The following is a 115,343-nucleotide window of genomic DNA, read 5'->3' as shown; positions in this document are numbered from 1 at the left end:
AATCACGGCAACCAGGACGGCATTGACCGCGTTGTCGGTAACCTGCCAGCGGCTGCTCGCCACCGCCGCCGATCGACGGCCGACAACATCGGTCGGCGAGGTCGGGGGATCGGCTGTTGCCATTCCCACGACCTCGCCGGTGGGACCGTTGACGGCTGAAGGCGGTGGACGGGGCGTACGTCCGTCATTTCGCTGCGGGTTGCAGCCCGCTGACGAACGCGACGAACTCGGCCCGCTGCTCCTCGGTCATCGGTTCCTTCGGGATGGTGATTGCCTGGATCTTGCCGAACATGACGTACCAGGCCTCGGGGGTCTCGATGACGCGGTCGAGGCCGGCCCACCGGAACCGCGACTCGGCGAGCGGGTAGGACATCGTGACCCACTCGTCGTCCAGCGTCATATGGAACCCGTCCTTGATGACGTTGGACTGCATACGCATCGATCGGGCCACCGTGATCGGGGCGATCGCGGTCACGAACACCAGCCCGAGGACCACAGCAAGATAGGCCACCGAAGCCGAGGGCTCCAGCGCCACCAGGCCCAGGCCGAGGACGAACAGCACGCCACCCAGGATGCGGACGAGCCTCATCTGCGGGCGGAGGATGAACTGGATCGTGCGCCGGAGCCGCTTTTCGTCATAGGCGACCCACATGGAGATGTGCATCGCCGCATCCTAGATCCCGTGCTCGGTGCATACGGACGCCGCCGACGGGACGCCCTCAGCCGGTGCCACGTCACCGCCACAGTCACGAATCAGGCGGCTGCTATCGGCGCGGCGAGCTACGGGTGTCGTCATCACGTCGCTGCGCGTAGCCGGCCACCTCCTTGTACCGGTTCGAGATGGCGGCCAGTTCCGCGACGCTGATGACGTCCTCGATCCGCGTGAACGGCCGGTCGCGGGTGCGGGTGAACACCTCACGCAGGATCGCGTCCGGCGGATTGCTGCGGTTGGTGCGTACGACCCGGGCGGTGGCCGGCAGGCGTCGCGACTCGTACGCCCGCAGCGCCGCGCCCACGTCGTCGGTACCGCTCAGTTCCTCCCGCAGTGCGTGGGCGTCCAGGATCGCCTGGCCGGCTCCGTTGGATCCGCGCGGCACCATCGGATGGGCGGCGTCGCCGAGCAGGGTCACCCGGCCGAGGGTCCAGTGGTCCAACGGGTCCTGGTCCACCATCGGGTACTCCAGCACCGAGTCCGAGGCGCGCAGTAGCGCCGGAACGTCGAGCCAGTCGAAGTGCCAGTCCGCGAACGCGCCGACGAAGTCGTCGAGGTTCCCGGTCCGGTTCCAGTCGCGCCGCTCGTGGTGCGGCGTCTCCAGCTCCGCGACCCAGTTCACGAGCTGGTTCCCCGCCTCGTCGATCGCGTCCCGGATCGGGTAGATCACCATCTTTCCGCTGGTCAGCCAGCCGGCTCGGACCATGCTCGCGCCGCTGAGGAAGGGCGGCCACGCGGTGACGCCGCGCCACATGTTGACCCCGCTGTAGACCGGCTCTCCCTCGGTCGGGTGGAGCTGCCGACGGATCACCGAATGGATGCCGTCGCAGCCGACGAGCACGTCGGCCGGCTCAACGGAAAGCGCCTCGTCACCGGGTACGCCCCGGAAGCTCGCCCTTGCGCCGTCGTCGTCCTGGGTGACTCCCGTGCACCGGTGGCCGAGCCGCACCGCGTCCGGCCCGAGGCGGTCCCGTACCGCGTCGAGGAGAATTCGTTGCAGGTCGCCCCGGTGGATGGAGAACTGCGGCGAGTCGTAGCCGGCGTACCGACCGGCGGGCTCGCGGTAGATGAGCTGTCCGAAGCGGTTGTAGAAGACCGATTCCCGAGTGGTGACACCGGCCTCGGCGAGCGGCGCCGTCAACCCCAGCCGGTCGAGGACCGCGGTGGCGTGCGGGAGGACGTTGATGCCCACGCCGATCGGGGTGAGCGCCGGGACGGCCTCGTACACCCGGCAGGGGATGCCGGCGTCGTGCAGTTCGAGCGCCAGGGTGAGGCCGCCGATTCCCGCCCCGACGATGATCACGTTCGGACGGCGCGGCCGCATGTCAGGTGCTCTCCTGCTGGGCCGGGAGCGTCTCGGTTCTGGCCAGGCGCATCGCCTCCAGCACGGGTGCGTCGGAGAGGCTGAACAGGTCCGTCGGCTCGGTCGCGGAGAGGTCGAAGCGTGCCCAGGAGGGCACGGCGAAGACGTCGCCCGGCTCCAGGTCGAACCGTTGCCCGTCGATCAGCGCGGTCGCCGTACCCGAGTAGGTGACCCAGATCGACGAGCCCGTCCGGCGGGTCGTCGGGGTCCGGGCACCCGGCAGCAGGCGGTGCATGCTGCACCGGATCGTCGGCATCACGTCGGCTCCGGACGTCGGGTCGGCGAAGCGCACCGCCGCGTACCGGTCGGCGCTCGCCTCCAGCAGCCGGGTCAGCGCCCGGTCGGTGTCCGCCCGGCGGTACGCGAGCAGCGGGGAGTGCGCCGGGGGTGCCCCGGCGTCCAGCGGAAGCAGTCCGGGGGCTCCGGCGTACCGCAGTTCGGAGCGGGACGTGGGATCGACGGCTCGGTTGGTCATCTGGTCCGGACCGTCCTCGAAGAAGATCGCGTCCATGGCCCGGACCATCGGAAGGTCGAGGCCGTCGAACCACAGCATCGGCTCGCTGCCCGGATTGTGGTGCTCGTGCCAACACCAGCTCGGGGTCAGGACGAGGTCGCCGGGGCTCATCGACACCGGGTCGCCGTCGACGAGGGTCCAGACGCCGTGCCCTTCGAGGACGAACCGCAGCGCGCCGGGGGTGTGGTGGTGTGCCGGGGCCACCTCGCCCGGACCGAGGTACTGCACCGCACCCCAGAGCGTGCTCGTCGCGTACGGGAGGCCGCCGCCTCCCGGGTTGGCGAACGCCAGCACCCGGCGGTCGCCGCCCCGGTCGATCGGCACGAGTTCGCCGGACCGCTCCGCGAGGGCCCGCAGCCGCTTCCAACGCCAGCGGAACGGCACGTCGCGCAGGGGCGGCGTGCGGGGCATCAGGCCCTCCTGCATCCACAGTGGCTGGAGGTCGGCCTCGGCGACGGCGGCGTAGAACTCGTCCAGGACGGTGGCGTCGGGGATGTCGGTCGGTGCCGGAAATCGTCTCGTGGCCATGGTCGGTCCTCCCTCTGATAGGCCCGGTATCCCGCGCGAGAGCGCCTGCGCAGACCAGGTCGTGCCCGGGTACTGCGGATGGCGGCTCGGCATCGATCTCGCCGCGTCCCGGGCTACGAGTCCGGGGCGCCCGTCACCCCGCAACACGCCTTGTTCCGAGCTTGCGACGACTATAGAGACCGGTGCCCGCTACACAGAACAGAATCGGTCAATGATTCTGCTGGGGAGAAAAATCGAAGCAGGTCTTTCGGTACGGCGGATCAGGCGATCGAGGCGGAGATCGACTTACGCATCCGGACCAGCCGCACCGGGGTGCCGCCGGCAGGATCCTCGACGTGCTCGACCGGGACGAACCCGGCGGCCTCGTACAGCGGTCGACCCGACAGCGTGGCCATGAGTTCGAGTGAGTCGAACCCCTCGGCAACGGCGGCGGCCTCACACAGCGAGAGGATCAGCCGTCCGACGCCCCGCCGGGCGAACCGGGGATCCGTGTACATCGCCCGAACCTTGGCGGGGTCGCGGGCCGGGTCCAGCAGCGCCGGGTCCCGGCCCTGGGAGTGGTCGCCGCCGTAGAGGGTGGCCCGGCGACTCCAACCGCCGCAGCCCACGATCTGCCCGTCCGACTCGACCACGAAGTAGGTTCCGTCGTCGATGAGCTGGGTGTCGATGCCCATAATCGACCGGCTCGACTCGATCTGCGCGTCGTCGAGGAACCCCTTCTGCAACTCCGTTATCGCCGCCCCGATCAGGGGCAGCAGCGTGGGCATGTCCGCCCGGCGGGCCAGACGACTCGTCAAGGTCACGGATTCTCCCCAACGTGCGGCGCGGTCGGACGCGGCCATTCAACCACCACCGACGACCGTCGTCGGTGACGGTCTCAGGAGGCGGGGGCGGCGGGATAGGCATGCGTCTCGGCGGCCTTGACGGCGGCCCAGACGGGTTGACCGGGTACGAGGTCCAGCTGCGCGGCGGCGACCGGGGTGATGTCGGCGGCCACCTCGATCGGCCCGGTGAGCTGGATCCGGAGGTTGTCACCGTGCCGCTGGATTCCGCTGATGGTGGCCGGCCAGGTGTTCCGGGGACTGCCGTCGGGGCGGTGCGGGTGCAGCGCCACGGCGGAGGGCCGGAACGCGACGAAGGCGTCGCCGTCGTGCTGGTCGGCGACGGTGAGCCGGAACCCGTCCCGGAGCACGACCGTGTGTCCGTTCGCCCGGCCCCGGTAGAGGTTGAGTCCGACGAGCCGGGCGACGTACTCGGTCCGGGGTTGGGCGGTGATGGTGGCGGCGTCGCCCTCCTGTACGACCCGGCCCTGCTCCACGATGACGAGCCGATCGGCCAGGACGAGGGCGTCGAGCGGATCGTGGGTGACCAGAAGCGTGGCCCCCGGATGCTGGGCGAGGTGGTGTTGCAGTTGGGCGCGCATGTCGAGGCGGGTGCGGGCGTCGAGGGCGGCGAGTGGCTCGTCGAGGAGCAGCAACGCCGGATTCACCGCGAGGGCACGGGCCAGCGCCACCCGCTGGGCCTGCCCACCGGAGAGTTGCCGGGGTTTGCGGCGGGCCTGCTCGGCCAGCCCGACCCGGGCGAGCCAGCCGGCCGCCTGCTGCCGGGCACTGTGCCGGTCGGCGCCGTGCCGGCGGGGCCCGAACGCCACGTTGTCCAGGGCGGTCAGGTGCGGGAACAGCAGATAGTCCTGGAAGACCATTCCGATCGGGCGCCGTTCGGTGGGTGTCCACCGGCGCGTGTCGGGCCGGTCGAGGTCCTGTCCCGCCAGGGTGATGTGCCCGCCGGACAGCGGTGCGAGGCCGGCGAGGGTACGCAGCGCGGTCGTCTTGCCCGCTCCGTTCGGGCCGAGCAGCGCCACGACCTCACCGGCACCGATCCGTAGCGGCAGCTCGAGGTGGAACCGGCCGAGTTCGACGACCAGGTGCGCGTCGAGCATCGACGTATTGGCATCGGGCGTGCCGGCCTCGCTGGTGGTGGCGGTCACGGACTGGTGATCCATCGGTCCCTGAGACTGGCGAGGATGACCACGGAGACGGTCAGCAGGATGAGGCTGAGCACGATCGCGGCCTCCAGGTCGGTCTCCAGCGCGAGGTAGACGGCGAGCGGCATCGTCTGGGTACGACCGGGAAAGTTGCCCGCGAACGTGATGGTGGCGCCGAACTCGCCGAGTGCACGGGCCCAGCACAGCACCGACCCGGCGGCGATGCCGGGCCCGATCAGTGGCAGCGTGACGTGCGTGAACGTGGTCCAGCGGCCGGCACCGAGGGTGGCGGCGGCCTCCTCGTAGCGGGTGTCCGCACCCCGGAGCGCGCCCTCGACGGCGATGATCAGGAAGGGCATCGCCACGAACGCCTCGGCGAGCACCACACCGGCGGTGGTGAACGGCAGCGTGATCCCGAACGTGGCGTCGAGCCAGCCGCCGAGCAGTCCCCGGCGGCCGAACACCAGCAGCAGGGCCACGCCCCCGACGACGGGTGGCAGCACGAGCGGGACGGTGACGAGGGCGCGTACGACGCGTCGGCCGGGGAACCGTACCCGGGCGAGCAGCCACGCCAGCGGTACGCCGAGGGCCAGACAGAGCAGCGTGGCGAGGGTGGCGGTCAGCAGCGACAGCCGCAGCGCGGTCAGGACGCCCGGCTCGGCCAGCCGCGCGGGCAGTGTCGTCCACGGCGTCCGGGCCAGGAGCCCGGCGAGCGGCAGCACCAGGAACAGCAGGCCGAGGGTGGCCGGGACCAGCAGCGCGACCGGGATCCGGCCGGTGGCCCGACGTCGTCGCGGCGACCGGCCCGCCTCTGGCCGTGTCACGGGGTCGGCGTGGTCGAGAAGGGACACCGGTTACGGAGCCTGGAATCCGGCGGCGGTCAGCACGCCCCTGCCGGTGTCGGAGAGCACGTAGCTGACGAACGCCTGCGCCGCCGCCCGGTTGACCGCGTTCTTCAGCACGATGATCGGGTAGTCGTTGACCGCTCCGGCCGACTCGGGGAACTCGATCCCGTCGACGTCGGCCGCCCCGGCCTTCGCGTCGGTGCGGTAGACCAGCGCCGCGTCCACCTCGCCGAGCTTCACCTTCGACAACGCCGCCTTGACGTCCTGCTCCAGGGTGACCGGGGTGAGCTTCACCTCGGCGGCGTCGAGGGCCTTCTTCGCCGCCGCCCCGCACGGCACCTGTTCGGCGCAGAGCGCGACCTTCGCGTCGGGTCTGGTCAGATCCGACAGCCCGGTCACCCGGTCCGGATTTCCCCTGGGTACGGCGATGACGAGCTGGTTGCGGACGAAGGTGGTCGGGGTTCCGTCGCCGTCGCCGTTGCCGGCGTCGGTGACGGTCTTCATGTTCGCGGGTGCGGCGGAGGCGAACACGTCCGCCGGGGCACCCTGGTTGATCTGGTTCGCCAGTGCCGAACTGCCGGCGAAACTGAACGTGACCTTCGTTCCGGGGTTTGCCGCCTCGAAGTCCCTGCCGATGGTCGTGAAGGACTCGGTCAGCGACGCCGCGGCGAACACCGTCACCGTGCCGGTGATCCCCGGGCCGCCGCCCGACGGGGCATCGTCGCTGTCGCCACAACCCGTCAGCCCCACCACCGCGAGTGCGGTGAGCGCGGCCAGGGCGGTACGGAACCGTCGTACTCTCACAGGCTGCTCCTCCCCCTGTTGCCGGCGTTCGACGTGGGTCGCTCCACCACCACCGTGGTCGACTTGATCACCGCGACGGCCAGCGAGCCGACCTCCAGGCCGAGTTCGTCGACGGCTTCGCGGCTCATCAACGACACCAGCCGGAAGGGCCCGGCCTGGATGTCGACCTGCGCCATCACGGTGTCCTTGACCACGGCCGTGACGATGCCCCGAAGCCGGTTCCGCGCCGACGACTCGTCCGCGCGCTCCTCCGGCTCGGCGGCCTGGGCCCGGACGAACGCGGCGAGGGCGACCCCGTCGATCACCCGGTGCCCGTACTCGTCCCGGAGCGCGGGGAGGCGCCCCGCGTCGATCCAACGTCTCATGGTGTCCGCGCTGACCCCGAGCAGTTCTGCGGCCTCACCGATCCGAAACACCGTCACGAGAGCCACCCTAGCCCGTCGCAACTGCGAGGCATAGTTCGCTGATCAGCTTGCATTGTCGGCAGAGGTTCCCTTTGTCGGGCCGCATCTGCATGATGGGTGCATGGCTGGCGAGCGAATGCCGGTACCGGCGTGGCAGGCGATGACCGACGAACAGGCACGCCGCTGGGCGGAAATTCTCGGCCACCTGGCCGGCGCTCTTCCGGCCGGCGCCGTCTCCGTCGTCGTCGACGGCGCCGCGCCGCACGCCGGGGTCGTCGCCGACCGGCTCGCCCCGATGGAACGCTGGTACATCAGCGAGTCCCGGGCGTTCTTCGCCGTGCGCGCCGCGTCCTGGGACGCCAGGTTCGGCGATGACATGCCCGCCTGTGCCGCAGCCGTCGCGGAGGCGAACCTCCGTACCGGCGGGGTCGCCGTCGACCTGGGGTGCGGCACCGGGCGCGCCCTGCCGGCCCTGCGGGACGCTGTCGGCCGGCACGGCATCGTCATCGGCGTCGACATCACCCCGCAGATGCTCGCCGTTGCCCGGGACCAGGGCCGCACCGCAGGTGCCGGACTGATCCTCGGCGACGCCCGGCACCTGCCCATCGCGGACGCGTGCGTCGACGCGGTTTTCGCCGCCGGGCTGCTCGGCCATCTGCCCGACCCGGAAGCCGGCCTACACGAACTCGCCCGGATCACCCGACCCGGCGGACGGCTCGTGCTGTTCCATCCCTCCGGTCGCGCCGCCCTCGCCGCCCGGCACGGCCACACCCTGCATCCCGACGAGCCACTCGCCGAAATCCCACTCCGCCGGAGCACCGACCACACCGGATGGCACCTCACCAGCTACGACGACCCGGTGCACCGATTCCTCGCCATCGGCATCCGTCGATAGCCCGCCAAGCCGGCCAGCGGTGGGTCAGGCATGGTCGGCGTATTCGTCCGGGTCGGTGCCGGTCGCCGGTGGGATGGGAAAGTTGCGGTTGAAGACGTTGTCGGGGTCGTACGCCGCCTTGAGCCGTCGGAGCCGGCCGAGGGTGGGCTCGGGGAAGGCGTCGAGGAGTCGCTGCGGGTCGGTGTCGCTCTCGAAGCTCAGGTACATCCCGTCGAGGTGCTCGTAGAGGTCGGACCAGAGCTTGTCGAGCCGGGCCCGGCGGTCCGGCACGGTGGCGGCGAGCAGGGAGAAGTTCTGCCTCCGGTGCGGGTAGGCGGTCGCGTCCCGGTGTACGTCGTTGACGGCGCCGCCGACCGAGCGGAACTGCACGATCAGTACGTCGCCGGAGCGGATCATCGTCTCGACGGAGGCCGCGACCTCCGGTGTGATGTGCCGGAGCAGGCCGCTGCGGACGTCGTCCAGGCCCTGGCCGTGGTGGCGGTTGTGCGGCGGGGCGACGATCGCCGGGTACGGCACGAGTTGCGCCTGCTGGTCGAGGATCGGGCCGATCTCCAGGAACGGGGTCAGCGCGCTCTCCGCCGCCTCGATGTCGTCTCCGGCATAGACCAGGGTGACCTGGGCCATCGGCGGGTTCTGCCGACGGCCGGGAAGAAGCGCGAGGAAGCTGGTGAGTTCCCGGGGCGCGTCCTCGACGAGGCTTCCCCAGCGTTGCAGCAGTTCGGCGGCCCGGGTCGCGTCGACGGCGAGTTGGGCGTAGACGACGTTGCCGACCTCGTACGCCTCCAGTTCCAGGGCGGTCACGACACCGAAGTTGCCGCCGGCACCCCGGATCGCCCAGAACAGGTCGGGGTGGTGCTCCGCGTCGGCGCGTACCAGGGTGCCGTCGGCGAGCACGATCTCGGCGGCCACCACGTGGTCGATGGTCAGGCCGAACCTGCGGACCAGGTATCCGATCCCGGCGGTGGTGGCGAGTCCGCCGACGCCGACGTCGCCGTAGTCTCCGGAACTCATCGCGAGCCCGGCCGGGGCGAGCGCCTGTGCGACCTCGCCCCAGCGGGCGCCGGGTTCGAGACGGATCCGTCGGGTCGCCCGGTCCAGCACCTCGACCTTGTTCATCCTCGACAGGTCGAGCACGATCCCACCGTCGTTGGTCGACCGGCCGCTGATGCCGTGGCCGCCGCTGCGTACCGAGAGGGGTACGTCCTGGGTGCGCGCATACGTCACCGCGTCGACCACCTCGGCGGCGTCGCGGGGACGGATCACGAGCGCGGGCGAGCCCTGGCGGCTGTAGCTGTGTCGGACCCGCTCGTACTCGGGGTCGCCCGGTTCGACCGCCCCGGCGACCAGCGACGCGGGGAGTGTGGCGTGGTCGATCCCGGGTTGGCGTTGGGCCAGGACGGCCGTCGACCGGGTCGGCCCGCTCGGGGCGACGGTCGTCGTACGCTCCCTCGCCACGGCCTCGCGCAGCGCGGGGGCGACCTCGTGGCCGAAGGTCTGGATGATGCGCGGGTCGTCCCGACCGACGATGAACGCGCTGAATCCCTCGTCGAGGACGAGCGGAAGCAGTTGCTCGACCCACTGCTCGGGCGTTCCCCGCAGGAATCCGCCGTTGGCGGGGGAGAAGTCGATCTGGAAGAGGTTGAGCAGTCGTCGGATCTGCCGTGGGTCCCGTCCCGCCGCGGTCGCCGCCTCGTCGATGAGACGGTTCGCCGTGATCCGGTCCGGGGACTTCAGGTACTCCAGGGTCGGTAGCCAGCCATCGGCCTTGCTGCCGGTCAGCGCCAGCATCCGTGGCTTGTACGCACCCAGCCAGATGCCGACGTCGTGTGCCGGCGCCGGGCCACGACGCATTCCCGGCACCGGATGGTGGTCGCCCCGCAGCCGCAGGGCTCCCCGGGTCGAGGTGTCCCAGGCGCCGCGCAGGATGTCGATCGCCTCGCTCAGTGCCGCCACGCTGTCGGCGGCGGACAGCCGGCCACCGCCCATGCCCTCGATGGCGTCCCAGAACGCTCCGGCGCCGAGGCCGAGTTCGAACCGTCCGTCGGAGAGCAGGTCCAGGCTCGCGGCGGCTCGGGCCAGCACGGCCGGTGGGCGTAGCGGCAGGTTCAGCACGTTCGCCGAGACGCGTAGCCGCTCGGTGCGGGCGGCGACCCAGCTGAGCAGGGTCCAGGTGTCGAGGAAGTCGGGGTTGTAGGGGTGGTCCTGGAAGGTGGCCAGGTCCAACCCTGCCGACTCGGTCAGCTCGGCCAGCGCCACGACCCGCTCCGGATCGTTCGCGGTCGGCGTGAGGAACGTGCCGAACAGGAGTTCATGGCCGTAATCGGGCATTGCCCTCTCCTTGCCCACGTGATAGTTGATGCAGCAAGAAGTCTAGCTGGCAAATATTTTGTCGGCCAACTTATCTTGTGGACAACAGATCGCTGCTAGGCTCGTGACATGTCCGCCGCTGGAGACGACGATGCCCGTCCGGAAGCCCGCCGGTCGGGCACGAATCTCGGCTGGTCACTCGGGATGGTGCTGCGCCGCTGGCACGAACGCGTCGAGGAGGCGCTCCGGGACCTGCCGCACGGCAGCCGGGGCTACCACATCCTCACCGTGGTCGTACACGACGAGGTGCCGACCCAGGGTGCCCTCGCGACCCGGCTGGCGATCGACCGGAGCGTCCTGACGTACCTCATCGACGACCTGGAGTCCGCCGGCCTGCTGGAGCGGCAGTTGGATCCCCGCGACCGGCGGGCCCGGCGAATCGTCGCCACCGAGCGGGGGCGCGAGGTGCTGGCGGACGCCGAACGCCGGGTCTCGCTCGCCGAGCAGCACGTGCTCGCTGGGCTGCCCGAGGACCAGCAGGGCGCGTTCCGGGACGCCGCGGGGCGCGCCGCGGAGGCGATCCACGCCGCCGCACCCGGCACGGATCCCTGCATCGCGGTGCAGGACGTCCTGGATCCCCCCGCCGACAAGTTCGTTCCCTGACTCGGACCCAAGCTTCCGTCGTGCGGGGCCGGGTTTAGCGGCCACCGGGCTCGGGCAGTTTGGCCCGTACCGGGCCGTTCTACGGCCAAGGTGGAGATACTTCGGGTGCTCGTACTCGCCGATCGGACCGCAGGATCGCGACGGCGGAAGGATCGCGACGGCGGACGTCAGGCGAGGCGTCGGCACCCGACCGGAAGGAGCAGTCCGATGTCCGACGCCCAACAGTCCGAGCCGACCCAGCAACCACCCGGCACCCTGGGCGCGATGCGGCACAAGCCCGATCACGGCGAGGACTCCTACCGGGGGTCCGGACGCCTCGAGGGCAAGAAGGCCGTCATCACCGGTGGTGACAGCGGGATCGGCCGGGCGGTCGCGATCTCGTTCGCCCGCGAGGGCGCCGATGTGTTGATCTCCTATCTGAGCGAGCACGACGACGCCCGGGAAACCGCCAAGTTCGTCGAGGATGCGGGCCGGCAGGCCGTCCTCGTGCCGGGAGACGTGGGCGACGCGGCGATGTGCCGGACGATCGTCGACCGGGCGGTAGAGGAGTTCGGGCGCATCGACGTACTCGTGAACAACGCCGCGTACCAGATGACGCACGAAAGCGTCGAAGAGATCACCGACGAGGAGTGGCAGCGCACCTTCGACATCAACATCACGGCGATGTTCCGGCTCGTGCAGGCGGCGCTGCCGCATCTCGGCCCCGGTGCGTCGATCATCAACACCAGCTCGATCAACTCCGACATGCCCCGCCCGACGCTGCTGCCGTACGCGACCACCAAGGGCGCGATCGCGAACTTCACCGCCGGTCTCGCCCAACTGCTCGGCGAACGTGGCATCCGGGTCAACAGCGTCGCGCCGGGCCCGATCTGGACCCCGCTGATCCCGTCCACCATGCCGCCGGAGCACGTCGAGAAGTTCGGCAAGAGCACTCCGTTGGGCCGCCCCGGCCAGCCGAAGGAGGTCGCGCCCGCGTACGTCCTGCTCGCCTCCGACGAAGCCAGCTACATCTCGGGGGCGATGATCCCGGTGACCGGTGGCAAGCCCATCCTCTGATCCGCCACCGGATCGGCCGCACGACCCCGATGACAGGCGTCACGACCCCCCCCGACGAAGAGAAAGGAGCCGGTCATGCCGGCAGGGTCCAGCCCGAAGAGGGAACGGCAGTACAAGCACATCAAGGCCAGCGCGAAGAAGCGCGGCGAGTCCACCGAGCGCGCCGAGGAGATCGCCGCGCGTACCGTCAACAAGGAACGCGCCCGCTCCGGCGAGTCGAAGACCGCCAGCAGGCTGTCCGTCGAGGACGTCTCCTCCGGACACCGGGGCGGCAAGCGTTCCCACACCGGTGCGCAGGGCCGCACCAAGGCGCAGCTCTACAACGAGGCCAAGAGCCGGAACATCAAGGGCCGCTCGACCATGAGCAAGGCCCAACTGGAGAAGGCCCTGGCCCGCTGAGGCACCGCCGGGTCTCCGCTATCGTGCCCACTGTGTTCGATCTTCTTGTCGTCGGCGGGCTGGGCGTGGACATCCCGGTCCGGGTGCCGGAACTTCCGCTGCCGACGGCGGACTCGATCATCGTGCCGCCGTTCGAGCCGAGGATCGGCAACACCGGCGCCGGGGTGGCGCTCGCCGCCGAGGCACTCGGGCTGCGGGTGGCCCTGGTCGACGTGATCGGCGAGGACGCTTCCGGCGAGGTGGTGCGGGCGGCTCTCGCCCGCACCACGATCCACCACGTCCTGCGCACCGATCCCCGGGGTACCCGACGTTCGGTGCTGCTGCTCGACCCGGCCGGCGGGCGCACCTCCCTGCACGATCCCCGGGGACCCTGGACCGGGCCGCCGCCGTTCGCACCGGACGAGTTGGCGGATCTGGCCGACGCGGCCGCGCACGTACACCTGTCGATCATGGATTGGACACTCGGGCTGCTGCCGAGCCTGCCCGGCGGGCCGGCGACGGACCGGCCGGTCTCCACCGACCTGCACGACTGGGACGGCCGGAACGACTACCACCGGCCGTTCTCCGCCGCCGCCGATCTGGTCTTCGTCAGCGGCGCGGCACTCGGGGACCGGGCCGAGCAGGTGGCCCGCGAGCTGGTCACGGGCGGTCGACCCCGGACCGCCGTGCTCACCCGGAGCGTCCGGGGTGCGCTGCTGGTCGGCGCGGACGGCGCGCTGGTACGGGTACCGGCCGCCGTGCCGCCGGCCGCCGTGCGCGACAGCACCGGTGCCGGGGACGCCTTCGCGGCCGGGTACGTCGCGGCGGCCCGGTCGCCCGAAACGTCGCCGGCCGAGGCGGCCGGGTACGCGGCCCGGGTGGCCGCCGCCGCCTGCACCCACGACGGACTGGAGTACCCGGCCGGACTGCTGCCGCCCGTTGTCACCAACCTCCGTGGGCAGGACGACTAGAGCTCGGCGACCACCAGGTCGAGTTGGCGGGGCCGACCGGCGGCGGTCGGCTGCTCCTCGACGGTGTACTTCAGGTCACGCAACGCCTCGACCAGCTTGCCGGGGGAGCGCGGTGCCGCGCCGGCCAGCATCAGGTCCCGGACCAGTCGGCCCTTCGTCGCCTTGTTGAAGTGGCTGACCACGGAACGGCGGGTCTCCCCGTTCACCACCTGCTCGTGCAGCACCCGTACGGCCAGCGTCCGCTCGGCCAGTCGACCGGTGGGCCGCCACATCGACGCGTACCCGCTGGAGCGCAGGTCGAGGACCGGGCCGGCGGCGACGGCCTCGACGAGCACGGGCTCCAGCAGTTTGCGCCAGTACGACGCCAGCCCGCCCACCCCGGGCAGGTTGACCCCGATCGCGCAGCGGTACGCCGGGATGCGGTCGTCGACCCGGATCGCTCCCCAGAGTCCGGAGAAGACCAGCGTGGACCGCCGGACCCGGGTTCGGGCGGCGCCGGTCAGGGTGCCCAGGTCCAGCGCGTCGTAGAGCACCCCGGTGTAGACCCTGGCGGCCGGCGCGGCCGGCGCAGTCCGTAGTCCGGCGTTGCGATCCAGTTCCTCGTCCTGCCCCGGGCCGAGTCCGAGCACACCGCGGGCCCGCTCCCGGTCCCCGCCCGAACAGAGGGCGACCAGCGCATCCATGACCCGTTCCCGCCCCGGCGTCAGCGCCCGCTGGGTCAGCGAGTCCAGGTTCACCGGGCGGCCGGTCCGGGGCGCGGTCTTTCCCTCCGAGGGAGGCAGCAGGATCAGCACAACCGGCAAGCCTACGCACGGTCCCGGCGGTGGGCCGCGAGGGAGTGGCTCGACCCGACGAGTGTCACGCCGGCGGGGTCGCGGTGCCGACCGACGTGTCGTCGTCGTTGTCCGGGCCGAATTCCTACCCGGTCCGCGCCTGACCGGCCGACCGGAAGGCGTCGACCACCGCGAAGTAGTGGTCCAGGAAGGCGTTCGGCCGGACGTCCACCGCGACCTCGTGCGGCCCGGTACCGCTACCGCTGTCGTACCCCGCGCCCGTGCCCGTACCCGGTTCGGTGTCCCGCCCCGCGTCGCCTGCGGCCCGCCCCGCGTCGCCTGCGGCCCGCCAGGCCGTGACGCCCGCCGTCGGTCCAGCGGTGGGGGAGACGGTCACCTCGCCGGTGCCGAAGGTGCAGAGCGAGGGGTCGAAGAGCGTCGCCGCGGCCAGCGGGTCGTGGAAGGTGACCTCCGGTCGGTCGGTGAGCCAGGGCGCGGCCATGTCGGCGACGGGACGCAGCAGGGGACCGGTACAGCGGCGCAGGAAGGCGTCGGCGTCCATCCGCACCCGCGTGGTGACGTCGAGGCCGACCGAGCGGTGCAGCGAAACCGGCGCGGCGTAGACCCGGGCCGCCGCTGCGGGGTCGCAGTGGATGTTCCACTCCGGGCCGGGGACGGTGGTGAACGCGCCGCCCATCAGGACCAGGGACCGCAGCAACGAGGGGATCTGCGGGTCGACGGCGAACAGCAGCGCCACGTTCGTCAGCGGACCGATCGCCAGCAGCGTCACCTCGCCCGGACGCGCGCGGATCGTCTGCCGGAGGAACTCCACCGCGGCTCCGGCGGGAAACGACCTCTCGTGGTCCCATCGGGCCAGCGCCACGGCCTGCGGCGGTGGACCCTGGACCGGCGGACCGACCAACGGTTCGCCCGCGCCGGGAAAGATCGGGACGTTACGCCCGGCCGCCCGGCAGAGCACGCTGGCGAGCGCCGCCCGGGCCTCCGGGTCGGCACTCACCGTCGTGATGCCGAGCAGATCGCAGCGCGGCTGGGCGAGCAGGTAGGCGAGGCAGACGGCGTCGTCGATGTCGTTGCCGATGTCGGTGTCCAGCAGGACGGGACTCTGGTTGTCCACGATGGGATCATCGTCCGATCGACATCCCGAACACCAGGGGATGTTCGCGCACCAGGGGATATTCGCGACCTTCGGCTGGCCGGACGGTGCGGACCGGAGGTGGCGCGCCCGCCCACGGGCCGATCCGGGCCTGCCTAGATGCCGACGGGTTCGGACACGGGTGCGGCCCAGCCCTCGGGTACGGGCAGCCCCGCCGCGCGTCGGGCCAGGACGGCGGCGCCCACCTGCGCGGCCACCGCGCCGAAGGCGGAGGGGAGCACCACGGGCGCGGTCCGCCAGGCCAGCGCCGAGCGCAGCGCGTCGCGTACCGGGTCGAACAGTTGCGGGCCGGCTTCGGCGAGTCCGCCGCCGAGCACGATCCGGGCCGGATCGAGGGTCAGGGTGAGGGTGGCCAGGGCGGTTCCCAGGGCGTGCGTGGCGGTGTCCCAGACGGACCGGGCCAGTGGATCGGTGGCGGTGGCCGCGGCGATCGCCCGGCTGTCGAGCCCGGGGGTGCCGCCGAGCCGGGCGTAGCGCCGGGCCAGGCCACCGGCGGAGGCGTACACCTCGAGGCAGCCCCGCTGCCCGCAACTGCACGGTTCCCCGCCGGGGAAGACCGGCATGTGGCCGACCTCGCCGGCCGACCAGGCCGCACCGGGAACGGGCTCGCCGTGCACCACCACCGTGGCGGCGATGCCGGTGCCCAGCGGCAGTAACAGGAAGTTGTCCAATCCACGGGCGGCCCCCGCCACCGCCTCGGCGACGCCGGCCGCCCGGGCGTCGTGCCCGATCGCCACCGGCAGCCCGAGGTCGTCGCGGACGAGCGCCCGCAGCGGCACGTCCCGGAACCTGATGTTCGAGGCGTACCGCACCACCCCGGCGGCCTCGTCGACGATGCCCGGGGCCACCACTCCGATCCCGACGGGCGCGGCACCCCGCGCGAGCGCGTCGTCCCGCAGCCGGCGACACAGGGCCCGTACCGCGTCCACCGGGTCGCTGTCGGCGTCCGCCCGCGACGGTACGACCACCGTGTGCCGGATCCGGCCGTCGTCGTCGAACACCGACCCCTTCATGGTGGTCCCGCCGACGTCGACGGCGAGCACGCAGCCATCCGGGATCGGCCCGGCGGACCGGGTCGAAGTGGTCACCGGGTCGCCACGGTGAGGTCCGCGACGAAGTCGCGATCCAGCGGGAACATCGGCCGCACCAGGTGCGCGTACGGCAGTCGTTCGAGGTCCTGGTCGACGCCGCCCGGGGTCAGCGCGAGCAACCAGTCGCCGGCCGCGTCGAAGAGCTCGGGTTCGAGGTAGCCGATCTTCACGACGACCACGTCCACCGCGTCGACCGAGACCCCCAGCCGCGCATAGGAGGCCAGTTGCCGGTACTGCATCCGCCGGGAGGTGACGAACACGCTGAGCCCGCCGACGCGGATGCTCACGCACCGCCCGCCGTCGGGGTCCTCGGCGACCGCCTCGAGGATTCCCGTGAGCGGGAGTGGTCCCGGATCCCGCGCGTCGATGCGGCCACCGACGCGTACCTCGACCGGCGTGCCCGGCGTCTGGTCGGCGACCTGCGCCACCGCCTCCGGGTCGACCAGCGAGGCGAACACCGCCCGGACCGAGCCGTCCCGGATCTCGGGCCGGGCGAGCATCCGGGACAGCGCGAAGGTGACGTCGTCGGCGCCGCCGGCCCCCGGGTTGTCGCCGGAGTCGCTGATGAAGAACGGGCGCCGGGCGGGCTCCGCGACCGCGACCAGGGCCGCGTCGAGGCACTCGTCCATGGAGCCGGTCGGCGCGACGAAGGCGAACTCCTCCCGGGCCGCCCAGAAGCGTTCGCCGAGTTCCCGGGCGGCCTCGGTCGCGGCAACCGCGTCGGTGCCGGTGGCGACGACGGCGCCCCGGCAGCGGGGCTGGTCGGCCCAGGCGAAGCCGATCCAGATCGCCGCGTCGATGACGCCGTCCCGGGCCTCGACCTCGGCGATGCGCCCGTACAGTCCCCGGGCCGGTTCGACCCGGGTGCTGGTCATCTCGCCGGGCAGCAGGATCGGTACGTGCACCAGCGCCTTGTACGGGCGCTGCCCCCGGCGCAGCGCGTCCACCAGGTTGTGTGCCGCGCGCTCGCGGGTCTCCCACACGTCGACGTGTGGCGCGGTGCGGTAGCAGGTGAGCAGGTCGCAGCCGTCGAACAGTACGGGTGAGACGTTGCCGTGCAGGTCCATGGCCGCGGAGATGAACGGCTCCGGCCCGATCACCGACCGGATCGCGGTGACGAGGTCGCCCTCGGCGTCGTCCCGGCCGACCACGCTCATCGCGCCGTGGATGTCCAGCAGGATGCCGTCCAGGGTGCCCGCCCGGGACAGCCCGTCCAGGATCTCCGCGGACCAGGCGTCGTAGGCCGCGGGGTCGACCGCACCGCCGGGCAGGGCCCGGGCGTGCACCAGGGGCACCCATTCGATCTCGGCGGCCCACGGCGCGAGGGGCGAGAGCCAGGCGTATCGGGCCAACAGCGCATCGCCCCGGGTCACGTCGAAGTCACTGGCCGTGCTCAGATGTGGCGAGAAGGTGCTGGACTCGATGTGTATGCCGCCGATGGCGATCCGGAGGGAACGGGGCACTGGTGGAGCTCCTCAGCTGGGACGGACGTCGGCCGCCACGCGTACCAGGTGCCCGAGGCCGACCAGGGCGGCATCCGGGCCCACGACGCTGGCCTCGATGGACAGGGACTGGGTCATCGACGGCAGGCAGCGCTCGTAGAGCATTCCTCGGGCGGCGGCCACGTAGACGTCGAGGCTGGACAGCGCCCCACCGATGACGACGGCATCGGGATTGAGGAAGTTGACCAGGCCGGACAGCGCGACCCCGAGCAGCCCACCGGCGTGCCGGACCATCGTCACCGCCGTCGGTTCGGCGTCGGTGACCGCGGCGATGACGTCATGGGTGGTGGCGATCGGCAGGCCCTGCTCCGCCAACTGGTGGGCCAGGGCGGCACCGCTGGCGACGGTCTCCAGGCAGCCCTGGCTGCCGCAGGAGCAGTGCCGCTCGCCGCTGTCCGCCACCCGTACGTGGGTGACGTCGCCGCTGAGCCCCCGGCCGCCCCGGTAGACCTGCCCGCCGGTGACCAGGCAGCCGCCGATGCCGGTACCGGCCTTGACGTAGATCATGTCTCCGGTTTCCCGGTCCCGGGCGGTGTGTTCGCCGATCGCGGCGGCCTTGGCGTCGTTGTCGACGACCACCGGCACCTGAAAGCGCCGGCTCAGCTCGACCTGCGCGTCGACGCCGCTCCAACCGGGCATCCGGGCGGGCCCGACCAGTCGGCCACGGGGAAACTCGACCGGTCCCGGCAGCGCCACGCCGATCCCGAGCAACGCCTGACCGGGGGCGGGCGCCGCCTGGATCCGCTCGAACGCCTGCGCCACCGCGTCGAATACCTCGGCGGGCCCGGCGGCGATGTCGATGGCCACCTCCTCGGCCGTGACCAGCCGCCCGTCGGGGGTGCACAGGCCGATCCGGGCGTGCTGGGCGCCCAGCTCCGAGACGGCGAAGACGCCGGCGACCTCTCGTAGGCGGAGGATCCGGGGCCGTCGCCCGCCGGTGGAGCGGCCCACGCCCTCCTCCAGGATCGCGCCCTCCTCCAGCAGTCGCCGCACGACGCCGGTGACGGTCGAGGGTGCCACCTGGAGCGCCTCGACGAGATCGGCGCGGGAGGTGGCCTCGCCGTTGGCCAGCAGCTTGAGCGTCTGGTCCCGCAGGGTGGCGGAGATCGGATCCGACATGCCTCTCCTCCTTAGGGCCGGTCGTCCGGCGCCGCCTCAGCTTGTCGGGTGCGGTGGCCGGGGGTCGAGTAGGGGTCGCCGCGAAGGTCATCGGAAAGATGCTTCGGCGACTTCGATCGTAACCTGACCGAAGTTGGCGAACAAACTGAGATAGTTTCGTTGACTCCGAACTTTGCTCCCTATACATTCTCCGCATCGACCGCTTGAGCAGCACCAGGCGGCTGGACGCGACGCCTCTGACGCCCGACGACGCGGGGCCCGTGCAGATCAATCGAGGAGACTCATGAGGAGCAGATTCCACCGGCGCGCCCTGCGCGGCACCGTGGCCATAGCCAGCGTGCTCGCCATCGGCGCGGGCCTGGCCGCCTGCAGCGGCGACAGCGGTTCGAAGGGCTCCCAGGGCGGGAGTCAGGGGAAGGACACCGTCACGGTGGCCTTCCGGACCCCCAACTGGATCCTGCCCATCTCCGCCCCCGGATTCACCCAGGGCGAGAACGCCACCTTCACGTCGGCGCTGTACCGGCACCTGTACGAGTACCAGCTGGACGGCTCGGCGAAGTACAACATCAACGCCGAGCGCTCGATGGCCGAGGCGCCCGTGGTCAGCAACGGCGGCAAGACCCTGACGATCACGCTGAAGGACAACAAGTGGTCCGACGGCAAGCCCGTCACCACCAAGGACATCCAGTTCTGGTGGAACCTGGTCACCGCGAACAAGGACAAGTGGGCGTCGTACCGGGCCGGTGGCTTCCCGGACAACATCGCCGACTGGAAGATCACCGACGAGAAGACCTTCTCGCTCACCACGACGCAGGCGTACAACACGGCGTGGTTCGTGGGGAACCAGCTCAACCGGATCGTCCCGCTGCCCCAGCACGTCTGGGACAAGGACTCCGCGACGGCGACCGTCGGTGACCTCGCCAGCACCCCCGCGGGCGCCAAGAAGGTCTTCGACTTCCTCACCACGGCGTCGAAGGACCCCAAGTCGTACGCGACCAACGAGCTGTGGAAGGTCACCAGCGGCCCCTGGAAGCTGGACAAGTACGTGCCGAACGGCGAGGTCGTGCTCGCCGCGCAGCCGACCTACTCGGGCACCGACAAGCCGAAGCTGGCCAAGGTCGTACTGCGGCCGTTCACCAGTGACGACGCGGAGTTCAACGTGCTGCGCGCCGGTGAGATCGACTACGGGTACATCCCGCCGGCCAACCTGTCCCAGCAGTCGTACCTCGAGTCCAAGGACTACAAGGTCGCACCCTGGTACGGCTGGTCCATCACCTACCTCCAGCTGAACTTCAACAACCCGAAGACGGGTGTGTTGTTCAAGCAGCCGTACCTGCGCCAGGCGATGCAGATGCTCGTCGACCAGCCGACCATCAACAAGGTCATCTGGTCCGGCATGGCCGCCCCGAGCTGTGGCCCGGTGCCGCTCAAGCCGGGCACCACCGATGCCAGCGGGTGCGCCTACTCCTTCGACCCGGCCAAGGCCAAGGAACTGCTGGAGGGCCACGGCTGGAAGGTGACCCCGGACGGCAAGACCACCTGCCAGACCCCGGGCGCCGCCGCGAACCAGTGCGGCGAGGGCATCGCCGCCGGCACTCCGCTGGCCTTCACGGTCACCAGCCAGAGCGGGTTCGCCGCGACCACCAAGATGTTCTCCGAGATCAAGTCGCAGATGGCCAAGCTCGGCATCGAGCTGACCATCAAGGAGGTACCCGACTCGGTCGCGGTCACCCCGGCCTGCAAGCCGACCGAGGCGACCTGCTCGTGGGACATGTCCTTCTTCGGATCGCAGGGAAGCTGGTACTACCCGGTCTTCGCCAGCGGCGAGCGGCTGTTCCAGACCGGTGCGCCGGTGAACCTGGGCAGCTACAGCAACCCGGAGGCCGACCGGCTCATCGAGGCGACCCAGTTCTCCGCCGACGAGAGCGCGCTGAAGGCGTACAACGACTTCCTCGCCAAGGACCTGCCGGTGCTGTGGATGCCGAACCCGGTGTACCAGATCTCGGCGTACAAGTCGGGGCTGCAGGGTGTCGAGCCGCAGGACCCGATGAACTACTTCTACTTCCAGGACTGGTCCTGGAAGAACTGACCCACTGACCGTCCCGGCTCCGGTGGCGCTGACCGCGCCGCCGGAGCCCCTCGAGGAGGGGGAGGAGCCGCCCAGTGGTCCGGTACCTCATCACACGCCTGGGCCAGGCCCTCATCGTCATCGTGCTCGTCACGGTGATCGCGTTCATCATCCTGCACCTGCTGCCGGGCGGCGCCGCGCGCTCCGCGCTGGGTAAGGAGGCGACGCTGGAGCAACTGGCGGCGTTCAACCACGAGATGGGCTACGACCGGCCCTGGGTCCAGCAGTACCTGATGTACGTGCAGCGCCTGCTGCACGGCGATCTCGGCTACTCGTTCCAGCTCAACCAGTCGGTCACCGAGGCCATCGGCCAGCGGCTGCCGAAGACGATGGTGCTGTCGCTGCTGTCGACCCTGCTGGCCGTCGTCGTGGCGATCCCGCTGGGGGTGATCCAGGCGGTACGCCGCAACCGGTGGCCCGACTACACCATCACCTCGCTGTCGCTGCTGGCGTACGCCACCCCGATCTTCTTCATGGGCCTGATGATGATCATCCTCTTCTCGCAGGTCTGGCCGATCCTCCCGCCGGAGGCGCCGCAGGGCTTCACCCTGGCCGAGATGCTCGCCGAGCCGGCCGGGCTCGTCCTGCCCACCGTCACGCTCGCGATCGTCACCATCGCCGTCTACTCGCGCTACGTCCGCTCCTCGATGGTCGACAACCTCAACGAGAACTACGTGCGCACCGCCCGCAGCAAGGGTCTGTCGGAGCGCCGGGTCGTCGTCCTGCACACCCTGCGCAACGGTCTCTTCCCCGTCATCACCCTGCTCGGGATGTACCTGCCGGCGCTGTTCAGCGGGGCCCTGGTGGTGGAGTCGCTGTTCAACTTCCCCGGGATGGGGCAGTTGTTCTGGCAGGCGGCGCTGAAGCGTGACTTCCCGATCCTGCTCGGCGTCACCCTGATCATCTCGGTCGCGACCGTGCTCGGTGCACTGCTCGCCGACCTGCTCTACGCCGCCGTCGACCCCCGGGTCCGACTTCGGGGGAGGACCTCGTGACCACGTTGCCCGAGGTGCCCGGCGTACCGGTCGGCGCGCCGCCGCTCGCGATCGAACCCGACGAGGCGCCGGTCCGGGGGCTGTGGCGCCAGGGGGTGTCGGTCTTCTGCGAGAACCGGCTCGCCCTGGTGGGCCTGGGCCTGTTCATCCTGCTGGCCGGGGTCTGCTTCATCGGGCCGCTCGTCTACCACACCGACCAGGTGCACACCGACCTCGCGGCGGTACACCTGGCCCCCGGCGAGCAGGGGCACCCGCTCGGGACCGACGGAGTCGGCTACGACCAGCTCGGGCGACTCATGCTCGGCGGACAGACCTCCATCGTCGTCGGACTCGCGGCGGGCATCCTCGCCACCTTCCTCGGCACGCTGTGGGGAGCCGTCGCCGGATTCGTCGGCGGCTGGGTCGACTCCGCGATGATGCGGGTCGTCGACGCGATGATGTCGATCCCCTCGCTGTTCCTCTTCATGCTGCTGGCCGCCATCGTCACCCCGAGCGTGCCGATGCTGATCCTCATCATCGGCGCCTTCGCCTGGCTGGGACCGGCCCGGCTGGTCCGTGGTGAGGCGCTGAGCCTGCGTTCCCGCGAGTACATCCAGGCCATGCGTTCGATGGGCGGTACGGGCGGCCGCGCGGTACGTCGGCACATCGTGCCGAACGCCATCGGTACCGTGATCGTCAACGCGACCTTCCAGGTCGCCGACGCCATCCTCTACGTCGCCTACCTGTCGTTCCTCGGCCTCGGCGTCCCGCCGCCGGCCGCGAACTGGGGCGGGATGCTCTCCGACGGCCTCGCGGACACCTACAGCGGTCACTGGTGGCTGCTGTATCCGCCCGGAATCGCCATCATCCTCATCGTGCTCGCCTTCAACTTCATGGGCGACGGGCTGAGGGACGCCTTCGAGGTCCGCCTCCGGCGACGCTAGCAGGAGCAGGGAAATGAGCGCACCGATCGAGCCAACCGTCCGGCACCACGAGGCAACCCGGGACGCGGGGGAGAGCCAGCCCCTGCTGCGCCTGTGCAACCTCAACACCGACATCGCGCTGCGTCGCGGCACCGTACACGCCCTCGACGACGTCAACCTGGAGGTCCACCCCGGCGAGACCCTCGGCATCGTCGGCGAGTCGGGCAGCGGCAAGACGATGACCGCACTGTCGGTGATGGGCCTGCTGCCTTCCGGTGGCAGCGTGGTCGGCGGTCAGATCCTGTTCGAGGGCCGCGACCTCCGGTCCCTGCCGACCGACGAGGTACGGCGGATCCGGGGCGTCCGGATGGGCATGGTGTTCCAGGACCCGCTCACCTCGCTGAACCCGACGATGCGGATCGGCACCCAGGTCGCCGAGCCCCTGCGGGTGCACGAAGGGGCCGGTAAGGCACAGGCCCGGGAGCGGGCGATCGAGATCCTGCGCCGGGTCGGAATGCCCCGGCCGGACAAGATCGTCGACAACTATCCGCACGAACTCTCCGGCGGGATGCGTCAGCGGGTCGCCATCGCCATGGCACTGATCTGCTCGCCGCGCCTGCTCATCGCCGACGAGCCGACGACCGCGCTCGACGTGACCACCCAGCGCCAGATCCTCGAACTCATCGACGACCTGCGGGAAGAGTTCGGGATGGCCGTCATCCTGGTCACCCACGACCTGGGCGTGATCGCTGGCCGGGCGGACCGGGTCGCGGTGATGTACGCGGGGAGGGTGGTGGAAACCGCCGCCACCTCGGAGCTGTTCCGGTCGCCCCGGCACCGCTACACCGAGGCGCTGATGGAGGCGCTGCCGGAGTCGGCGGTCCGCGAGCCGGGCGTACACGAGCGGCTCTACAGCATTCCGGGCCTGCCGCCGGACCTGTCCCGACCGTTGACCGGGTGCCGGTTCGCCCCCCGCTGCCGGTTCGTGACGGACGAGTGCCGTACCACCGAGGTGACCCTGTCGACGGGCGGCCACCAGCACGCGTGCCTGCACCCGGTAGCCCTGACCACGGTTGCCCCGGCGGCCCGGACGGCGCCGGTGTCCGCGCCGACGACGGCGGAGGAGTCCGGCCCGGCGGCGGAACCGATCCTGTCGGTCCGGGGGCTGGTGAAGGATTACGAGGCGACCACCGGTGGACTGCTCCGCCGGACCTCCGGGCGGGTGAGCGCCGTGGCGGGAGTCTCGTTCGAGGTCCGTCCCGGCGAGACGTTCGGGCTGGTGGGTGAGTCCGGCTGCGGCAAGTCCACCGTGGGGCGACTGGTGGTCGGGCTGGAGCAGCCGACCGACGGGCAGATCGTCCTGGACGGCACCGACATCGCCCGCCTGCCCCGGCGCGAGCGCCGCCGGATGCACCGCCAGGTCCAGTTGATGTTCCAGGACAGCTACGCGGCGATGAATCCGCGGATGCGGGTCGACGCCATCCTCGCCGAACCGTTGGAGATCCAGCAGGTGGGCGACACGGCCGCGCGCCGGGCCCGGATCGGCACCCTGCTCGACCAGGTGGGGCTGTCCCGGCGGGTCCTGGAGCGGTACCCCCACGAGTTCTCCGGCGGCCAGCTGCAGCGCATCGGGCTGGCCCGCTCCCTGGCCCTGCAACCCCGGCTGATCGTCGGCGACGAACCGGTGAGCGCGCTCGACGTGTCGATCCAGGCACAGGTGCTCAACCTGATGCGGGACCTCCAGCGCGAGCTGGGTCTGGCGTACGTGTTCATCAGCCACGACCTGTCCGTCGTCGACTACATGGCGGACCGGATCGGCGTGATGTACCTGGGCAAGCTCGTCGAGGTCGGCCCCGCCTACGACGTGGTCAGGTCCGCCCGGCATCCGTACACGCAGGCGCTCATCGACGCCGTGCCGTCCGCCACTCCCGACCTCGCCGCGCCGCGCGAGAGCGTCACGATCCGTGGCGAGCTGCCGAGTGCGCTGAACCCGCCCACCGGGTGCCGGTTCCGGACCCGGTGCCCGCTGGCGCAGGAGATCTGCGAGACGGAGCCGCCGCTTGCCGGCGCTCTCCACCAGGTCGCCTGTCACTTCCCGCTGCGCGCGGAGTCGAGCGCGGCGACGTCAGGCTGACGCACGGGTGCGTCGGCCCGACGCCGCGCGGGTCACTTCGCTGGCGGCGGTGACGTCCGCCTGATCGCAGGTGCGGTCAGGGCTTGACCCTGCCGGCCACCTCGATCGCCATCTCGGTGAGCTGCGCCGCCGTCAGCGGCGGGTACTGCTGTTGCAGGGTGGACTCATGCTCTCCCATGCCGTACTCGTTGGTGCTGACGAGGTTGAGCACCCGGCCGTCGACGAGTTCGACGAACACCTGGTAGTTGGCGGCCTTCCAGGGGCCGGGGAACCGCTTCAACTTGATGAAATCGGTCCGGATCGTCATGCGCTCGCCGTTCGGGCCGGTGCGCTCGGTACAGGTGGTCTCGTCCCGGCAGCTGAGGAGGAGGTCGCGCTTCTTGTTCTCGTCCTCAGCGGGCAGGGCCCGCTCCGCGACACACTTCGGGTCGTCGCAGCGCTTCCCCGTCACCGGCCCGAACCTGACGATGTGCAGTTCGAGCATGCCCTTGCGGCCGTCTGCCAGCACTCCCGTACCGCCGCTGAACATCTGCTCGTGCTGTTTCAGCGTGTTGTCGGTGAACAGGTGCGGCGGCTGCCCGTCCGGGGCGGCGTCCTCGAAGATGTTCGAACGGATCCACCGGGCTCCCGGTGCCGCGCTCCGGAGCGCTTCGTCGAGCGCCTCGGCCAGTCGCTTCGCGGTCAACTGGGCCGACTCGCGGTCGCTCGCGACCAGTTGGAAGCGGTTGTCCACGGCGACGGGTGGCGGAGCCACACCGGCCGGTCCGTCCTGGGCGGTCACGAGGATTCCGGCCGAGGCCGCGAGTCCGAGTACCGCCGCCATCGTCGTGCCGATCCGCCGGACGGCGCTCCTCCGCTTCTCCCGCCGCACGATGGCGACGACATCCACCGTGGAGGGCGGCGGCGTACCCACGACCTGGTCGAAGAGTTGCTGGTTCATCTCCGCTGATTCCCTCTCAGTTCCGGATCGTCGACGCCGACAGCGCGCGCAGCGCAACGAGCCCACGCGCGGACTGGCTCTTCACGGTGCCCGGTGACACCTGCATGATCTTGGCGGTCTCCTCGATCGAGTAGTCGAGGTAGAAACGCAGGACGAGTACCGCCCGCTGCCGGGGTCCCAGCGATCGCAGCAGTTCCGCCAGCGACTCGCGGTCGTCGGCTCGATCCGGCGGCGACCACTCCGGTTCGGGAAGGTCGTCCGGCAGGCGCTCCCGGCGCCACGGCCGCCGTCGTTCGCTGAGCCAGACGCGGCTGAGCACCCGCTGGGCGTACGCGTCGGGATTGTCCGCCCGGCTCACCTTGCGCCAATTCCGGAACAGTTTCGTGACGGTGATCGACACCAGGTCGTCGGCCATGTGCCAGTCCTGGCACATCAGGAAGGCACCGCGTCGCCACCGGTCCATCCGGGCCGCGACGAACGTGTGGAAATCGTCTTCCTCAGCCTTCTGCAAGTCCAGCCTCCGTTCCTCCCGCTCGTGTTGCCGGTACGACCCGCCCCGCCTCGTCGAAGGTTGCACGGTGGCGGAACGCGTTTCCGACTGTTCGGGGAGGGCGCGGTGCGGGGAGGCGGTGTGCGGGAGGGGGTGCTGGGCGGCCGGTGCGCCGTACCGGCCACCCGCCGTTCAGCGGTAGACGCGAACGTAGTCGACGAGCATCCGGGACGGGAACGGCGTGGTCGAATCGACCGGCCCCGGGAAGTCACCGCCGACGGCGAGGTTGAGGATCAGATAGAAGGGATGGTCGAAGACCCACGGGCCACGGGTCGACTCCACCGTCTCCTTGCTGGCGTAGAAGACCGTCTGGCCGTCCACCTTGAACGTGATTCCCCGGCTGTCCCACTCCGCGGCCCAGACGTGGAAACCACCGGCGAAGTCGACCCCACCCGGGGCGGGATACTTCTGCCCGTAGCCCGCGCCGCCGTTGTACTGCGGTGCGTGCAGCGTGGAGTAGCCCTCCAGCGTGTTGCGGCCGAGGACCTCCATGATGTCGATCTCGCCGTTGTACGGCCACGGACGGCCGGTGAGGAAGTCGGCGCCCATCATCCAGAACGCGGGCCAGAGGCCGTTGCCCTTCGGCACCTGGATCCGGGCCTCGATCCGGCCGTACTGGACGGTGAACTTGCCGCCGGTGTTCATCCGGTGCGACGTGTAGTCCCTGCCGCCGGCGGTCTCCCGACGAGCCTCGATCACCAGCGCCCCGGTGCCGTTCATCGAAGCGTTGTTGTTGTTCGTGTAGTACTGGATCTCGTTGTTCTGGCCGGTGCCGGGATCGATCGTCCACTTGGTCGGGTCGGGCTTGCTGCCGGCCGCCCCGTTGAACTCGTCGCTCCAGACCAGGATGTTCGCCGGGAACGTCGGGTCAGGGGGCATCGGCGGCGGGGCGGTCGGGTTGCCGCCGGTGCCGAAGACCTTGAACTCGTAGAGCGAGTAACCGTACTGGCTCGACCGGGCGGTGCCGTACATCCGGACGTAGCGGCCGGTGCCGGTCACGTTGATCGTCTCCTTGAAGCCCCGGCCCGTGGTGGTGGAGTAGATCGGGGTCCAGGTGGAGGCGTTCGCGGAGACCTGGATCTGGTACGCGGCGGCGTACGCCGGATCCCATTGCAGCACCACCTGGCTGATCGTGGCGGTGGCGCCGAGGTCGACGTAGATCCAGCCCGGGTCGACCCAGCCGGTGGTGGCGCTGGTCGCCCAGCGGCTGGCCGGATCGTTGTCGAAGGCCCGCGCGGGGACACACTCGAAGCACGCCCCGTCGTTCTGGCTGGTCGAGGCGACCGCCGGTTTCTGGTACGACAGCAGCACGCTTCCGCCCGGCGGTGGAGTCGTCGGCGGCGGCGTGGTCGGTGGTGGAGTGGTCGTCGGCGGAGTGCTGGGTCCGGTGCCGGTGCGTACCGCGAACTCCCAGAGCGAGTAGCCGAACGCCGTGCCCCGTTGGGTGCCGTACATCCGGACGTAGCGGCCCGAGCCGGCGACGGTCAGCACCTGTGTGCCGCCGGTGCCGGTGGTCGTGCTGTACACCGTGGTCCAGTTCGTGCCGTCGGCCGAGGTCTGGATCTGGAACGCCGTGGCGTACGCGGCCTCCCAGTTCAGGGTGACTCCACAGATCGACTGGGTCGAACCGAGGTCGACCCGCAACCACTGCGGATCGGCGGCGAGGCTGGACCAGCGGGTCGCCGTACTGCCGTCCACCGCCGAGGCGGCGGGGAAGGTGGTGGACTGGGTCGACGACGCGGTCGCCGGCCGGCCCTGTGCGGCGTTGCCGGTGCCGCAGGCGCTGGTTCCGGACTCGCCGTACACCTGGAATTCCCAGAGCGAGACGCCGTACGCGGTGGCCCGCGCGGTGGCGTTGAGCCGGACGTACCGCCCGCTGCCGCTGACGGTGATCTCCTGGGTTCCGCCGCTGCCGCTGGTGGTGGTGTGTACGGTCGTCCACGCCGAACCGTTCGTCGACGTCTGGATCGTGAAGGCGCGGGCGTAGGCGCCCTCCCAGTTCAGCACGATCCGACTCAGCGGTGCGACGGCGCCGAGGTCGACCTGCAACCACTGGGGCTCGGCGAAGGCGCTCGACCAGCGGGTGCCGGCGTCACCGTCGACCGCGGCCGACGCCGGGGTGGCGGCGGACTCCGTCGACGAGGCGGTGGCGGGCCGACCCTGCGACAGCAGGGTCTCGGCCGCGTCGGCCGACGTACCGGAAACGACGAGATAGCCGCCGAACAGGGCCAGGATCGTGCCCGACACGGTCAGGGCACGCCATCGGCTGAGCCAATGTGGTCGGACGCGGGGTGGGGACAGAGCGCTATTCATCAGTGCTCCCATAGTTGAGGGCCGCAACGTGTCGGACAGGTTGCGGGCCTGTGACGAACTGACGAGAGAGCGCTCTCTTCGATACTCTGAACCAATCAGCGAACGCTGTCAATGTCAGGTCGACCGGGTGGTCAAGAATTCGTCTGACCCTCGTACGACCTGCGGATACGCCTACCCGACGATGCCATCGGGGGCGTGGCGGGTTTCGGTCGACGGTGAGGTCCGGCGTGCCTCCATCGCGTCCCGGATGAACCGGTCGATGGCGTCCCAACTGGGGCCGGGACGACCGGCGGTGACCCGTTCGCGGCCGGAGTGGGCCCGGTACACCCGCTGGTCGTCGTGGTTGGCCGGATCCAGCACGGTTCGCCAGTCGTGGCCGGCGCCCGGGACCGAGTAGAACGTGACGGTGGCTCCGGCGTCCCGCAGTGCCTGGTAGAGCAGCACGCTCTGGCCGTGCGGCACCAACGCGTCGGCCTGCCCGTGCAGCAGGAGCACCGGTGGGGCGGACCGCGCCGCGTACCGTACCGGGTTCGCCGCGCCGGTCGCTTCCGGGCGGGTCTGGATGGCACCGCCGATCAACTGCGACTCCGGCGACCCGGGATCGTTGTGGCAGTCGGTGATGCCGAGTTCCCGGTTGAACTCCCGGCAGGCGCCGGGCAACATCTGCTCGTCCATCCGGAGGAAGTCGGTGGGCGGGTAGAACGCCACCGCGGCCTGGACCCGACTGCTCGGATCGGTCCCCCCGGCGAGTCCGGCCGGGGTGGGATCGCCGTCGTCGCCCGGCACCGAACCGCCGTCGTCGTTGCCGGCCGGGGTCGGATCGCCGTCGCCGGTCGGGGTCGGATCGCCGCCGGTCAGGGCCGCCATCGCCGCCGTCCAGCCGCCGGACGAGTCGCCCATGACGGTGAACCGCTCCGGGTCGAGCCGGTACTGCCGGGCCTGGCTCCGCAGCCACCGGATGGCGGCCTTGATGTCGTGCAGTTGAGCCGGAAAGACTCCCTGGCCGCTGGACCGGATGCTCACCCCGGCCACGGCGTAGCCCCGGGCGGTGAAGACCTCCGCGATCGGGCCGGCGCCGTCCTTGCCGTTGTCCCTCATCCAACCGGAGCCACCGGTCCAGAGAATGAGAGGTCGGTCACCCCGAGGGTCCGCCGGCAGGTAGAGGTCCAGCAGATGTCCCCGGTCGTCCGTAGGCTCGGTGGGCCGGTAGGCCAGGTCGGGGATCACCGGCCGCTGCCGACCGGTGTCGCGCCCGCGGGGGCGGTGAACGGGAGCGGCACGGCGGCGGCGCGCGGTACGGCGCGGGGCCGCGTCAGTGGCGTGACGTGCATGGCGGATGGTTCTCCTTCCAACGTCGGCGACTCGCAGGGGGTGTCGATTCTCTCGACAGGGCCCACCGAGTACAGCCTTTCGGCCCGTGGTCCCGGCCGCGCGACAACCTACCGGTTCGGAACGGACTGTCCGGAGCGGTCGACACCGGCCTGCCCGTGGCGCTCGACGCCGCGCGGGCGGCCTACGTCCCGGGCCTGCACGCCGTCGGCTGGGCCGTCGTCTGGGTCGCCGGGACGATCGCCCTGCTCGGCATCGCGTTCCTGCGCCGGCTGCCCGAGGTGATCGCAACCGACGGCCACTCCGTCACGTCGAAGGACGAAGACGGCGGGACGAGGGGAAGCTGATGAGGCGAATCGGGTACGTCATGACGCTGCTCGTGGTCGGGACGCTGCTCCCCGGCTGCGCCGATCGGGGCGGTCCGGACGGGGCGGCTTCGGCCCCACCCGCACCGCCGTTGGTGGCCGGGCACCCGACGCGTACGTGGAACTGGGCGCGGACGGCGGCTGGAGCGGCTCTGACGGCTGCAACCGTCAGAGCGGGCGGTGGGTCGCCGGCCGGGCGGGCGCCCTGCTTGCCACCATGGGGCCGAGCACTCTGATCGGCTGCGTCAACGTCGCGGTGGGGAGTCGGCTCGGCAACGCCTGGCGGGCCGGGCTGGACGGCGACGTGTTGGTGCTCCTCGACCCGGTGGGCGGCGAAACCGGCCGGCTCCGCCGAGCCTGACCGACCGGTCGAGCCGGGGTTGGCGCAGCCGGCCGTGCCGAGGTGACGGGATGGTTGTGCCGAGGTTGGCGGGGTCGGTGGTGCTGGCCGGGTGGGGCCGACGGCCCAGCCGCCGGCCCCACCCGGTCCGGTCACGGGGCCGGGGTGGGGGCCTTCTCGTCATCCGCCGGTCCGCTGGCCAGGGCGGCTTCGAGATCGAGCCGTTCCTGTTCGCGGTTGGCGAGGTACGCCCGGATGGAGTACGCCAGCGCGGCCGCCCAGACCACGTAGATCACGGCGTAGACCGCGTACCGCGTGTTGTCGGCGGCGTCGACCCAGTCGCTGCGCAGCAGGGTGCGGGCATTGGTCAGGATGATGACTCCGCCGACCGCCGAGCCGAGCACCCTCGGCGGGATGTGTCGGACCAGCCAGGCCGCGATCGGTGCCGCGATGACGCCGCCGATGAGCAGCGCGGCGACCCAGGTGAAGCTGATGTTCTCCGAACCGATGCCGACGAAGAAGCCGATGCTGGCGGCGACGGCCACGAGGAACTCGCTGGTGTCGATCGAGCCGATCGTCTTGCGCGGTTCGAGGCGACCGCTGGCCAGGATGGCCGGAGTGCCGACCGGGCCCCAGCCGCCACCGCCGGTGGAGTCGACGAAGCCGGCGACGATGCCCAGCGGGGCGAGGAAGCGCTTGCGCAGCGGCTTGCCGAGGTTGCCCTTGGGCAGGCCGAACGTGGTGAACCGGATCAGGATGTACAGGCCGAGGGCCAGCAGGATCACCGACATCAGCGGCGCCGCGGTCTCGGTGGAGAGGCCGGAGAGGAAGGTGGCGCCGGCGAAGGCGCCGACCGCACCGGGTATGCCGATCTTGGCAACGACCTTCCAGTCGACGTTGCCGAACTTCCAGTGCGAGGCACCGGAGACGAGGGTCGTGCCGATCTCGGCGAGGTGGACCGTGGCCGACGCGGCGGCCGGGTTGGTGCCGATGGCGAGCAGCAGGGTCGTCGAGGTCACGCCGTACGCCATGCCGAGGCTGCCGTCGACGAGCTGTGCTCCGAGGCCGACGAGGGCGAGGAGGAGGAGTCTTCGCATGTGGTGTACCACCAGTCCGGGGTGCAGGTTTCGACGGGGGTGTCAGCCGATCGGGCGTCGCTGCCTGGTCAGCGGATCGTGGGAGTGCTGTGGTCGACGAGGTCCACGATGGCCCGGTGTACGGACATCCAGAACTCGTGCGGCCGTACGCGGCACCGTCGAGCGCCGCCCGTAAAACCCTACTATCTCGATCGAGATTAAGACCTTGATGGGAATGAGGCAAGACCCGTCGGTACCGATGTTCGACGTCGCGCGGCGCCCGGCGGAACTGTTACGGTCCCTATCTGCCGATAGGAGATGCCGGAGTGCCCGCCCCGGCGCGAAAGGCCGGCACAGACGATGACATTCCTCTGGTTCCTGCCCACATCCGGCGACGGCGACAACGTCGGCTCGGCCACCGTCGCCGCCGGCGCGGCCCGGCACTCCCGGGCCGCCACCGTCGAATACCTCAGCGAAGTGGCCCGGGCCGCCGAGGAGTCCGGGTTCACCGGGGTGCTCACCCCGGTCGGCTCGGGCTGCCCCGATCCCTGGATCGTCTGTAGCGCCGTGGCCCAGTACACCGACCGGCTCGATCTGCTGGTCGCGATCCGTGCCGGATTCACCCTGCCGACGCTGCTCGCGCAGCAGGCCGAGACGTTCCAGCAGATTTCCGGCGGCCGACTGGCGCTCAACGTCGTGACCGGTGGCGATCCCGTCGAGCAGCGCGCCTACGGCGACTTCCTCGACCACGACGCCCGGTACGCGCGCACCGCCGAGTACCTGGAGGTGCTTCGCCTCGCGTTCCGCGGCGAGCGGTTCGACTACACCGGCGAGCACTACCGGATCGAGGGCGGGGGTCTGGCCGCGCCGATCGCCGGTCCGCCGCCGCTCTATTTCGGCGGCGCCTCGCCGGCCGCCGAGGCGGTGTCCGCCCGGCTGGCCGACGTCCATCTCATGTGGGGCGAGCCGCCGGCCGCGATCGGCGATCGGGTGGCCCGGATCCGGGCGAGGGCGGCCGGTCGGCCGCTGCGGACCGGACTGCGCCTGCATGTCATCGCCCGGGAGACCGCCGACGAGGCGTGGGCCGAGGCCGAGCGGATGCTGGCCGGAATGAGTCCCGAACGGATCGCCGCCGCCCAGGCCCGGTTCGCCCGGATGGACTCGGTGGGTCAGGGCAGGATGACCGCGCTCAACGGCGGGACGGCCGACGGGTTGACCATCTCGGCCAATCTCTGGGCCGGGATCGGGCTGGTCCGCGAGGGTGCCGGTACGGCCCTGGTCGGCAGCTACCCGGAGGTTGCCGCCCGGATTGACGAGTACGCCGACCTCGGTGTCGACCAGTTCATCCTCTCCGGCTGGCCGCACCGGGAGGAGGCCCTGCGGGTCGGGCGGCACGTGCTGCCCAGGACGGCTGCCGGACGGTCCGGTGCGCGGCTCACCCGCGCCCGCTGAGGCTCACCGCCGGGAGGGCCGTCGCCCCGTTACCTCGACGTCGCCGACAGCGAACTACGCGGCCTGACCGGCGGCGCGGCGGGGGTGCGAGGTCGGGGACCGGGTCAACCGGTCTCCGACCTCATGCCCGGCTTCGCGTGGCACCGTCTGCCCGGACGACGGCCACAGGGGACTCCCGGCCCAAATAACCCGGTAATCCTACCTCTAAGGTAGGTTTTTCGTCAACGAAATCACGTCCCGACGTGCGAAGACCAACATCGAGCGGGCCAGATGTTGACACCGCATCCGCCGCCGAGTGAACTCGTTGCATGTCCAGCGAGCTGCGGCTGACGATCCGCGGCCACATCGACTTCGGTCGGGTGTGGTCGAGTTCCTGTCTGAGCTGACCCGGCTGTCACCACCGATCGCGGCCACGCCGGAACGGCGCCCGCCGCCCGTGGGGCTCGACGCCGAGCCATCCGCCGATCCCTTCTCGCCCGGCGGCGCTCCCGACCTGTCGGCGGAACGACTTCGTCGCCGGCAGCGAGCCGGGCGTGCGACGGCGACGGACTGACCGGGCGGCGGCACCGGCAGACCCTCGAACTGTTGCGGGGCGGGATCGCGCCGGCCCTGCGCCGAAAGATTCCCAGCCATCCCTGGCACCGGTCGTCGTCGCACGCCGCGGTCGTGGCCTGACCGGATCGGACGCCGAGCCCCGCTTCGCCACCGGGTCGCACGTCGCCGGCCGGCGACAGATATAGCGCAAATCCCATCGGTTCAATAGGTAATTGGGGGTCCGGACATGACCCTGGCTGATCGCTACGACAGTGGGATGGAGCTGCGATATTGCCCTGCTCTCCGAAGTGGAGGCCGATTTTTGGTGTCCGTCGAGCAGAGTACAGATGGTTATCTTCCAAAATATGGAACATCGTTGACCCTGACCAACCGGACGCGGAGGATAGATCACATGCAGCGGCGATACATCCTCCACCTCGTCAGCCGCCTGCACATCGATCTGGCGCGTCACGCCAGCGCAGGCTGTCCCCGCTGACCACGACCGGACCGGCACACCGCCGGCCGCGTCGTCGGGCCGACACCCGCTGACCTCCGTCAACGTCATCCCGCCGCACATCGTGGTGCGGGCAACCCCGCCTTCGTGATCCACCCCGCCGGTACCGGCCGCCACCATCGCATCGCGCACCGGTACCGGGGATGGTCGCTGCCCGACTGCCGCCGACCGTGGCAGTTCCCGGACGGTTAGGAGAGACGTCATGACCATCACCGACCTGACCCCGATCGACGCGACGCGGTTCCGGTCCCTGCTCCGTCGGCAGGCCGCCGCGGTGACCGTGGTGACCGCCGCCGGCCAGCCGCCGGTCGGCTTCACCGCGACGTCGTTCACCTCGGTGTCGCTGCATCCGCCGCTGGTCTCCTTCTGCCTCTCCCGGACGTCGTCGAGCTGGCCGACGGTGGCCGACACCGGACACGTCGGCGTCCACCTGCTGGCGCAGGGGCAGCACGAGGTGGCCCGGACGTTCGCGACCAGCGGCATCGACCGGTTCGCCACACACCAGGGATGGCGGCCCGGCCCGTACGACGTGCCGCTGCTGGACGGGCCGGTCGCCTGGCTGGTGTGCCGGGTCGTGGAGCGGGTGGTCGCCGGTGACCACGCGATTGTGCTGGCCGAGCCACTGGTCGGTGGACACACCGAGGACGACGACGCGCCGCTGCTCTACCACATGGGCCGGTACGCCTCCCTCGCCTCCTGATCCGTACCGCTCTCCCCTCCGAGTCACTCCGCCGGCCCCTCGGGCCCATCGCACAGGAGTTCCGTCATGCCCCCTCCGTTCCGTTCCGCCCCCCGGTTACCCGGATCGCCGTTGCTCCGTCGGCGTACCTTCCTCGCGGCCACGCTCGGGGTCGCCGCCGCCGGACTTGCCGGCTGCGCGGAAGACGACCGGCCCACCGTCCGACTGGCCCTCGACGCGCCGCTGCCGGCGGAGGTGCCGAGCGGCACGGTGCTGCGGGTCGGCGACAAGGAACTACAGAAGGCGATCGAATACTCCGGCCAGGCGGAGAAGCTGAGCTTCGACGTCTCCTGGGCGAACATCAGCGGCGGCCCGGAGACCCTGGAGGCGTTCCGGGCGGACGCGTTGGACATCGGCTCGGTGGCCGACATCCCGCCGATCCACGCCGCCTGGACCGGGCTGTCCACGAAGATCGTCGCGGCCAAGTTCCGACAGGACCCGATCAACCACCCGATCTACCAGCTCGGCGTCGCGCCCGGAGCCGGCGTGGCCAGCCTTGCCGACCTGCGCGGCAAGAAGATCGCCTACAGCCCGGGCCAGGCCCAGGGCGCGCTGGTGCTGCGGGTGCTGCACCAGGCCGGGCTGGCCAAGGGTGACGTCAAACTCGTGGAACTCGCCAGCACCGGCGACGTCTACCCGACCGCGCTGGCCAGCCGCCAGGTCGACGTGGCGCCGATCGGCGGCATCAACGTCAAGCGCTACCTGGCCAAGTACGCCAGGGACGGCGGCAGCACCATCTCGCACGGCCTGCGGGACGACCCGGGCCACCTCTACGTCCGGGCCGAGACCCTCGAGGACCCGGCCAAGGCGGCGGCGATCCGGGAGTACGTCCAGGCGTGGGCCCGCGCCTGGGTGTGGATCGAGCAGAATCCGGACGAGTGGATCGACCGGTACTACGTCAAGGACCAGGGGCTGTCCCGTGAGGACGGTCAGTGGCTGGTCGACAACGCCGGTGTACCGGACATCCCGGCGAGCTGGTCGGACGTGATCGCCCGACACCAGCAGACCATCGACCTGCTCGCCAAGGAGACCGGCAACAAACCCCTGAACGCCGCCGACCTTTACGACCGCCGCTACGAGTCGGTGGGCGCCACCGCGTTCGGGGAGGGGGCGAAGTGACGACTCAGGTGAACCCCGTCGCCGCCCGGCCCACGCCGACACCGGTCCAGCCGGATTCCCAGCACCCCTCGAACCCGGCCGGGCCGCCCGGACCGGCCCGCGACCCGGCGACGTCCGCCGGACGGCCGTCGACGGTCCGCCGCCGACGGCGGCTCGGACCGGGCCGGCCGATCCCGTTCGGTGCCGCGCTCGGGCCGCTGCTGCTGCTCGCGGTCTGGTCGCTCGGCTCGCTGACCGGCGTACTCGACGAACGGACCCTGTCGGCGCCGTGGACGGTGGTGACCACCAGCGGCGACCTGATCGCCAGCGGCCGGCTTCAGGAGAGCCTGCTCGTCTCGACCCAGCGGGCCGGGCTGGGACTGGCCTTCGGAGTCCTGAACGGCACCGTTCTCGCCCTGATCGCCGGGCTCAGCCGGTGGGGAGAGGCGGTCATCGACGGGCCGGTGCAGATCAAGCGGGCGATCCCCGCGTTGGCGCTGCTGCCGCTGCTGATCCTCTGGCTCGGCATCGACGAGCAGATGAAGATCGTCACCATCACTCTCGGCGTCTTCGTACCGGTCTACATCCACACCCACAACGGACTGCGCACCATCGACCAGCGCTATGTCGAACTCGCCGAGGCGCTGCGCCTCCGCCCCGGCCGGTTCGTCCGTCGGGTGGTCCTGCCGGGCGCGCTGCCCGGGTTCCTGCTCGGGCTGCGCTTCGCCGTCGTCTCCGCCTGGCTCTCCCTGGTGGTCGTCGAGCAGATCAATTCGACCAGCGGGATCGGCTACATGATGGAACTGGCCCGCCAGTACGGCCAGACCGACATCATCATCGTCGGGCTGGTTCTCTACGGCATCCTCGGACTGCTCTCCGACGGCGCCGTCCGACTCGTGCAGAGGAGGGCGCTGTCATGGCGACGCACCCTGGCGGACTGACCATCGACGGCGCCACCGCGCTCGACCCCGTGGTACGGGTACGCGGGCTGAACCGTCGGTTCGGTGGGCGTACGGTGCTGGACGACCTGGACCTGGAGATCGGCGAGAACGAGTTCGTCGCCCTGCTGGGGCGCAGCGGTTCGGGCAAGAGCACCCTGCTCCGGGCCCTGGCCGGGCTCGATCCGGACGTTGCCGGCGACGGGCAGGTCGAGGTACCGGCGAACTCCTCGGTGATCTTCCAGGACGCCCGGCTGCTGCCCTGGCAGCGGGTGCTCGCCAACGTCGTACTCGGGCTGACCGGGCCGGGGGCGGTGCAGCAGGGCCGGGAGCGGCTGGCCGAGGTCGGGCTCGCCGGGCGGGAACGGGCCTGGCCCAACCAGCTCTCCGGCGGGGAGCAGCAGCGGGTCGCGCTGGCCCGATCGCTGGTCAGCGAGCCCAGGCTGCTGCTCGCCGACGAACCGTTCGGCGCGCTGGACGCGCTGACCCGGATCAGGATGCACGGCCTGCTGCGGGAGCTGTGCCGACGACACCGACCCGCCGTGCTGCTCGTCACCCACGACGTCGACGAGGCGGTCGCGCTCGCCGACCGGGTGCTGGTGCTCGACGAGGGTCGGATCACCGTCGACACCGCCATCGAACTGCCCGCGCCACGCCAGCACCGGCATCCGCGCTTTCTGGAGTACCGGGAGCGGCTGCTCGCCGCGCTCGGCGTCACGCAGACCGAGGAGATCCCCGCATGAGCCGACGATCGGGAACCCTGCACCTCAACGCGTTCCTGATGGGGGTGGGGCACCACGAGGCGGCCTGGCGGCTGCCCGAGAGCGACCCGTTCGCGCACACCGACGTCGCGCACTTCCAGGAACTGGCCCGGATCGCCGAGCGCGGCAAGCTGGACTCGCTGTTCCTGGCCGACAGTCCGGTGCTGTGGAACAACGTCGGCCGCCGGCCGTCCGGCGCGCTGGAGCCGACCGTACTGCTCACCGCCCTGGCCGGGGTGACCAGGCACATCGGGCTGATCGCTACCGCCTCGACCACGTACAACGAGCCGTACAACCTGGCCCGGCGGTTCGCGTCGGTGGACCACGTCAGCGGTGGCCGGGCCGGCTGGAACATCGTGACCACGGCCGGCGCGGACGCGGCCCGCAACTTCAACCTGGACGACCTGCCCGCACACCGGGACCGGTACGAGCGGGCCGCCGAGTTCATCGACGTCTCGCGCAAGCTCTGGGACAGCTGGGCCGACGACGCACCGCTCGGGGACAAGGCGGCCGGAGTCTGGGGCGACCAGGACCGGATCTTCCCGCCCGGACACGTCGGACGGTTCTTCAAGGTGGCCGGCGCGCTCAACCTGCCGCGCGCACCCCAGGGCTATCCGCTGCTGGTGCAGGCCGGCTCGTCCGAGGACGGCAAGGAGCTGGCCGCCCGGTACGCCGAGGCGGTCTTCACCGCCCAGCAGACCCTGGCCGAGGCGCAGGCGTTCTACGCCGATCTCAAGGCCCGGACCCGGGCGGTGGGAAGGGACCCGGACGGCATCAGGATCCTGCCGGGCATCGTGCCGGTGATCGGAGCGACCGAGGCACAGGCGCTCGCCCTGGAGGACGAGCTGGACCGGTTGATCAGACCGGAGTACGCCAAGCGCCAACTCGCCACCACGCTCGGCATCCCACCGGACGACCTCGACCTGGACCGCGAACTGCCGGCGGAGCTGCCCGACGAGGACCAGATCGAGGGGGCGAAGAGCCGTCGCACCCTGATCGTCACGCTGGCCCGCCGGGAGCGGCTGACCGTCCGGCAGCTGATCGGGCGGCTCGGTGGCGGTCGCGGGCACCGGACCTTCGCCGGCACCCCGGAACAGGTGGCCGACGCCATCGAGGACTGGTGGCATCACGGTGCCGCCGACGGCTTCAACATCATGCCGCCGGTGCTGCCCTCCGGACTGGTCGCGTTCGTGGACCACGTGGTGCCGATCCTGCAACGGCGTGGACTGTTCCGGACCGAGTACACCGGCCGTACGCTCCGGGACCACTACGGGTTGCCCCGGCCAGCCAACCAGTTCCAGTCCGGCGCCGCCGTGCCGGTCCCCGTCCCCTAGGAGAGTGCCATGGTCGACTACCGGCCCTTCGGCCGTACCGGCGTCCTCGTCAGCCCGCTGACGCTGGGCGCGATGAACTTCGGCAGTCGGGGAAACCCGGACCACGCCGACAGCATCCGGATCATCCACCGGGCTCTCGACGAGGGCATCAACGTGATCGACACCGCCGACGTCTATTCACAGGGCGAGTCGGAGGAGATCGTCGGGAAGGCCCTCGCCGACGGCCGGCGCGACGAGGTCTTCCTGGCGACCAAGTTCCACGGCCAGATCGGCGAGAGCCCACACCACCGGGGCAACTCGCGGCGGTGGATCATCCGGGAGGTGGAGCAGAGCCTGCGCCGGCTGCGTACCGAGTGGATCGACCTCTACCAGGTGCACCGGCCGGAGCCGGGAACCGACTTCGACGAGACCCTGGGCGCGCTCAGCGATCTCGTGCACCAGGGCAAGGTCCGCTACATCGGCACGTCCACGTTCGAGCCGTCGGAGATCGTCGAGGGGCAGTGGATCGCGCAGCGGCGGGGCCGGGAGCGGGTGGTCAGCGAGCAGCCGCCGTACTCGATCCTGGCCCGGGGGATCGAGCGCGAGGTGCTCCCGGTGGCCCAGCGGTACGGCCTGGCGGTGATCCCGTGGAGTCCGCTCGCCGGTGGTTGGCTGGCCGGCCGCTACCACCCGGGGCTGACCGAGCCGATCTCCCGGCGGGCCGAACGCTTTCCGGCGCGGTTCGATCCACGACTGCCGGCAAACGAGCGGAAGCTCGACGCGGTGCAGCAGCTCGCGGGGCTCGCCGAGGAGGCCGGACTGTCACTGGTCCACCTGGCCATCGCCTTCGTGCTGGAGCATCCGGCGGTCAGTTCCGCGATCATCGGCCCACGGACCCTGGAACACCTGGAGTCCCAGCTCGGCGCCGCGAAGGTGACGCTGTCCCGGGACGTGCTGGACCGGATCGACGAGATCGTGCCACCCGGTACCACGTTGAACCCGGCCGACGCCGGATACCTGCCGCCATCCCTGGCCGAGCCCGCCCAGCGCCGCCGGTCGGAGCGTCCGGGTGGCGTCGACGGGAGGAACACGTGAGCGAGGTCGTCGTCGTTTCCGGTAATCCGCGACCCGGGTCACGTACCCGGGTGCTCGCCGAGTCGGTGGGTGCGGCGGTCGCCCGGCGCGAGCGTGTTTCGTCGCCGGCCGTGGTCGACCTGGCGGAATACGGGCCGGCGCTGCTCGCCCCGGACGACGTACGGGTGGCCGGCGGGCTGGCCAGGGCTCGCGCCGCCCGGGTGTTGGTGGTGGCCACGCCGACCTACAAGGGCAGCTACACCGGAGTGTTGAAGGTCTTCCTGGACGGGTTGCCGCACCAGGGGCTGGCCGGGGTGGTGGCGGTGCCGGTGACGGTGGGCGCCAACCGGGAGCAGGCGGAGCAGTCGGGGCGGCACCTGCGGGGCCTGCTCGCCGAGCTGGGCGCGGAGGTACGCCCGGGCCTGGCGGTGACCGAGGCGGACCTGGCCGACCCGGGTCTGGCGGAGGAGTACGTGGCTGGCCTGGTCGGCCGGGTCTGAGCCGAGGGCGGTCGAGCGACGTCCGGCCCGGCGGTCGCCTGGCCGGACACCGCAGCGGGTCAAGGATCCCCGCGTTCGCCGTTCGTCCTGTTCACCCGTCGCGCGGGCAGTCGATGGCCGCCGCGGTCCGCGCGAGGGCGACCGTGCGGAGGTCGTCGGACGAGCCATTCCGGGGGCCGGGGTCGGGAAGGTCACCGCAGAGCAGGACGGGCTCGGGTGTGGACGTCCCCGGCCCAACCCTGAGGACGACGATCAGCTTGTTCTCGGGTACGAGCGGATCAAGCCGGTTGCTGTAACTGATGAATCCACTGGCGCCCGCGAACCCGTCGTCGCCGCGGATGTCACCGATGCCCTTCAGGAGGACGCCGGCGGTGATCGACGATCGTCCACTCTCTCGCCGTACGTAGATGATCGCCCACAGCACCACCTGGATCGCATCATGCGCCAGCATCGCCTGGCCGTCGCGGTTTTCGGTGCACGGCTCCCCGAACATCGCGCGGTACGTCGCGAAGAAGGGCTTCATGGTGTCGCAGGCATCGGTCCAGACCGCACTGGTCGCGAACGAGAGGTAGTCCAGAGTCAGGTCCGGAAAGTCCTGCCGCAGGTTGTTGGCGAGGGCGAACAGGGTCACGTCGTCGTTGGCCAGGATCCGTGGGTACCGGCCGCAGGCGTCTCGCATGCCGTGCAGGAAGGCGGGAAACGCGGCGCTGCGGCCGGCGTAGAAGACGACCTCGTCCGTTTCCGCCTCGCAGGTTTCACGTCCCAATATGCTGATATCCGATACGCCGGGCTGGTCATTGCGTCCGGTGCGGTAGGCCTCGACGTGGTTCACCCTGATGCCCCGAAGCGCGAACTCCTCCCGGGCGTCAGCTGCGAGATTAGGACTGTAGAGGTCGTCCCTGCTACCCGAGTAGTAGATGGAAACAACCTTTGCCTTCAGTTTCTCGGCGGCGTAGTAGGCGGCGACCTGCGCCTCTCGCCGGTTCCGCGGTCCCACCTGGTGGTAGTAGGTGGTGGACCGCGCGAGGTCGTCCGCCGAGATCATCGTGCCGACCATCGGGATACCGGCGCGGTCGAGACGGTTGATGGCATCTCTGGTCCCGTACCGGCTGACTCCGAGACCAGCGACAGCAACGAGCCGCTCGTCGGCATACCCACGGTGACCGCGCTCATCCATGCCCGGCGCATGTGTGGTACGCCGGTGTCGGTGACGTCGCGGTACGCGCCCCGGTGCGGGCGTTCCAGTTCGACCCGGAACGGCAGGAACCATCTGCGCGCCCGCTCGCGGGTCGGCAGATCTTCCTGCCAACGCAGGTGGACCGGCTTCGCGTCGATCGGATCCGCGGGATCGCCGATATCGAGATCATCGCCCGCCGCGACGACCAGAAGCGGATCCCGGACCGCTCGGCGACGACCGCGCCTCGTTCTGGTCTCCAGACGGGCGTTGCGCATGTCGTTCAGCAGTCGGAGGAGTCGGCCGCCGGCGTTGTCACGGGTGACCCCGTTGAGCATCAGCACCGGGTGGCAGGTACGACGACGTCCGGTGCCGAACAACGACCCACGCCGGTACGCCCACCGCAGATCCTCGAGGAACGCCGCGACCAGGAACTCAGGGTGGGCGCCAACATGGCTATGGCACGGATGGTCGACGGCACGTCCGCGACGTTTGCGTCGACCGTCTCGCGGTCGACGCCAGCGGGCAGGTGGTTGTCCCTGGCATACCGCTGGAGATCGCCAGCGATGACGTCCTGCTCCTTGTCCTTGGCGACCGGCTCGTCCAGGCGCAGCCGGACGAGCCAGGTAGCCAGACTGTAGTGGGGGAATCTCAGCCGGCGGGTGAAGCGGTCGAATGTACCGGAGAACTGGGCCACCGCCTCGTTGAGCAGTCGTTCCAGTTCACGGGTTTCCGAGTCGAAAAAGTCTGTGGCGTCCTGCTCACCATCGGCGGAATTATCCGTTGATGCCCCCGCGCAGTCGAGTAGCGCGTACGGCGGGCGCTTACCGGCGGCCCCATCGAGGCGGTCCGCCATTCCGCCCGTGATCGGACTCGGTGCGCCGGGTCTCGTCACGAGATAGACGATTGGAAAACTGTGCGCCCGCAGGTACCACACGGGACGCGTGGTCAGATTGTCCAGCAGCCGAAGCAGGTCGCTGGCGCCTTCGAAAAGGAGGCCTCCGATCCTGTCCTGCTCAATGTTCCAGTCAGTCTTCCGAAGCACGTAATACGCTCCACGGGGGTCGCGGTGGCGCTCGATGGGGTTGCATCGGCGACAGCACAACGATCGACGGCCGGGACCGGTGACGCGGCTAACAGATCCATGCTTTCAGCGGCACGGAAGCAGGAGAACGCATGCGGATGCCATCAGCGGCCGACACGCGGGAAGTGCCCAAATCCGGGGATCTGGGGTCGCTCAGGGCGTCGGTCGGGTGGCCGGGGCGGACCAGTCCGGCACCTCGGCACCGGGCGCGGTGAAGGTGTCGAAGTCCGTGGTGTCCCGGAAGGCGGGCAGGGTGTGGAGATCCCGCGCGTACGCCCACAGGTGCGGGTAGGCGGATAGGCCGGGATTGATGGTGCGTCGCGCGTTCGGCCCGGCGTCGTAGCGGACCAGGGTCACCCAGAGTCGGACGTCCGCCTCGGTCAGCACCGATCCGACCAGGTAGCGCCGGGTGGCCAGTCGCTCGTCGAGCGCGGCGAAGGCGTCGAGCAGGATACGGCGGGCGTGGACACCGTCCGGCCCTGGCCGGGCCGCCGCCCGTACGCCGTGGTTGACCGCCGGGCCGAGCCAGGCGTCGAGGTCCTCGATCTCGGCGCGGTGTTCCTCGGGGTACGTGTCGACAACCGGAGTGACGTGGCGCCGGAACTGGGTGGCGAGGTCGATCCCGATCGTGCGGAAGTCGTTGCTGACCACGCTCGCGGTGGCCCGGTCCCAGAGCACCGGCACCGAGACGTGACCGTCGAAGCCCTCCTCAGTCGCCTCGTAGACCTGGCGCAGCAGGGTGAAGCCGTTCACCGGATCGGGTCCGTACCGGTCGCGGAAGGCCCAGCCGCGCCCGTCCCGGGCGTTGTCCACGTACGACACGCTGACCACGTCGTCCAGCCCGGCGAGGGCCCGGGTGATGGTCACCCGGTGCGACCATGGGCAGAACCAGCCCGCGTAGATGTGGTAGCGCCCGACCCGGGGGGTGAAGCCGGCGTAGCTGTTCTCGGCGATGCGTTCGGTGAACCGGTAGAGCGGGCGGGGGTCGTCGGGCCGGCGGACGATCCGGTACTCGCCGTAGGTCGTGGTGTCGACCGGGCTGGCCAGGCGGCTGAAGGGCGAGAGTGTTGGCATGGGGTGCACCTCCCATGGACCGAAGCGCGAGAGCCGGAGCAAACCCTATCTGCTAACTAGGATTTAGGTCCAGTGCCACCGGCCTCCCGGTTGCCCGGACGGCTCACTCCGGTCGGCGGCGCCGGAGCAGGTAGGTGTCCATGATCCAGCCCTTGCGCTCCCGGGCCGCCCGGCGTACGTCCACGATCCGGGGGCCGACCTCGGCGAGCGGGCCGGCGACCAGGATCTCGTCCGGCGTACCGAGGTACGCCCCCCAGTAGATGTCGACGCCGGGCTCGGTGACCCGGGTGAAGGTGCAGTGCGCGTCCAGCATCACCACCAGGTCGTCCACCTCCGACGGCCAGCCCTGCGCGAGCAGTCGACCGGTGGTGACCTGGAACGGCCTACCGACCCGGTTCAGCCCGATCCGGTGTCGCGCGGCCAGCGTCGAGACGCTGCTCACCCCGGGGATCACCGCGTAGTCGAAGTGGACCGTTCCGTCGGCCAGCATCTCCTCGACGACGCCGAGGGTGCTGTCGTACAACGCCGGGTCGCCCCAGACCAGGAACGCGCCGCAGCCGTCCTCGGGGACCTCGTCCCGGATCAGCACCCGCAACAACTCGGCCCGCCGTCGGCGCCAGTCGTCCACCGCGCTGACATAGCCGGCGGTGCCGAGGTCGCTCCGGTCCCGGTCCGGGTCGCGCAACTCCACCACCCGGTGCCCGGATTTCGTCGGATGCCGGCGCAGGATCTCTTGCCTCAGCCCGACCAGGTCGTGCTTCTGCGCACCCTTGTCGAGCACGAAGAAGACGTCGACCTCGCCGAGTGCCCGGACGGCCTCCAGGGTGAGCTGTTCGGGATCACCCGCACCGATGCCGATGACCAGGATCTTCCGCATGAGTTACGTCCCCTGACCAACCGGGCGCTTCGCCGACCGGTCCCGGGCGGCGGAGTAGAGGTAGCTGTCGGGGAATCCCTCGGCGGCCAGCACCTCGCCGACGATGATCACCGCCGTGCGGCGTATCCCGGCCCGCTCGACCTGGTCGGCGATGTCCGCCAGGGTGCCGCGCAGGACGACCTCGTCGGGCCGGCTGGCCCGGGCGACCACGGCCACCGGACAGTCGACGCCGTAGTGCGGCACGAGTTGCTCGGCGATCGCCCGGGTGCGACCGACCGCGAGGTGCAGGACCAGCGTCGCGCGGCTGGCCCCGAGGATCGCGAGGTCCTCGCCGGCCGGCATGGCGGTCGATCGGGACTGGGCCCGGGTCAACACCACCGTCTGTCCGACCGTCGGCACGGTCAACTCCCGGCGCAGGGTCGCGGCGGCGGCGGCGAAGGCCGGTACGCCGGGCACGATCTCGTACGGCACACCCGCCCCGTCGAGCCGGCGCAGCTGTTCGGCCACCGCACTGTAGATCGAGGGGTCACCCGAGCAGAGCCGGGCCACGTCCCGGCCGCGCCGGTGGGCGTCGACCATCAACGCGATGATCTCGTCCAACGTCAGTTCCGCCGTGTCGACCAACTCCGCGTCCGGGGGACAGGAGTCGAGCAGCTCGGCCGGGACCAGGCTGCCGGCGTACAGGCAGACCTGGGCACCGGCCAGCACCCGCTGTCCCCGTACCGTGATCAGGTCGGCGGCGCCGGGACCGGCGCCGATGAACGTAACCGTCATGGTTTTCCCACCATCCATTGCACCAACGCGCGGGCCGGACGCCAGGCGGTGAAGCTTCCGAGCGGCTCGGCCCGTTCGATGCCGAGCCGGGTCAGGTCGCCGCCGAGCCGGGCCGCCCGCGCGGTCAACTCGCGTTCCCCCTCGATGGTCACCGCGTGGGCCACCAGCCGGCCGCCCGGCACCAGCGCGGCCCAGCAGGCGTCGAGGACACCGTCGGTGGCCAGTCCGCCGCCGACGAAGACCGCGTCCGGAGCCGGCAGCCCGGCCAGTGCCGCCGGGGCCCGGCCGAGCACCACCCGCAGCTCCGGTACGCCCAGCGCCGCCGCGTTGGCCGCGATCCGCTCGGCCCGGTCCGGCCTCGCCTCGACCGCCACCGCCCGGCAGGTCGACGCGGTCCGCAGCCACTCGATGCCGATGCTGCCCGATCCGGCGCCCACGTCCCAGAGCAGTTCGCCGGGGGCCGGCGCGAGCCGGGACAGCGCGAGTGCCCGCGCCTCCCGTTTGGTGAGGGCGCCATCGTGGTCGTACGCCTCGTCGGGCAGGCCCGGCACCGTCGACCGGAGCAGCGCGTCCGGTCCGGCCGTCGCGTGCACCGCGACGATGTTCAACGGATCGCCGGGCGGATGGTTCCAGCCGTCCGCGACACCGTCGACCCGGTTCTCCCCGGCGGCCCCGAGTGACGACAGCACCGTCACCGGGCTCGCTCCGTAGCCGGCGTCGGTGAGCAGACCGGCCAGTGCCGAGGGCGTCGCCGCGTCGGCGCTGAGCACCAGGATCCGGTGGCCGGGGGAGAGCACCCGGCGGACCCGGGCGAGGTCGCGGCCGACGGCGCTGACCACGGTGACCCGTTCGACCGGCCAACCGAGCCGGGCACAGGCCAGCGTGATCGACGACGGATGCGGCACCACGCTCACCCGGTCGGCACCGAGCAGGTCGACGAGGTGGGCCCCGACACCGAACCACATCGGGTCACCACTGGCGAGTACGCAGAGTCGGCGGTCGGCGTGCTCGTCGAGCAGGCCGGGCAGGGCGGGCAGCATCGGACTGGGCCAACTCACGCGCCGGGCCGGCAGGTCCGACGGAAGCAGATCGAGCTGCCGGCGTCCGCCGAGGACGACCTCGGCCGCGCGGAGCGCGGACCGGCCGGTCTCGCCGAGTCCGTTCCAGCCGTCCGCGCCGATCCCGACCACGGTCAGCCCAGGTCTGGCCCTCGTCGCGGTCACGACGCGGAACGTTAGCCGACCTGCCGCCGATGGTGCCCTGCCGGGTGGGCTGTGTCATCATCGGCGACGACGGCGCGGCGAGGAACTCCGGTGGGTCGGTCTGCGAAGACCGGCGAATCCGGGGCGGTCCCGCCACTGTGACCGACCAGCGGGTCGGAAGCCAGACACTCCGCCCCCGTCCCGTGTCCGTCCCCCGGACGACGCGGTACCGGACCGGTCGTGGGCGTGGACACCCGCGAGGTAGGAGGTTGGCCGTGCGGTCGTACCCGTTCTCCGCCGTCGTCGGAATGGACGACATGGTGCTCGCGCTCACCCTGAGCGCCGTCTCCCCGGCCGTCGGCGGGGTGCTGATCCGGGGCGAGAAGGGCACCGCCAAGTCCACCGTCGTGCGGGCGCTGACCACGCTGCTGCCGCCGGTGACCGTGCTCACCGGCTGCCGCTTCTCCTGCGACCCGGCCGCACCGGACCCGGACTGCCCGGACGGACCACACCCCGGCGGTACGTCGGACAACGCACACCCCGGCGCCACCTCGGACGCCACACATTCCGGCGGTACGTCGGTCACCCGGCCGGCCCGGCTGGTCGAGTTGCCCGTCGGCGCGACCGAGGACCGGGTGCTCGGGGCGTTGCACCTGGAGCGCGCGCTGCGGGACGGGGTGACCGCGTACGAGCCGGGGCTGCTCGCCTCGGCACATCGCGGACTGCTCTACGTCGACGAGGTCAACCTGCTGCACGACCACCTCGTCGACGTGCTGCTCGACGCGGCGGCGATGGGTCGGGCCATGGTGGAACGGGAGGGGGTGTCGATCGCGCACGCCGCCCGGTTTGTCCTGGTCGGCACGATGAATCCCGAGGAGGGCGAACTCCGCCCGCAGCTACTGGACCGGTTCGGGCTGACGGTGGAGGTGGCCGCCAGCCGGGACCCGTCGGTGCGGGCGGAGGTGACCCGCCGACGACTCGGTTACGAGGCCGACCCGGACGGCTTCGCCGACCGGTACGCTCCGGCGGACGCCGAGCGGGCCGAGCGGATCGCCACCGCCCGCCGGCTGCTGCCCTCGGTCCGGCTCGACGACGACACACTGCACCGGATCGCCACGCTCTGCGCCTCGTTCGAGGTCGACGGCATGCGGGCCGACCTGGTGACCGCCCGTACCGCGATGGCGCACGCGGCCTGGAGCGGTCGGACCTGGGTCACCGCCACCGACATCCGGGCGGCGGCCCGGCTCGCCCTGCCGCACCGACGCCGCCGCGACCCGTTCGACCCGCCGGGCATCGAGCAGGAACGGCTGGACCAGGCGCTGGCCGACGCCGGCCTGGACCAGCCGGACGGCCCGGCGCCGGAGACCGACCCGCCGCCGCAGGGGCCGGGCCCGGACGGTCCCGACCCGGGCGGACCGGGCGGCTCGCCGACCCCCGAGGATGTCGAGCGGGATGTTCCGGGACCGGTGGAGACCCAGCCGGCGTCGGAGACCTCGCCAGCGGCGGAGACCGGTGCCGGGGCGGATGGGCCGAACGGCTTCCGGGTCCCGGGGGACCCCTCCGGACCCGACGGGGCGGAGGAGCCACGGCATGGCCGCGAGGCCGCCCCGACCGGTGGCCGGGCGCTCGCGGCCGACCAGCCGTACCGGGCCCGGCTGCTCGTCGTACCCGGGATCGGGGCGGGTGCCGCCGGTCGGCGGTCGCCGGCCGTGACCACGGTCGGCCAGACGGTCCGGACCACGCTGCCGGGCGCGGGGCCGGTCGGCCGACCCCACCTGGTCGCGACGCTCTGGGCGGCGGCGCCGTACCAGCGGCTGCGCGGCCGGCGGGGCCCGGGACTGGAGGTACGGCCGGAGGACGTACGGGTCCCGGTCCGGCAGGGCCGGGAGGGCAACCTGATCCTGTTCTGTGTCGACGCCTCCGGCTCGATGGCCGCCCGACAGCGGATGCGGGAGGTCAAGACCGCCGTGCTGTCCCTGCTGCTGGACGCCTACCAGCGGCGGGACAAGGTCGGCCTGGTCACCTTCCGGGGGAACACGGCCGACCTCGCGCTGCCGCCGACGTCGAGTGTGGACGTCGCCGCCACCCGGCTCGGCGACCTGCCGACCGGCGGCCGTACGCCGTTGGCGGAGGGTCTGCTGCGGGCCGGCGAGGCGTTGCGGGTGGAGAGGATCCGTGATCCGCGCCGCCGCGCCCTGCTGGTGGTGGTGACGGACGGCCGGGCCACCGCCGGCTCGGACGCCGTACCCCGGTCGCGGCACGCCGCCCGGCTGCTGGCCGCCGGCGGAGTGCGGTCGGTGGTGATCGACTGCGAATCGGGCCGGATCCGGCTCGGGCTGGCGTCCGCGCTGGCCGGGGCGCTGGGCGCGGAACACCTGCCGTTGGAGCAGGTCGCGGCCGGAGCGCTGACCACGGCGGTACGGTCACGGACCGACATCCGCCGGCCGGGTGCCCAGGCGTCGGGCAGGGCTGCCTGATGCCACAGGGACAGCCCGAGTCGGTTCCGCAGGACGGCCTGACCACCCGGCAGCGCCGCAACCGTCCCCTGCTCATCGTCCACACCGGAGCGATGAAGGGTAAGTCGACGGCGGCCTTCGGCCTCGCCATGCGGGGCTGGAACCAGGGCTGGTCGATCGCCGTGTTCCAGTTCGTCAAGTCGGCCCGGTGGCGCGTCGGCGAGGAGGCGGGCATGCTCGCCCTCGGTCGGGTGCACGAGCAGACCGGTGAGGGCGGCCCGGTGCAGTGGCACAAGATGGGCTCGGGCTGGAGCTGGAGCCGCAAGCCCGGCACCGAGGACGACCACGCCGCCAACGCCGTCGAGGGCTGGCGGGAGATCAAGCGCCGGCTCGCCGGATCGCAGCACCAGCTGTACGTGCTCGACGAGTTCACCTATCCGATGAAGTGGGGCTGGATCGACGTCGACGACGTCGTCGAGACCCTCCGGAACCGGCCCGGCCACCAACACGTGGTGATCACCGGCCGGGACGCCGACCCGCGGCTCGTCGAGGCGGCCGATCTCGTCGTTGAGATGACCAAGGTGAAGCACCCGATGGACGCCGGCCAGAAGGGACAACGGGGGATCGAGTGGTGACCCGGCTGCCCCGGGTGGTAATCGCCGCGCCCGCCTCCGGACAGGGCAAGACCACCGTGGCCACCGGACTGATGGCGGCGCTGCGCGAGCGTGGCCTGGTGGTCAGCGGGCACAAGGTCGGGCCGGACTACATCGACCCCGGCTACCACGCCCTGGCGACCGGCCGACCGGGACGCAACCTCGATCCGCACCTTCAGGGCGAGGAGCGGATCATTCCGCTGCTGTTGCACGGCGCGACCGAGCCGGCCCCGGCCGACGTCGCCATCGTGGAGGGGGTGATGGGTCTGCACGACGGCGCGGTCGGCCGAGAGGGGTTCGCCTCCACCGCGCACGTCGCCCGGCTGACCCGGAGCCCGGTGCTGCTGGTGGTCGACGTCTCCGGCAGTTCCCGCAGCATCGGTGCGCTGGTGCACGGTTTCGCGACGTACGACCCGGAGCTGACGATCGCCGGGGTGATCCTGAACAAGGTCGGGTCGGAGACCCACGCGGCGGAGGTCCGGCAGGCGGTCGCCCGGACCGGCGTACCGGTGCTCGGTGCGCTGCGCCGGGACGCCTCCCTGGACACCCCGAGCCGGCATCTCGGGCTCGTTCCGGCCGCCGAGCGCGCCGCCGAGGCCCGCCGAACCGTCGACGCGCTCGCCGGCCACCTCGCCCGCGCCGTCGACCTGGACGCCGTACTCGCCGTCGCCCGGCGGGCACCCGAGCTGACCGACCGGCCCTGGCGACCCGGCGAGCAGGTACCGCGCCTTTCCGACGCGCCGCCGGTCACCGTCGCGGTCGCCGGGGGCTCGGCGTTCACCTTCCGCTATCCGGAGACCGAGGAACTGCTCGGTGCCGCCGGGCTGCGGGTCGTACCGGTCGATCCGCTGCGCGACGAGGAGCTGCCGGCCGACTGCGCGGGCCTCTACCTCGGCGGCGGCTTCCCCGAGGTGTACGCGGCGGAGCTGTCCGCCAACGGCCGGCTGCGGGCGGCGGTGGGCCGGGCGGTCCGGGGTGGCCTGCCGGTGGTGGCCGAGTGTGCGGGACTGCTCTACCTGTGCCGGGACCTCGACGGGCATCCGATGACCGGGGTGTTGGCCGCCTCGGCCCGGATGACCGGAAGGCTCACCCTCGGCTACCGGGAGGGCGTCGCGGTCGGCGCCAGCCTGCTGGCCGAGTCCGGCACGGTGGTGACCGGGCACGAGTTCCACCGCACCCGGGTCGAGTACGCCCCCGACCGGGTTCCCGCCTGGCGGTTCCGCCCCCGGCCGTCCCGCCCGCACGGGTTGGACACGGCGGTGGAGGAGGGCGTGGCCGATGCCAGCCTGCACGCGTCCTATCTGCACGTGCACTGGGCCGGGCATCCGGAACTGGCCGCGCGGTTCGTCACGGCGGCGGCCCGGTACGCCGGAGCGCCCGTCCCGGTCACGTCGGCGGACCGGGCGATCAGGAGCGCGGTCCGGCCGACTCCCGGCTGATCTGCCCCAGCGGACGGTCGGGTTCACCCCTACGCCTGACCGGGCTCGCGGGGCTCGCAGGCGCGCGATAGTGTGCCCCTCGGCGGTCGACGGAGCGTGTGGGGGTAGGGATCTTGTCAAGTCTTCCCCTGCGAGCGGACGACCCGTACCACCTCGGCGGCTACGAGGTGCTCGCCCGCCTCGGCGCGGGCGGCATGGGCACCGTGTTCCTGGGGCGTTCCCCGCAGGGCCGGCAGGTCGCGATCAAGGTGGTCCGGACCGAGTTCATGCACGACGCGGAGTTCCTCGGCCGGTTCCGCAGCGAGGTCAACCGGGCCCGGCAGGTGCCGCCGTTCTGCACCGCCGAGGTGCTCGACGCCGACCTCGACCACGATCCGCCGTACCTGGTCGTCGAGTACGTCGACGGGCCGAACCTGTCCGACGTGGTCCGTGAGCAGGGGCCGCTCTCCCCGGGCGCGCTGCACAGTGCGGCGCTCGGCATCGCCACCGCGCTGACCGCGATCCACGGCGCCGGGGTGATCCACCGTGATCTCAAGCCGGGCAACGTGCTCTTCGCGCTGGGCGGTGTCAAGGTGATCGACTTCGGCATCGCCCGGCCGCTGGAGGCGACCAGCCAGCACACCCGTACCGATCAGATGGTCGGGACCGTCGCCTACATGGCGCCGGAGCGCTTCGACGAGCAGCCCGGCCTGCGGATGAGTCCCGCCGCCGACGTCTTCGCCTGGGGAGCGGTGGTCACGTTCGCGGGCACCGGCCGGACGCCGTTCGCCGCGGACTCGGCGGCGGCCACCGCGATGCGCATCCTGACCCAGCCGCCGACGCTGACCGGTCTGCCCGCGCCGCTGCGCGACATCGTGGCCCGGACCCTCGCCAAGGATCCGGCCGAGCGGCCGACGGCCCGGGAACTGCTCGACCTGCTCCTGGCCGCGGACGCACCGGCCGGCGCGGGACCGAACCGGCCGGTACCACCGGGAGCGGTGTCGCCGCACTCCGCGCGACCGGTCTGGATCGACCAGGGCACGCCGGTGCGGGACGGCGGCGCGGTGGCCGGGCGGTCGCAGCGCCGCGCGTTGAGGCGCGGGAGCGTCGCCGTGGGTGCCATCGTCGCTGTGCTGGTCGCCGGTCTCCTGGGCTACCGGATGCTGCCCGAGATCGGCCCCGACCCCGGTGCGTCGGAGAACAGCGCGTCGTCCCCCACCGCCACCGCCCCGGGTACCTCGAACGGCTCGCCGAAGCCGCCGTCCGTCCGGACCGGGGACGCCGCCATCCTCGCCGGGGCCCGGCGTACCCTCATCCACTTCGTGGAGATGGACAGGGATCTGGCCCTGCCCCTCCCCGACAAGGTGGTGCCATCGGACGGCACCGGCGAGAACGCGGTGTTCGCCCTCGTCCCGGTGGGCGTGGATTACATGATCAAGTCGATGCAGTCCAACCACGGCGAGCCGCCGTGCCTCGGCGTGAAGTTCAACCCGGACAAGTGGGATTCGCTGGTCGGGACCGAGTGTCGGCCCACCAAGGCGACGCTCTTCTCGATCACGTCCACCGGCAAGACGGATGACAAGGGCCGGCCGACGTACACGATCTACAACGACGACGCGGGCCTCGTGCAGTGGGCAAAGTCCAGTCGGGAGATCTACGTGCAGTTTCCCGGTGACTCGCCGAACGCGACGTTCAGCTTCGTCGACCGGGGCCCGATCTAACCGGTATGCGGGGCGGGAGCCGTCGCGTCTGACGGCCCCCGCCCCTCGACCACGCTGTCAGCTGGCGTAGGTCTCGAACTCGGCGACCCTTGGCGCACCGGTCGAACTGGTGATGTCGAAGGTGATCTTGGTCAGCGAGGTCTGGGCGAAGGTGATGACGCCCGCGCCACTGCCGGAGGTCAGGACGCCGCCCGTGTCGGCGTTGAGAACCCGCCAGGATCCGATGCCGCCCACGGCGCCTGACGCTTCCCGGATGTTGATCCTGGAGACCGAGGTGGCGGAGCCCCACTTGATCGAGATGGAACCGGTCGAGCCGGCGGGCGACCAGTAGGTGCCCATGTTGCCGTCCCGCACGTTGCCGTAGCTCGTTCCGCTGGCCTTGCTGGAGCCGTCGGCGCCCGCCCCGATGCTGAGGTTGGTCCCGCTGGGCTGGGTCGGCGTCGGCGTGGTGGGTCCCGGTGTGGGGTTGGTCGGTGTCGGCGTGGTCGGCCGTGGCGTGGGGTTGGTCGGTCCGGTCGTCGGCGTCGTCGGCGAGCAGTTGCCGTTCGACACCTGGTTGCCCTTGTTGGCGCCGGCCGTCTGGCTGACGATGTTCGGCACGCAGCTGGCCCCGTCGAGGCTGTAGGAGTACGGGATGCTGACGGTGGTGTTGGACTGCGGGTTGGGACCGGCGGGGTTGGTGTCGCTGCCCGGGCTGGACCAGGTCACGTTGTCGAAGATGTTGCCGCTGACCTGCCAGTAGCCGGCCTCGCTGGTGTAGAAGGTGCCCAGCACGTCCTTGGAGTTGCGGAAGTAGTTGTTGTCCACCTTGGCGCGGGCGCCGGCCCGGGAGTTGATCCCGGACTCGTGGAGGCTCACGTACGAGTTGTTGTAGATATGGGCTATGCCGCCACGCAGCAGGGGCGTACGGGAGTCGATGTTCTCGTACAGGTTGTGGTGGTACGTGATGAAGCCGTTCGAGCGGTCGCTCTCACTGGACCCGACGAGACCACCCCGGCCGGAGTTGCGCAGGACGCTGTAGGACAGGGTCACGTACTGGACGTTGTCCTTCAGGTCGAAGAGGCCGTCGAAGCCCTCCGACTCCCCACCCGACGCCTCCAGGGTGACGTGGTCCACCCAGATGTTGCGGACGGTGCTCTCCATGCCGATGGCGTCACCGCCGTTGGACGTGGGCGAGCCCGACTTCTTGACGTTCCGGACGGTCACGTTCTGGATGATGATGTTGCTGGAGTCGCGGATGTGGATGCCGAGTTGGTCGAAGACGGCTCCGCCGCCGACGCCGATGATCGAGACGTTGCTGATCTGCTTGAGTTCGATCACGCCGGCGGCGGTGTTGCAGCTGTCGCCCGACACCTTGGTGGTGTTGCCGTGGTTGATGGTCCCGGAAACCTCGATGATGATCGGGGTGCTGCTGCTGGCCCGGCCGCACAGGGCCGCATGGATCGCGGTCCCCGTGCTGGCCCGCACCGTCTGCCCGCCCGCACCGCCGGTGGTCCCACCGTTCTGGGTCGCGTAGCCGGTGACGCCGCCGGTCGCCGCCGACGCCTGGGGCATCGACAGCACCGCGCCGGCCGCGATCGCGACGGCCGTCGTGGCCAGTGCCGCATAGAGTCGCAGTGCGACTGGTCGTCTCATCCTCGCCTCACTTCTCGTCCTCGCATCCACCAGGACGATCCAGGTAGACGGGGAAAGCGCTTTCCAAAATCGAAGGATAGGACTATGTCTATCGGCCTGGCAAGATCCCGTCCGGGTCTGCGGCATATGTTCTGCCGCGTCTCGTGCGCCGGTCGCCGTCAGTCCCGCATCGTGACGGTGACGTTCGCGTCGTCGCTGCGCCCGTTCTGGCTGAGTCGGTAGCTGAAGCTGTCGGTCAGCCGGTGCGTCGCGGTGCGCTGGTAGACCAGTTCGGCACCGGAGGCGCTGCGGGTGAGTCGGCCGTACCTCGGTTGGGTGACGATGCTGAGTGACGCGTTCCAGTTGGCATGGTCGTTGGCGCGCACCGCGAACACGTTCGGACCGGCCCGGGAGGCGGAGAAGACGTCACTGTTGGCCACCGGTGCCGGCACGAAGCTCTGGTCGCCCCGGTTGATGTGCACCAGCACGGCGTAGGGGTTCCTCAGTTCGACGTCGAGGCGCCCGTCCCGGTTGGCATCGATTATCCGGATCTTCCAGCCGTAGGTGGTGTTGTCGGCCAACTGCGCCGTGGTGCCGTCACCGAAGACCACGACCACGCCCTCGTAGGGCGGGCGGTCGCCCTCAAGGTATTCGAGCACGATGTCTGTTCCGCCGTCCCCGTCGAAGTCCGCGGTGGCGTGTCCCCGGACGCCACCCCAGTGGCTGGGGCCACGGACCAGTCGACCCGACGGAGTGTTCAGATAGGACTGGAAGCCGTCCGGGTCGTCGGTGACGATGTAGAGGTCCTGCAAGCCGTCACCGTTGAAGTCCGCCTTGAAGTTGCCGCCCACCCGGCGTACGGCCCGGTACTTGGCGACGGGTCGGTAGTCGCGCAGCACCACCAGGTTGTAGCCGAGGCTGTCCTCGGGGCCGTTGTACCAGTTCACCAGGAGTTCCAGGGTCCCATCGCCGCCCAGGTCGTATTCGCCGGAGTCGGGGCAACTGCTGACCGGGGCGTTCCAGCCCGGCAGCCGGTAGTGGTACCAGCGGGCCGGGCCGTAGCCGCCCCGGCCCGTACCGAGGGCCACCGAGACGCCGCAGGTCGGGTCTGGGCTGCCCTGGACCGGCAAGATGGTCCGGTCGGTCACGCCATCGCCGTTGACGTCCGCGTAGATGGGTTGCTGTGCGGGGGCCGCGTGCGCCGCTGGTACTGCCAGCGTCACCGCGCCGATGGCCGCGACCACGCAGCCGACGAGAACTCTCCAGACAGGCCTCACGCCGGTCATCTTCCGTTCCACCCCGAGCCCTGGGTGACCCGCCCGGTGGCGGGGTCACCACGCGTCACGGGTACGCCCCGGGACGCGTGGTGACGACGCTAGGAGTGGGTGGGGGCGACCGGAAGGTAGCTAACCGTAATCTCACAGCTACGATTAGCGATGGTCGGCGCGACTCAGTCGGAGCCCTCCAGGTCGCCCTCGATCTGAAGGTACGTCTCCCGTAGCGCGTCCATCGTGGCCGGATCCGGCTTGGCCCACAGTCCCCGGTCGGCCGCCTCGGAGAGCCGTTCGATGATGTTCCGCAGTGCCCACGGGTTGGACCGGCGCAGGAACTCCTGGTTCTCCGGGTCCAGCGCGTACGCCTGGGCCAACTGCTCGTACATCCAGTCGCCGACCACCCCGGCGGTGGCGTCGTACCCGAAGAGGTAGTCGACGGTCGCGGCCAGCTCGAACGCTCCCTTGTAGCCGTGCCGGCGCATCGCGGAGAGCCAGCGTGGGTTGACCACCCGGGCCCGGAACACCCGGGCGGTCTCCTCGGTCAACGAGCGGGTCCGGATCGCGTCCGGAGTGGTGCTGTCCCCGATGTACGCCCGGGGCGCCTGGCCGGTCAGCGCCCGCACCGTTGCGATCATGCCGCCGTGGTACTGGAAGTAGTCGTCCGAGTCGGCGATGTCGTGTTCCCGGGTGTCGGTGTTCTTCGCCGCCACGGTGATCCGCCGGTACGCGCTCTCCATGTCCTCCCGGGCAGGCCGACCGTCCAGCCCCCGGCCGTACGCGAAGCCGCCCCAGACCGTGTAGACCTCGGCGAGATCGGCGTCGTCCCGCCAGTTCCCGCTGTCGATCAGCGGCAGCAGACCGGCACCGTACGCGCCCGGCTTCGAGCCGAAGATCCGGCTGGTGGCCCGTCGCTCGTCGCCGTGCCGGGCGGTGTCGGCGCGGGCGTGCGCCCGCAGGAAGTTCTGCTCGTCCGGCTCGTCGAGCGCCGCGACCGCCCGGACCGCGTCGTCGAGCAGCAGCACCACGTGCGGGAACGCGTCCCGGAAGAAGCCACTGATCCGGACGGTCACGTCGATGCGCGGCCGGCCCAGCTCGGCGAGCGGGATGATCTCGAACCCGCTCACCCGGCGGGACGCCTCGTCCCAGGTGGGCGCGACACCGATCAGCGCCAGCACCTCGGCGACGTCGTCCCCGGCGGTACGCATCGCCGAGGTTCCCCAGGCGGACAACCCGACCGAACGCGGCCAGTCCCCGGTGTCCTGCCGGTACCGCTCGACCAGCGAGGTCGCCATCGCCTGCCCGGTGGCGTACGCGAGCCGGCTCGGGATCGCCTTCGGATCGACGGTGTAGAAGTTGCGGCCGGTCGGGAGGACGTTGACCAGGCCGCGCAGCGGTGACCCGCTCGGCCCGGCCGGAACGTAACCGCCGTCGAGGGCGTGCACGATGTGGCTGATCTCGTCGGTGGTGCGGGCCAGCCGGGGTACGACCTCGGTCGCGGCGAACTCCAGCACCGGCCGTACGGCTCCCGCCCGGGGATCGCCGTCGCCGAGGACGTCGGAGAGCACCGCCGGTACGGCTTCCAGCGACCAGCCGTGCGCCTCCATCGCCTCGACCAGGGACCGGGCCACCGCCTCGGCCCGGTCGACGGTGGCGCTCTGCTCGTCGCCGGACTCGCTCAACCCCAGCGCGGCGCGCAGGCCGTCGACCGCACCCGCCTGCCCGCCCCAGACCTGTCGGGCCCGCAGGATCGCCAGCACCAGGTTCACCCGGGCCTCGCCGGCCGGCGGCTCACCCAGCACGTGCAGGCCGTCGCGGATCTGCGCGTCCTTGACCTCGCAGAGCCAGCCGTCCACGTGCAGCAGGAACTCGTCGAACTCGGCGTCGTGCGGGCGCTGGTCCAGGCCCAGGTCGTGGTCGAGCCGGGCCGCCTGGATCAGCGTCCAGATCTGGCCCCGGATCGCCGGCAGCTTGGCCGGGTCCATGGCGGCGATGTTGGCGTACTCGTCGAGCAGTTGCTCCAGCCGGGCGATGTCGCCGTAGCTCTCCGCGCGGGCCATCGGCGGCACCAGGTGGTCCACGATGACCGCGTGCGCCCGGCGCTTGGCCTGGGCTCCCTCGCCGGGGTCGTTGACCAGGAACGGATAGATCAGCGGCAGCGAGCCGAGCACGGCGTCCGGCCCGCAGGCGGCGGAGAGTCCGACGGTCTTGCCGGGCAGCCACTCCAGCGAGCCGTGCTTGCCGAGGTGCACCACGGCGTCGGCACCGAACTCCTCGTCCAGCCACCGGTACGCGGCCAGGTAGTGGTGGGTCGGCGGCAGGTCCGGATCGTGGTAGATCGCCACCGGGTTCTCGCCGAAGCCACGCGGCGGTTGGATCATGATGATCACGTTGCCGGCCCGCAGGCAGGCCAGCACGATCTCCCCCTCGGGATCGGCCGAGGTGTCGACGTAGAGCTGACCCGGCGGCGGCCCCCAGTGCTCGACCATCGCCTTCCGCAGCTCGGCCGGCAGCGCGTCGAACCACCGCCGGTAGCTGCGCAGCGGCACCCGTACCGGGTTGGCGGCGAGCTGTTCCTCGGTGAGGAACTCCTGGTCCTGGCCACCCGCCGCGATCAGGGCGTGGATCAGCCGGTCACCGTCGGGCAGTTCGCTGTCCGGGGCGGGCGCCAGGCCGGGCAGCGCGTCCGGACCGTCGACCGGCCCGAGGTCGTAACCGAGGTCGCGCAGCGTCCGCAGCAGGCGTACGGCGCTGGCCGGGGTGTCCAGCCCGACGGCGTTGCCGACCCGGGCGTGCTTGGTCGGGTACGCCGAGAGGACCAGCGCCAGCCGGCGCTGCTCCGGTGGGGTGTGCCGGAGCCGACCGAGCCGGACGGCGGTCCCGGCCACCCGGGCCGCCCGCTCCGGGTCGGCGACGTACCGGGGCAGCCCGTCGGCGTCGGTCTCCTTGAACGAGAACGGCACGGTGATCAGTCGCCCGTCGAACTCGGGCACCGCGACCTGCGTCGCCGCGTCCAGCGGGGAGACCCCGTCGTCGCTGTCCGACCAGGTCTGCCGGGACGAGGTCAGGCAGAGCGCCTGGAGGATCGGTACGTCCAGCGCGGCCAGCGCGCCGACGTCCCAAGCCTGCTCCGAGCCACCGGCAGCGGCGTCCGCCGGCCGGGTACCCCCGGCCGCGAGCACCGTGACCAGCAGGGCATCGGCCGCGCCGAGCGCCGCCAGCAGCTCCGGCTCGGGGGTACGCAGGCTGGCGCAGAAGATCGGCAGGGCCTGGCCCCCGGCGTCCTCGACGGCGGCGGCGAGCGCGTCGACGAACCCGACGTTTCCGCTCAACTGGTGGGCCCGGTAGTAGAGGATGCCGACCACCGGCCCCGACGTCGTACGCGGGGTCCGGGGATGGACGCCCCAGCCCGGCTGCTCGACGGGCGAGTTGAAGCCGTGGCCGGTCAGCAGCACCGTGTCGGAGAGGAAGCCGTGCAGCTCACCCAGGTTGTCCGGCCCACCCTGGGCCAGGTACGCGTGCGCCTGTGCGGCGATGCCGGCCGGCACCGTGGACCGGGCCATCAGGTCCGCGTCCGGCGCCTGCTCGCCGCCGAGCGCCACCACCGGTAGGGAGCCGGCGCGCAGTGCCGTCAGGCCCTCCTCCCACATCCGGTAGCCGCCGAGGATGCGTACCACCACTAGGTCGACCCCGGCCACCAGGTCGGGCAGGTCGGCGAGGTCGAGCCGGGCCGGGTTCGCCAGCCGGTAGGTCGCGCCGCTGGCTCGGGCGGAAAGGAGGTCCGTGTCCGAAGTCGACAGCAGGAGAATGGTGGTGGCAGCGTCCGCCGCAGACATGGGTGACTCCTCCTCGGGTCCGCGCCCGTGGTCGTAATTTGTCGTGCGGTGATCCGGAGTGTCTGGCTCCCGAGCCGAATCCCCAGCTCGGTGACAGTGGCGGGACCGCCCCGGACTCGCACCGGGTTCCTCCGGGATCGCCGCGTGATGCTTCTCTCGGGCCGGCAGGCGCCGAGGACCCTGACTCTACGATGAGCCCGTGTCCGTCCCCGTCACCCCGTCCCCGCGATCGCCGGAGGACCGCTGTCCCGGCGCGTTGCGGGCACACCAGGCGGCCGACGGGTTGCTGGTCCGGGTACGGCTGCCCGGCGGCCAGCTCCGCCCCGCCCAACTGCGGGTACTCGCCGACGTCGCCACTACCGACGGTGACGGGACGCTGGAGTTGACCTCCCGGGCCAACCTCCAGATCCGGGGCCTCGCCGACGACGACGCGGTACGCCGGGCCGCCGAACGGATCGCCACCGCCGGTCTGCTGCCGGCCCCCACCCACGAGCGCGTCCGTAACGTGCTCGCCTCACCGCTGAGCGGTCGCGACGGGGGCGGCCGGCTCGACGTACGCCCGCTGGTGCGGGACCTCGACGCGGCGTTGCGGGCCGCCGCCGACCTGGCGTCGCTCAGCGGCCGTTTCCTGTTCGCCCTCGACGACGGCCGGTACGACGTCGCCGCCCTCGGTGCCGACCTGTGCTGGGTCGCCGGCGAGGACACGCTCCGGCTCGCCGGCACCGACACGGGTCTGCGGGCCGGTCCGGAGACTGCGGTCGAGCTGCTGATCGAGGCCGCCCGGGCCTTCCTGCGGGTCCGCGGTGACCGCCGTGACCTGTGGCGACTGGCGGACCTGCCGGACGGGCCGGCCCAGGTGACCGCCGCGCTCGGCCGCCCGGTCCCGGCGTCCGACGCAGCGTCACCGCAGGCTGGCGAGGCGCCGGCAGCGGTGGGCGGGGAGGCGGCGCCGACGGTGGGAGTCCGCCCGGACGGCCTGGTGGTGGCCGGAGTCCGGCTGGGACGGCTGACCGCCACCCAGGCCGGCGTGCTGGCCGAACTCGCCGGTACGGACGAGATCATCATCACCCCGTGGCGCAGCGTCGTGCTCGACTCCGCGCGACCGGATACCGTCGGCCGCCTGGTCACGGCCGGGCTGCTGGTCGAGCCGTCCTCGCCGTGGCTGGGCGTCACCGCCTGCACCGGTCGCCCCGGTTGCGCCAGCGCCCTCGCCGACGTCCGGCAGGACCTGACGGACGCCCTGGCCGAGTCGTGCAGCCGGTCCGTGGCCCGGAGCGCGCACGGCGCGACGGGTGCCGAGGTGCCGGCGGCGGTGGATGGGCGGACGCTTCCGGTGCACGTCGTCGGCTGTGACCGGTGCTGCGGGCGTCCGGCCGGGCCCGCCGTGCTGGCCGTGGCCACCGGGTCCGGATACCGCATCGAGGCAGTCGGGCGCAGTTGGATCGGCACTCCGTCGGCCGCACTGGTCGCACGGGCAGAAAGGCAACCGTGAGCTACGAATACATCCGCGACGGTGCGGAGATCTACCGACAGTCGTTCGCGACGATCCGGGCCGAGGCCGACCTCTCCGCGCTGCCACCGGACATCGCGCAGGTGGCCGTCCGGATGATCCACGCCTGCGGCTGCGTGGACCTGGTCGGCGACATCGAGGCCAGTCCCGACCTGGTCACCGCCGGCCGTACGGCGTTGCGGAGCGGCGCGCCGATCCTCTGTGACGCGGCGATGGTCGCCTCCGGCATCACCCGGGCCCGGCTGCCCAGCGGCAACCAGGTGCTCTGCTCGCTGCGCGATCCCGCCGTACCCGGCCTGGCCCAGCGGCTCGGCACGACGCGGAGCGCCGCCGCGCTGGAGCTGTGGCGGGATCGGCTGGCCGGTGCCGTGGTGGCGATCGGCAACGCCCCTACCGCGCTGTTCCGGCTGCTGGAGATGATCGACGAGGGTGCCGCCCGTCCGGCGGCGATCATCGGTGTTCCGGTGGGCTTCATCGGGGCGGCCGAGTCGAAGCGGGCCCTGGCCGCACACGATGCCGGCATTCCGTACCTGGTGGTGCACGGTCGACGGGGCGGCAGCGCGATGACCGCCGCCGCGGTCAACGCCATCGCGAACGAGGTCGAATGAACAGCCACGCGGAACCGGGCACGCTCCGGGGGGTCGGCGTCGGACCGGGCGACCCCGAACTGCTGACCGTCAAGGCGGCCCGGGTGATCGCCGCCGCCGACGTCGTCGCCTACTACTCGGCCCGGCACGGCCGCAGCATCGCCCGTTCCATCGCCGCGCCGTACCTGACGGACGGCCAGGTGCTGGAGCCGCTGGTGTACCCGGTCACCACCGAGACCACCGACCATCCGGGCGGCTACGAGGGGGCCATCACCGAGTTCTACGACGCCAGCGCGGAACGGCTCGCCGGACACCTGTCGGCCGGGCGGGACGTGGTGGTGCTCTGCGCCGGAGACCCGATGTTCTACGGCTCGTACATGTACCTGCACGAACGACTGGCACACCGGTTTCCCGCCGAGGTGGTGCCGGGGGTCACCTCGATCAGCGCCGCCACCGCCGTCCTGGGCCGGCCACTGGTCGAGCGGGACGAGGTGCTCACCGTGCTGCCCGGAACCCTGCCCGCCGACGAACTGACCCGCCGGCTGGCCGACACCGACGCCGCCGCCGTGCTCAAGCTGGGACGCACCTTTCCCCAGGTACGCGCGGCGTTCACCGACGCCGGACGGCTCGACGACGCCTGGTACGTCGAGCGGGCCACCACCGGGACCGGGCGGGAGCTGCCGCTGGCCGAGGTGGATCCGGACGGGGTGCCGTACTTCTCCCTGGCGGTGCTGACCAGTCCGACGGGCGCGGCCGTGGCGGCGGGTGTCTCGGGATCGGCTGGCATCGCCGGTTCGGCCGGTGTGGACGCGGCGGCCGGCACCGACGGGTCGGCGGGTGTCGATGCCGAGCGACCGGCGGGCGAGGTGACCGTCGTCGGGCTCGGTCCCGCCGGGACGAAGTGGCTCACCCCGGAAACCGCGCAGGCGCTCCGCGAGGCGGAACATCTCGTGGGCTACGCCCCGTACGTCGACCGGGTGCCGCACCGTCCCGGCCAGCACCGGCACACCTCGGGGAACCAGGTCGAGATCGATCGGGCCCGGCACGCGCTGGAACTCGCCCTGGCCGGCGCGCGGGTGGCAGTGGTCTCCTCCGGGGACCCCGGAGTCTTCGCCATGGCCACGGCGGTGCTGGAGGTGGCCACCACCGACGAGCGGTTCGGCTCGGTCCCGGTACGGGTCCTGCCGGGCCTGACCGCGGCGCAGGCGGCGGCGAGTCGGATCGGCGCACCGCTCGGCCACGACTTCGCGGTGCTCTCGCTCTCCGACCGGCTCAAGCCGTGGGCGGTGATCGAACAGCGGCTGGCCGGTGCCGCCGCCGCAGACCTGGTCCTGGCGCTCTACAACCCCGCGTCCGCGAGCCGCCGGTGGCAGGTGGCGGCGGCCCGGGACGTCCTGCTGCGGCACCGGTCGGCGGAGACTCCCGTGGTCATCGCCCGGGACGTCGGCCGGCCGGGGGAGCGGGTGACCGTCGTGGAACTGTCCAAACTAGACCCGGAAGAGGTGGACATGCGCTGCCTGTTGATCGTCGGCTCGTCGACCACCCGACTGGACCGGCGCGCGGACGGCTCGACCGTGGTCTGGACGCCCAGGACGTACCCGGGCTGATCCTCACCGGTGGGCGGTGGTGCCACCGCTGGGCAGTGCGGTCTCCAGCCAGGCCAGCGCCGCGCCGATCTCCGACACCTTCGCCGGTACGGCCACCGCCGACGGCCGGTCGACCATCACCACGGGCAGGCCGAGGTCACGGGCGGCGGTGAGCTTCGCCCTGGTGTACGAGCCGCCGCTGTCCTTGGTGACCAGTACGTCGATCCGGTTCGCCGTCATGAGCGCCGTCTCCGCCGCCACCTGGTACGGGCCACGGTCCCGGATCACCGAGACGTTGCCGGGCAGCGGCGTCTGCGGTTCGTCGACGACGCGGACGAGCAGCCAGGTGTCCCGCAGCGGAAGGAAGGCGTCCAGTCCCTGCCGGCCGGTGGTGACGAAGGCCCGACCACCCAGCCGGGGCACCAGATCCGCCGCTGCGGCGAGGTGCGGCACCCGGTGCCACCGGTCCCCGGGCCCGCTCGTCCAGCCGGGACGCTCCAACCGCAGGTGTGGCGCCCCGGTCGCCTCCGCCGCCCGGACCGCCGAGGACCTGATCCGTTCCGCGTACGGGTGGGTCGCGTCGATCAGCGCGTCGACCCGGTGTTCGACCAGCCATCGGGTGAGGCCGTCCACGCCACCGAACCCGCCGATCCGGACTTCGCCGACCGGCAGCCGGGGATTGGCGACCCGACCGGCCAGTGAGGAGACCACGACGGTGTCGGGGCGGCCGACCAGGGCGGCGGCAAGTTCTCTCGCCTCGGCCGTGCCCCCGAGCAGCAGCACACGGGTCGTCACGGCGCGACGGTAGCGGCCGCGTGGAGGGGCGACAAGCGCGCCCACCCGCCGGTGACCTCCGACACCATGCTCTCCGCCACGCCCTCGGACCGCGCGGCGGGAACCCCCGGGCAGCATTCGGTCGGGACGCCGTCCGGTTGACCGCAGGGTACGGCGCCGATACCGTCAACTCGCCATCTGCGGCGTCGCGAGGGAAGCCGGTGAGAATCCGGAGCGGTCGCGCCACTGTGAGCGGTCCCGACGTAACTCGGGCCCGCGAGCCAGGACGCTCGGTCGTCGCAGCCTGTCGAAGGGGACGCGTCATCCCCAAGGAGGTTCTACCGCGCATGTCCAGCTCTAGCTCTACTCCGGCCCGTACCCTGGCCCACCCCGCGATCTCCGCCCGCCTGCTCTGGCTGGCACTCGCCGTCGTCGCCGTTCTCTCGCTGCTGACCTACCTGGTCGCGTTCGACCAGGGCGCCGTCTCCCAGAGCGGCATGTACCTGCACGAGCTGATGCACGACGGCCGGCACCTCCTCGGCGTTCCCTGCCACTGACCGCCGCGTACCCGGTGCCGAGCTTCCTGTCCGTACTACTGCGTGGCCTGCTCGCAGGCCTGGTCGCCGGTCTGATCGCCGGGACCTTCGCCTACTTCGCCGGTGAACCGCGGATCGACGCGGCGATCGCCATCGAGGAACAGGCGACCCACGCCGAGCCCACCACGGGCGAGGACCACCACGAGGACGAACTGGTCAGCCGGGACGGCCAACGTGCCGGCCTGTTCCTGGCCACCGGACTGTTCGGCGTCGCCATGGGCGGTCTGCTGGCCACGGCGTACGTCCTGCTGCGCCGCCGGCTGCGTACCCGGGACGACGGCCGGGCGGCGCTGCTGATGGCCGGCGGCGCGCTGCTCGGCGCGGTGGTCGTACCGTTCCTGAAGTATCCGGCGAATCCACCGGCGGTCGGCAACCCCGACACCATCAACCAGCGGACCGGCAGCTATCTGCTGCTGGTGGTGCTCGGTCTGGTGGCCGTCTGGGCCGGCGCCCTCGGCTACCGGGCGCTGCGGCCGGGCGCGCCGGACTGGCAGCGCGCGGCGGCGGCGGTCGGCGGGTTCCTGCTCGTCACGGCGGTCGCCTACATCGTGCTGCCGTCGTTCCACGAGGTGCCGGACGACTTCCCGGCCACCCTGCTGTGGAACTTCCGGCTGGCCTCCCTCGGCACCCAGGTGGTGCTCTGGACCGGCATCGGGCTGCTGTTCGCGGCGCTGTTGGATTGGAGCGGCCGGGATCGGCGTCCGGCCACCGAGCGGTCGGCCGGCGGCGGAGCGACGGACACCGACGAGGCGAGGGACGGCGTCGACGCCCCCGCCCGACCGTGAGTGTGACCGCGACCAGCCTCCTATTGGTCGCGCACGCCCACACCGCCGCGATCCGGCGCGCGGTCTTCGGCGGCGGCGCCGAACCCCTGGACGAGGGGGGCAGCCGGGCCGCTCTCGCACTCGCGCCGGCCAGCCCGGACGGCAGAGGGCTGCTCGGGCGGATCGACGTCTGCCTGAGCACCCCGGCGGTGGCGGGATTGCAGACCGCGTACGCGCTGGGTCTGCAACCCACCCTGGAACCGGCGCTGGCCGACTGCGACTACGGGCGCTGGACCGGGCAGCCTCTCGACGAGGTTGCCGACTGGGAGCCTGACGCGGTACGGAGCTGGCTGACCGAGCCGGACGCGGCACCGCACGGCGGCGAGTCGGTCAGCGCGCTCCTGCACCGGGTCGGCGGCTGGCTCGACGGGCAGGCCGACCGGGGCGGGCGGATCGGCGCGGTAACCCATCCGGTGGTGATCCGCGCCGTGCTGGTCCGGGCACTGCGGCTGCCGCCGACGGTCTTCTGGCAACTGGACGTGGCGCCCCTGGCGGTCGTACGCCTGACCGGGCGCGGGTCGCGCTGGCAACTCCATCTGACCGCGCCCGCCGCTACGACGAGTTGAACTCTCCCGCTCCCGGGTAGCACCCGCTATCCGGAGCGTCCCCGGCGCCGGGCGGCCAGGCCACGGAGCCGCAGTACGACGAAGACACCGGTCGCGACCAGGACCAGTACGACCGCCCCGATCAGGTATCCGGTGTTGTCCAGCCCCCACCCTGATCGTCGGGTCTCGCCGCCGGCCTCGCCGCTCGCGGCTGGGGTGGGGGTCGCAGGCACCGTTTCGGTGGGGGTGGCTGTCGACGGTGCCGGACCGGCCCCGGCCGCCGGGTTGTAGCGCAGGATGACCGGCTTCGTGGCGGGGGAGTCCTCGTCGGTTTCCGAGACGGTCAGCAGCGTCTTTCCGTCGGCGCTGTAGGTGATCGACTCGCCCTGGGGCTCGTCGGGCAGCGGGGTGACCCGGGGAACCCCGTTGGTGATGGCGCCGGCCACGTCGCCGCCGGTGACGTCGAACTCGAAGGCATCGGCGTAGGTGCGCAGCACGACCCGGCTGCCGTCCGGCGCGAGCGCGGCACCGGTGACGAGACGCGTGCCGAAGCCGTAGAACGGGTTGCTGGTGGTGCTCCTCGGCAGGGTGAACTCGCCGACCTTGTGCATCGGTACGGTTGCGCCCGCGCGCAGTGCGCTGGTCGGCGCGTACAGGCCCGGCGTGCCGGAATCCTTGGTGACGATGATCGGTGTGCCGTCGCCGGACAGCAGGAACGCCTCGGCGTCGTGCGGACCGTCCGGGTAGTTGAGCCGGTGGAGTACCGGTGAGCGCCCGTTCGGGGAGAGCTTCCACAGCGCGACGTTCTCCCGGGCCCGGTCGTTGTCGCCGATGTCGGCGACCCAGACCGTGCCGTCCGGGGCTCGGGCCAGATCCTCTGTGTCACGCGGCCGGGAGGGGTAGGAGACGGCTCGGGTCACCGCGCAGGCGCGGTCGAGGAAGAAGATCCGTCGGTTGCGCTCCCGGTCGGAGCCATCGTTGATCACGATGTAGCCGTTGGCGGTGGCCACCATTCCCGATATCTCCGGCAGCCGCTTGTCGCTGATCTCGCAGATCGGGGTGGCGGCACGGGCGGCCGTCGACGTCGTAGACAGGTCCGGAGCGGCCGCATGGGCTGCCGTGCCGCCGGCCGCGAGTACCAGCACCGCGGCCGCCGCCGGGACCGACAGGCTCCGCATCGGCTAAGTGTGGCACGGCGGAGACGTCCGGTAGGCCCGGTCCGGTTTGCCCGGGGTGCACGGTGATGGGCGAGTGGATTGAGTTGGTCGAGGATTCTGGGAAAGACTGGTGGCCGATCGGCGGACACGACGACGCGAGGGGCAGCATGCTGAAGGTCATCGGCGCGGGTTTCGGGCGTACGGGCACCAAGTCGACCAAGGAAGCCCTAGAACTGCTCGGTTTCGGGCCCTGCCACCACATGAGCGAGCTGTTCGCGCAGCCGGCGCGCATCCGGGACTGGCTGCGCGTCGCGCAGGGCGAGCCGGCGGACTGGGACGTGTTGCTCGGTGGCTACCGCTCGGCGGTGGACTGGCCCAGCGCGGCGTACTGGCGGGAGCTGATTCAGGTCTACCCCGACGCCAGGGTGCTGCTGACCGTACGCGACCCGGACCGCTGGTACGACAGCGTCTGCAACACCATCTACCAGGGCCGGTCCTTCGATCCGGAGAACCTGCCGCCCGGCCTGCGGCAGGCGGTTGAGGCCCAACCGGAGTTGCGGGACCAGCCGAGGTTGGTGGAGACGCTCATCTGGCAGGGGATCTTCGACGGCCGGTTCGACGATCGGGCGTACGCCCTGCGCGTCTACACGGACCACATCGCGGAGGTACGGGCCACCGTACCGGCCGACCGGCTGCTGGAATTCGACCCGGCACAGGGCTGGGAGCCGCTCTGCGATTTCCTCGGCGTCGAGGTGCCGGACGCGCCGTTCCCGCTGCTCAACACGACGGCCGCGTTCCGGCGGCAAATCGAGGAACCGGCCGGCCTGCGGCGCGAACCCTGAGCGCGGCCCGTCGAGGCGGGTGTCAACGGACCAGTTGCCGGGGTCAGCGCACAGCGATGCGCTCCCTGATTGTCGTCCGGGCCTGGCTACACGTGATCCGGCTGCCCGCCTACGCCCCCGACCTCAACCCCACCGAGCAGGTGTGGTCGCACCTCAAACGCGGCATCGACAACCTCGCCGTCACCGGCGTCGACCAGATCCTCGCGATCGTCCGCAACCGGCTCAGGCGCATCCAGTACCGACCCGACCTGGTCGACGGCTTCCTGGCCCACACGGGCCTGACCCTCGAACCCGACGCAACCTAGCATTCAAGATCGGTAGCGTCGCACAGGAGGAGGACTTTGGACGGTGGAGAAGATGATTGACCGGCGTATCGAGGACGCGGTGTCGGCACTGCGGGCCGGGTCCGTCACGGACGGCGCTAGGGACGTGCTGGAACAGGTGGCCCGGACGTTGTGCCGACCGGCGCGATGACGCGGTCGATGCTGCGGGAGAACCGGTGATCCAAACCTTTGAGCTCGCCAAACACTACGGCCACGTGCGGGCGGTCGACGGCATCAGCTTCACGGCGCATCCCGGCCGAGTCACCGGGTTCCTGGGGCTCAACGGGTCCGGGAAGACGACAACTCTGCGGATGCTGCTCGGCCTGATCCGCCCGACGTCCGGCCGCGCGTTGATTAACAACAAGCGGTTCCAGGATCTCCGGCGCCCGCTGCGGGAGATCGGCGCTGTCCTCGAGCAGGGCATTAGCCACCCAGGGCAGACGGGTCGGGCGCACCTCGTCGCCCAGGCGATCCTCGCCGGAGCCGGCCGAGGCCGGGTGGACGACCTGCTGGACCAAGTCGGCCTCACCGACGCGGCGGATCGGCGCAGCGGCGGCTACTCGTTGGGCATGCGGCAGCGCTTGGCGGTGGCGACCGCCCTGCTTGGCGACCCACCGGTACTGGTGCTCGACGAACCAGCAAACGGCCTCGACCCGGAGGGCATCGCGTGGCTCCGGCTGCTGCTGCGCGATCACGCCCTGCGTGGCGGGACGGTGCTCATCTCCAGCCACCTACTGGCCGAACTGGCTCAGCTCATTGACGATGTGGTGATCGTCGCCAAAGGCCAGATCAGGTGCGCCGCCCCGCTGGCCAGCCTCTACGGCGCCGCAGCCCAGCGGCTGCGGGTGCGCGGTCGTGACCAACGGCGGCTGTGGCAGGTCTTCGAGAGCGTCGGAGGACGGGTGACGAGAAAAGGTGACGCCTTGGAGGTGGTGGGTCTGACCCCGGAGGACGCCGGTGAGATCGCCTTCGGCGCCCGAGTGCCGCTCTACGAGCTGACCGTGGACACCCCGAACCTGGAACAGATCTTTCTCGACCTGGCGGCCGTCTGATGGTGGCGTTGGTGCGTAGCGAGCTCTACCGAGTGGCGACGATCCGGTCCAGTTGGGTCTCCATCCTCGTAATTGGCGTGGTCGGGCTGCTGCTCGGCGCGGTCAATATCGACGCCTGGGCGCTGTTGGTTGGCATGGGGGCGTTCGGGCTGTCCGCCATGATCGTGTCCCAGCACTACCAGCACCGCACGGCCGTCCTGCTCTACCTCGCCAAACCCAGGCGTGTCGCGGTGCTCGTCGGTCAGGTGGTCACTGCGGTGATCGTGACGGTGGGAATCGTGGCCGTCAGCGGCCTCACGGTCGCCCTGAAGGGCGACCCGACCCGGTACGGGAACCTAATGGCCACGCTCCCCATCTTGGGGGTGTTCGGCGCCGCGACAGCGGCAATCGTCCGCCGCTCGACCTGGCTGTTCCTGGGTGCTGCGTGCTGGTTCGTGTTCGTCGAGGGTCTCGGCGGCAGGCTGCGGGCCCCGCTGCCGTTCTCGGCCTTCCTCGGCGCCGGCGCCGGCGACCCCCGAAGCCTCGTCATTGCCGGCAGCTGGACCATCCTGGCGGTCGTCGTCGCCATGGTCGCGGTGGGCCGCGACGTCACGGGCGACTGACCGCTGGCGCGGCGACCGGCGAGCGCCGTCGCCGCCCGCGGAACTGGCGGTCACCCAGCCCCGTGAGGTCGCGCTGTACGTAAAGGCGTTCCAAGGGCTGGCGAGCGCTGCGGTGTACGGGCAAGTAGCCAAGGACCTGGTGGCGGGGCGTTGCTTCGGTGGCGGGAGTGATGACCCGCCAGCGATGCCCTCGCTCCGCAGGTCGTTCGTCGGCTGCCGTTCAGTCGTTCTCCAGTGTCGATCCAGTCGAGCCCGCCAGCCTGAACGGACGCGTACAGACGTCGCGTATGGACGGAAGGGGCAGTTCATGCGAAGAGGCAGTGCAAGGACGGTGACGGTCGCCGCCGGGGTCGCCATCACCCTCGCGATGACCGCTCTACCGGCCGCCGCCACGCCGGACGAGGGCGATACCGGCGCCTCGCCGAGCGCGGTCATCGGGACCGGGTCACTGGGCGAGCGGCAGGGGGCCTTCCTCGGCCGCGCCGCCACGGCGCCTGACGGAAGGGCGGCCACCGATGCCGCCGCTGCCGAGGACATCCGGGAGTACTGGACGCCGGAGCGGATGCGCGCGGCGACCCCGGCGCGGCGTCCCGGTCCGGAGCGCGGCGCCGGTACCGGCACGACTGGTACCGGCGCGGTGACGCCGACAGGGAAGCCGATGCGGACCGAACCGGTGCCGCCGTCGGCGGAGGCGATCGCCGAGGCGGCCCGCGCCGCGGGCGCCTCGGTGACACCAGCCGCAGCGGCGTCGGCCCAGGCCGGCAAGGTGTTCTACATCGATCCGATCGACGGACGGGAACACTTCTGCTCCGGGGCGACGGTGGCCAGCACGAAGGGCAGGCTGGTCGCGACTGCGGGGCACTGCGTGCACAACGGTCTCTGGATGCTCGGCTGGATCTTCGCGCCGGGATACGACAACGGCGCGCCGTACGGTACCTGGATTGCCGGGAACCTGGCCGCCCGGACGGACTGGATCTACTACGCCAGGACAGCGGCGGACGTCGGCGTCGCCATCATGAGCGGCCCACCGATCGTGTCCGTGGTCGGCGGCAACGGGTTGGCGTGGAACCAGCCCATCGGGCCGCCGGTGACGGTCGTCGCCTACCCGGGGGCCATCAACACCCAGGCGACCTGCGTGGGTGCCACCTTCACGGGCATTGAGCCCGGACACATCGGGATGGCCCCGTGCCGCTTCGCCCCGGGTGGCAGCGGCGGGCCGATGTTGCTCAACTACGGCGCGCTCGGTTCCGGGCGCGGATACCTCAACAGCGTGGCGAGCCATATCTACACCAACATCCCCAACGACCTCTACGGGCCGTACTTCGAGGACCTCAACGCCGGCCTCTTCTACTACGCGGAAGGGTTGTCGCCGTAGCACGATCGCTGAGGGCCGGCGGCGCGAGTCGTCGGCCCTCCGCGCGCTGCCGGTGGTCGGCGGCGAGTCCCGAGCACTGGACGACATAGTCGATCATCAGCGTAGGATGGGCGCCTGGCGTCGACAGGTTGGACCGGTAGCTCTGTGAGGAGCGGGATGCGCGGCGGTGTGACGGCCCGCCCCGGGCTGGAGGGGTGTCCCGGCGGCGCGCCGAGCGTCGGGCCCTGCGGTTCGTGACGTGATACCTCGGCTGATCGGGCGTTTCGTCGTACCGGCGCTGTTCGCGGCGCTGTTCGCCGCACCACTGTGGTTCATGGCGGTCGGCTCGCTCCGCCCGGTCGGCCTGCCCCCGCCGCGTACGCTGGAGATCTTTCCGCCCGACCCGACCGTGGCCGCCTACACGCGGCTGCCCGAGTTGATGCCACTGTTCAGGTACCTGGCGAACTCGGCCCTGGTCGTCGCGCTCGCAGTACCGCTGACCGTGGTCGTCGCCTCGTTGACCGGGTTCGGGCTGCGGCTGCTCGCCTCGACGGCACGTCGTCGGGTGATCGTCGGCCTGCTGGTGGTGCTCCTCGTTCCCGTCACCGCCGTCTGGGCGACCCGGTTCGAGCTGTTCCGGCTGGCCGGGGTGGTCGACACGTACATTCCGCTGTTGGCGCCGGCACTGCTCGCGGGAAGCCCGTTCCTGGTCCTGCTCTACGCCTGGAGCTTCGGCGGCGTACCGGACACCCAGCTCGAGGCGGCCCGCCTGGAGGGCGCCCGGTGGTTCGCGATCTGGCGGCGGGTGGCACTTCCCCAGGTACGGCCGGCGACCCTGGCGGTGGCGGTGCTCGCGTTCACCTTCCACTGGGCCAACTTCATCGACCCGCTGCTGTACCTGCACAGCGGCGACCGCTACACCTACGCGCTCGGCCTACAGTTCCTGCGGCTGCTGAACCCGACGGACTGGCCGTTGCTGATGGCCGGCTGCGTGATCGCGACAGCGCCGTGCGTACTGGGGTTCCTACTGGCCCAGCGGATCCTGCTGGACGACGACCCACTGGTGGCACTGAGATCTGGAGGACGCAGATGACGATGACCCGATCGTGGCCGCGCTGGTGTGCGGGCCTGCTCGTCGCCGGCCTGCTCGCCGGGTGCGGGGCGGACGAGCGCGCGGAGGGCGCCTCGGGCATCACCGTCGTGCTGTTCGGCGACGCCGAGGAGATCGCCGGCTATCGCACCATGGTCGAGGCCTTCGAGGGCGCCACCCCCGACGTCAACGTCACGCTCTCCCCGGTCGCCAGCCAGGACGAGTTGATGGCGAAGCTGACGACGTCGTTCGCCGGAGGAACCCCACCGGACGTGTTCCTGCTGAACTACCGCCGCTACGGCCAGTTCGCCGCGCAGGGCGCGATCGAGCCGGCACAGTCGTATCTGGACGCCAGCGAGGCGCTCGACGAGGGCGACTTCAGCCCACGCGCGCTGGACGCCTTCCGGTTCGACGGCAAGGCGTTGACCTGCATGCCCCAGAACCTCTCGTCCCTGGTCGTCTACTACAACGCCGACCTGTTCGTGAACGCGGGCGTGCCGGTGCCGAAGGCCGGCTGGACCTGGGACGACTTCCTCGTTACGGCGAAGGCGCTCACCGGCGACGGGCGGTACGGCGTCGGCGTGGAGCCGTCGGTGCCGCGGATCGCCCCGTTCGTCTGGTCCAACGGTGGCGAACTCGTCGACGACCCGAACCGCCCCACCCGGCTGACCCTGACCGGCCAGCCGGCGACCCGGAAGGCCGTCGACTGGTTCCTGGACCTCCAACTGGTGCACAAGGTCGTCCCACCGGACGCCGAGGAGCAGAGCGAGTCGAGCGAGGCGCGCTTCCTGCGCGGGACGCTGGGCATGTACCTGAACAGCCGGGTCGCGGTGCCGACGCTGCGTACCATCAAGGACTTTGGCTGGGACGTGGCGCCGCTGCCGGTCGCACCGGGCGGCGCCCCCGCCTCGATCCTGCACAGCGACGCCTACTGCATGAGTGCCGGCCGGCCCGACCACGCCGCCGCGTGGCGGTTCATCGAGTTCGCGATGGGCCCGAAGGGGCAGGGAATCCTGGCCGAGTCCGGCCGGACCGTGCCATCGCGGCTCGACGTGGCCCGGTCCGACGCCTTCCTCAGGCCGAGTCTGCCGCCGCGCTCGGCGCAGGTCTATCTCGACGCCGATCCGTACCTGCGGGCCACCCCACGCACCGCCACCTGGTCCCGGGTGGAGCGGGAGACGGACGCCCTGCTCGAGGAGCTGTTCTACGGCCGGGTCGAGCGCGAGAAGGGGCTGTGGGAGCTGGAGGAGAAGATCCGCCCGCTCTTCCAGGAACCGCCCCGGTGAGTGTGGGCGTCGCGCCAGGGCAGATCCGGCTCGAATCGCTGTCGAAGCGCTACGGGCGGGTCACCGCCCTCGACGGTGTGGACCTGGAGGTACGGGCCGGCGAGCTGATCACCCTGGTCGGGCCGTCGGGTTCGGGCAAGTCGACGATCCTGCGCCTGATCGCCGGACTGGACCGGCCGGACGCCGGTCGGGTCCTCGTCGACGGGGAGGACGTCGGCCGGGTTCCGCCACACCGCCGGGCCATCGCGATGGTCTTCCAGGACTACGCGCTCTACCCGCACCTGACCGTACGCGGCAATCTGCTCTTCGGGCTGCGGGTCCGCCGGGTGCCGCGCGCGGAGGCCGACCGGCAGGCAAGGGCGGCGGCGGAACGGCTGGAGATCGCGGACCTGCTCGACCGGTACCCGGACCAGATGTCCGGCGGGCAGCGCCAGCGCGTCGCCCTGGCCCGGGCCCTGGTCCGGGACCCCAGCGTGTACCTGCTCGACGAGCCGCTGGCCAGCCTCGACGCCCAGCTACGGTTCGCGACCCGCGCCGATCTGCTCGCCATGCACCAGGAACTGCGGACGACGATGGTGCACGTCACGCACGACCAGGCGGAGGCGATGACGCTCGGGGACCGGGTGGTGGTGCTGGACCGGGGTCGGGTCCGGCAGGTCGGCCCACCCCAGGAGGTGTACGACGAACCCGCCGACGTCTTCGTGGCCCGGTTCCTCGGCAGCCCGCCGATGAACCTGGTGGTCGGCGGTGGTGTGCTCGGCGACGCCCCGGGGTTCACCGTCGGGGTGCGGCCCGAGGACCTGGCGATCGATCCGGAGGGCCCGATCGAGGTCACGGTCGAGGCGGTGGAGACGCTCGGCAGCGAGGCGATCCTGCTGACCCGAGCCGCTGCCAGCGGCGGTGCCAGCACCAGCGCCAGCGCCATCGCCGACGCGAACGCCGGTGCCGGTGCCGACACCCGGCTGACGGTCCGGACCGGTCCACGCCACGGTGTCCGACCCGGCGACCGGCTCCGACTGCGGCCCGATCCGGAGCGGATCCACCGGTTCGACACCGAGACGGGTCGGCGTCGATGACCCCGGCGCGGACCCGGCGTCCCCTGTCGGCCTGGATGTTCCTGGCCCCGTACGGCGCGGCGGTCCTGCTCCTGATCGCGCTTCCGGCCCTGCTGAACTTCGGGTACGCCTTCACCGACCACACCGGACTGACCCGGGACCCGCAGTTCGTGGGGCTGGCCAACGTGCGCCGGCTGCTCGCCGACGACTTCTTCCTCGACAGCCTGGAGGCGTCACTGTTCCACGTGGCGGTCTCGGTCCCGCTGCGGTTGCTCGCGGCGGTCGGGCTCGGGTTGCTGCTCGCCGCCCCCCGCCCCGGCGGGCGGTGGTTCCGGACCGCCGTCTACCTGCCGACGGTGATTCCCGACGTGGCGCTCGCGGTGCTGTTCCTCTGGGTGCTCAACCCGCTCTACGGCCCACTGAACCAGCTCCTCGGCCTGGTCGGCCATCCCGGGTTCACCTGGCTCGCCGAGCCCACGACCGCGCGGGTGGGGGTGGTCCTGATGCTGCTGTTCCCGATCGGGGAGGGCTTCATCGTGGTCCTCGCGGCCCGCCGCATGCTGGACGGGCGGTTGTACGAGGCAGCGGCACTGGAGGGCTGCGGCCCGTTCGGCCAACTGCGCCGGCTCACCCTGCCGCTGCTCGCCCCGGTGCTGGTGCTGCTCGTGGTCCGGGACACGATCCTCACCCTGCAGGTCAACTTCGTGCCGGCGTACGTCCTCACCGACGGCCGCCCCGCCAACGCCACCCAGTACCTCCCGGTCTACATCTTCGACCACGCCTTCGAGTTTTCCGGCTTCGCCTACGGGGCCCTGATCACGATCGTCCTGATGGCGATCAGTGCGGTCATCATCACCGCGCAGTTGCTGACGGTGCGACGCTGGCGGGTGCTGCGCTGACCGTGACATCCTCCACGGATGAGAGTGCGGGAGCTCGTGGTCGCCGTCGCCGTCCTCGCGCTCGGACTCGGGCTGGCCGGATGTGGCGGGGGTGGGGGCCACCCCCAGACGGCCCCGGACCGTGCTCAGGGGATGCTCGCCAATCTGCCGAGCTGTGACCGGGTGCCGCTCGACGAGGGCGTCGAGGTCACGTCCGACGTTCCCGGTGTGGTGCTGCCGGACGGGGCGAGGGTGACGTCGACGGTCACGCAGGGGGCCCTGACGACGGTGGAGGCGACGATCCGGCTGACACCGCTGGACGTGCGTGCCCACTACGAGGGCCGCGAGGACGTCGAGCTGCTGAGTGCCGAGGACGAGATCTTCGAGTCCGAGATACTCCTGCGGGCGCAGGAGCGGCGGATGTACCTGCGGGCGACCGCGCTGTGCGCCGACGGGACCGCGTTGACCGCGGTGATCGGACCGGACTCCGAGGACGCGGGCCTGCCGGGGTTCCGCAGCGGTGGTGGCGGTTAGGCGCCGACCAACGCTCCGGCCCGTGGAAGCGCTCCACGACGTCCTCTCATTGACCTTGATCTGTGATCTGTTTAGCCTGGCCACACACCGACCGGTTCTTCGCTCATGCTCCGATGTGGACAGGGGAGACACCGCATGAAGGTAAGACTCGTCCGACATCGCCGCGGAACCGCAGTGACAGCGACCCTGGCACTGTTGTCCGTAGGCGCACTCGCGGCCTCGAACACGCCGACCGCCGGCCAGCAGACCCGCGCCCAGGAGTCGCTGACCACGACCACACCGACCGGACCGATGGAGCTTCCCGCCGAGTGGATGACCTCCCAGCGGCTCAGCGACGGCAGCCGGGAACTCTCCGCCGCCAAGTACGTGAAGGCACGCGGCGAGGCGAGCGGGATCTTCGGGCGTACCCGTGGGGCGTACCGGGAACTGGCGAACCGGAAGTGGAACTTCTTCGGACCCGTCGACATCGGCGGCCGGGTGGTCGACATCGCGGTGGACCCGAAGGTCGACGACCAGATCTTCATCGCCGCCGCCTCCGGCGGGGTCTGGAAGTCCCGCGACGCCGGCATGACGTACGAGTCGGTGTGGCCGCAGGACTGGGTGCAGAGCATGGGCGCGGTCGCCATGACCAGCAGCGGCGTGCTCTTCGCCGGCACCGGGGAGGCGCAGCCGGGCGGTGGATCGATCACCTTCGGCGGTGACGGCGTCTACCGCTCCTACAACCGAGGGAAGACCTGGCAGCGGGTCGGGCTCAAGGACAGTCACGCCATCGCCCGGTTCGCCATCGACCCGAGCAACGAGCGGCGGATCTTCGCCGCCGCCGCGGGCAACCTGTTCAAGCCCGGCGGCGAGCGCGGCGTCTACCTCTCCGAGAACGGCGGCAGCAGTTGGCGCCGGGTCCTCACCCCGCCGAACAGCACCACGGGGGCGACCGAGGTCGTCATCGACCCGACCAACCCCAGGCGGGTGTACGCGGCGCTGTGGGACCACCTGCGCGAGCCGCACCAGCGGACGTACGGCGGGCCCGGCTCCAGCCTCTGGCGCTCCGACAACGGCGGCCGGACCTGGCAGCGGATGACCAACGGGCTGCCGACCGACGCCGACCAGGGCCGCTGGGGACTGGCGCTCGCCCCGGACGACCCGAAGCGGCTGTACGCCTACGTCGGCACGGCCATCGGCCCGTTCCGGGGGTTCTACCGCTCCGACGACGGCGGCGACAACTGGACCCAGACCCCGGTCACCGCGAACCAGGCCTCGCAGTCCACCTTCAGTTGGTGGTTCGGCAAGCTCTGGGTCGATCCGAAGGACTCCGACCACGTCTTCCTCGCCGGGGTGAACCTGGGGCGTTCGACCGACGGCGCGCAGAGTTTCTCCCCGGTCAGCGGCGTGCACGCCGACCAGCACGTGATGCGCTGGGATCCCAAGGTGCCCGACCGGGCCTACCTGGGCAACGACGGTGGGATGTACCGCTCGGACGTCAATGGCGTCGGTGACTGGGCAAAGGCCACGCACGAGCCGTACACCCAGTTCTACACGGTGGACGTCGCGCAGACCGATCCGTCGCTGAAGGTGGCCGGTGCCCAGGACAACGGCTGCAACCGGGGCTACAACGGTCCGGGCGGCCCGTGGGAAGCCATCGGTTGCGGCGACGGACTCCAGGTGATCATCCATCCGGAGCAGTCGAACATCGTCTTCGGATGCAGCCAGTACGGCTCCTGCTACCGCTCGGAGAACAGCGGCGGCACCCCGAGGCAGACCATCGGCACCGGCCAGACCACCTCGCAACGGCGCAACTGGCAGACGCCGCTCCAGTTCGACCCGTCCGACCCCGACGTCATGTACTACGCCGGCAACATCGTCAACCGGTCGACCGACAACGGCCGTACCTGGACGGCGATCAGCCCGGACCTGACCGGCGGTGGGCCCAACGACCCGTCCGGCTACCCGTGGGGCACGATCACCACGCTCGCGGCCGCGCCCACCGACGGCAACAAGTTGTACGTCGGCACCGACGACGGCCGGCTGTGGTGGACCGACGACCTCGGGGTGAACTGGAACCAGGTCGCACCGGCGGAACTGCCCGGCACCTGGGTCACCCGGGTGGCGGTGCATCCGACGAACAAGAACATCGCCTACGCCACCTTCTCCGGGTTCCGGTCCGGCAGCGACCGCCCACACGTCATGGTGACCCAGGACGGCGGTCGCAACTGGACGGACATCGGCCGGGGGTTGCCGGACGCGCCGGTGAACTCGGTGATCCCGACCTCCGACGGCCTGCTCGTGGTCGGCACGGACGTCGGCGTGTACATCTCGGCCTGGAACGGCGGCGAGTGGGCCGCACTCGGTGCGAACCTGCCGAACGCGGCCGTCATGTATCTCCGCTACCACGAGCCGAGCCGCCAGCTCACCGCCGCCACGTTCGGCCGGGGCGTCTACGACGTCACGGTCCCCAGGTGCCCGTGGGCGTCGACCCGCCTCCCACTCCGTAAGCCCGGCGTCGGCGTAGTCGCGGCCCTCGCCTCCTGCCGCGCATGACGAAGATGTAAGGAAGGGCCCCTTCTTATCGCTTTTTGTAGAAGAAGGGCCCCTTCTTAACCGACTGTGAAGCAAGCGCGGGGGGTGTGGAGGCAGCTCCGCACCCCCCCCGCCTTGCGGGCGGCGCGGGAAACGCGCGATAGCTCGACAGCCCCTTCCCGCCGTCCGCCTCATTCGTGACGAGAGGAACTCCTCGCCTGGCGGGACGACCTCGCCTTCGATGGCGCCGATCGATCGGCGTTCACCCCGGTCGGGATGGCGAAGGTGCGCTTGGCCAGCTCGACCGTGCCGTCCTTCCGGGGGTGTCCCAGTGGGTCGGCGAGGTCTGGTGTTCAGGGGCGGGCTGCGGCGTACAGGATGTCGCGCATGCCAGGCAACGACTCTTGATCTTCTCGCCAGACCAGCCGCAGGCTGAGGTCTGGGAGGGGAAGGTCGAGTTGGATCAGGGCGCCGGAGCGGAGGCTGTCGGCGACCGCGAACCGGGGTAGCAGCGAGACTCCGAGTCCGTGCTCGGCCCACGCCCGCATCACCGGGACGCCTCCGACTTTGATCCGTTGGGGACCGGAGCCGAAAATCTTGTTCCCGGCCATCCAGAACGAACACTCTGGCACGTTGACCAGGAGCCGCTCGTGCTTGAGGTCATCGGGAGTCAGCCCGGCCCGGGCGGCGAGCGGGTGGGCAGGTGCGGATACCAGTGCGAGGGGGACCGGGTCGAGGTCGATGAAGGTGAGCGGTTCGGCGGGGGCCGGGAAGCCGAGTCCGCCGATGTCGTCGCCGGAGTCCAACAGCAGGGCGGCTTCGAGTCGTCCCGCGATCACGTCGGCAAGGAGGCCGTCGCGGGCGCGTTCGGAGTGGATCTCGAGGTCGATGTCGGGCCGGCGTTCGGCGAATCGGGCGAACACTCGGGGCACGTAGGAGCCGGCGAGGGTTTCCAGCGCGCCGAGCCGCAGCAACTGCCGTTCGCCCCTGACGTCGCGGGTGGCCTGCTTCGCCTGGTCGAGCAGCGACCGTGCCCATCCCTGCAGCCGTTGTCCGGCGGGGGTCAGCTCCATACCCTTCGGACCGCGCACGAACAGGGCCACGCCGAGTGCGTCCTCGAGGGTCCGGATCTGCTGGGAGACGGACGAAGGGGCGAGGTCGAGCGCGACGGCGGCGTCGGTCACGGTTCCGTGCCGGACGACGGCTTCGAAGGTCCTGAGTTGCCGTAGCTCCACGGGCAGAGAAACGGCGCTGAGCGTTCGGAAATTCCGAACGTGTCGTGCGGCTGCGGCGGTGGAGCCGTTGGCCTGCCGAAACGCACAGTGGTCGCGTCCTTCCCACTGCCACCTTCGGGGGAGCTGTCCCAGTCATGACGCTTTTAAGGCCATTTGTACCAGCACGGGCGAATTTCCGTCCGCCGCGAGGGCGCTCCATTGCCCTGACGGGGATTTCGCTGGGCTACTTCATGGTGCTGCTGGACATGACGGTGCTGTCGGTCGCCGAGCCCGATCTGGCGTCGTCGCTCGACACCTCGATGGCCGGGTTGCAGTGGGCGACTGCCGGCTACACCGTGGCGTTCGCCGCGCTGCTGCTGTCGGCGGGGGCGGCGGCGGACCGTTTCGGTGCCGAGCGGCTCTTCCGGGCCGGGATCGCGGTCTTCACGCTCGCATCCCTGCTCAGTGCGTTCGCCCCTGGGCTGTGGGCACTGGTCCTCCTCCGTGCGATCTCGGGGGTCGCCGCGGCGGCGTGCGTGCCCGCCTCGATGGCGATGATCGCCCAGCTTTATCCAGAACCGGCGGCACGGGCGCGTGCGGTCTCGGCATGGGCCGCGATCAGCGGTGCGGCCGTTGCGGCCGGTCCGATCGCGGGCGGCGCACTGGTCGGCGCGGCTGGATGGCGGTCGATCTTCCTGGTCAACGTGCCCATCGGCCTGGCGGTGCTGGCGCTGACGCTGGGCCGGGCGGTGGCCTGCCCGCGCAGTGACCGCCGGATCGACTGGCCCGCCCAGTTGGCAGCCGCCGCGGTGCTGGCCCTATCTACGGACGCGCTGATCGCTGCCGGTTCGCAGGCATGGACCCACGCCGCATTGTCCTCGGTGGGGTTCGGAGTGTCGGTGGTGGCGTTCTTCGGCCTGGAGCGCCACAGCCAGGCGCCGGTCCTGAACCGGGCTTTGCTGCGGTCAGGCCGGGTGCGGGCTGGGCTGCTGGCCGCCGCGGCGGTGAACTTCGCGTTGACCGGGGGGCTGTTCGTGCTGCCACTGCTGTTGCAGCAGGAGCGGCGGATGGACCCGCTCCAGACCGGGTTGGCGTTCTTGCCGCTGACGGTTCCCTTCGCGGCCAACCCGCCGTTCACGGGCAAGATCGTGGCACGGGTGGGTCCGCGCCGTCCGATCCTGGCCGGTCTGGCTCTGCTGGCCGCCGGAGGTGTCGTGCTGGCCGGCGTGGTCTTCGCCGACGGCGGCTACCCGTGGCTCGCGGTGGGCCTCCTGATGACCGGCTTCGGCGTCTCCTCTGCCTTGCCGGCTCTGGTCGCGGCCCTGGTCAGCGCCGCCCCGTCGGGCACGGCCGGTGCGGTGGGCGGCCTGCTCAACGCCGTACGCCAGGTCGGCGCCACCCTCGGCGTCGTCGTCATGGGTGCCGCCGTCGCCGCAGGCACTGGATGGTCCCTGCTGATGTCGGCCGCGGTCTGCGCCATCGCGTGGTTCGTGTTCGCTCGCGTGCTGTGAGGAGACGACCGGATGACGCCGAACCGACGACTGGGCGTTGCGGCAGCTGAACGACGGCCCGTTGCACCGCGCTGCGGCAGCCGGGGCCACGGAGGTGACGGCGGCGCCCGTCGCCGCAGGTGCCGACCCGGCGGCCGGTGGGCGGGCGGCCGGTGGGGAACTCTGTCGGTGGTTCTGGGTATGCTGCCGCGCGGCGAGGCCGTAGCGCAGAGGTCGACGCGCCTTGACAGCAAGCTGGAGGACGCCGGTTCGAATCCGGTCGGTCTCGCCCCACATCCGATGAGGGAGGCGCCGTGTCCGTCGATCAGGACATCGCGTCCGTCGAGGGCGGCGGCGCCTCCGTCGACCGGGCTGCGGTGCAGGTCTGCGTCGCCGTGCTCGCGCGCCTCGACGCCCCCGACCTCGACGACGCCACCCGCCAGGAGCTCGAGCGGGCGGTGGCGGCGGCGTACCGGGGCGTGAAGAGGCGCGCGAAGTCCCGCCGCGACGCGCGGACCCGCGAGGCGGATCGGGCACTGCTCGCGGGCGCGACCCGCTTCCACTCGGAGATCCCGGACACCACGCCGGTGGTGACCGCCGCACCGGAGGCGGCTGCCCCCGGAACCGGCGTCGGCTCGCTCGTCCGGTCCCGCCTCTGCTACGTCTGCAAGTCGGCGTACCGGGAGGTGGACGTCGACTACCACCTGATGTGCCGGCGGTGCGCCGACGAGAACCGTCTCCACCGGCACGCCCGGTGCGACCTGTCGGGCCGTACCGCGGTGGTCACCGGCGGCCGGGTGAAGATCGGCTTCCACACCGCGTTGAAGCTGCTGCGCGACGGCGCCGACGTGATCGTCACGACCCGTTTTCCGCGCGACGCCGCCCGCCGCTACGCCGCCGTGCCGGACTTCGACGACTGGGCCGACCGGCTCTACGTGCACGGCGTCGACCTGCTCGACCTGGCCGGGACGCTCGACTTCGTCGGGCTGGTCGGGCGGCGCTTCGCCGGGCTCGACATCCTGGTGAACAACGCCGCGCAGACGTTGTACCGGCCGGAGGCGTACCACCGGGAGGTCCGGGCCGCCGAGTCGGCGGCCCTCGACGGGCCGGCGGCGCGGATCGCGATCGGCGTCGCGCCGGCCGCCGCGACCCCGGCGGGCCTGCCAGCCGTGCTGGACGCGTTCTTCCCGGCCGGTCGGGTCGACGAGACCGGCCAGCAACTCGACCTTCGCGAGGTCAACTCGTGGGTGCTGCGTGACGCGGAGGTGAGCCCGCACGAGTGGTTGCAGGCGCACGTCGTGAACGCGTTCGCGCCGTTCCTGCTCACCTCCCGGTTGCGGCCGCTGATGGAGGCGAGCGCCCATCCGCAACGCCACGTGGTGCAGGTCTCCGCGATGGAGGGCAGCTATTCCCGTACCGGCAAGACCGTCCGCCATCCACACACCAACATGGCCAAGGCATCGCTCAACATGCTGGTACGGACGGTCGCGGCGGACTACGCGGCCAGCGGTGTCCACATGAACAGTGTGGACACCGGTTGGGTCACGGACGAGCGTCCCCATCCGAGCAAGAGCGTGCAGCGCGACAACGGCTTCCGCCCACCCCTCGACGTCATCGACGGCGCCGCCCGGGTCTACGACCCGATCGTGCGCGGGATGCGCGGCACACCGGTGAGTGGCCAGTTCCTCAAGGACTATCGGAGTGTGCCCTGGTGACCGATCCGACGCCGGTGCGCTGCCCGGTCATCGCCGACCCGGGCGCCGGGCTCGCCGACCCGGCCGACTTCGACCCCCTGCTGGTACGCCTCGCCGCGCCGGACCCGGTCGTGGACCCCGAGGTGTTCCCGCGCGGCACCGTCCAGGCCGACGGCCGGCTCGACCTGTGCAAGCAGGGCCTCGGGTCGGTGCAGACCGCCCGGATCGTCTCCGCCGCAGTCGACTCGCCGGTGGTCCGGCACCTGCTGCTCGGCACGAACGGGCTCGGCGCGGACGGCGCCCGGGCGGTCGCCGACGCGCTCCGTCCCGGCCACCGGGTGGAGACGCTCTACCTGGGCTGCAACCGGATCGACCCGACCGGGGTGGAGGCGCTCGCCGACCGGATCGCCCGCGACGACACGGTCCGGGCGCTGTGGCTCAAGCGCAACCCGATCGGCGACGACGGCGTCGCCCGGCTGGCCGACGCGCTCGCCGCGAACTCCACGATCCGGACGCTCGACCTGGTCAACGTGGGCATGAGCGGACGCGGGCTGGCCGTCCTCGCCGAGGTGCTCGCGGCGCGGAAGCAGAAGCTGCAACGGCTGTTCCTGGGCGGCAACGGCTTCGGACCGGATGCGGTACCGACGCTCGGCGTCCTCGTCCACGAGGCGGGTATCCGCGAGGTGTACCTGTCCGCGAACCACCTGGGCGATGCCGGTGCCGCCGCGCTGGCCGTACTCGCCGACGGGGTGGAGATGACGTTCGGGCTGGGTGGCAACGGGATCAGCCCGGTCGGGGTGGCGGCGCTGGCCCGGCACCTGGGGACGTGGCAGTCGCTGGACCTCGCGCGGCCGCCGTCGGAGCGGGCTCTCGGCGCGTACGGCAACGTGCTGGGCGACGAGGGCGCGGCGGCGCTCGCCGAGGCGCTGCCGACGGCGCGGCTGCGGCGGTTGGACGTACGTCGTACCGAGATCGGCGGTCGGGGAGCGCGGCTGCTCGTCGCCGCCCTCGACGGGCATCCCACGCTGGAATACCTCGGCATCAACGGCGGCGTGCCGCGCCGGATGCGTCGCCAGGCGGCGACCCTGGTCGCGGGGCGGCCGGTCACTGAACCGCACCCGGACATCCGAGCGATCGCCAGCGTGTACCGGTGACCCGATGACGTCCACCGGTGATCCGATGACCCAGCCCGTCCTTCCCGAGATCCGCGTCTGGCAACGAGTCCGGCGGTACGCGGTACCGACGGAGATGATCGAGGCGTGTACCGAGGCTCGCGAGGCCGGCGACTGGCGGGCCGGACTGACGGCGGGCCGGGTAGACGTCGGGTTCGACCTCGCCGAGGTGGCCCGCGAACACGGCCGCAGGCAGGCCGAGCGGATCGAGGTGGACCTCGCCGCGCTCGCGCCGGATCTGCTGCGCTGGCACCTGCCGCGCACGCTCGGCGGCCGTACCAGCCTCGCCACCCATCAGCAGTGGCTGCTGTCGGTGCGTGAGGACCGGATCCAGGGCACCGACGCTGCCCTGGTGCTGCACGTGCCGAAGGTGGTCGACGGCTCCCAGCGGCTGCGCCTCACCGTCGGGCCGGCCGCCGACGAGCAGGGCGGTCGGCGGGACCTGCCGCCGGTGTTCTGGAGCCCCGCCCACCTGCACGGTCTCGCCGCTGCCCATGGCGGGTCCACCCACCGGCTGCCCGGCTTCGAGCCGGACGGGCGGGTCCGGCCGTTCGAGGCGTACCCGACGACCGTCGGCCCGGCCGATCCGGCGAGCCGGGCGGAGGTGTTCGACCGGCACCTCGCCGCCGGTGAACTCGTCTCCGCCTGGGCCGCCGCCGGTGTCGACCTCGATCCGAGGCAGCCCGACACCTACCGGTACGGGAAGGCGATCGACGCCGCTGCGGCGGGCGCGCTCGTTCCCGTCGGACTCGACGCCGAGATGGCCCGCCTGCACGTCCGCTACGGCGTCTCCGAGGTCGTGATCGGCGACCGCTGGCGGTTCGTCGTGGGCGTGCGGCGCCGGGACGACGGCACGCTGGCCGCGTCGTTCCTCGGCTACGAACGGGAACACTTCTCCCGTCCCCGGCTCGCGAGCGTCGTACACGGCCGTCCGGTCGACCTCGAACTCGTCCGGCACGGGTTGCTCGACCCGGCCGCGCTGCATCCGCTCGTCCGGCAGGCGTTGTTCCCGCAGGCACCCGCCGGTCTCCCGGCCCGGGACGAGCGCCTCGACCTGCGGCTGGAGGTGCCGGTCCGGTGCGGTACCGAGTGGCACACGGTCGTGCACGCCGACGGTCGGCTGGACCTACCGTCGCACACCGCCGACGAGGTCGCCCGGGAACAGGTGCTCCGCACGCTCGGCGGGCCGGTGTCCGGCTGTTTCGCGGCGGCGCACGCGTGGCACGGCTCCGGTGGTCGGCTCCCTCGACCACTGCGACACCTGCGCCGCGATGTACTGCAACGCATCCAGCACGGTGGGTCGGCGGCGCTCACCGCGCTGCTGGACGCCGGTCTCGACCCACGGCTGGTCGACGGGCGCGGCGGGACGCTGCTGCACCACATGCGTGCCGTGCGGGACGGCGCGCTGGTCGGGCGCCTGCTCGAGGCCGGGGTGCCGGTGGACGCGACCAACCGGCGGGGCCGGACCGCGTTGATCGTCACGATCAGCGAGGGCGGCACGCCGGAGATGGTCCGGACGCTGCTGGAGGCGGGCGCCGACCCGCAGGCGAAGGACGAGTACGGCGTGACCGCCGTGGAACTGGCGAACTCCAAGGCGGCGATGTACGAGGACGACGAGGACGTTCCCGAGGAGTACCGCCCGCCGATCCTCATCCGCGACGTCGTCAACGATTGGATGGACCGTGACGGCAACTGACCGGGCCTTCGTCGCCGCCGACGCACTCGTCGCCGCCACCCGGGCCTGGCGGACCGAGCCGGCCCGTGACCCCAAGGTGGAGGCACTCGCGCTCGCCGTCTCGGCGAACCTGCCGGTGCTGCTCTGGGGAGAACCGGGCATCGGCAAGTCCGCGACGCTGCAGCAGCTCGCGGACGGTCTGGGTACGCCGATGGAGACGGTCATCGCGAGCGTGCACGAGCCCTCCGACTTCGCCGGGCTGCCGATCGTCGGGGACTCGCCGGCCACCGACGGCGTACCGATGGCCCCGCCGGACTGGGCGGTACGGCTCGCCCGTACCGGATCGGGGTTGATCTTCTTCGACGAGTTGTCCTCGGCACCGCCCGCCGTGCAGGCGGCGCTGCTGCGCGTGGTGCTCGAACGGCGGGTCGGCAGCCTCCAGTTGCCGCCTGCGGTGCGGATCGTGGCCGCGGCGAACCCACCGACCAGCGCGGCCGACGGCTGGCACCTCAGCCCGCCGCTCGCGAACCGGTTCGTCCACCTGCACTGGACCCACGACGCGCGGACCGTCGCGCGTGGCCTCGCCGGCACCTGGCCGGCGGTGACGGTGCCGGTCGTCGAGCCCGCCCGCACCTCCACCGCGCTGGCGAAGGCGCGCGGCGCGATCGCCGGTTTCCTCACCGCACGGCCCGGCCTCGCCCACCACCTGCCGACCGATGCCGAGGCGCGCGGCGGTGCCTGGCCGTCCCCGCGTACCTGGGAAATGGTGCTGCGGCTGCTCGCGTTCCACCACAGCGCCGGCACCGGCGCGGAGGCGCTCGCGCTCGCGGTGGTCGGCGCGGTCGGCGACGGCGCCGGCCTCGAGTTCGTCAGCTACCTGGACAACCTCGACCTGCCCGACCCGGAGCGGGTGCTCGCCAACCCGGAGGCGTTCGCGCTGCCGGAGCGCGGCGACCGACAGCTCGCGTTCCTCACCGCAGTGATCTCCGCCGTGCAGGCCGACGTCGACCGGCAGCGCTGGGAGGCCGGCTGGGTGGTGCTGGAGAAGGCGGTCAAGGCCGGCGTGCCCGACGTCGCCGCCCGCGCCGCGATGGACCTCGCCGCGCTGCGTGAGGTGTCCTGGCCGGTGCCGGCGGCCATCGACGCGTTCGTCGAGGTGCTGCAACTGTCCGGACGCCTGCCGGGATGACCGGCGCGCTCGACCGGACGAAGCTGCTCGCGGCCCGGTTCCGGGCCGCACAGGACCGACCGTACCTGGCGACCGCGCTGTTCAGCCTCACCGTCGTCGAGTCCCGGCGGGTGCCGACGATGGGCGTCGACCGACGCTGGCGCTGCTACGTGTCACCGGACTTCGTCGACCGGTTGCCGGTCGCGCAGCTCGCCGCGGTCTGGATCCACGAGGTCGCCCACCTGCTGCGCGACCACCACGGCCGGGCCGATCGGCTGCCCGGGGCCGGTCGGCACGACCACTTCCGGGTCAACGTCGCGCAGGACTGCGAGATCAACGACGACCTCGTGGCGGACCTGCTTCCACTGCCGGTCGACCGGGTCGAGCCGAAGACCTTCGGGATGCGCGACGGACTGCTGTTCGAGCAGTACCTGTCGATGCTGCCCGCGAGCGTCGCCAGCCACCCGGGCATCGACTGCGGCTCCGGGGCGCACGGGCTCGACCGGCCGTGGGAGAACGGTTCCCCGGGTGGCGTCAGCGAGGTCGAGGCCGGTGCGATCCGCCGGGACACCGCCCACGGGGTACGCGCACACGCCCGGACCCGGGGAACGGTGCCGGCCGGCTGGGCGCGGTGGGCCGCCGAGGTCCTCGAACCGAAGGTCGACTGGCGTAGGGCCCTCACCGGCGCGGTACGCGAGGCGGCGGCCTGGGCCAGCGGTGCGGTGGACTACACCTACCACCGGCCGTCCCGGCGGTCGTCGGCGATGCGTGGGGTGGTGCTGCCGAGTCTGCGCCAGCCGGTGCCCCGGGTGGCGATCGTGGTGGACACCTCCGGGTCGATGGGGGACGAGGAACTGGGTGCCGCGCTCGCCGAGGTTTCGGGCGTACTCCAGGCGGTCGGCATCGGCGGCAACCGGGTGACCGTGTTGTCCTGCGACGCGGACGTGCACGCGGTGCGGCAGGTGCACACGGTCGGTGAGGTGCAGCTCGCCGGCGGCGGCGGTACCGACCTGCGGGTCGGGGTGGCCGCGGCGCTGAAGGCACGGCCGCACTTCGTCATCGTGCTGACCGACGGGTACACGCCCTGGCCGGAGACGCCGTTGGAGTCGACCCGGGTGATCGCCGGACTGATCGGGAGCGACGCACCGCAGCCCCCCTCGTGGATCACCACCATCCGGATCGACGGTTAGGTGATCCACGAGGTGCCCGTCACAGGCCCCGGCACTGCCCGGTGACCGGCCCCCGGACGGTGTTGGCCACCCCGTCGTTGACCGGCGCGGGCGTGTTGCCGCTGCACACCAGCGGGCCGTGGACCGAGTTGCCGGCGATCAGCGGTGCCGGATCGGTGGCGGTGCCGGTCACGACGAGCGGGCCGCCGACCCGTACCTCCTCGACGACGAGTTGTCCGCTCGTGCCGGCGACGGTCACCGGGCCGTCGACGGAGCCGCCGAGCAGTTCCACAGTGACCGCGCCGGAGGCGGTCACCGGTCCCCGGACCGACGCCCCCGAGGCGATCAGCGACGCGCCCGGCCGGACCGTCACCGGGCCGGTGACGGTGGCGCCGGCCAGGCAGGTCACCCCGGTCCCGACGACGAGCGGCCCACGGTGGGTACCGGAGACGGTCGCGGTGCAGGTGTCGACCACCACGGTGAACTCGGTGCTGCTACTGCCGCCGCCCGGCCGGGTCGCGGTCACCGTGGCCCGGTAGACGCCGTCCCGGGCGTAGCGGTGGTTCGCCGTCGCGGTGTAGATGCCGTTGACCCTGGTGACGGTCCCGGGGGTGCCGCTGACGGTCGCCGCCGAGCTGGTGCCGTCACCCCAGTCGACCGTCGCCGTGACCTGGTCGGGGGTCGCGCCGGGCGTGGAGACCGAGGCGATCGCGCCGCCGACCGTACGCGTGTCGGCGCTGATGTCCGGCGCCGTCACGTCGACCCGCCAGGGCACCTGTGGCGACGGGTGGAAGTTCTGGCCCTGGAGCTGCCACCGGAGGCCGTGTCCGGCCAGCCGGCTCACGAAGGAGTCCAGGGTGCGCTCGGGATGGGTCTTCGGCGACCAGCCGATCTCCGCGGTCGCCGGTAGCCGGGGGAAGGCCTGGAACTCGATGTCGGCACCGGTCCGCAGCGTCTCGGACCAGAGCGGCGACTCGACGCCCAGGATGTCGGCGTCGGTCACCGCCGGCAGGGTGACCCCGTTCACGGTCCGGCCCGGGATGTAGCTGCCCGGGTCGCTGGTGGTGCCGGACCAGTGGTAGAAGTGCGAGACGTCCAGCGTGCCGGCCCAGCCCAGCCCGAGCGGGCTGCCGGGGAACTGCCGCATGTCCAGGTAGGTGTGGTTGGCCGGCGACATGATGACCTTCATGCCCTTCTGTACGGCCCGTCGCGCCGTGTCGCCGCCGGCTCCGGTCGGGTTGCCGTTGTTCCAGAACTGGGCGACTGCGGGCGCCGCGCCGGGCCGGTCGAAGTTCGCCTGGGAGATCTCCGCCCAGCCGATGGCGATCTTGTCGTGCGCCGCGACGAGGTCCGCCTTGCGGTCGACGAAGTCGACGAACCGCTCGTGGGACAGCACGGACGCCGGCACCTCGTCGCCGCCGAAGTGGTAGTACGGCCCCGGGGTCAGCGCGCTGAGCTGCGTGACGATGTCGGACAGGATCGCCCAGGTGTTCGGGCTCTCCGGACAGAGCGCGCTGTAGCCGACGGCGCCCGTCAGGTTCCACACCGGAGGCGTGCGGTTGCTGCAGTTGACGTCGGGCAGCACCGGATCCGCCTCGTCACCCGCGTACGACATGATGATCGCGTTCGTGTGGCCCGGCGTGTCGACCTCGGGGATGACGGTCATGAAGCGCGTCGCGGCGTAGTTGACCACGTCGACGTACTCGGCCTGGGTCCAGAAACCGCCCGGATCGTTGTTGATCGAGAACTGGGCACCGATCTCGGTGAGTTCGGGCCGTCCGTCGATGGCGATCCGGAACCCCTGGTCGTCCCCGACGTGCAGGTGCAGCGTATTGACCTTGTAGGCCGCCGCCTGGTCGATCAGCCGCTTGACCACTGCCGGCGGCTGGAAGTGCCGGGCGATGTCGAGCATCACGCCCCGGTAGCCGTACCGGGGGACGTCGTCGATCCGTACTCCGGAGATGGTCCACGGTCCGGGCTGTACGGTCCGGCTCTCGATCCACGGCGGAAGCAACTGGCGCAGGGTCTGTACGCCGTAGAAGAGTCCGGCCGGCCGGGCCGCGTCGATGCGTACGCCGGTGCTGGTGACGTCGAGCCGGTATCCCTCGTCGCCGAGGTCCGGTGCGTCGGTCAACCGCAGGGCGATGTCGCCGGGCCGGGGCGCGGCCTCGGCGACCGGCAGCGGATAGCCGGTGGACGGCCGCATCACCGCCGCCAGCGCCTGCGCCGCAGTGGTGGTGTCGGCGCCGCCCGGGGCAACGACGATCCGGGTCTCCGGTCCGGCCGTGAAGGTCTCTTCCGGTACGGCGACCGTGGAGACCGGAACCGGAACGATCTGGGGCGCCCCGGCCGGTGCGGCGGCGGCCTGGGCCACCGGCATCCCGGCCTGACCGGCCAGCACGACGGTCTGGACGACGAGGGTGACCCCGAGTGCCGCCCGGCCGAGCCGCGCTGGGCCGGGTCGGGCCGGGTGGCTGCCTCGGGACGATGTGGACCGGTCCGGCGTCTGCATGTCACGCCCTCCTGCTCCGGGTCGCGCGGCGTCGCCGGTGCCGGTCCGACCCAGCCGGGGCTGGGGGTACGGCGGAGACGGCGGGTCGACCGGCGCGGATCTGAGTCACCAACGTGAATGACGTTGGCCGAATGATAGGTACCGGTGGACGTACTGTAAAGAGTCCTTACATTGGGTGACGGCCGTGGGGCGTGGGACGACCGCTCCCGGTCGTCGCGATCGGACGGTGTGACCCGTCAGGGCGAGGCGAGGTCGAGGACGGCGAGCTGGAGCTGCCGGAGCCGGTCCGGTGCGGCCACGACCTCGATCGCGGCGATCCGTTCGCCGACGACCACCACCCTGAGGGCGAACAGCAGGCGCCCGCGCGGCGCGACGACGATCCCGACGGCGCCGTCCACCAGAGCGGGACGGGCGAAGCGGGCCCGGCCGGTGTTGGTGAGGGTCTCCTCGGCGACCGTCCGTGCGCCGTGGGCCTCGGTCGCCGCACCCTCGCGCAGCGCGCCGGGGTCCGCCCGCCGGACGACGTCCGGGTCCAGTACCGCGAGGAGGGCGCCCAGGTCACCGGCGCGGGACGCGGCGAGGAACGCCTCCACGACCTTCCGCTGCCGGTCGAGGTCGGCGGCGGGAATGGTGGTCGTGCCGTGCACCCGGCGACGGGCGCGGCTCGCCAGCTTCTTCGCGGCGACCGGCGACCGGTCGACCACCTCGGCGATCTCGTCGAACGGCACGGCGAACAGGTCATGGAGCACGAAGGCGATCCGCTCGGCGGGTCCGAGGGCGTCGATCACCACGAGCAGGGCGAGCCCGACGGAGTCGGCCAGCACCGCCTCGGCCTCGGGATCGGTGGCGTCCCGGGCGACCAGACGCTCGAGGTCGGCCAGATCGGTGAGCTCCTCGCGGCGACGGGCCCGGGTACGCAGCATGTCGAGGCAGACGCGCCCGACGATGGTGGTCAGCCAGCCCGTCACGTTGACGATGGCGGTGCCGTCGACCCGGCTGGCCCGTAGCCATGCCTCCTGCACCGCGTCTTCCGCCTCGTCGGCAGAACCGAGCATGCGGAATGCGACCGCCCGTAGATGGCTGCGGCACCGGTCGAACTGCTCGGCCAACTCGGCTTGATTCTGCATGGGTCACCTTTGCTCGTCGCGGTCCGTCATACCGGGTGGAGGAGATGTACGACGGAGCGACGAGGAGACGCGTGACCATGCTAATGCTTGGCGGCCGCAGGGCCGAGGAGGGTGTCGACGGGCTGGATCTCGCGCACCCGCTCGCCTCGTACGGCCCCGCCGGCTGAGCCGGCCGCGTGCGGCGTCGCCGCTTTCTTTCTTTCTTTCTTTCTTTCCCATTCCACGAGGATCTGTATTCGAAGGCGGGTATCCGCATGTTCACTGCCTATGTCATCGTCACCGTACTGGCCGCCGCCTTCAGCGCGTTCTCCGCCGTCGCCGGCTTCGTCCGGCCCAAATGGATTCTCGACAACATGACCCGGTACGGCGTGCCGCACTCGTGGCTGTTCTCGCTGAGCGTGCTCAAGGCGGCGGGCGCGCTCGGCCTGCTGGTGGGCATCGGCGTGCCCGCGATCGGGGTCGCGGCCTCGATCGGTCTGGTGCTGTACTTCGTCGGTGCGATCGCGGCCGTCGTGCGCGGGCGGGTGTACTCGCACCTCAGCTATCCGGTGCCGTTCCTCCTGCTGGCGGCCGGCTCGCTGGGGTTGGGACTGGCCACGGCCTGACCCCGGGGGATGTCCGCGGCCGCGATGTCGTCGACGAGGCAGGGCGTCGAGGAAGCCGCCGGCCGTCACCGCCGCCGGCCTTCTCCGCCACCGGCGTTGACCGGCCGCATTGGGCGTTGATACCTTTCAATCTCGTTGATACCTTTCAATGTATCGAGGTCTTCGCCCGGCTAGGAGAACACCGTGTTGCGAGCAGCCTGTACCCGCGTGGTCGTCGTCTCCTACGGGGCGGTGCTGGCCCTCGCCGCCACCGCGGTGCCGTTGGCCGCCGCGCCACCGACCGTTCTCCCGTCGACGGCCGGGCCGGTCGCGCCGGTCCGGCCGGCGGCCGCGGTGCCGGCGTTCCCGGGCGCGGTCGGCTTCGGCGCCACCGTGACCGGCGGCCGGGGTGGTGCGGTCTACCACGTGACGAACCTCAACGACTCCGGACCGGGATCGCTGCGCGACGCGGTGAGCCAGGGCCCCCGGATCGTGGTGTTCGACGTCGGCGGGTACATCGAGCTGGCCTCGCCGCTGAGCATCAAGAGCAACATCACCGTCGCCGGGCAGACCGCGCCGGGCGACGGGATCGCGACGCGGGGGTACCAGGTGTCGCTCTCCAACGCCGACAACGTGATCGTCCGGTACCTGCGGTTCCGGCACGGGTTGACGCCGAACCAGAACCGCGACGGCATCACCATCAACGAGGGCAGCAACCAGATCTTCGACCACGTGTCGGTGTCCTGGGGGCGCGACGAGAACTTCTCCATCAACAGCAGCACCAACATCACGGTGCAGAACTCGATCATCTCCGAGGGACTGGACCCGCACTCCTGCGGCGGCCTGATCCAGAGCGACGGCGTGACCCTCTACCGCAACCTGTACGCGCACAACAAGACCCGTAACCCGAAGGTCAAGGGACGCAACCAGTTCGTCAACAACGTCGTCTACAACTGGGGCTCCGACGCGTACATCGAGGGCGACTCCGCCGGACGCAGCGACGCCAACGTCATCGGCAACTACTTCGTCAAGGGCCCGTCGACCGGCTCCAGCGGCCCGTTCACCCGGGGCAACCTCAACTTCCACATCTACGCGGCCGGCAACTACTACGACTCCGACAAGAACGGGGTCCTGGACGGCCGGGCCACGACCACCGCAGACCTGGGCAACGTGGTGGTGGAACCGTCGCCGTTCGCCTTCCCGGCGGTCCCCGAATCGTCCGCGGCAGCCGCCCACGCGGCAGTCGTCGACCAGGCCGGAGCCTCGCTGCGGCGGGACCAGGTCGACCGTCGACTGATCACCGAGCTGACCCGCCAGACCGGCGCGATCATCACCGATCCCGCCGCGGTGGGCGGCTTCGGCACCCTGGCCGGTGGTACGGCCCCGGCCGACGGGGACCGGGACGGTATGCCGGACAACTGGGAGCGGTCCAACGGGCTCAACCCGGCGAGCGCCGCCGACGGCGACGACATCGGCGCCGACGGGTACAGCAACGTCGAGCGGTACCTGAACGGCCTGGCCCGCTGAGGAGACGGCTCGACCACCGAGGCGACCCGGGACACCTGGCACGGTTCTCCCTCCCCGCAGGGGCGGTGCGGAAGATCGTCGCCGTTCTATGCTGGCCGGATTCGAGCTCCGGCTTCGAGCGCCGGCTCCCGACACGATGGACCGATGGTGCGACCGAGAACCACGATCGGACAGACCTCCAGACTCTCCACGGTGGCCGCGTTCCGGCTCTTCCGGCGCGATCCGCTCGCCCTCTTCGCCGAGGTCGCCAGCAGGCCGGACGGCGTGGCCCGCGCCGACCTGCTCGGGCGGAGCATGGTGTTCATCACGGATCCGGACCACGTGCGGCACGTCCTGAAGGACAACCACCGCAACTACGACAAGAACGCTCCCATCTACAACGTGGCCCGACCGTTCCTGGGCGCCGGCCTGACGGTGTCGCCGGGTGGCGAGGACTGGTTGCGCCGACGCCGGCTCGTGCAACCCGCCTTCCACCGGCAGCACGTCCGGATGGCGGCGGACATCACCGAGAGTTGCCTCGCCGACACGCTCGCCGACTGGCGGGCGTACGCGGACTCGGGCGCCGAGGTCGATCTTTCGCTGGAAATGACGCGGCTGTCCATGCGCGTCGCGTGTCGCAGTCTGTTCGGAGTCGACGTGGTCGGCGACGTGGCCGAGATCGCCCGCAACCTCGCCTTCGTCGCCGGGTTCGTGGCCGAGTTCCTGGCCCGACCCTTTCCGCCGCTCTTCGTTCCGACCCGCCGCAACCGGGAGTTCCACCGGGCCATGCGTCAGGTCCGCGACCTCACTGCCGAGATCGTCCGGAGCCGGACGGGTGCGGCGGTGCCGGCGGAGGCCACCGGCCTGCTGTCGGGGCTGCTCGCCGATGCCGAGGCCGGTGGATCGACGCCCGATCAGGTCCGCGACGAGCTGATCGGCCTGTTCTTCGCGGGACACGAGACGCTCGCACACACCCTGACCTGGTGCTGGTACCTGCTGGCCCGGAACCCGGCCGTCGATGCCCGACTGCGGACGGAGCTGACCTCCGTGCTCGGCGGTCGACCCGCCACGTTTGCCGACCTCGGTGCGCTGCGGTACACCCGGCTGGTCGTGGACGAGGCGATGCGGCTCTATCCGGTGGTGTGGATCATGATGCGTCGCGCTCTCCGCCCCGACGTGATCGCCGGGCACCGGATTCCCGGTGGCGCGCTACTGGCCTGGAGTCCCTACGTCGGCAACCGGCACCGGAGGGTGTGGTCCGAGCCGGACGAGTTCCGCCCCGAACGCTTCGCCCCGGACGCCGACGGCCGGGGACCGGCGCACTCGCGGCATTCGGTTCTTCCGTTCGGTCTGGGGCCCCGGGCGTGTGTCGGGGCGGACTTCGCCATGGCGGAGGCGTGCCTGGCCGTTGCCACCCTGGCCCAGGAGTACCAGCCGGTGCTGCTCGACCGGACGCCGGTCCGTCCGGAGCCGTCGATCACGCTGCATCCACGCGGCGGCCTCCCGTCGGTGCTGCGGCGCAGGGCCGGACACGGCGTGGCGGTGGCCGCCTCGTGACCCCGATCGGCACCCGGGGATGACGTCCACGGCCGGTACCAGCCCCTACCTGCTGGGCGCCTTCGCGCCGCTGCGGGAGGAGGCGACCGAGCACCGGCTCGTGGTGACCGGGCGGGTGCCGGACGAGTTGGACGGCCTGTTCACCCAGATAGGTCCCTCGCCGGTACGGCCGCCGCGCCACCGGTCGGCGGAGCGGTACCCGTGGCTGCTGGCGGACGGACTCGTCTGTGGCGTACGACTGCGGGGCGGCCGGGGACTGTGGTTCCGGAACCGGTGGATCCGGTCCCGGCGGGTGGCCCGCGCACTGGGTGGACGGCGTGCCCCGGGGCCCCGGCACTTCCCCGTCGACACCGTCAACACCAACGTCGTCTCCCACAGCGGCCTGGTCCTGGCCCTGGTGGAGTCGGGCTGCCTGCCGGTGCAGCTCAGCAGCACTCTGGACAGCGTCGGCTACACGGACCTCGGTGGGCAGTTGCCGCGCGGCTTCTCGGCGCATCCGAAGCTCGACCCGGAGACCGGGGACCTGCACGTGTTGGCCTACTCGCCGTTGCGTACCTGGGCCGAATACCTCGTGCTCGCCCCGTCCGGACGGGTGCGGACGGTACGGCGTGTTCCGCTGCACGGGCGCCCGATGCTGCACGACATCGCGCTGACACCGAACTACGTGCTCTTCTTCGACCTGCCCGTCCGATTCGACGGCGTCAAGGGGCTGCGCGGCGGGTTCCCGTACCGGTGGCGTGACGAGCACCAGTCCCGGGTCGGTGTGCTGCCTCGGGCCGGCGGTGCGATGCGGTGGATCGCCATCCCGCCGTGTTTCGTGTACCACGTCGTCGGCGCCGAGGAGATCTCGCCCGATCGGATCGTCGTCCGCGCGATCCGGTACGCGCGACTCTTCGACGAGCACACCGAGGATCCCTTCGGTCGGCCGGGAACCTTGTGGGAGTGGGATCTCGACCTGACGGCCGACTCCGCGCCGGCCCGACAACTGGACGGGCGGCCGAGCGAGATGCCCCGGATCGATCCCCGTCGGCAGGGTCGGGCGCACCGGTTCTACTACGCGGTGACGGCGACGACGAGCCAGGCGGTACGGACCCACGCGCCGGACGGCCTGGTCAAGTACGACCTGCGACGGCAGGCCGGTGAGGTCCGGCGGCTGCGCCCGGGTGACGCCACCACCGAGGCCGTGTTCGTGCCCCGGGCCGACTCGGCCGCCGAGGACGCCGGCTGGATCCTCCACTTCCGGTACGACGGCGACCGGGACGCCAGCGATCTGGTGGTGTTCGACGCGGAGGACTTCACCGGTCCTCCACTCGCCACCGTCCGGCTGCCCGTCCGCGTTCCGGTCGGCGCGCACAGCACCTGGATTCCCGCCGCCGACCTGGCGTCGACCCCCGGCACCGGCCCGGGCCACGAAGCCCCGGGCCACGAAGCCTCGGCCTAGTCGGCATCCCGCCGACCGGCTCAGGCCGCGCCGTCCGGCTCAGACCGCGCAGTCCGGCTCAACCGGCTGCCGGCGTCCGCGAGATGCGGGCGGGCAGGGACGCCTCGCCGCTGTCGGTCGTGGCGTCCGTGCCAGTGTCCCGGTCGACCTCGATCCGGCTCACCGGTGCGACCACCAGGTCGTGTATCCGCCAGTCGAAGTTCCGGGCCCAGCGGCCGAGTTCCTCCAGCCGCTCGACGAGCCGGTCGGTGCCGGCAGCGGGTACGACGAGCAACTCGCCGACGAAGACGTGCCCCTCCTCGCGCAGCCGCACCCAGGCGTCGGCGACCCAGTCGTGGTCCCGCACCGCGACGAGCAGGTCGCCGGGCAGCGGATGTGGCCGACGCTCGTCGACCGTCCGGGGGCGGTTGTCCATCAGGCTCGCCACCGCGCCCCGGGTGGTACGCAACCCGTCGCGGAGGATGTCGCCGCCGATGACGAGTGCGGCCACCGCGTCGGCCCACCACAGTCCGGCGCCGATGCCCAGGACGCCGAGAACGGCGGCGCCCGCCGTCAGCCAGTCCGCCCGGTTCATCTCGGCGTCGGCGTAGAGGACCTTGTCGTGCAGCTGCCGAGCGAGTTTCTGCTTCGCCCGGCCGAGCAGGATCGCCGGCACCATCGTGACGGTCAGCGCGGCGATCATCAGCCAGCCCAGCCAGAAGCGATGCCCGAACAGCTCGATCAGCCCGATCGGCGGATGTTCCCGGGCGATCAGACGGGCGAGTGAGTCGTAGACGACGTACCCGCCGAGGCCGAGCAGGGCGACGGCGCCGGCCAGGAACGCCACGCTGACCGAGCGGTGGTACCCGTACGGAAAACGCTCGTTCGGGCGCCGGTTCCGGAACCGGGCGGCGATCAGGAACGCGGCCGGCGGAACCAGGCCGAGCATGTCCTCGATCCAGGCCGCCTTCATCGCCTGGGACTGGCCGAGGGTCAGCGCCAACAGCGTGACGGCGCCGACGAAGAAGGCGATGGTCCACCACTCCAATCGGACCGCGCGGCGGTGCAGCGCCGCCTTGTCCGCCGGCAACTCGAAACGGTCGTAGAACCTCACGGCGTCGTCCCGGTGGCTTCGGCCGCCACGAGCAGGCGTTCGATCTCGTCGTGGGAGAGCGCCAGCAGGAAGTGTTCCACCTCGACCTGCCAGCCGTTCTCGCCCGGCGGCACCGCCCAGACATGGTCGTGGCTGGCGAGTTCGTGCGGGGTGCGACGCAGACCCAGTTCCCCGATCCGCCATTCTCCGACCACGACCGGCAGCCCACCGGAGGCGGCCACGTCGGTGACGGGTACCGCGATCGCCTCCTCGGCGGCGAGCGCCGCGACCTCCGCGGTGCCGGCCGGCACCGCGACCCGTACCCCGGCGAGGTCGGCCGGCACCGCCAGGTCGGCGGGGGCGGCGACCACGGTCCGGGTGGTGACGTAGGGCCGGGTGAGCGACGCCTCCCTCGTCCACGGGGCGTCCGCGTCCAGGCCGCCGACCACCAGGTCGAGTACCCGGTCGTGGAGCGCGGGCATCAGCGTCGACTCGGCACCCGGATGCCACTCCACCCGCGATCCGAGCTGCTGGGCCAGCCGTTCGACCAGCCGCGCCTCGGCGCCGTCGACCGTGCCGTCGCCGGCCACCCGCGTCCACGGCCGGTTGTCGGTGACCCCGACCCGCAACACCCCACCCCGGACGTCGTCCAGGGTGCCGGCGGTGTCCCGGGGCCACTGACAGCCCCCGACCAGCAGCCCGGTGACGGCGAGCAGTGCGGTCAGGCGCCGCATGGGACCTCCTCCGGTTCCGCGCGGTGACGCCGTCGTCGGGCGGCGTCCACCACGGGCTCCCTCTACCCAGGAGCCACGGGCTCCTTTTACCCAGGAGCGGCCCTCCGGTACCGTCCGGGCAGCTGGTGGTCGTCCACGTACGACGGCCAGGTGGCGCACTCCCGGCGGATGTTGTCCACCGGGAGCACGCCACCTGGCCGGTCAGCCCCGGCGGCCTACCCCGGTCGGGGTTCGGGCCGGCGGGTCCTCCCTCCGCTAACCGCCGGTGATCACGAAGCTCGATCCCGGCTGGATCACGATGTTGCCGGTGGCCGAGTTGGTGATGGTGACATTGGTCAGCGTCGCGCTGCCCCGGGCGCCGCTCATGGCGAGAATGCCGGCGCCGTTGTTGGACTTGTCGATCCGGACATTGCTGATCACGACACCGGGGACGTTGCCGCCGCCGGTCTTGAACTGGATGCCGTCGTACGTCGAGTCGTGGATGTCGGTGTCCCGGATGGTGACACCGGGGATGTCCCGGCTGGCCGCGAAGAGCGTGATGGCGCCGAACTCCTGTGCCTCGTTCCAGAAGGCGCCGCCGGTGCGGTAGAGCCCGTTGTTGGCGATCAGCGTCTGCCCCGAGAAGGGCAGCGGGTCGTGGTCGGTCGCCAGCATGATGCCCGGGTAGTTCGCGGTGTCGTAGATCAGGTTGTTCTCGATCGTGTTGCCGTAGCCGCCGTAGATCGCGATGCCGTTCGCCCGCCAGGGCAGCTGGATCGTGTTGTTGACGAAGTGGTTGTCGTGCCCGATGTCCACCGAGGTGTCCCGGACGTACCGGCTGGCCCAGACGGCCAGGGCGTCGTCGCCGTTGGTCCGGAACGACGAGTTGAACACCCGGGAGTTGCGGGTGCTGTTGGCGAAGTTGATGCCGTCGGCGTACGTGTTCCGGATGCGCATGCCGGTGAACTCGAGCCCGTCACCCGGATTCCAGTACGCCGGCGTGTCGCTGTAGTCGCGGCCGACCCAGGCGCCGACGTTGACGTGCTCGATCCAGACGTTGCTGATCTTCGTGTTCTTGCCGAGCCGGCCGTTGATCCCGTGTCCCCGGTTGGCCCGGTTCGTCGTCATTCCGAAGATCGCGATGTCGGAGATCTGGGTGTTGTCGTCGATGTCGAAGCCGACGTTGCCCTCGTGCGGGTGGTTGATGTTGCCGACCACGTTCTGCGGCTCGGTGTTCGTGTAGAGCTGCGAGTGCCACATGCCGGCGCCGCGGATCGTGACGTTGCGGATGCCCCGCTGGTTGTACTGGCCCCGGCCCGGGTCCGGCGAGAGGATCTTCTGCTCCTGCCGCCACTGGCCGGCCGGGATCCAGACACAGCTGATCACGCCGTTCTCGTCGTCGGTCACCGCACGCTGGATGGCGGCGGTGTCGTCGACCCCGTCGTTCGGGACGGCTCCGTACGTCGTGATCGAGGTGCACCCGGCGGGCTGGCTCAGTGCCGGCGCCACCTGCTCCAGGTCGACGAGGTCGATGATGTAGAAGGAGGCGTTGTCGCCCGCGTCGCGTTGCAACCGGAACCTGGTGCCGGACGGGTACGACTGCGACAGCAGCGCGTGCGACTCGTCGAACAGCCGGCGCGCGTTCGCCTGCGGGGTGTTCGACAGGCTCTCGGTGTCGTCGGTCAGCCCGTACAGCCAGCTGTTGCGCGAGGAGAGGGTCAGCTTGCGGTTGAAGGTGCCGTTGACGTACAGGCTGATCGTGGCCTCGGTTCCACCGCCGCCCGCCGAGTCGGGGATGGAGTTGCGGACCACGATCGAGTTGGCCTGGTTGGTCGAGGTGAACTCGACGTACTGTCCCTGGCTGTTCAGGCGTACCGACTTGCGGCCCGAGGACTCGGAGGCGAAGTTGGTGTGCCCGAAGGTGCGCTTCGGGTCGGCCTCCAGCAGGGTGCCCTGGTAGCTGGCGGCCTCGGCCTCGTACTCGGTGTACGGCACGGCCGCGCCGCGCCCGACCACGATCGACTGGGTGCGTACGTTGTTGGCCTCGTTGGTTTCCGCGACGACTCCGGTCGCGTCGGCGGTGGCGGTGATGGTGGCTCCGCCGCTGGTGGCGGTCCAACTGCCGCTGATCGCCACGTTGCTGGTCGCGCCCGCCGCGATCGACGGGGTGTTGGTGTTGAGCGTGGTGCTGCCCACCGTCAGCCGGGTGACCGTGGTGGCACCCGTCGCGGCGGTTCCACGGTTGTTCACCGCCACGGTGAAGGTGACCGCCGCCCCGACGGCCGGGTTCGGCGGGTTGGAGCTGATGCTCAGCACCTGGAGGTCGGGGCCGGGGGCCTGGGTGACGACCAGGGGCGTGGCGGCGGTGAAGCTGTTGTTGCCGTTGTTCTGCTCGACGACCGTGTTGGTCGGGTCGACCACCGCCGAGACGCTGTAGCTGCCCATCGGCCGGGTTCCGGCGTTGAACGAGACCGTGGTCGAGGCGCCGGCGGCCAGCGCGCCCACCGGAGCGCTGCCGACGACCGTGCCGGCCAGGCTGAAGTTGACCGTGGTCGCGCCGGCCGCGGCCGACCCCACGTTCTGCACCGTGGCCGAGAGGGTGACGGCGGTGGCCTCGTTCGGCGACGCGGGCGTCCAACTCGCCGCGTTGACGACCAGGTCGGGGTTGGGCGCGGGCGTACCGCAGACCTCCAGTTCGGCCACCTGGCCGGACGGGGCACCGGTGTTGGAGTTGAACCGTAGCTGCACGTCCGCCGTGGTCGCGCCGACCGGGATGGCCACCACGTTGTTGCCCTGGACGAACTGGTAGTTCGCCGCCGACACCAGGTTGGTGTAGGCGGTCGAGGCCTGGTCGCGCCCGAGGATCTGGAAGTTCTGGGTACGGGTGCCCCAGGCCGGATCCGGGTTCAGCTTGACGTTCACCGCCGTGATGGAGTGGTTCGCGCCCAGCGAGACGGTCAGGGTCTGCGGGTAGCCCGCCGCGCCCTCCCAGTAGGTGCCGAGCTGTCCGTCGTTCGCCTTGTCCGGGGTGAAGGTGAAGGTGGAGCCGCTCGCCGTCATGGGCTTGCCCTGCGCCACGTTGGTGCAGCCCGGCAGTTGCGTACCGGTCCGGGTGGTGGTGTTGCTGTTGCCGGACAGGTTGCCGGCGCCGTCCCGCGCGCGGACGTAGTACGACACGGTCGCCGTCGGCGGCTGGGTGTCCTGGTACGTGAGAACGGTGCCCAGGGTCGCGACCAGGTTGCCGGCGCGGTAGACGTTGTACCCGGCCAGACCGCTACCGCCGGAGTCGGTGGAGGCACCCCAGTTCAGCGTGATGGTGTTGCCCGAGCTGCTGTGCGACAGCGTGCCCGGGGTGGTCGGCGCGGTGGTGTCGGTCGAACTGCCCGCCCCGTAGACCTCGAGTTCCGAGAGCTGCCCCGCCGGCCATCCGCTGTTCGCGGTGATGTTGATCCGGACGTAGCGGGCGGCGGCCTGGCTGAAGTTGACCGTGACCGAGTTGCCGCTGGCCGGGTTGAAGGTGTGGGTCTGGGCCGGGGCCAGGTCACTGAACGAGGTTCCGTTGGTGCTGCCCTGCACGCTCAGTGTCTGTGTGCGGGTGGCCCAGCCGGAGGTCGGCAGCTTCAGGCCGACGCTGTTGACGGTCATCGACGAGCCGAGGTCGACCTGCACCCACTCGGGAAAGGCGTTGTTGACGCTCTCCCAGTAGGTGCCCTGGTTGCCGTCGACGACCCGGGACGAGTCGTAGACGTCGGCGTGGCCGCTTTCCTGAGTGGGACGACCCAGGGCGAGATTGGTGGCCGCGATCTGGGCGCCGTCCGGCCTCGCCGAGGCTGCCTTCCCGACCGGGAGATCGGGTCCGGCGGCGGCGTTCGCGACGGTTGGCCACCCCACGGCGGCGATCAGGGTGGCCGCGACTGTCGTCGCCGCCACCCTGATCAGGTTCGGTCGTCTCATCACTGTCCTTCCTGTGCGGGGGTATCCGCGGGTGGTCTGGTCCACCGTGGCGGGGCGTGCGTCGGTACGGCGCCGGTCGGGCTGGATGCGGCGAGCGGAACCCGGCGTCGATGGTCGGAGGAAGCGCGGTGGCGACGGGCGGAACCCGGGGCGCGCGGGGTCGGCGCGGACGACCCGGGGGGAGGGTCTTCCGGAAGTTGCACGAGCAAGTAGCAAATCAAGCATGACTTTGTCGCAATCTTGCAGCGCGTTGGGGGCAAGTATTACCGACATGCTACGAAGGCGTCAACACATTCGCATGAATGAGTAGAAAGCGACGCGGGACCGGGGGTCTTCCCTGGTCAGCCCAGTCCGGGTCGGAGATCCCGGTGACCGCTACGCCGTCTAACTGGCGGGGGAGGCCGGACCCGGTCGGGCGTACTGCTCCACCCGGGCCGGCAGGCGCCGGCCGGGCACGCCCATGGGGTACGCCATCACTTCGATATCGGGAAATGTGTGACTGCGCCCCATGTCGTCGGTTCGTCTCACGGCCGTAACGTCGCGGCAACCTGAGGGTGGCCCACCCCACACCCACCCGCACTGCCGCCGGAGGCCAACCATGCGCCACAGACCCGTCCTGGCCCGCCTCGTGCGGGCCGCCCTCGTGCCCGTACTGGCCACTGTGGCCGTGCTGGCCGTCGCCGCACCCGCCCGGGCCGCCAGTCTCACCCAGGTGACCGGCTTCGGTTCCAACCCCGGCAACCTCACCATGTACGCCTACCGGCCGGACGGCCTGCCCAGCGGAGCGCCCGCCGTGGTGCTGCTGCACGGCTGCGCCCAGAACGCGAACGGCTACTTCGGCAACTCCGGCTGGCGCAAGTACGCCGACCAGTGGGGATTCGCGCTGATCGTGCCGGAGCAGAAGTCGGCGAACAACTCGACGTCCTGCTTCAACTGGTTCGAGCCGGGAGACACGGCGCGGGGCCAGGGCGAGGCGTTGTCGATCAAGCAGATGGTCGACCACGCCCGGACCACCTTCGGCACCGCCGCCAACCGGGTGTACGTCAGCGGCCTCTCCGCCGGCGGTGCCATGGCGTCGGCGATGCTGGCCAGCTATCCGGACACCTTCGCGGCCGGGTCCATCGTCGCCGGCATCCCGTACCGGTGTGCCACCAGCATGGTCAACGCGTTCAGCTGCATGAACCCGGGTGTCGACCGGACGCCGGCGCAGTGGGGCGATCTGGTCCGCAACGCGTACCCCGGCTACACCGGCCAGCGCCCGAAGGTCGCGATCTGGCACGGCACCGGCGACTACACCGTCGGGGTGGCGAACGCGGCCGAGTCCCGCGACCAGTGGACCAATGTGCTCGGCGTGTCCCAGACCCCGTCCGGCACCTCGTCGCTGCCGGGCGGCACCACCCTGGAGACGTACGGCGCCGACCAGGTACGCCTGTACCGGGTGGCCGGGATGGGACACGGCACGCCGGTCGACCCCGGCTCCGGAGCCGAGCAGTGCGGGACCGCGGCGGCGTACTTCCTGGACACCATCTGCTCGGCGTACCGGGACGCGATCTTCTTCGGCCTCGGCACCGGCGTGGAGCCCGAGGACCCGGGGGAGGAGCCGGGTGACCCGGGCGAGGACCCGGTCTGCGTCACGGCGACCAACTACGCGCACGTCCAGGCGGGCCGGGCCTACCAGTCCGGCGGCTACGCCTACGCGGTCGGGTCCGGAGCACGAATGGGCCTGTACAACGTCTTCGCCAGCACGACGCTGCGGCAGACCGGTCCCGGACACTGGGTGATCGGCTGCTGAACCGTCGGGCCGGCACGCGCTCGCTCCCCGTGTGCCGGCCTGGCGGGCCGACGGCCCGATGGGCCGTCGGAAAGGGGCTCCCGGGTCGACCGGCGACGGTTCGTTCGGCAGTGGCCCGCGCGTCCCCGGTGCTCTACCTTGTGCGGAGACATCAAGAACGACGCGGACAGCGGCGAGAGAGATCGGATCCACATGGGTGGGAGCGTGCCGGCATCGGGTCAGGCGTCCAGGATCGACACGACCGTCCCGCACTCGGCGCGGACCTGGAACTACTGGCTCGGCGGCAAGGACAACTTCGCCATCGACCGGCAGGTCGGAGACCAGATCCGGGAGGTCTACCCGGACATCGTCGACATCGCCCGGAACTCGCGCGCCTTCCTCGGTCGGGCCGTCCGTCATCTCGTCGGCGAGGCGGGAGTACGCCAGTTCCTCGACATCGGCACCGGCCTGCCGACGGCGGACAACACCCACGAGGTCGCCCAGCGCCTCGATCCGACCTGCCGCATCGTGTACGTCGACAACGATCCGCTCGTCCTGGTGCACGCCCGGGCACTGCTCGTCGGCGCACCTGAGGGAGCCACCGCGTACATCGACGCCGACGTGCGGGACCCGGACAGTATTCTCGCCGTCGCGGCCGGAACCCTGGACTTCGACCAGCCCGTCGCGATCATGATGCTCGGCATCCTGGGCCAGGTTCTCGACGACGGCGAGGCGCACGGGATCGTGCGCCGGCTCCTGGCGGCCGTACCCTCCGGCAGTTACCTGGTGTTCGAGGACGGCACCCGGATGGTGCATCCCGAAGCCGCCGACAAAGCTGCCCGACTGCGTGCCGAGGCCGGGGACCCCTACCGGCTGCGCAGCCCGGAGGAGGCCGCGCGGTTCTTCGACGGCCTGCGACTCCTCGACCCCGGCGTCGTCTCGGTCACCCGGTGGCGACCGGACCCCGACCCGGACGGCCCACCCGCCGAGGTCGACGCGCTGGGCGCCGTCGGACGGAAGCCGTAGAACGGATCGTCGTCGACCGTCCGGGCCCGGCACCACCGGACCCGGCATCCGGCGCCGACGCCGGCTTCGGACCGCTCAGCCGTCGGCTCCGTTCCGCTCAGCCGTCGGCCGCGTCGGGGGTACGGCTGTCGGCCACCGCCGCAGGAGCGTCGGCGAGCGAGAACCTTTCGCGCAGCCGCGAGTAGAACTGCGAGGTGCGCAGGCGTACCAGGTTGGCCGGCTGTGCGGCGGGCTGGACCGTCACCCAGTCGCCGGGATCGAGTACGCCGCGCAGTTGGCCGTCCACGCTGACCGCGACCTGGCCCGACTGCTCGAGCACCCGTACCGTCACGGCCTCGTCGGCGGCCAGCACGAGGCTGCGGTTGAAGACCATGTGCGCGGCGACCGGAGTGAACACGAGCGCTCTCAGCCGGGGGGACAGGATGGGGCCGCCGGCGGCGAAGTTGTAGGCGGTGGAGCCGGTCGGGGTCGCGACCACCAGCGCGTCGGCGGAGTAGGACGCGAACAGCGTCTGGTCCAGGTACACCCCGAGGCTGGCCTGCCGGTCGCGGGCGAGCTTCTCGAGAACTATGTCGTTCAGGGCGGTGACGTCGAGGGCCACGCCCGGCTGGTGGTCCGGGTCCGGGGTACGGGGCAGCGGCGGTGGTGGCGGTAGCAGCGGCCCACGCCCGTAGCGCAGCAGCGCCTGCATGTCGTCGGGGATCTCCAACGGCCGGGAGGCGCACAGCGTGAGCATCATTCGCTTGTCGAGCTGGACGCGGCCGGAGAAGAACGCCGCCAGCGCGGTGTCGATCTCGGCGGGTTCGACCTCGGTCAGGAATCCCACCCGGCCGACGTTGATGCCGAGCACGGGTACGCCGTCCTTGGCCGCGATCCGAGCGCCCCGGAGGAACGTCCCGTCCCCGCCGACCGTGACGACGAGCGCCGGATGCCCGGCCGCCTCGGCCTCGTCGCCCGCGTTGCGGCGATGGCACTGTTCCCGGTCCTGCGACCACACGTCGATGTCGCTGACGTCGACGGAGTGCGCCGCCGCCCAGCGGCGGACGGTGCCGGCGGCCTCGACCGCAGCGGCCCGTCCCTCGTGCACCACCAACCCGATCCGCCTGCCTGCCATGCGCGCTCTCTCGCCTTCACATCCGCTGCTGGTCACCGCGTTCGCCGGCCCTCGGGGGTGAACGATCCTGTCGCAGTCATGGCTACTACCTTGCCCTGGTGTGCTGATCCGACCGCGCCGAGGCCGGTCGTCGGGCGATCAGGATTCACTGCTCGTACCGTCGGCCAGGAGGTTGGCGTTACGGCGGTGACATCCTGGCTTTCGACGCTGTGCGGATGAATCTCCGACTGGGTGAACGCCTGACCGCCGTGGGCCGGCTCGGTGGCATTGCCGCCGCCGTCGTTGCCACCGTCGCCGCGACGAGCATGTTGCCCGCCGCCGGGCACGGCCCCGGGCAGGTCGGCACCGGTAAGCGCAACGGTGGCGACATCAGGATGAACGAGGTCCAGTTCATGGGGGCGCACAACGCCTACCACCGGGAACTGCAGGGCGCCGAGCTGGCCGAGATGATCAAGGTCGACCCCACGTACCCGGCCTGGGGGTTCTACTCGCACGCCGCGATCCCCGACCTGCTCGGTCGGCAGAACGTCCGCGGTCTCGAACTGGATCTCCTGCCCGACCCGCAGGGCGGGCTCTACCGGTACCCGCTGCTCCGGAAGGCGGCCGGACTGGGCCCGATCGACGACCCCGCGATGGCCACGCCCGGGATGAAGGTGATGCACGTCGCCGACGTGGACTACGGCAGCACCTGCCTGACGCTGGTCAGCTGTCTCAGCCAGGTGCGGAACTGGTCACGATCCAACCCCCGGCACGAGCCGATCCTCGTCCAGCTCGAACTGAAGCAGACCGAGGACGTGGTGGAGCGTGCGGGCGGGGCGGTCAGCCCGGCGTGGAACGGGGCTCTCCTGGATGACATCGACCGGGAGATCCGGTCCGTCTTGAGCGAGAAGACGCTGATCACCGCCGACGACCTGCGTCGCCCCGGCCTCAGTCTGGAGCAGTCCGTGCTGAGGTACGGCTGGCCCACCCTCGAGGACGCGCGTGGCAAGGTGATGTTCTTCTTCGACAACGGCGGACCCGGCACCATCCGGGACATGTACCTGACCGGGCACCCCAACCTCGAGGGCCGGGCGGTCTTCACCCGGGGCAACCCCGGCAGCCCGGACGCGGCCGTCACGATGGTGAACGATCCCCGGGGGGTGAACGAGGCGACCATCCGTGACCTGGTCGACCGGGGATACCTGGTCCGTACCCGGTCCGACGAGCCGCTCGGGACCGTCATGGACGAGGACTTCGGCCGGTTGGAAACCGCTCTGGCCAGTGGTGCGCAGTTGGTGACAACCGACTTCCCCACGGTGGGCATGGCGGCCCGGTACGACAGTGACTTCGTCGCGGAACTTCCGGGTGGGGCGGTGGTGCGGTGCAATCCGGTTTCCGCTCCGAGGAACTGCCGGGACGACAAGCTGCGGCGGTGACCGTCGACTGATATCCCTCGCAGCGGCGGGTCCCGCAGCGGGCGGGCGTGGTCACCGGCGTCGCGTCGGACCGGCGTCGGTGACCGGACCGGTGGACTCGCGCACCGTGAGGTGGGTCGGCAGCATCACCGACCGGCGTGGACCGGGCGGCGTGGTCCGCTCGGTCAGCCGGGACAGCAGCATGGACACGGCGACCCGGCCGGCCTGGTCGATCGGGGCGGTGAGGGTGGTCAGCGGCGGATTGCAGAAGTCCGCGCCGAAGATGTCGTCGCAGCCCACGACGCTGAGGTCCTCGGGCACCCGGATGCCGCGTTCCCGGAACCGGGTGAGCATGCCGATGGCGAGCAGGTCGTTGAAGGCGACGCAGGCCGTGGCCCGGGTGTTGACCACCGCGTCGGCCGCGGCGGACCCGGACGGGCGCTCCGGCGGGAAGGGGCCGACCCGGCGGACCTGTAGTCCGTGACCGGCGGCGGTGGTGCGCATGCTGTGCCAGCGGGCCTCGTTGGGCCAGGACCGTACCGGTCCGGAGACGTAGACGATGTCCCGGTGCCCGAGCGAGATCAGGTGTTCGATGGCCTGGCCGATTCCGGTGGGGGTGTCGATCACCACGCTCGGCACCCCGCGCGCGGTGCGGTTGACGGTGACCAGCGGTATCTCGGCGGCCAGGCCGACCAGCTCCCGTTCGGAGAGCCGGGACGCGGCGAGGATGGCGCCGTCGAGGGACTGCCGCATCCGGTGCAGCGTCTGGGCCTCGAGTTCGCCGGAGTCCTCCACGTCGATCAGCAGGTGGGCGTAGCCGGCGGCCTTCAGGCCCTGTTGGGTGCCGCGGATGATGCCGAAGTAGAACGGGTTGGTGACGTCGGAGACGAGCACCGCGACCGTCCGGGTACGACCGGAGGTCAGCGCGCGGGCCTGGGAGTTCGGTACGTAGTTGAGCTCCCGGGCCGCCGCCTCGATCCGCTGCCGGGTGGCCGGGTTCACCCGGCCCGGTCTGGTGAGGGCGCGGGAGACCGTGGACGCCGCCACGCCGGTGACCGCGGCGATGTCGTTGATGGTGACCGGGCGGGCCCGCTTCGGTTGTCGAGGGCTGTCCACGAGCCACAGACAAGCACAGATGGCAAAAGTTGGCAAACGATTGCCACCAGGTTGCCGGGCTGTTACGGTCCCCTTAGTCCGCCGTCAATACAAATACTCTAATGCCGTCGCGGCCCGCCGCACGGCATCGGATGTCTGCATTCCCTGACGAGGAGCACGCAGATGACAGCGAAACGCGTTCTCATCGCGCTGTCCGGCGCGATCATTCTTGGGACGACCCTTTCCGGCTGTGGTTCCGACAGCGGCTCGACCAGCGGTGGAGAGACCCTCAACGTACTCGTGCAGGCAAACTCGATCTATCCGGAACAGCAGCGGAAATGGTTCGGCGACATCTCCGCCCGGTTCGAAAGGGAATCGGGGGCGAAGGTGAACTTCGAAACGTTCGCCACGCCGAATGACGAACTCACGAAGATACAGACCTCCGTACTGTCGGGACAGGGACCGGACATCTATTCGATCGGGACGACGTTCACTCCCACGGTCTACGCCACCGGCGCCTTTCTCGAACTGACCGGGGACGACTGGGCCAAGGTCGGCGGTCGGGACAAGTTCCTGCCCGCAACCCTCGGCATCTCCGGCCCCGACCGGGAGCACGAGGTGGGCGTTCCGTTCACCAGCCGCCCCTTCGTGATGGCGTACAACACCGAGCTACTGGCGGCGGCCGGGATCGACAAGCCGGCCGAGAGTTGGGACGGCCTGCGTGACCAGGCGAAGAAGCTTACCACCGGCAGCACCTACGGTCTGGCGGTCGCCTACGCCGACAGTTTCGATCCGTGGAAGTTCATCTGGGCGATGAGCCTCCAGGCGGGGAATCCACTGGTGAGCGGCGGCAAGGCGCGGCTCGACGATCCGACCGTGCGCACCGCGTACCAGACCTATCTCGGCTGGCTGGCGACCGACCGCGTCGTCGACCCGGCCGCCGCCGGCTGGAAGAACGCCCAGGCGATCGCCGCCTTCGGCGCGGGCCGGGCAGCCTTCCTGCCGATGGTCTCGGCGACCTCGAAGGTCACGCTCGACTCCTCCGCCGTGGCCGGCAAGTACGCCTACGCGATCATGCCGACCATCCCGCCGGGCCTTTCTGCCAGGCCCGCCAGCGGGCAGGGCGCCACCAGCATCCTGTCCGGGGACAACCTCGTGGTGGCCCGGTACACCAAGCACAAGGACCTGGCACTCGCCCTGGTGAAGATGTTGACCAGTCCGGAACTCCAGGACGTCTACTACCGGACCTTCGGTGAGCTGCCCACCAACGCGACCGCCGCGACGGCGTTGCAGTCCGATCCGGCGCTGGCGGCGATCGTCGACTCGGCCGGCAAGGCGGTCGGGACACCGTTCAGCGGAGCGTGGAGCCAGGTCCAGCTCGCCCTGGTCAACGTGGTGGTGCAGTCCATCCCGAGCCTGTCCGCCGGCACGGTCGACGACGGCAGGCTCGGCACGCTGGTGGCACAGGCCCAGTCGACCGCCCAGGCGGCACTCGACAAGGCCAAATGACGTCGGGACGGACCGGCTGATGACCACCTCGACACCGGCCTCCCGGCACTCCGCACCGGCGGACCGACCGGACCGGGGCGTACCGCCCGAGCCCGTCCCCGTCCGCCCGGCCCGAGCCCGTCGGCCCACCCGGGGCCGCCGGTCCAGCCGTCGGCACCGCCCGCTGTGGATGCTGGCACCGGGCGCGGTGCTGACGATCCTGGTGGTCGTCGTACCACTGGTCGTGGCGCTGCACATCTCACTGCTGGACCTCGACCAGTACTCGTTCCGGCAGTGGGTCCGCGCGCCGTTCATCGGTCTCGGCAACTACACCGAGGCCGTACGGCAGTCCGGGGCGGTGCACGCGATCGGGCTGAGCACGTCGTACGCGGCGATCGTGACGGTGCTGACCCTGCCCATCGGGGTCGCGGCGGCCCTGGCGACGCAGAACTCCTTCCGGGGCCGGGGACTGGTCAGGTCCGTCTTCCTCATCCCGTACGTCCTGCCGGCTTTCGTGGTCGGCACGGTCTGGCGGATCATCCTGCAACCGGACGGGGTGGCCAACGGCATGCTGGCCCGGCTGGGCGTCGACGGCGGCCTGTGGCTGAACGGACGGCAGAGCTTCTGGGCGTTGGTGATCGTGCAGATCTGGTCCAGTTGGCCGCTGCTCTACCTGCTTGCCCTCGCGGGCCTGCAGTCGGTCGATCCCGTGGTGCACGAGGCCGCCGCGCTCGACGGCGCCGGCTGGTGGGTGAAGCTGCGCTACGTCATCTTCCCGTACCTGCGGGGGCCGGTGTCGCTGGCCGTGATCATCGCGTTCCTGCACAACATCAACAACTTCACGCTGCCGTTCGTGCTCTTCGGCGTGCCGAGCCCACGGGACGTCGAGGTGCTGCCGGTGCTGACGTACGTCGAGAGCTTCCAGAACTTCCGGTTCGGCCTGAGCGCGGCGATGGCGGTGCTGTCCCTCGTCCTCATCGCCATCCCGCTGGCCGGCTACCTGCGCGCCGTGAGACTCGACGTCGGCACGGAGAGTGCCGGGAAGGAGGGCGAGGCATGACGGTCGGCACCACTGGGCTGCCGCGTGGCCGACCCGGTCGGGTACGCGGGCCCGGCGCGCGCCGCACCGATCGCACGGTCACCCGGCTCCTGCCCGGACCGCTGCGGGTGCTGGTCATCGTCGTGCTGCTGGCGGTCGTCCTGGGGCCGGTGCTCTACATGGTCTTCGCCTCGGTGAGTTCGGACCTGTCCGTGGCCGAGGGCGCGTTCCTGCCCACCCAACTCGACCTCGGCAACTACCTGCGGATCTGGTCGACCGTCGACCTGGGCCGGGGCCTGGCCAACAGCCTGCTGGTCGCCGGAGCGGTCGCGACCGCGTGCGCGTTCGTCTCGCTCGGCAGCGCGTACGTCCTGGTCCGGCACGCCTTCCGGGGGCGGCTGGCCGTCCTGCGTGGCCTGCTGGCCCTGCAGAGCATCCCGGGCACGTTGATGCTGCTGCCGGTCTTCGTGCTGTTCGCGAGCGCGGCGCAGGTGTTCGGGGTGCCGGTGATCGGGACGCGGTGGGCACTGTTCGTCACCTACCTGACCTTCGCGCTTCCGTTCTCCACCTGGGTCATGGTCACCTACCTGCGTGGGCTTCCGCCCGAGCTGGACGAGGCCGCGCGGGTCGACGGCGCCTCCTCCTGGCAGGTCCTGACCCGCATCATCCTGCCGCTGAGCTGGCCGGGCCTGGTCGTCGCCGGCATCTTCGCGCTGCTGCTCGGCTGGAACGACGTGCTGTTCGCGTCGGTGATGACCAACCCCGACACCAGGACGGCGGCGGTGGCGCTACAGGTGTTCGGCGCGACCCAGGAGGGCGGCGCCATCCCGGTCTACGGCCAGTTGATGGCGGCGGCACTGGTGTGTGCCGCCCCGGTCGTGCTGCTCTACCTCCTCTTCCAGCGCTACCTGATCAGTGGGCTCACCTCGGGAGGAATCAAGTGACGACGTGGCGTACCGACACCGGTGCGGGTGCCGGGCCGATTCCGGTCGCCATCGTGGGCGGCGGCGTCATCGGCCACAACCACGCCGCCGCCATCCTTCGGCATCCCCGGTTGCGGATCGCCTGCGTCGTCGATCCGGCGGCGCTGGCCGGCCGGGGGCTCGCCGAGCGGGTGGCGGCGCAGACCGGCGCGGAGCAACCCGCCCGGTACGAGTCGCTGACCGACGCCCTCGCCAAGCAGGAGATCGGCCTGGTCGTCATCTGCACCCCGAGCGGGACGCATGCCGGCCTCACCGAGGAGGCGCTCGGCGCCGGCAAGCACGTCGTCATCGAGAAGCCGCTGGACGTGTCGCTGCCCAGGGCACGGCAGCTCACCCGGCTGGCCGCCGACGCGCAGTCGCGCGGCATCGTCTGCTCGGTCATCAGCCAGCACCGCTTCGACCCGGCGAGCATCGCGGTGAGCGAGGCGATCGCGGCGGGCCGGCTCGGCCGGATCACCTCCGCGGTGGCGTCCGTCGCCTGGTGGCGCGGCCAGCGGTACTACGACTCGGCCGACTGGCGGGGCACCTGGGATCTCGACGGCGGCGGCGCCCTGATGAACCAGGCGGTGCACACGGTGGACCTGCTGCTGTGGCTGCTCGGTCGGCCGACCGAGGTGTTCGCGTACACGGCCCTGCTCGCCCACGAACGCATCGAGGTGGAGGACGTGGCGGTCGCGACGATCCGGTTCGCCTCCGGCGCGCTCGCCGTGCTGCACGCCAGTACCGGCGCCTACCCGGGGTTGTCGGCCCGGCTCCAGGTGCACGGGACCAGAGGCTCGGCGATCATCGACGGCGACCAGCTCGAGTACCTGCACGCGGCCGGCGACACCGTGGAGGATCCGGAGGATCCGGAGGATCCGGTCAACCAGGCGGCCGAGGCGCTGCCGGCGGCAGAGTTGCGCGGCGCGGCGAAACAACCCGACAGCTTCGTGCTCGGGCACCTGCGGCAGTACGCCGACATTGTCACGGCAATCGACCGGGGTGAGCCGCCGAGCATCCGGGTCGAGGACGGGTTCACCGTTCTCGCCGTGGTCAAGGCGGTCTATCTCGCCGCGACCCTGGGCCGCCCCGTCCCGGTCGACGACGTCCGGCAGGGACTGCTCGACCACGTACCGGTGCGGTCGCAAGGGTCGGGGGAGCGGGGGGAGCAGCGGTGAGGTTCTCGGTCTTCACCGCGTCCACTCCGCAGTGGACCCCGGCCGAGGTGGCGGCCATCCTGGCGTACCAGGGCTGGGACGGTGTCGAGTGGCGGATCACCGACCAGGCCGACGCGCCCGATCCGGGATTCTGGGCCGGCAACCGCGCGACGTGGCCGCTGACCGGGCTGGAGGAGAGCCTGCCGGCGATCGCCCGGATCACCCGGGAGGCGGGGCTCGGGCTCTCGGGCATCGGGGGCTACGTGCCCAGCCGGGACCACGCGGGCGTCGAACGGATGCTGGCGGCCACGGCGGCGCTCGGCGCGGGTCGGGTCCGGGTGACGATGCCGGCCATCTCGGACGGGAACTACCGGGAGCTGTTCGAGGCCACCCGCCGGGACCTGGAGTGGGTGGCCGGACGTGCCGCCCGGCACGGCGTCACCGCGCTGGTCGAGCTGCACCACCGCACCATCGTCGCCTCGGCCTCCGCCGCGATCCGGCTGGTCGACGGGCTCGATCCGGTACACGTGGGTGTCATCCACGACCTCGGCAACCTGGTCATCGAGGGCCAGGAGGACCACCTCGCCGGCTTTCAGATCCTCGGTCCCTACCTCGCGCACGTGCACGTCAAGAACGCCGCCTGGCGTCCCTCGGGGTACGCCGCGGACGGCTCGACGACCTGGGCGGAGGAGTGGGCGACGCTGCGCGACGGGCAGGCCGACGTCGAGGCGTACCTGCGGGCGTTGCACCGGCACGGCTACGACGGCTGGGTGACCGTGGAGGACTTCTCGACCGTACTGCCGCTGGAGGATCGGCTCCGCGACAACCTGGCCTACCTGCGGGCGATCCAGCGGCGGATCTGTGACGTACCCGCCGACACCACCGGCGGATCGGCCGGCGACTGATCC

At 71.3% G+C, this 115,343-nt stretch carries 97 protein-coding genes and 2 riboswitches; of the genes, 58 read left to right on the top strand and 39 right to left on the bottom strand.

Features of this window, described 5'->3' with window-relative positions:
• Window positions 1–184: 184 nt before the first annotated feature.
• The 8 genes from ACFP2T_RS32315 to ACFP2T_RS32280 form a co-directional block, all read right to left on the bottom strand.
• Entirely contained in the window at window positions 185–664 is a 480-nt protein-coding gene (locus ACFP2T_RS32315) for a YcxB family protein (protein ID WP_377428471.1), read from the bottom strand.
• Between the two features lie 100 nt (window positions 665–764).
• Window positions 765–2,036, bottom strand: a complete 1,272-nt coding sequence (locus ACFP2T_RS32310) for a flavin-dependent oxidoreductase (protein ID WP_377428469.1) — start codon at window positions 2,034–2,036, stop codon at window positions 765–767.
• A gap of 1 nt (window position 2,037) precedes the next feature.
• Entirely contained in the window at window positions 2,038–3,117 is a 1,080-nt protein-coding gene (locus ACFP2T_RS32305) for a cupin domain-containing protein (protein ID WP_377428467.1), read from the bottom strand.
• Between the two features lie 260 nt (window positions 3,118–3,377).
• A complete protein-coding gene (locus ACFP2T_RS32300; RefSeq protein WP_377428465.1) occupies window positions 3,378–3,920 on the bottom strand; it encodes a GNAT family N-acetyltransferase in 543 nt (180 codons plus the stop codon).
• Window positions 3,921–3,994: 74 nt separating this feature from the next.
• A complete protein-coding gene (locus ACFP2T_RS32295; RefSeq protein ID WP_377428952.1) occupies window positions 3,995–5,056 on the bottom strand; it encodes an ABC transporter ATP-binding protein in 1,062 nt (353 codons plus the stop codon).
• A 44-nt stretch (window positions 5,057–5,100) separates the two neighbouring features.
• Window positions 5,101–5,925, bottom strand: a complete 825-nt coding sequence (locus tag ACFP2T_RS32290) for an ABC transporter permease (RefSeq protein ID WP_377428463.1) — start codon at window positions 5,923–5,925, stop codon at window positions 5,101–5,103.
• A 30-nt stretch (window positions 5,926–5,955) separates the two neighbouring features.
• On the bottom strand, window positions 5,956–6,750 hold the full coding sequence (modA, locus tag ACFP2T_RS32285; protein WP_377428462.1) for a molybdate ABC transporter substrate-binding protein: 795 nt from the start codon (window positions 6,748–6,750) through the stop codon (window positions 5,956–5,958).
• A complete protein-coding gene (locus tag ACFP2T_RS32280; protein ID WP_377428461.1) occupies window positions 6,747–7,172 on the bottom strand; it encodes a TOBE domain-containing protein in 426 nt (141 codons plus the stop codon). The genes modA and ACFP2T_RS32280 overlap by 4 nt, the downstream gene beginning before the upstream one ends.
• 103 nt (window positions 7,173–7,275) lie before the next feature.
• Here ACFP2T_RS32280 and ACFP2T_RS32275 point away from each other — a divergent pair, with 103 nt between their 5' ends.
• Complete coding sequence (locus tag ACFP2T_RS32275) at window positions 7,276–8,049, top strand: class I SAM-dependent methyltransferase (RefSeq protein ID WP_377428459.1); 774 nt, start codon at window positions 7,276–7,278, stop codon at window positions 8,047–8,049.
• 24 nt (window positions 8,050–8,073) lie between these two features.
• Here ACFP2T_RS32275 and ACFP2T_RS32270 read toward each other — a convergent pair whose 3' ends face one another.
• Window positions 8,074–10,377: an LLM class flavin-dependent oxidoreductase gene (locus ACFP2T_RS32270; protein WP_377428457.1), complete on the bottom strand. Its 2,304-nt coding sequence runs from the start codon at window positions 10,375–10,377 to the stop codon at window positions 8,074–8,076.
• A gap of 108 nt (window positions 10,378–10,485) precedes the next feature.
• Between ACFP2T_RS32270 and ACFP2T_RS32265 the strand changes: the two genes are divergently transcribed.
• The 4 genes from ACFP2T_RS32265 to ACFP2T_RS32250 all read left to right on the top strand — a co-directional run bounded on the left by ACFP2T_RS32265 (window position 10,486) and on the right by ACFP2T_RS32250 (window position 13,424).
• Entirely contained in the window at window positions 10,486–11,019 is a 534-nt protein-coding gene (locus tag ACFP2T_RS32265) for a MarR family winged helix-turn-helix transcriptional regulator (RefSeq protein ID WP_377428455.1), read from the top strand.
• Between the two features lie 207 nt (window positions 11,020–11,226).
• On the top strand, window positions 11,227–12,075 hold the full coding sequence (locus ACFP2T_RS32260; RefSeq protein WP_377428453.1) for a glucose 1-dehydrogenase: 849 nt from the start codon (window positions 11,227–11,229) through the stop codon (window positions 12,073–12,075).
• 75 nt (window positions 12,076–12,150) lie between these two features.
• On the top strand, window positions 12,151–12,474 hold the full coding sequence (locus tag ACFP2T_RS32255) for a plasmid stabilization protein (protein ID WP_377428451.1): 324 nt from the start codon (window positions 12,151–12,153) through the stop codon (window positions 12,472–12,474).
• A gap of 32 nt (window positions 12,475–12,506) precedes the next feature.
• Window positions 12,507–13,424 carry a carbohydrate kinase family protein gene (locus ACFP2T_RS32250; RefSeq protein WP_377428450.1) on the top strand — a complete coding sequence of 306 codons (918 nt, stop codon included), beginning with the start codon at window positions 12,507–12,509 and terminating at the stop codon, window positions 13,422–13,424.
• Here ACFP2T_RS32250 and yaaA read toward each other — a convergent pair.
• The 5 genes from yaaA to ACFP2T_RS32225 all read right to left on the bottom strand — a co-directional run bounded on the left by yaaA (window position 13,421) and on the right by ACFP2T_RS32225 (window position 19,083).
• Window positions 13,421–14,218 (bottom strand): peroxide stress protein YaaA, encoded by a 798-nt coding sequence (yaaA, locus tag ACFP2T_RS32245; RefSeq protein ID WP_377428950.1) that lies wholly within the window; start codon window positions 14,216–14,218, stop codon window positions 13,421–13,423. The genes ACFP2T_RS32250 and yaaA overlap by 4 nt on opposite strands.
• A 124-nt stretch (window positions 14,219–14,342) precedes the next feature.
• A complete protein-coding gene (locus ACFP2T_RS32240) occupies window positions 14,343–15,332 on the bottom strand; it encodes a nucleoside hydrolase (protein WP_377428448.1) in 990 nt (329 codons plus the stop codon).
• A 134-nt stretch (window positions 15,333–15,466) separates the two neighbouring features.
• On the bottom strand, window positions 15,467–16,459 hold the full coding sequence (locus ACFP2T_RS32235; protein WP_377428446.1) for an ROK family protein: 993 nt from the start codon (window positions 16,457–16,459) through the stop codon (window positions 15,467–15,469).
• Window positions 16,456–17,925: a M81 family metallopeptidase gene (locus ACFP2T_RS32230; RefSeq protein ID WP_377428444.1), complete on the bottom strand. Its 1,470-nt coding sequence runs from the start codon at window positions 17,923–17,925 to the stop codon at window positions 16,456–16,458. Before ACFP2T_RS32230 ends, ACFP2T_RS32235 begins: the two co-directional genes overlap by 4 nt.
• A 12-nt stretch (window positions 17,926–17,937) precedes the next feature.
• On the bottom strand, window positions 17,938–19,083 hold the full coding sequence (locus ACFP2T_RS32225; RefSeq protein ID WP_377428442.1) for an ROK family transcriptional regulator: 1,146 nt from the start codon (window positions 19,081–19,083) through the stop codon (window positions 17,938–17,940).
• A 283-nt stretch (window positions 19,084–19,366) separates the two neighbouring features.
• On the opposite strand from ACFP2T_RS32225, the gene ACFP2T_RS32220 reads away from it, so the two are divergent.
• From ACFP2T_RS32220 to ACFP2T_RS32205, 4 genes are all read left to right on the top strand, one after another.
• On the top strand, window positions 19,367–21,172 hold the full coding sequence (locus ACFP2T_RS32220; protein ID WP_377428441.1) for a peptide ABC transporter substrate-binding protein: 1,806 nt from the start codon (window positions 19,367–19,369) through the stop codon (window positions 21,170–21,172).
• A 74-nt stretch (window positions 21,173–21,246) separates the two neighbouring features.
• Window positions 21,247–22,206 (top strand): ABC transporter permease, encoded by a 960-nt coding sequence (locus ACFP2T_RS32215; protein WP_377428439.1) that lies wholly within the window; start codon window positions 21,247–21,249, stop codon window positions 22,204–22,206.
• On the top strand, window positions 22,203–23,129 hold the full coding sequence (locus ACFP2T_RS32210; protein ID WP_377428437.1) for an ABC transporter permease: 927 nt from the start codon (window positions 22,203–22,205) through the stop codon (window positions 23,127–23,129). The genes ACFP2T_RS32215 and ACFP2T_RS32210 overlap by 4 nt, the downstream gene beginning before the upstream one ends.
• 13 nt (window positions 23,130–23,142) lie before the next feature.
• On the top strand, window positions 23,143–25,242 hold the full coding sequence (locus tag ACFP2T_RS32205; protein ID WP_377428435.1) for a dipeptide ABC transporter ATP-binding protein: 2,100 nt from the start codon (window positions 23,143–23,145) through the stop codon (window positions 25,240–25,242).
• A 76-nt stretch (window positions 25,243–25,318) separates the two neighbouring features.
• Here the strand turns inward: ACFP2T_RS32205 and ACFP2T_RS32200 are convergent, their stop codons facing one another.
• From ACFP2T_RS32200 to ACFP2T_RS32185, 4 genes are all read right to left on the bottom strand, one after another.
• Window positions 25,319–26,182, bottom strand: a complete 864-nt coding sequence (locus tag ACFP2T_RS32200) for a hypothetical protein (RefSeq protein ID WP_377428433.1) — start codon at window positions 26,180–26,182, stop codon at window positions 25,319–25,321.
• Between the two features lie 16 nt (window positions 26,183–26,198).
• On the bottom strand, window positions 26,199–26,693 hold the full coding sequence (locus ACFP2T_RS32195; RefSeq protein ID WP_377428431.1) for a SigE family RNA polymerase sigma factor: 495 nt from the start codon (window positions 26,691–26,693) through the stop codon (window positions 26,199–26,201).
• Between the two features lie 171 nt (window positions 26,694–26,864).
• Entirely contained in the window at window positions 26,865–29,045 is a 2,181-nt protein-coding gene (locus ACFP2T_RS32190; RefSeq protein WP_377428430.1) for a discoidin domain-containing protein, read from the bottom strand.
• Window positions 29,046–29,216: 171 nt separating this feature from the next.
• Window positions 29,217–30,272 (bottom strand): alpha/beta hydrolase fold domain-containing protein, encoded by a 1,056-nt coding sequence (locus ACFP2T_RS32185; protein WP_377428428.1) that lies wholly within the window; start codon window positions 30,270–30,272, stop codon window positions 29,217–29,219.
• 260 nt (window positions 30,273–30,532) lie between these two features.
• On the opposite strand from ACFP2T_RS32185, the gene ACFP2T_RS32180 reads away from it, so the two are divergent.
• Window positions 30,533–30,721 carry a hypothetical protein gene (locus tag ACFP2T_RS32180; protein WP_377428426.1) on the top strand — a complete coding sequence of 63 codons (189 nt, stop codon included), beginning with the start codon at window positions 30,533–30,535 and terminating at the stop codon, window positions 30,719–30,721.
• A gap of 136 nt (window positions 30,722–30,857) precedes the next feature.
• Window positions 30,858–31,100 carry an META domain-containing protein gene (locus tag ACFP2T_RS32175; RefSeq protein ID WP_377428424.1) on the top strand — a complete coding sequence of 81 codons (243 nt, stop codon included), beginning with the start codon at window positions 30,858–30,860 and terminating at the stop codon, window positions 31,098–31,100.
• Window positions 31,101–31,231: 131 nt separating this feature from the next.
• Here ACFP2T_RS32175 and ACFP2T_RS32170 read toward each other — a convergent pair whose 3' ends face one another.
• Window positions 31,232–32,176 carry a sulfite exporter TauE/SafE family protein gene (locus ACFP2T_RS32170; RefSeq protein WP_377428423.1) on the bottom strand — a complete coding sequence of 315 codons (945 nt, stop codon included), beginning with the start codon at window positions 32,174–32,176 and terminating at the stop codon, window positions 31,232–31,234.
• A 339-nt stretch (window positions 32,177–32,515) separates the two neighbouring features.
• Here ACFP2T_RS32170 and ACFP2T_RS32165 point away from each other — a divergent pair, with 339 nt between their 5' ends.
• The 8 genes from ACFP2T_RS32165 (at window position 32,516) to ACFP2T_RS32130 (ending at window position 41,078) form a co-directional block, all read left to right on the top strand.
• Window positions 32,516–33,607, top strand: a complete 1,092-nt coding sequence (locus tag ACFP2T_RS32165) for an LLM class flavin-dependent oxidoreductase (RefSeq protein WP_377428421.1) — start codon at window positions 32,516–32,518, stop codon at window positions 33,605–33,607.
• Window positions 33,608–34,857: 1,250 nt separating this feature from the next.
• Window positions 34,858–35,355, top strand: a complete 498-nt coding sequence (locus ACFP2T_RS32160; RefSeq protein WP_377428419.1) for a flavin reductase family protein — start codon at window positions 34,858–34,860, stop codon at window positions 35,353–35,355.
• Between the two features lie 66 nt (window positions 35,356–35,421).
• Window positions 35,422–36,513, top strand: coding sequence for an ABC transporter substrate-binding protein (locus ACFP2T_RS32155; protein WP_377428417.1), 1,092 nt, complete (start codon window positions 35,422–35,424; stop codon window positions 36,511–36,513).
• Window positions 36,510–37,433, top strand: a complete 924-nt coding sequence (locus ACFP2T_RS32150) for an ABC transporter permease (protein WP_377428415.1) — start codon at window positions 36,510–36,512, stop codon at window positions 37,431–37,433. Before ACFP2T_RS32155 ends, ACFP2T_RS32150 begins: the two co-directional genes overlap by 4 nt.
• Window positions 37,409–38,173, top strand: coding sequence for an ABC transporter ATP-binding protein (locus ACFP2T_RS32145; protein ID WP_377428413.1), 765 nt, complete (start codon window positions 37,409–37,411; stop codon window positions 38,171–38,173). The genes ACFP2T_RS32150 and ACFP2T_RS32145 overlap by 25 nt, the downstream gene beginning before the upstream one ends.
• Complete coding sequence (locus ACFP2T_RS32140) at window positions 38,170–39,525, top strand: LLM class flavin-dependent oxidoreductase (protein WP_377428411.1); 1,356 nt, start codon at window positions 38,170–38,172, stop codon at window positions 39,523–39,525. The genes ACFP2T_RS32145 and ACFP2T_RS32140 overlap by 4 nt, the downstream gene beginning before the upstream one ends.
• Window positions 39,526–39,534: 9 nt before the next feature.
• A complete protein-coding gene (locus tag ACFP2T_RS32135) occupies window positions 39,535–40,599 on the top strand; it encodes an aldo/keto reductase (RefSeq protein WP_377428409.1) in 1,065 nt (354 codons plus the stop codon).
• Window positions 40,596–41,078 carry an NADPH-dependent FMN reductase gene (locus ACFP2T_RS32130; RefSeq protein ID WP_377428407.1) on the top strand — a complete coding sequence of 161 codons (483 nt, stop codon included), beginning with the start codon at window positions 40,596–40,598 and terminating at the stop codon, window positions 41,076–41,078. The genes ACFP2T_RS32135 and ACFP2T_RS32130 overlap by 4 nt, the downstream gene beginning before the upstream one ends.
• A 91-nt stretch (window positions 41,079–41,169) precedes the next feature.
• On the opposite strand, the gene ACFP2T_RS32125 is transcribed toward ACFP2T_RS32130, so the two are convergent.
• From ACFP2T_RS32125 to cbiE, 7 genes are all read right to left on the bottom strand, one after another.
• A complete protein-coding gene (locus ACFP2T_RS32125; RefSeq protein WP_377428405.1) occupies window positions 41,170–42,135 on the bottom strand; it encodes a type 1 periplasmic-binding domain-containing protein in 966 nt (321 codons plus the stop codon).
• Entirely contained in the window at window positions 42,120–42,596 is a 477-nt protein-coding gene (locus ACFP2T_RS32120; protein ID WP_377428403.1) for a hypothetical protein, read from the bottom strand. Before ACFP2T_RS32120 ends, ACFP2T_RS32125 begins: the two co-directional genes overlap by 16 nt.
• Window positions 42,590–43,297, bottom strand: a complete 708-nt coding sequence (locus ACFP2T_RS32115; protein ID WP_377428401.1) for a hypothetical protein — start codon at window positions 43,295–43,297, stop codon at window positions 42,590–42,592. The genes ACFP2T_RS32120 and ACFP2T_RS32115 overlap by 7 nt, the downstream gene beginning before the upstream one ends.
• A gap of 192 nt (window positions 43,298–43,489) precedes the next feature.
• Window positions 43,490–44,410 (bottom strand): glutathione S-transferase C-terminal domain-containing protein, encoded by a 921-nt coding sequence (locus ACFP2T_RS32110; protein ID WP_377428399.1) that lies wholly within the window; start codon window positions 44,408–44,410, stop codon window positions 43,490–43,492.
• Between the two features lie 103 nt (window positions 44,411–44,513).
• Window positions 44,514–45,287 (bottom strand): precorrin-6A synthase (deacetylating), encoded by a 774-nt coding sequence (gene cobF / locus ACFP2T_RS32105; RefSeq protein WP_377428397.1) that lies wholly within the window; start codon window positions 45,285–45,287, stop codon window positions 44,514–44,516.
• A 3-nt stretch (window positions 45,288–45,290) separates the two neighbouring features.
• Window positions 45,291–46,061, bottom strand: a complete 771-nt coding sequence (cobM, locus tag ACFP2T_RS32100) for a precorrin-4 C(11)-methyltransferase (RefSeq protein ID WP_377428395.1) — start codon at window positions 46,059–46,061, stop codon at window positions 45,291–45,293.
• Window positions 46,058–47,284: a precorrin-6y C5,15-methyltransferase (decarboxylating) subunit CbiE gene (gene cbiE, locus ACFP2T_RS32095; RefSeq protein ID WP_377428393.1), complete on the bottom strand. Its 1,227-nt coding sequence runs from the start codon at window positions 47,282–47,284 to the stop codon at window positions 46,058–46,060. Before cbiE ends, cobM begins: the two co-directional genes overlap by 4 nt.
• A gap of 287 nt (window positions 47,285–47,571) precedes the next feature.
• Here cbiE and ACFP2T_RS32090 point away from each other — a divergent pair, with 287 nt between their 5' ends.
• The 4 genes from ACFP2T_RS32090 (at window position 47,572) to ACFP2T_RS32075 (ending at window position 53,511) form a co-directional block, all read left to right on the top strand.
• Window positions 47,572–49,740, top strand: a complete 2,169-nt coding sequence (locus tag ACFP2T_RS32090) for a magnesium chelatase subunit D family protein (RefSeq protein WP_377428948.1) — start codon at window positions 47,572–47,574, stop codon at window positions 49,738–49,740.
• Window positions 49,740–50,354, top strand: coding sequence for a cob(I)yrinic acid a,c-diamide adenosyltransferase (gene cobO, locus ACFP2T_RS32085; protein ID WP_377428391.1), 615 nt, complete (start codon window positions 49,740–49,742; stop codon window positions 50,352–50,354). The genes ACFP2T_RS32090 and cobO overlap by 1 nt, the downstream gene beginning before the upstream one ends.
• Window positions 50,351–51,811 (top strand): cobyrinate a,c-diamide synthase, encoded by a 1,461-nt coding sequence (locus ACFP2T_RS32080; protein ID WP_377428389.1) that lies wholly within the window; start codon window positions 50,351–50,353, stop codon window positions 51,809–51,811. Before cobO ends, ACFP2T_RS32080 begins: the two co-directional genes overlap by 4 nt.
• 113 nt (window positions 51,812–51,924) lie before the next feature.
• Window positions 51,925–53,511 (top strand): serine/threonine protein kinase, encoded by a 1,587-nt coding sequence (locus ACFP2T_RS32075; protein ID WP_377428387.1) that lies wholly within the window; start codon window positions 51,925–51,927, stop codon window positions 53,509–53,511.
• Between the two features lie 57 nt (window positions 53,512–53,568).
• On the opposite strand, the gene ACFP2T_RS32070 is transcribed toward ACFP2T_RS32075, so the two are convergent.
• The 3 genes from ACFP2T_RS32070 to cobN all read right to left on the bottom strand — a co-directional run bounded on the left by ACFP2T_RS32070 (window position 53,569) and on the right by cobN (window position 60,232).
• A complete protein-coding gene (locus tag ACFP2T_RS32070; protein ID WP_377428385.1) occupies window positions 53,569–55,146 on the bottom strand; it encodes a pectate lyase family protein in 1,578 nt (525 codons plus the stop codon).
• Window positions 55,147–55,304: 158 nt separating this feature from the next.
• The gene (locus ACFP2T_RS32065; protein WP_377428383.1) at window positions 55,305–56,411 is read right to left on the bottom strand and encodes an FG-GAP repeat domain-containing protein; all 1,107 of its coding nucleotides are present in this window, start codon (window positions 56,409–56,411) and stop codon (window positions 55,305–55,307) included.
• A 164-nt stretch (window positions 56,412–56,575) separates the two neighbouring features.
• On the bottom strand, window positions 56,576–60,232 hold the full coding sequence (gene cobN, locus ACFP2T_RS32060; protein WP_377428381.1) for a cobaltochelatase subunit CobN: 3,657 nt from the start codon (window positions 60,230–60,232) through the stop codon (window positions 56,576–56,578).
• A 56-nt stretch (window positions 60,233–60,288) separates the two neighbouring features.
• Window positions 60,289–60,364, bottom strand: a riboswitch (cobalamin riboswitch).
• A 67-nt stretch (window positions 60,365–60,431) separates the two neighbouring features.
• Between cobN and ACFP2T_RS32055 the strand changes: the two genes are divergently transcribed.
• Genes ACFP2T_RS32055 through ACFP2T_RS32045 form a run of 3 tightly spaced genes read left to right on the top strand, consistent with a single transcriptional unit; the run spans window position 60,432 to window position 63,936 of the window.
• Window positions 60,432–61,724: a precorrin-3B synthase gene (locus ACFP2T_RS32055; RefSeq protein WP_377428379.1), complete on the top strand. Its 1,293-nt coding sequence runs from the start codon at window positions 60,432–60,434 to the stop codon at window positions 61,722–61,724.
• A complete protein-coding gene (locus tag ACFP2T_RS32050) occupies window positions 61,721–62,350 on the top strand; it encodes a precorrin-8X methylmutase (RefSeq protein ID WP_377428377.1) in 630 nt (209 codons plus the stop codon). Before ACFP2T_RS32055 ends, ACFP2T_RS32050 begins: the two co-directional genes overlap by 4 nt.
• Window positions 62,347–63,936 (top strand): precorrin-2 C(20)-methyltransferase, encoded by a 1,590-nt coding sequence (locus ACFP2T_RS32045; RefSeq protein ID WP_377428375.1) that lies wholly within the window; start codon window positions 62,347–62,349, stop codon window positions 63,934–63,936. Before ACFP2T_RS32050 ends, ACFP2T_RS32045 begins: the two co-directional genes overlap by 4 nt.
• 3 nt (window positions 63,937–63,939) lie before the next feature.
• Here the strand turns inward: ACFP2T_RS32045 and ACFP2T_RS32040 are convergent, their stop codons facing one another.
• Window positions 63,940–64,710, bottom strand: a complete 771-nt coding sequence (locus tag ACFP2T_RS32040) for a cobalt-precorrin-6A reductase (RefSeq protein WP_377428373.1) — start codon at window positions 64,708–64,710, stop codon at window positions 63,940–63,942.
• 140 nt (window positions 64,711–64,850) lie between these two features.
• Window positions 64,851–65,002: riboswitch (cobalamin riboswitch) on the top strand.
• A 34-nt stretch (window positions 65,003–65,036) separates the two neighbouring features.
• Between ACFP2T_RS32040 and ACFP2T_RS32035 the strand changes: the two genes are divergently transcribed.
• The 3 genes from ACFP2T_RS32035 to ACFP2T_RS32025 are packed head-to-tail and all read left to right on the top strand — an operon-like array spanning window position 65,037 to window position 66,675.
• The gene (locus tag ACFP2T_RS32035) at window positions 65,037–65,246 is read left to right on the top strand and encodes a CbtB domain-containing protein (RefSeq protein WP_377428372.1); all 210 of its coding nucleotides are present in this window, start codon (window positions 65,037–65,039) and stop codon (window positions 65,244–65,246) included.
• Between the two features lie 14 nt (window positions 65,247–65,260).
• A complete protein-coding gene (locus ACFP2T_RS32030; protein ID WP_377428370.1) occupies window positions 65,261–66,070 on the top strand; it encodes a CbtA family protein in 810 nt (269 codons plus the stop codon).
• 2 nt (window positions 66,071–66,072) lie between these two features.
• Window positions 66,073–66,675, top strand: a complete 603-nt coding sequence (locus ACFP2T_RS32025; RefSeq protein ID WP_377428368.1) for a histidine phosphatase family protein — start codon at window positions 66,073–66,075, stop codon at window positions 66,673–66,675.
• Between the two features lie 26 nt (window positions 66,676–66,701).
• Here the strand turns inward: ACFP2T_RS32025 and ACFP2T_RS32020 are convergent, their stop codons facing one another.
• Entirely contained in the window at window positions 66,702–67,832 is a 1,131-nt protein-coding gene (locus ACFP2T_RS32020) for a hypothetical protein (RefSeq protein ID WP_377428366.1), read from the bottom strand.
• Between the two features lie 65 nt (window positions 67,833–67,897).
• Here ACFP2T_RS32020 and ACFP2T_RS32015 point away from each other — a divergent pair, with 65 nt between their 5' ends.
• The 11 genes from ACFP2T_RS32015 (at window position 67,898) to ACFP2T_RS31965 (ending at window position 79,362) form a co-directional block, all read left to right on the top strand.
• Window positions 67,898–68,653: a sulfotransferase family protein gene (locus ACFP2T_RS32015; RefSeq protein ID WP_377428364.1), complete on the top strand. Its 756-nt coding sequence runs from the start codon at window positions 67,898–67,900 to the stop codon at window positions 68,651–68,653.
• Window positions 68,654–68,709: 56 nt separating this feature from the next.
• Window positions 68,710–68,958 carry a transposase gene (locus tag ACFP2T_RS32010; protein ID WP_377428362.1) on the top strand — a complete coding sequence of 83 codons (249 nt, stop codon included), beginning with the start codon at window positions 68,710–68,712 and terminating at the stop codon, window positions 68,956–68,958.
• A 194-nt stretch (window positions 68,959–69,152) separates the two neighbouring features.
• Window positions 69,153–70,028 (top strand): ATP-binding cassette domain-containing protein, encoded by an 876-nt coding sequence (locus ACFP2T_RS32005; RefSeq protein ID WP_377428360.1) that lies wholly within the window; start codon window positions 69,153–69,155, stop codon window positions 70,026–70,028.
• 77 nt (window positions 70,029–70,105) lie between these two features.
• On the top strand, window positions 70,106–70,630 hold the full coding sequence (locus ACFP2T_RS32000) for a hypothetical protein (RefSeq protein WP_377428358.1): 525 nt from the start codon (window positions 70,106–70,108) through the stop codon (window positions 70,628–70,630).
• 307 nt (window positions 70,631–70,937) lie between these two features.
• Window positions 70,938–72,005 (top strand): trypsin-like serine peptidase, encoded by a 1,068-nt coding sequence (locus ACFP2T_RS31995; RefSeq protein ID WP_377428356.1) that lies wholly within the window; start codon window positions 70,938–70,940, stop codon window positions 72,003–72,005.
• A gap of 238 nt (window positions 72,006–72,243) precedes the next feature.
• On the top strand, window positions 72,244–73,077 hold the full coding sequence (locus tag ACFP2T_RS31990; protein ID WP_377428354.1) for a carbohydrate ABC transporter permease: 834 nt from the start codon (window positions 72,244–72,246) through the stop codon (window positions 73,075–73,077).
• Window positions 73,074–74,360, top strand: a complete 1,287-nt coding sequence (locus ACFP2T_RS31985; protein ID WP_377428352.1) for an ABC transporter substrate-binding protein — start codon at window positions 73,074–73,076, stop codon at window positions 74,358–74,360. The genes ACFP2T_RS31990 and ACFP2T_RS31985 overlap by 4 nt, the downstream gene beginning before the upstream one ends.
• 23 nt (window positions 74,361–74,383) lie before the next feature.
• Window positions 74,384–75,436, top strand: coding sequence for an ABC transporter ATP-binding protein (locus ACFP2T_RS31980; RefSeq protein ID WP_377428946.1), 1,053 nt, complete (start codon window positions 74,384–74,386; stop codon window positions 75,434–75,436).
• Window positions 75,433–76,314 (top strand): carbohydrate ABC transporter permease, encoded by an 882-nt coding sequence (locus ACFP2T_RS31975; RefSeq protein ID WP_377428350.1) that lies wholly within the window; start codon window positions 75,433–75,435, stop codon window positions 76,312–76,314. The genes ACFP2T_RS31980 and ACFP2T_RS31975 overlap by 4 nt, the downstream gene beginning before the upstream one ends.
• Before the next feature lie 18 nt (window positions 76,315–76,332).
• Window positions 76,333–76,827 carry a hypothetical protein gene (locus ACFP2T_RS31970; protein WP_377428348.1) on the top strand — a complete coding sequence of 165 codons (495 nt, stop codon included), beginning with the start codon at window positions 76,333–76,335 and terminating at the stop codon, window positions 76,825–76,827.
• A 174-nt stretch (window positions 76,828–77,001) separates the two neighbouring features.
• On the top strand, window positions 77,002–79,362 hold the full coding sequence (locus ACFP2T_RS31965; RefSeq protein ID WP_377428346.1) for a WD40/YVTN/BNR-like repeat-containing protein: 2,361 nt from the start codon (window positions 77,002–77,004) through the stop codon (window positions 79,360–79,362).
• A 332-nt stretch (window positions 79,363–79,694) separates the two neighbouring features.
• Here ACFP2T_RS31965 and ACFP2T_RS31960 read toward each other — a convergent pair whose 3' ends face one another.
• A complete protein-coding gene (locus ACFP2T_RS31960; protein WP_377428344.1) occupies window positions 79,695–80,576 on the bottom strand; it encodes a LysR family transcriptional regulator in 882 nt (293 codons plus the stop codon).
• 134 nt (window positions 80,577–80,710) lie between these two features.
• On the opposite strand from ACFP2T_RS31960, the gene ACFP2T_RS31955 reads away from it, so the two are divergent.
• The 6 genes from ACFP2T_RS31955 (at window position 80,711) to ACFP2T_RS31930 (ending at window position 88,944) form a co-directional block, all read left to right on the top strand.
• Complete coding sequence (locus tag ACFP2T_RS31955; protein WP_377428343.1) at window positions 80,711–82,066, top strand: MFS transporter; 1,356 nt, start codon at window positions 80,711–80,713, stop codon at window positions 82,064–82,066.
• 293 nt (window positions 82,067–82,359) lie between these two features.
• A complete protein-coding gene (locus ACFP2T_RS31950; RefSeq protein WP_377428341.1) occupies window positions 82,360–83,760 on the top strand; it encodes an SDR family NAD(P)-dependent oxidoreductase in 1,401 nt (466 codons plus the stop codon).
• On the top strand, window positions 83,757–84,893 hold the full coding sequence (locus tag ACFP2T_RS31945; RefSeq protein ID WP_377428339.1) for a leucine-rich repeat domain-containing protein: 1,137 nt from the start codon (window positions 83,757–83,759) through the stop codon (window positions 84,891–84,893). The genes ACFP2T_RS31950 and ACFP2T_RS31945 overlap by 4 nt, the downstream gene beginning before the upstream one ends.
• Before the next feature lie 25 nt (window positions 84,894–84,918).
• Entirely contained in the window at window positions 84,919–86,607 is a 1,689-nt protein-coding gene (locus tag ACFP2T_RS31940) for an ankyrin repeat domain-containing protein (RefSeq protein WP_377428337.1), read from the top strand.
• Window positions 86,594–87,775 carry an AAA family ATPase gene (locus tag ACFP2T_RS31935; protein WP_377428335.1) on the top strand — a complete coding sequence of 394 codons (1,182 nt, stop codon included), beginning with the start codon at window positions 86,594–86,596 and terminating at the stop codon, window positions 87,773–87,775. The genes ACFP2T_RS31940 and ACFP2T_RS31935 overlap by 14 nt, the downstream gene beginning before the upstream one ends.
• Window positions 87,772–88,944: a vWA domain-containing protein gene (locus ACFP2T_RS31930; RefSeq protein ID WP_377428333.1), complete on the top strand. Its 1,173-nt coding sequence runs from the start codon at window positions 87,772–87,774 to the stop codon at window positions 88,942–88,944. Before ACFP2T_RS31935 ends, ACFP2T_RS31930 begins: the two co-directional genes overlap by 4 nt.
• Before the next feature lie 19 nt (window positions 88,945–88,963).
• Here ACFP2T_RS31930 and ACFP2T_RS31925 read toward each other — a convergent pair whose 3' ends face one another.
• Both ACFP2T_RS31925 and ACFP2T_RS31920 read right to left on the bottom strand, forming a co-directional pair.
• The gene (locus ACFP2T_RS31925) at window positions 88,964–91,435 is read right to left on the bottom strand and encodes a family 20 glycosylhydrolase (protein WP_377428331.1); all 2,472 of its coding nucleotides are present in this window, start codon (window positions 91,433–91,435) and stop codon (window positions 88,964–88,966) included.
• 236 nt (window positions 91,436–91,671) lie between these two features.
• Window positions 91,672–92,562, bottom strand: a complete 891-nt coding sequence (locus ACFP2T_RS31920; RefSeq protein ID WP_377428329.1) for a sigma-70 family RNA polymerase sigma factor — start codon at window positions 92,560–92,562, stop codon at window positions 91,672–91,674.
• Window positions 92,563–92,816: 254 nt separating this feature from the next.
• On the opposite strand from ACFP2T_RS31920, the gene ACFP2T_RS31915 reads away from it, so the two are divergent.
• The 4 genes from ACFP2T_RS31915 (at window position 92,817) to ACFP2T_RS31900 (ending at window position 97,650) form a co-directional block, all read left to right on the top strand.
• Window positions 92,817–93,167: a DoxX family protein gene (locus ACFP2T_RS31915; RefSeq protein WP_377428327.1), complete on the top strand. Its 351-nt coding sequence runs from the start codon at window positions 92,817–92,819 to the stop codon at window positions 93,165–93,167.
• A gap of 183 nt (window positions 93,168–93,350) precedes the next feature.
• Window positions 93,351–94,673 (top strand): pectate lyase family protein, encoded by a 1,323-nt coding sequence (locus tag ACFP2T_RS31910; RefSeq protein ID WP_377428325.1) that lies wholly within the window; start codon window positions 93,351–93,353, stop codon window positions 94,671–94,673.
• 144 nt (window positions 94,674–94,817) lie between these two features.
• The gene (locus ACFP2T_RS31905) at window positions 94,818–96,209 is read left to right on the top strand and encodes a cytochrome P450 (RefSeq protein WP_377428323.1); all 1,392 of its coding nucleotides are present in this window, start codon (window positions 94,818–94,820) and stop codon (window positions 96,207–96,209) included.
• Between the two features lie 19 nt (window positions 96,210–96,228).
• The gene (locus ACFP2T_RS31900; protein ID WP_377428321.1) at window positions 96,229–97,650 is read left to right on the top strand and encodes a carotenoid oxygenase family protein; all 1,422 of its coding nucleotides are present in this window, start codon (window positions 96,229–96,231) and stop codon (window positions 97,648–97,650) included.
• A 58-nt stretch (window positions 97,651–97,708) separates the two neighbouring features.
• Here the strand turns inward: ACFP2T_RS31900 and ACFP2T_RS31895 are convergent, their stop codons facing one another.
• The 3 genes from ACFP2T_RS31895 to ACFP2T_RS31885 form a co-directional block, all read right to left on the bottom strand.
• Window positions 97,709–98,743 carry a cation diffusion facilitator family transporter gene (locus ACFP2T_RS31895; RefSeq protein WP_377428319.1) on the bottom strand — a complete coding sequence of 345 codons (1,035 nt, stop codon included), beginning with the start codon at window positions 98,741–98,743 and terminating at the stop codon, window positions 97,709–97,711.
• Window positions 98,740–99,456 carry a substrate-binding periplasmic protein gene (locus ACFP2T_RS31890; RefSeq protein ID WP_377428317.1) on the bottom strand — a complete coding sequence of 239 codons (717 nt, stop codon included), beginning with the start codon at window positions 99,454–99,456 and terminating at the stop codon, window positions 98,740–98,742. Before ACFP2T_RS31890 ends, ACFP2T_RS31895 begins: the two co-directional genes overlap by 4 nt.
• 255 nt (window positions 99,457–99,711) lie before the next feature.
• Complete coding sequence (locus ACFP2T_RS31885; RefSeq protein WP_377428315.1) at window positions 99,712–103,389, bottom strand: CARDB domain-containing protein; 3,678 nt, start codon at window positions 103,387–103,389, stop codon at window positions 99,712–99,714.
• Between the two features lie 598 nt (window positions 103,390–103,987).
• Here ACFP2T_RS31885 and ACFP2T_RS31880 point away from each other — a divergent pair.
• Both ACFP2T_RS31880 and ACFP2T_RS31875 read left to right on the top strand, forming a co-directional pair.
• Window positions 103,988–105,181, top strand: a complete 1,194-nt coding sequence (locus ACFP2T_RS31880) for an extracellular catalytic domain type 1 short-chain-length polyhydroxyalkanoate depolymerase (RefSeq protein WP_377428313.1) — start codon at window positions 103,988–103,990, stop codon at window positions 105,179–105,181.
• Between the two features lie 204 nt (window positions 105,182–105,385).
• Complete coding sequence (locus ACFP2T_RS31875) at window positions 105,386–106,186, top strand: SAM-dependent methyltransferase (protein ID WP_377428311.1); 801 nt, start codon at window positions 105,386–105,388, stop codon at window positions 106,184–106,186.
• A gap of 97 nt (window positions 106,187–106,283) precedes the next feature.
• Here ACFP2T_RS31875 and ACFP2T_RS31870 read toward each other — a convergent pair whose 3' ends face one another.
• A complete protein-coding gene (locus tag ACFP2T_RS31870; protein ID WP_377428309.1) occupies window positions 106,284–107,300 on the bottom strand; it encodes an NAD(+)/NADH kinase in 1,017 nt (338 codons plus the stop codon).
• Window positions 107,301–107,515: 215 nt separating this feature from the next.
• Here ACFP2T_RS31870 and ACFP2T_RS31865 point away from each other — a divergent pair, with 215 nt between their 5' ends.
• Window positions 107,516–108,715, top strand: a complete 1,200-nt coding sequence (locus tag ACFP2T_RS31865; protein ID WP_377428307.1) for a phosphatidylinositol-specific phospholipase C1-like protein — start codon at window positions 107,516–107,518, stop codon at window positions 108,713–108,715.
• Window positions 108,716–108,766: 51 nt separating this feature from the next.
• Here the strand turns inward: ACFP2T_RS31865 and ACFP2T_RS31860 are convergent, their stop codons facing one another.
• Window positions 108,767–109,810 carry a LacI family DNA-binding transcriptional regulator gene (locus tag ACFP2T_RS31860; RefSeq protein ID WP_377428305.1) on the bottom strand — a complete coding sequence of 348 codons (1,044 nt, stop codon included), beginning with the start codon at window positions 109,808–109,810 and terminating at the stop codon, window positions 108,767–108,769.
• A gap of 162 nt (window positions 109,811–109,972) precedes the next feature.
• Here ACFP2T_RS31860 and ACFP2T_RS31855 point away from each other — a divergent pair, with 162 nt between their 5' ends.
• Genes ACFP2T_RS31855 through ACFP2T_RS31835 form a run of 5 tightly spaced genes read left to right on the top strand, consistent with a single transcriptional unit; the run spans window position 109,973 to window position 115,340 of the window.
• Window positions 109,973–111,298: an ABC transporter substrate-binding protein gene (locus ACFP2T_RS31855; RefSeq protein WP_377428303.1), complete on the top strand. Its 1,326-nt coding sequence runs from the start codon at window positions 109,973–109,975 to the stop codon at window positions 111,296–111,298.
• A 19-nt stretch (window positions 111,299–111,317) separates the two neighbouring features.
• Window positions 111,318–112,337 carry a carbohydrate ABC transporter permease gene (locus tag ACFP2T_RS31850; RefSeq protein ID WP_377428301.1) on the top strand — a complete coding sequence of 340 codons (1,020 nt, stop codon included), beginning with the start codon at window positions 111,318–111,320 and terminating at the stop codon, window positions 112,335–112,337.
• On the top strand, window positions 112,334–113,260 hold the full coding sequence (locus ACFP2T_RS31845; RefSeq protein WP_377428299.1) for a carbohydrate ABC transporter permease: 927 nt from the start codon (window positions 112,334–112,336) through the stop codon (window positions 113,258–113,260). The genes ACFP2T_RS31850 and ACFP2T_RS31845 overlap by 4 nt, the downstream gene beginning before the upstream one ends.
• Entirely contained in the window at window positions 113,257–114,456 is a 1,200-nt protein-coding gene (locus ACFP2T_RS31840; RefSeq protein WP_377428297.1) for a Gfo/Idh/MocA family protein, read from the top strand. The genes ACFP2T_RS31845 and ACFP2T_RS31840 overlap by 4 nt, the downstream gene beginning before the upstream one ends.
• Window positions 114,453–115,340, top strand: coding sequence for a sugar phosphate isomerase/epimerase family protein (locus tag ACFP2T_RS31835; protein ID WP_377428295.1), 888 nt, complete (start codon window positions 114,453–114,455; stop codon window positions 115,338–115,340). Before ACFP2T_RS31840 ends, ACFP2T_RS31835 begins: the two co-directional genes overlap by 4 nt.
• Window positions 115,341–115,343: the final 3 nt, after the last annotated feature.

The sequence above is a fragment of the Plantactinospora solaniradicis genome (assembly GCF_042658085.1).
GTDB classification, from domain to species: domain Bacteria; phylum Actinomycetota; class Actinomycetes; order Mycobacteriales; family Micromonosporaceae; genus Plantactinospora; species Plantactinospora solaniradicis.
Note: the sequence above shows the minus strand (reverse complement) of the source record. Positions and strands in the feature narration are given on the sequence as shown.

Bases quoted from the DNA above. Each gene is read 5' to 3' on its own strand.
- ACFP2T_RS32315 (WP_377428471.1), bottom strand. From the start codon at position 664: ATGCACATCTCCATGTGGGTCGCCTATGACGAAAAGCGGCTCCGGCGC.
- ACFP2T_RS32310 (WP_377428469.1), bottom strand. From the start codon at position 2,036: ATGCGGCCGCGCCGTCCGAACGTGATCATCGTCGGGGCGGGAATCGGC.
- ACFP2T_RS32305 (WP_377428467.1), bottom strand. From the start codon at position 3,117: ATGGCCACGAGACGATTTCCGGCACCGACCGACATCCCCGACGCCACC.
- ACFP2T_RS32295 (WP_377428952.1), bottom strand. From the start codon at position 5,056: ATGCTCGACGCGCACCTGGTCGTCGAACTCGGCCGGTTCCACCTCGAG.
- ACFP2T_RS32275 (WP_377428459.1), top strand. From the start codon at position 7,276: ATGGCTGGCGAGCGAATGCCGGTACCGGCGTGGCAGGCGATGACCGAC.
- ACFP2T_RS32270 (WP_377428457.1), bottom strand. From the start codon at position 10,377: ATGCCCGATTACGGCCATGAACTCCTGTTCGGCACGTTCCTCACGCCG.
- ACFP2T_RS32265 (WP_377428455.1), top strand. From the start codon at position 10,486: ATGTCCGCCGCTGGAGACGACGATGCCCGTCCGGAAGCCCGCCGGTCG.
- ACFP2T_RS32260 (WP_377428453.1), top strand. From the start codon at position 11,227: ATGTCCGACGCCCAACAGTCCGAGCCGACCCAGCAACCACCCGGCACC.
- ACFP2T_RS32255 (WP_377428451.1), top strand. From the start codon at position 12,151: ATGCCGGCAGGGTCCAGCCCGAAGAGGGAACGGCAGTACAAGCACATC.
- ACFP2T_RS32225 (WP_377428442.1), bottom strand. From the start codon at position 19,083: ATGTCGGATCCGATCTCCGCCACCCTGCGGGACCAGACGCTCAAGCTG.
- ACFP2T_RS32220 (WP_377428441.1), top strand. From the start codon at position 19,367: ATGAGGAGCAGATTCCACCGGCGCGCCCTGCGCGGCACCGTGGCCATA.
- ACFP2T_RS32205 (WP_377428435.1), top strand. From the start codon at position 23,143: ATGAGCGCACCGATCGAGCCAACCGTCCGGCACCACGAGGCAACCCGG.
- ACFP2T_RS32200 (WP_377428433.1), bottom strand. From the start codon at position 26,182: ATGAACCAGCAACTCTTCGACCAGGTCGTGGGTACGCCGCCGCCCTCC.
- ACFP2T_RS32190 (WP_377428430.1), bottom strand. From the start codon at position 29,045: ATGAATAGCGCTCTGTCCCCACCCCGCGTCCGACCACATTGGCTCAGC.
- ACFP2T_RS32170 (WP_377428423.1), bottom strand. From the start codon at position 32,176: ATGCGAAGACTCCTCCTCCTCGCCCTCGTCGGCCTCGGAGCACAGCTC.
- ACFP2T_RS32165 (WP_377428421.1), top strand. From the start codon at position 32,516: ATGACATTCCTCTGGTTCCTGCCCACATCCGGCGACGGCGACAACGTC.
- ACFP2T_RS32160 (WP_377428419.1), top strand. From the start codon at position 34,858: ATGACCATCACCGACCTGACCCCGATCGACGCGACGCGGTTCCGGTCC.
- ACFP2T_RS32155 (WP_377428417.1), top strand. From the start codon at position 35,422: ATGCCCCCTCCGTTCCGTTCCGCCCCCCGGTTACCCGGATCGCCGTTG.
- ACFP2T_RS32145 (WP_377428413.1), top strand. From the start codon at position 37,409: ATGGCGACGCACCCTGGCGGACTGACCATCGACGGCGCCACCGCGCTC.
- ACFP2T_RS32140 (WP_377428411.1), top strand. From the start codon at position 38,170: ATGAGCCGACGATCGGGAACCCTGCACCTCAACGCGTTCCTGATGGGG.
- ACFP2T_RS32135 (WP_377428409.1), top strand. From the start codon at position 39,535: ATGGTCGACTACCGGCCCTTCGGCCGTACCGGCGTCCTCGTCAGCCCG.
- ACFP2T_RS32125 (WP_377428405.1), bottom strand. From the start codon at position 42,135: ATGGTCGGCACGATGATCTCGGCGGACGACCTCGCGCGGTCCACCACC.
- ACFP2T_RS32110 (WP_377428399.1), bottom strand. From the start codon at position 44,410: ATGCCAACACTCTCGCCCTTCAGCCGCCTGGCCAGCCCGGTCGACACC.
- cobF (WP_377428397.1), bottom strand. From the start codon at position 45,287: ATGCGGAAGATCCTGGTCATCGGCATCGGTGCGGGTGATCCCGAACAG.
- cobM (WP_377428395.1), bottom strand. From the start codon at position 46,061: ATGACGGTTACGTTCATCGGCGCCGGTCCCGGCGCCGCCGACCTGATC.
- ACFP2T_RS32090 (WP_377428948.1), top strand. From the start codon at position 47,572: ATGGACGACATGGTGCTCGCGCTCACCCTGAGCGCCGTCTCCCCGGCC.
- cobO (WP_377428391.1), top strand. From the start codon at position 49,740: ATGCCACAGGGACAGCCCGAGTCGGTTCCGCAGGACGGCCTGACCACC.
- ACFP2T_RS32070 (WP_377428385.1), bottom strand. From the start codon at position 55,146: ATGAGACGACCAGTCGCACTGCGACTCTATGCGGCACTGGCCACGACG.
- ACFP2T_RS32065 (WP_377428383.1), bottom strand. From the start codon at position 56,411: ATGACCGGCGTGAGGCCTGTCTGGAGAGTTCTCGTCGGCTGCGTGGTC.
- cobN (WP_377428381.1), bottom strand. From the start codon at position 60,232: ATGTCTGCGGCGGACGCTGCCACCACCATTCTCCTGCTGTCGACTTCG.
- ACFP2T_RS32045 (WP_377428375.1), top strand. From the start codon at position 62,347: ATGAACAGCCACGCGGAACCGGGCACGCTCCGGGGGGTCGGCGTCGGA.
- ACFP2T_RS32035 (WP_377428372.1), top strand. From the start codon at position 65,037: ATGTCCAGCTCTAGCTCTACTCCGGCCCGTACCCTGGCCCACCCCGCG.
- ACFP2T_RS32020 (WP_377428366.1), bottom strand. From the start codon at position 67,832: ATGCGGAGCCTGTCGGTCCCGGCGGCGGCCGCGGTGCTGGTACTCGCG.
- ACFP2T_RS32015 (WP_377428364.1), top strand. From the start codon at position 67,898: ATGGGCGAGTGGATTGAGTTGGTCGAGGATTCTGGGAAAGACTGGTGG.
- ACFP2T_RS32010 (WP_377428362.1), top strand. From the start codon at position 68,710: ATGCGCTCCCTGATTGTCGTCCGGGCCTGGCTACACGTGATCCGGCTG.
- ACFP2T_RS31995 (WP_377428356.1), top strand. From the start codon at position 70,938: ATGCGAAGAGGCAGTGCAAGGACGGTGACGGTCGCCGCCGGGGTCGCC.
- ACFP2T_RS31985 (WP_377428352.1), top strand. From the start codon at position 73,074: ATGACGATGACCCGATCGTGGCCGCGCTGGTGTGCGGGCCTGCTCGTC.
- ACFP2T_RS31975 (WP_377428350.1), top strand. From the start codon at position 75,433: ATGACCCCGGCGCGGACCCGGCGTCCCCTGTCGGCCTGGATGTTCCTG.
- ACFP2T_RS31970 (WP_377428348.1), top strand. From the start codon at position 76,333: ATGAGAGTGCGGGAGCTCGTGGTCGCCGTCGCCGTCCTCGCGCTCGGA.
- ACFP2T_RS31955 (WP_377428343.1), top strand. From the start codon at position 80,711: ATGACGCTTTTAAGGCCATTTGTACCAGCACGGGCGAATTTCCGTCCG.
- ACFP2T_RS31940 (WP_377428337.1), top strand. From the start codon at position 84,919: ATGACCCAGCCCGTCCTTCCCGAGATCCGCGTCTGGCAACGAGTCCGG.
- ACFP2T_RS31930 (WP_377428333.1), top strand. From the start codon at position 87,772: ATGACCGGCGCGCTCGACCGGACGAAGCTGCTCGCGGCCCGGTTCCGG.
- ACFP2T_RS31925 (WP_377428331.1), bottom strand. From the start codon at position 91,435: ATGCAGACGCCGGACCGGTCCACATCGTCCCGAGGCAGCCACCCGGCC.
- ACFP2T_RS31920 (WP_377428329.1), bottom strand. From the start codon at position 92,562: ATGCAGAATCAAGCCGAGTTGGCCGAGCAGTTCGACCGGTGCCGCAGC.
- ACFP2T_RS31915 (WP_377428327.1), top strand. From the start codon at position 92,817: ATGTTCACTGCCTATGTCATCGTCACCGTACTGGCCGCCGCCTTCAGC.
- ACFP2T_RS31905 (WP_377428323.1), top strand. From the start codon at position 94,818: ATGGTGCGACCGAGAACCACGATCGGACAGACCTCCAGACTCTCCACG.
- ACFP2T_RS31900 (WP_377428321.1), top strand. From the start codon at position 96,229: ATGACGTCCACGGCCGGTACCAGCCCCTACCTGCTGGGCGCCTTCGCG.
- ACFP2T_RS31890 (WP_377428317.1), bottom strand. From the start codon at position 99,456: ATGCGGCGCCTGACCGCACTGCTCGCCGTCACCGGGCTGCTGGTCGGG.
- ACFP2T_RS31885 (WP_377428315.1), bottom strand. From the start codon at position 103,389: ATGAGACGACCGAACCTGATCAGGGTGGCGGCGACGACAGTCGCGGCC.
- ACFP2T_RS31880 (WP_377428313.1), top strand. From the start codon at position 103,988: ATGCGCCACAGACCCGTCCTGGCCCGCCTCGTGCGGGCCGCCCTCGTG.
- ACFP2T_RS31870 (WP_377428309.1), bottom strand. From the start codon at position 107,300: ATGGCAGGCAGGCGGATCGGGTTGGTGGTGCACGAGGGACGGGCCGCT.
- ACFP2T_RS31865 (WP_377428307.1), top strand. From the start codon at position 107,516: ATGAATCTCCGACTGGGTGAACGCCTGACCGCCGTGGGCCGGCTCGGT.
- ACFP2T_RS31855 (WP_377428303.1), top strand. From the start codon at position 109,973: ATGACAGCGAAACGCGTTCTCATCGCGCTGTCCGGCGCGATCATTCTT.
- ACFP2T_RS31850 (WP_377428301.1), top strand. From the start codon at position 111,318: ATGACCACCTCGACACCGGCCTCCCGGCACTCCGCACCGGCGGACCGA.
- ACFP2T_RS31845 (WP_377428299.1), top strand. From the start codon at position 112,334: ATGACGGTCGGCACCACTGGGCTGCCGCGTGGCCGACCCGGTCGGGTA.